This is a genomic window from Levilactobacillus tujiorum (assembly GCF_012641185.1).
Taxonomy (GTDB): Bacteria; Bacillota; Bacilli; order Lactobacillales; family Lactobacillaceae; genus Levilactobacillus; species Levilactobacillus tujiorum.
Genome location: NZ_JAAXLK010000003.1, coordinates 2075 through 117417 on the forward strand (window position 1 = coordinate 2075; position 115343 = coordinate 117417).

Consider the following 115343-nt stretch of genomic DNA (forward strand, 5'->3'; position numbering starts at 1 on the left):
CAGTTGAGTCTTCCTTTTGTAGGAAGGCTTTTTTGTTGAATAAGAAAATAGACGGTAAGATGAAGTCCAATTGACTAACATCTTACCGTCTATTTGGTTAGGCCCAACGTTGTTGTAAATAGTGTCGTAAGTGGTCATCGTGAGCGTATAGATAGAGTCCCTTGACGCCACGCTTCATTAAAACGTTGATTGAATTGAGAATCAGCTGACGTTTGACCTGCGCAATTTCTACGGGGTCGGTTAGGTCGGAGCGGCGCTTAAAGGCCTCAACATCCGTGTAACGATCAAGATGAACCGCTAACTGATGGTCTTGATCTAGACTGACGGGTGGCCCCAAGATAATGCCGACGTAGTTGAGGTCGAAGCCTTGGCAGGTGTAAATTGAGCCCACTTCATTAATCGTTTGCGGGAGCTCGGCCCACGGGGTACTCGTATAGTTGTATTGATCCCAGGGAAGGTGAAAGCGACCTTCAGTAATATAGTGTTTACCGCCATCTAACGTGGAAGGGTACCCAGAAGTGGCGACTACTCGCGAGAGGCCCACTTCACGGTTGCGTTGGACGACAGCTTGGCGCATGGCTTCAGCATCGTCGAAGACACGTAGGTCATAGTTACTGCCCACGTGTGTTGGTAACGGTGTGAGGTGCTGGTGAGTGAACGCGTTAATCCAACGCACCAAATCGTCACTAGCCTGCATCCGGAATTGGTGGGTTAACCGATACTCTGCATGCGTGTAGGGGGATACCAGCGTTTCCAAACGTTGCTCCGTCCAAAAACTCTTCATCCGCAGAACCTGCGTCTCATCGAAGACGAGAATAATGACTTTGGCCGAGCGCATCAGTGAGGTGAGCTGATTGTCACCGTAAAAGTTATTGTAGTGATCAGCCTGGGATAACAGTAAATGCGCTTCATCAATAACTAGGACATCCGGGTGAACGCGTCCCTTAGTCGTTTGATTGATGAGGGACGTGGGTCGTTGAAAGTCTTTCTTTAGTAAGTGCTGCTGATGACCGGCAATCTCGCGGTAAACTTTCAGAATCTCTGGGTGGTTGACCAGAAAGTAATTTTCGGTGTGCGCTAAAGGCGAATCGGTCGCCGTGCGGGCTTGCTTTTGCAATTGATTAAATAGATGTGCTAACACCACGCTCTTACCCGTGCCGGCGTCACCATATACGGTGAAGATGGCCGGTCCTGGCTCGTTCAAATGCGCGGTCGTAAATTCTAGAATCTGGTTGACTAAATTTCCCTGTTCCGTGGTTAACGGAAGGTCGGGAGAGATCTTTTGTGTTGCTGCGTTCGTTGATTGGCTAAACAACCCATCGCCTGCTTTCTAAAAAGTGAATACTGCCATTGTACCGCGATTGGCGACCAAATGAAAAACCCTTCATCAACTGAAGGGCTAAAGTTAAGCTTGATCATGTTCGGGCTGCTTTTTAGGTGGGGCAAGTTGATACGTTGCCGCGTGGAAATTATTTAGTGAAGTTGCATATTTGGTAAAGGGTGCAAATTTATTAGAACGACGCCAAATCATAAAGGCATCGCTACTGTCCCAGATCGTCAATAAGATGTACTCGCTGCTATTCTTAAGTTTGGATAGGACCAACATCGTTGTCATACCGTCGGGCAGCGGATTAGCCGCAATCTTGTTGACTTCGCCTTCAAAGACTTTGGCACTCTCTGCGTTCAGATCGAAATAGTTGAAACTGAAGAAGCCTTGCCAATCTGGTTGACCGTGTTCAATTTTGACTTGATAATCCAGATGGCTCGTAAAAATACTCTCCTGACCAGAAATATCTAACAATTGTAGATCTTTAGCACCGCCAGTGGCCGCTAACAGAACGAAACGACGATCAGAATTTTGCTTGACGATTTTATCTAGAAGATCGCGACTACCGAAGGTCAATGATAATTGATGGAGCATGCTCATCCCTCCTAACTTGATTTCACTTCTATTATAATAGTCTCGGTCAGAAATACGAAGCGTTTACACTCTGTGGGAGACGCGCTACACTAGTGACAGAACAAAATTGAGAGGATGATTTTGATGAAATTGACGGTTTTAGGGTGTTACGGTGGCTACCCCCACAATGGAATTGGAACGAGCAGTTATCTCATTACTAGCGGTGAGTTTCACTTGCTATTGGACTGTGGGAGTGGGGCATTATTGGCTTTGGAAAAACAATTGAGTCCCCTCCAACTGAACGCTGTGTTACTAACGCACTATCATCACGACCATACGGCAGATCTCGGGGTCTTACAGTACGAATGGCAGCTGGCCCCAGGGGCAAAAGCGGAACCAATTCTACCGATTTATGGTCATACGGCAGACCCGTTGAACTTTGGGAGTCTAACGTGGCCTAACTCTACGGTTGGTCGGGCCTACAATCCGGCCAAAACGTTAAAATTAGGGCCGCTGAGCATCGACTTTATTCCAACCCATCATCCAGTGCCGGCTTATGCGCCACGGATTACTGAAACAGCTACGGGGGCTTCTTTGGCCTTTACAGCGGATACGGCGGCTTTTAGCGGCTTAACGGACTGGGCCCGGCACGCCGACGTTTTACTGGCCGATACGAACTTTTATGCCGACCATCAGGGAACCGCTTGGCATCTGACCTCAACGCAAGCGGGTGAGCTCGCCCAGCAAGCGCAAGTTAAGCGGTTATTGTTGACGCACTTGCCGCAAACGGGGGATCTTAACCAATTGGCCACTGAAGCTCAGGCGGCAGCCGGCAGTGACATTCCGGTGGAAGTCGTCAAGCCCCAAGCTATTTATGAAATCTAATACTATTAATTCGCAAAATGTTAATTGGACATCATCTAATAATCGACTAATATGCTGATCCCGTATATGATTTTGCCAATTAATAGACTAATGGGTAGTTATTGTTTATAACTTTTATTGTTAAAAAGCCTTTTCTTTCTCGAAAAATGCTGTATAATGGGTTTATTAAATCATTTATGCAAAACGAGGGAGGAAAAGATGATGACAGTCACGCTCTACACATCACCCAGTTGTACATCTTGCCGTAAGGCTCGCATTTGGTTTGAAGAACATGGCATCGCGTATCGTGAACAGAACATCTTCTCCGAACCCTTAACGATCAATCAGATTAAGTCAATCTTACGCTTAACTGAAAATGGGACCGAAGAAATCATCTCGAAACGGTCGCGGGTTTATCAAACCTTAACGGTAGACCTAGACGAATTGCCTTTGCGAGAAATGTATGAATTGATTCGCCAGAATCCGGGGATTTTACGGCGGCCCATCATGGTCGATGATCGTCGTTTACAAGTCGGATTCAATGAGGAAGAGATTCGACGTTTCTTACCGCGCCAAGTGCGTGAACTCGAATTACAACGGGCACAGCGATTAGTCAATGGGAACGAATAAGCTTAATTAGTTGCATCTAACTGGATTTGTGAGAGAATATTACTTGCAGTCCAGTTTTTTTGTTATGATTACTTTACAAGACAAATAAAATGGCTAGAATGAGACACAAGGACAATACCCAACCCACGAGAAAGGGGTGTTATTCAATGGAAATGGAACGAATCAATGAAAATACGATTCGAGTGGTCATTGGCAACGATGATCTGAGCGAACGCGGTATTACCGTCTTAGATCTATTGGGCAACCACAAACAAATCGAAGGCTTTTTCTATAGTATTTTAGAGGAAGTCGATGTTGACCACCAATTTCAAGATAACGACGCGGTCACCTTCCAGGTGCTGCCAAATCGTAATGGTCTTGAGTTGTTTATCAGCAAGAATGCGGATGAGGACAGCGCAACAGACGTTGATATTACGGATGCTAGCGTCGACAGCAGTCACCCCGATCAAGTGTCGGATCAGATTAAGGCGCACTTGTTAGAGAAGGACGGGCAAAAGGACATCTTCTCCAGCTATAAAGCGACGACAAGTGATTCCAACGATATTGAAGATTATTTGAATGACGAAGGTCAGCCAACGACGACTCGAGTGGTTCGGTTACATTCGTTTGAAGATATGATTAGTTTAGCGCGGGTGCTTCATTTGGAGAACGCCGCTTCTAACCTATATCAATACAATGGTGTGTACTATTTGGAACTCATCTTCTTTGTCAATGAGTCATCGCGCGAATCGATTAAGGATGAGCTGTCGGTCGCCTATGAATATGGGGACAACACTAAGGTTGCGCCTGATGTTTTAGCAGAACATGGAAAATTAATTATGGAGCACAGTGCGTTGGAATTGACGCGCTACCACTTTTTGAGTGATTAGGCTTCGGTTTGTGAGACGAGTTCCCTTCGGATGAGGGGGGCCCGCCTTTTTAATATGATTAAGTTAATCAAAATAATTGGAATACTACTAGAAAATTTAACTTTACCTGCTATAATTGCTTATCGGATGAATTAGTAATTACATGAATCATAAGGATAAATAGTGGTTTACGTGATGGATTGATTAGAACAACCATTAGGAGTGAGGGTATGAGTTTAGGCCAATTAGAAAGTTACCTGTTGTGGGCGACAGCGGTAATGGCAGTGGTCGTGATCCTGACAATTTTGATCTATTATTGGTATTCGCGCAAGAATTCCAACAATTACTTGGAAAATGATGACCTAGAATTACGTTATTTTATTCAAAAACAAGTCGATTATCGGGGCCAAACGACGGGGTACGAGTGTCTCTTACGCCAGCATCATGCGGATGGCACGTGGTCGTTGCCCCAAAAGCTAGATTCGTTGCCTTTACAACGCGTTATTTTTCTGCTGACCGATACGTTCAAGTCACTACCTGAAGAGCCCATCACGCTCTCCATTAATCTCGAATTCGATCAGATCCTTAGTCCGGATTTTCATTACTTTGTCCGGTGGGCCTTGGCGAGAATTTCGCCCATGAAGTTAGCGGTGGAATATACGGCTAGCGTCAATCAGCCGCGGCATAAGCGGTGGTTATTTCGGCGGCGGATTCGTGAGGCCCGGGCTTACGGGATGCAATTCGGAATTGATAACGTGGGGGCTTCCCTGAATAACTTGAAAAGTATTGAGTGGATCCTGCCAGAGGTTGATTCACTGAAGTGCTCCATGCGAAGTTTTCGGAAGACGGACCCCGATGAGTGGCTGGATCTCAATCTGCAATTTTGGAACCGGTTGTCTCAGCGCAACCATATTGAACTCATTTTGATGGGCATTGAGGACGCCAGTGATCAACGGTTAGCCGATCAGCTAAAAATTCAGACACGGCAGGGCTACTTATTCGCCCGGCCGACTAATCCGAAGAGGGGGTATGATCATGAGTAAGCAGTCTAATAATCGACAACAGCTTTATTCGGATGATTACTTTGAAAAGGGCCACTGGGGATTGAAAATCTGGCAAACGCTGGTGGGGCTCTTCGGCTGGGTCTGTGTGATTGTCCCCATTGTAACGACAGTCCTGTCATTCTGGGCAGCCTATCATCCCCATGTGCTTCACTTGTGGTCCTACAATGAAGGGATTTTTGAGATTAAATTTATTGGGATTATTCTGCTGTTTAGTTTTGCAGTGGTCTCGCTATTTGCGGTCGGGATGACGATTATTCAGAATCGTAAACGGGACCGGGTGGTTGAACAATGGCCGACCTTTAATCCCATCAATCAACGTAAACGTGAGGATCAACTGGAGAAATTTATGGATGACCGGTTTGGCAATCGAGAATTTCGGGAGCACGTACGTCACTATCAAGTTAAGCCAGAACAAAATTTAGACACGGATCAAATTCACCAATTGTATGAGCAGCACGACTTAAATGATTTAGATGAGTAGGAGGGGAGCGTAACGTGACCAACATCTTCATTGACAGTATTTTACGGGCAACCGTTGGTAAAACGATTCTGAATATATTTTTGCTGATTCTTTGCCTGTATCCCGTAGTCGGGTCGTTCTTTTGGTTTACGGGTGCGCTGTCCTATCGGTTCTTAAAAACCAATAAGCGTGATGGCGAGGCGCCGGCCATTCCTGCGGCTGAACAGCCAATGGTGACCATTATGATCCCTGCCCATAATGAAGAAGTCATGATTGAGGAGACCATCACGTATTTATTTGAAGACCTCAACTACGATAATTTTGAAGTCCTCGTCATGAATGATGGGTCGACCGATCAAACGGGACCCATTATTGAGCGGCTGCAGCTAAAGTATCCCCGTCTCAGGACGGTTGAAATCCTGAAGAATAAAGGGAAAGCGCACGCGTTTAATATTGGGATGTATTTTGCCAAGGGCGATTATATTCTGAGTAACGATGCGGATACGATTCCTGAGCCCGATGCGTTGCTGAAGTACATGAATTTCTTTATGCGCGACCGGGATATGAATACCTCAGCCGTTACGGCCAACATGGATGTGCAGAACCGCACGTCTTTATTAGGTAAGTCACAGACGGTTGAGTTTACCAGTATCGTGGGGGTCATTAAACGCAGTCAAACGGCGGTTAACGATTCCATGTATGCTTATAGTGGCGCCAATACCATGTATAAGAAGTCATTTCTGATTGACGTGGGGGGCTTTCGTCAGAACCGGGCCACCGAAGATATCAGTATCGCTTGGGACCATCAGATGCTGGGGGCCGTCCCCCGGTTTGCGCCGAATATTATCTTCCACATGAATGTGCCGGAAACAATTCGTGATCTTTACCATCAGCGCAAACGCTGGGCGCAAGGCGGCACGGAGGTGTGGTTGACCAACATCAAGAAGTTTTTACGGCACCCAATCGAACACCGCTACCAATGGTCGATGTTTGTCGACTCAACCCTGTCGATCATTTGGTCCTTTTTCTTCACGATCACGTCGGTAGCCTTCATTGGGTTGATGGTATCTTTCTTGATTACGGGCGATTATGAACGGGTAATGCACGGCATCATGATTTCCTTTATCTTTGTGACGTTTGAAATGTTCGCTGGCTTTATGCAATTGTTGGCCGCCCTGATTCTTGACCATCACGGGGCCAAGTTGAAGTATCTCTTCTTTGCGCCGCTATACATGTTGTTCTACTGGATGGTGAATCCCATTACCGTGGTGATGACGTTTATTCCAGCGCTCAAGACCATTTTGGGGTTCGGCTCGGGAACCTGGGTTAGCCCCAAGCGGCAGTCGATGAAGAAATGATAGCTGCTGAGCTAAACCGCAACGAGTGGTTCATGAAATAAATTGGGGCTAGAGGTTGAAACTTAAAAGGGGTTCTGTAAAAGCTGTGGCATTACATTTGAATGATTGAGGAATAGATAAAAAGATAATTTCTGCCGCCTTGCCGTTCGCTAAATTTGAGCTGGAACGTTGTGGGGAGGACGGCTAGAGCCATAGAGCGGTCTCTAGCCTCGCTTTGACCCGAAGAACACGTGTCAAAGTCGCCATTTACCAAGAAAACCACTTGGTAAATCCCACGACTGAGCTCAAATTTGGCTCGCTCTCGGCTACACAGACATTGTCATCTATATTTGCTAAGTGCTGATGTACCAAGTGATTAAACCGATTTGCTAATCGAAGACTAAAATAACCGGAGGAGGGCAGAGGTGGAGCCAGCCGTGACGACGGTGTTAGCCGATTTTTCGGCTTACAGCGTGGGACGTGTTTGGAGATCGGTGAACTTCCGAGCTTCAAACCGAGCTGGAGGACCGCTTCTCAGGCCGCAAGCGATCCCCACAGCAGGCGGAATCTCTGCCAGCCGCAGGTGCCGGGTTTAGGCTATTTTTCAGACTAAAATCCTGGTCACTTTAGCGTTGGTAATGTTTTTGGTCCTTTCAACCTTTAGATTGGGTAAAAAAAAGAGGCAAAGCCAACGACGAGTCATACTAGGCCGTGTCGTTAGCTTTACCTCTTTTTTGGCGTGATAGAGACCACTTAACGCCGTTCAATTGCCAATAAAAACGGTGGGTGATGAATCTGATTGATGAAGCCGTACTGTAAGACTTGATAAGTCTTTTGCGGCAGTTGTTGGCAAAAGGCTAAGACAGCATCACGTTCGGTGAGACCACCTGGGTGACCAGAGTAAACCACGAGGATCACCCGGCCACCACGGCGTAGATGGTCGAGTAGTGCTTTGACTGCGGTCAGAGTTGTGCTGGGATGGGTGATCAGGGATTTGTCACCACCAGGCAGATAGCCAAGATTGAAGATGGCGCCGGCTACCTGAGTTTCGGCGGTTAGGAACTCGCCGACGTGTTCATGCCCCATGGCGTGGAGTGAGACCTGCGGCGCTAATCCCGTCAGGTTCAATTGCGTTTGTGTTTCTTGCAGGGCTGCTGGTTGAATATCAAAGCCGATGACCCGGCCAGAATGACCCACCAGATTAGCTAAGAATAGGGTATCGTGACCGTTGCCGACGGTGGCATCAACCACCGTGTCGCCGGGACCGACACACTCGCTAAGTAGGGTGTGACTATAAGCTAAGGCATTTGGTAAATTCATGATAAATCATCTCCGTGACGAGTTAAGTACCATTGCGTAACAGTTAATAAAACGAAGCCAATCGACCAGCCCGCCACCACGTCGCTCGGGTAGTGGACGCCGACATAAACGCGGGATAAGCCAATGATGACAATCCACACGCTCAGCACGCCAATTAAAAGCCAGCGGTAGTAGTGGTGACGCCGCAGGTACCAGCCTAGTAAGACGATTAACGTGCCCCACAACAACATGGCGGTGATTGAATGCCCACTAGGAAAACTGTAAGAGCTGGCTGCGACTAGCCGATCAACGGTGGGCCGATCACGGCGGACCACGTGTTTAATGATGCTATTGCCAATGCCAGCCCAAACCAAGACGTTCCAGCCTAGGAATAAGGCATCGCGGTAGCGCCGAGCAATGACCAGAATGGCGATAATGATGAGTGTGATCCAGGTTACGGGCTGAGGATTACCAGACTTGGTGATCGTGATAATGGCCTGGGTCAGACCGTGTGGTAAAGGGTGACGTACCAAGCTGATCATCGTTTGGTCGAACCAGGCGAGCCAAGTTTGCTGATAGACGACGCCAATGAGGTCCAATAGAAAGATGATGCCAGCGCCTAAGGTGAAGCGCCAGCGAAGATGGGAAATCGGTGGCAAGAAGAGCCGCCTCCTTTATGGATTAAGTACCAATTATTTTACGTAGATCGTATCCCAATCAGTATAGCACATTGCGTGGTAGAAACGCGGCGGTAAGACGGGTGCGTGGGGATGAATGAAGGGGGCTAGCGGCCAGTGCCAGTGACGGGTCTAAAAAGACCGGCTCCAATTCCCGGTTTTCCTTGATTTTCTAAAGGGGGTTTGCTAAGATGAAACCAATTTGATTATTCAAGACGTTGATGAGAAGTAGTAGTTCTAAGGAGTATTTAGAAAGCGGATGGTCGCTGCAAATCCGTTACTTCTGGGATGAACTTATCTCTGAGTCTTTCTGCCGCAAGGTGGGCGTTTGGCGACGTTATCAGCCGGAATGAGCCCCAGAGTGACTTTGGGGAAATGTAGGTGGTACCGCGCTTAGACGCCCTACAGTAGCCCATTTTGGACTACTGGGGGCTTTTTTTGTGGCACGACGTCGGATTGAGAAAGGGAGCGAAGTTTTTGGCTTACAAACACGAGATTATTGAGCACAAGTGGCAACATTACTGGCGGGTCAATGATACCTTCAAGACCGCTGACAACCAGAGTAAACCGAAGTATTATGTATTGGATATGTTCCCATACCCTTCTGGTCAAGGGTTGCACGTGGGACATCCTGAGGGTTATACGGCAACGGATATTATGGCCCGGTTGAAGCGGATGCAAGGCTTTAACGTTTTGCACCCAATGGGATGGGATGCGTTCGGTTTACCAGCCGAACAATATGCTTTGAAGACAGGGCATAATCCTAAGGACTTCACGGCTCACAACATTAAGAACTTTAAGCGGCAGATTCGCTCACTAGGCTTCTCCTATGACTGGAGTCGCGAGGTCAACACGACCGATGAGTCTTTCTACAAGTGGACGCAGTGGATCTTCGAACAACTCTACAAGAAGGGGTTGGCTTACGAAGACAAGATCATGGTCAACTGGGCACCAGACTTCATGGGTGGAACTGTTGTGGCTAATGAAGAAGTCGTGGATGGTAAGACGGAACGGGGCGGCTACCCCGTTTACCGGGTCCCAATGCGCCAATGGGTGCTGAAGATCACGGCTTACGCTGACCGGTTGATTGATGACTTGGACGACCTGGACTGGCCTGATAGCATCAAGGAAATGCAACGGAACTGGATTGGTCGTTCCGAAGGTGCCAGCGTCTTCTTCCCAGTTGCTGGGCAGGAAGATACCAAGGTCGAGGTCTACACGACGCGGCCGGACACGCTATTTGGGGCAACCTACATGGTGCTGGCACCAGAACATGCTCTGGTTGATCAAATTACGACGCCGGAACAAGCCGATGCCGTTAAAGCTTACAAGGAAGCCATTGAAAGCAAGTCGGATCTCGAACGGACTGATTTGAACAAGGATAAGACTGGGGTCTTCACCGGCGCATACGGCATCAACCCGTTGAGCGGTAAGAAGTTGCCAATCTGGATCGGTGATTACGTGCTGGCTTCCTACGGGACTGGGGCTATTATGGCCGTACCAGCGCATGATGACCGGGACAATGAGTTCGCTCAGAAGTTCAATCTGCCAATTACTCAGGTGATTGCTGGCGATGACGATACGGATGTTCAGAAGGCAGCATACACCGGCGATGGTGAACACATCAACTCTGACTTTATGAATGGGATGGACAAGAAGACGGCCATCAAGGCAGCTATCGACTGGCTCGAAGAACATGATGCTGGCCACAAGCAGGTTAACTTCCGGCTACGTGACTGGATTTTCTCCCGTCAACGTTACTGGGGTGAACCAATTCCAGTTATTCACTGGGAGGATGGGGAAACCACGCTGGTACCTGAAGACGAATTACCATTGAAATTGCCAGCCGCTAAGCAACTGGAACCTTCTGGTACCGGAGAAAGTCCACTGGCCAACCTGACCGACTGGGTGAACGTGGTTGACGAGAATGGTCGTAAAGGGAAGCGAGAAACCAACACCATGCCACAATGGGCGGGGAGTTCATGGTACTTCTTGCGTTACATTGATCCACACAACGATCAAGCCATTGCCGATCCTGACAAGCTGAAGTACTGGATGCCCGTCGACCTGTACATTGGTGGTGCCGAACACGCCGTCTTGCATTTGCTGTACGCACGGTTCTGGCACAAGTTCCTCTACGACCTTGGCGTTGTGCCTACCAAGGAACCTTTCCAGAAGTTGGTTAACCAAGGGATGATCTTGGGAACCAACCATGAAAAGATGTCCAAGTCTAAGGGAAACGTCATCAATCCCGATGAAATTGTCGAGAAGGATGGGGCCGATACTTTACGCCTGTACGAAATGTTTATGGGACCACTGGAAGCTTCCAAGCCGTGGAGCACGGAAGGCATCAATGGGTCTCGTCGCTGGTTAGATCGGGTATGGCGGTTGTTGATCGATGATAACAACCATCTCCGTGACCGCGTAACGATGATTAATGACGGTAAGTTGGATAAGATCTACAATCAGACGGTTAAGACGGTGAGTGAGGACATGGAAGCCATGCGCTTTAACGTCGCCATCTCACAACTGATGGTCTTCGTCAACGAAGCCTACAAGACGGATAGCTTACCATTGCGCTACATGGAAGGCTTCGTCAAGATGATTTCACCAATCGTGCCGCATATCGCCGAAGAGCTCTGGTCATTAATGGGCCATGACGAAACGATTGCTTACGAAAAGTGGCCAACGTATGACCCTAAGCAATTAGTCGAAGATGTGGTTGAGATGGTCGTTCAAGTTAACGGTAAGGTCCGTGCCCACTTGAAGGTGGCTAAGGACGCCGCTAAGGACGAAATTGAAACTGCTGCACTGGCTGACGATACGGTAAAGTTACACACGGATGGGAAGACTGTTCGTAAGGTCATTGTGGTACCGGGCAAACTGGTCAATATCGTGGCGAACTAAAATTAAATTGATTTTGTAATTTGGGGTGTCAGTGACTTTCTTAAGTGAGAGTGACTGGCACCTTTTTTTGTTGGAAATTTGGGAGGCCAGGATAACATGGCGAGTCGATCAGTGTGTTTCTGAGTGAAAAGGCGCATTACGAAATGGCTTAGTTGTGATTACTAATGACCATGAGAAAAACAGCTCCCAGTGAGGAAGCTGTTTTTAGAAAATCCATTGGTGATGGCTCTATTCGCATGTGATAACATTGGCTTACCGACGACGGTGGCGAACAAACGTGAAGAAGTGAAGGATGCTGGCCAGTAAAATGTAGAAGATGATCACAAAGCTGGCGTAGGTCAGCCAGAATTTACCAGCTGCAAAGACACCGAACCACCAAGCTTGCAGGCCCATAGTAATCAGCGCCATGACAGCGATCATGAAGAAAAGCAATATGTAACGTTTCAAGGTATTATCATCCTTTCGTGGTCGGTTGGTAATCTTCTGAGCCAGCCGATGACATTCTGCCAGTTTGGATTCCCGTGGCGCGTGGGTGCCCCAGGTTCCAGTACCAACAAATTCACCCACCTTGATCAACCCAGCGCCGGTTAAGACGCGATCGATGGTCACAAAGGTTTGATCAGTAATCCCGGTGAAGAAATTCTCCGTTGAGCTGATAAAGCAGGTCGTCATACTCAAGTAATGCTTGTTCTTATATTTGCCGGGTAGGGTATCTGCTTTTGAGGTCATCCGAACCAGTCGGAAGCGCATGCAGTCAAAGAACTGCTTCATCACGCCTGACATGCCACCCCAGTAGGTTGGGGCACAGATGATCCAGAAATCACTAGCGGCCATCTTGGCCTCGATCTCGTCGAGTGCTGGGCAAGCCTTTTCCTTGGTATCTGGATAAATATCGTAGTCTCGTAAAAAGACGGTTTCAACCTCAGCCGAGTCCGGTAGGTCGTCTAAGACAGCTTGAAGGTAGCCAGCAGTAATGCCATGACGCTCGTGACTACCCAATAATGCTAAGTAACGCAAACTAATCGCCTCACTTTAAGTTAAGTCTAATTGATGACAACTACTTTGGCAGCGCCATCAATAACTATATAACTAGTATACCGCATATTGGAGATGCTTGAAGCCATAGTTTACCTAAAGTTTAGTGTGTTAGCTGTTTGTGGTCGGCAGTAGTTCTTTAATTTTCGATAGCCGAAATGTGCTGCACCAGGCAGACTCCTGTGCTTAACCCCATTAAGCCAAAAAGCCAAGCCCGGGCTTTTTATCTTAATGACGTTAATGCTCGGTGGTAGTTCTTTAATTTTCTATAGCCGAAACGTGCTACACCAAACAGCTAGCTGCGCTTAACCCCATTATCCTAAAAATCCAAGCCCGGGATTTCCAGGATAATGACGTTAATGCTCACTAGCTAAGCGTTTGGTTCCGCACTCTTTTACACAAAAAGCCCTCGCGGACCAACCGGTCAACGAGGGGACTTAGTGCTTAACTATTGCAGTAATTCTGTTAAAATAGCGAAGAACCGGTGTTTAACGACTTCATCTTCGCCGTCCTTGGAAAACTGGTAGTTGAGTAAGTGACGGTCAAATTCGTGGAAGAAAACGTCAGCCATCGTTTGATAATCGCTATCATTGGTCTGGTCGATCCGCTTAAAACTACGCCAGGTTGCGTAAATGAGTTGAGCGTCCGGTACTTTTGCTAACTCTGGAAAATGTTGTCGGATACTTTTGGTCATCCGCACAACCTGTTTCGCTCTTTCCGGGGACATCTGCATCTCCGGCGTTGCCGTTTGCGTCATAATGGCATTCCTCCTTGAATAGTCTGTTTCCTGACTACTTCCAGCATACCACTGTTCGGCGTATCCGGTAAGCAAACCGCGGCGGCCAGCTCATTTATAAATCTTTACCGAAACCTGACCTTTACGATTCCCAAGCTATGGTATAATAATTGTTTGATTAGCTCGACATTTAGTCGAGTATGGATTACGGTGAATTTTAGAAATTGAAAGTAGGGTGTCAAATGTCGACAAGGTCTGATCATACCGGTAATCAAACCGTGAGTGCACAGGATCAAATGGTCTCAGGTTCCGCGTGGATGACGGCCGGGAGTATTTTTTCGCGGATTTTGGGTGCGATCTATATTGTTCCCTGGAGTATCTGGTTCGGGACGTTCTTCCTGCAAGCCAATGCGTTGTATGGTAAGGGCTACAACATCTACAGTTTCTTTCTGATTGCGGCAATTGCCGGGGTTCCTTCCGCGATTGCTAAGCAGGTTGCACACTACAATGCGTTAAATGAATATGGCATCAGTGTCCGGCTCTACAAACGGGGGTTAGTCATTGCGCTGCTAACGGGAATCAGCATAGCCTTGCTGCTATTCGTGGGGGCACCACTATTTACCGGTGGTGATCGACATTTAATTCCGGTGCTGCATTCGCTGGCCTGGGCGATCTTGATTATTCCAACCATGAGTCTGACGCGGGGCTATTTCCAAGGCTTTCAGCAGATGGCGCCTTCCGCAATCTCACAGTTTGTGGAGCAACTAGCGCGAGTGGCTTACATGTTGCTGACGGCCTTTGTCATCATGTACGTGATGAAGGGCGACTGGGTCAGTGCCGTGTCACAGTCAACGCTGGCGGCGGCCGTTGGGGCGCTGTGTGGACTGATTGTCTTGGGCGTGTATTACTGGCGGCGACGCGACCATTTTCGCGGGTTAGTGGCTGGTAGTAATAACGAACTCGTTGTGCCGGCTAAACAATTATATAAAGAAATTATTGCCCAAGCGGTGCCGTTCATTATTTTGGGTGCCGGGATTACGATCTTTCAATTGATTGATCAGTATACCTTTGCGCCGATCATGCATTTGGCGGGGAATTACTCCGACGCCTATTTGAATGATCTTTTCGCGCTGTTTGGTGTCAATGCGAATAAATTGATTATGATTACCATTTCGTTATCGTCAGCATTGGCGGTAACGGTCGTGCCTTTATTGTCGGAAGCCTATACGCGCGGCAATAAGCATGAAATTTCTGGCCAATTGACGAATGCGTTCCTCATGTTTGAATTCGTCATGATTCCGGCCGCTTTGGGGATGGCTGCCGTGGCGCGGCCATTGAACATTGTCTTTTATGGTCAAACGCAAGAAGCGTTGGGATCTTCAATTTTGGCGTTCTCGTCATATCTGTCAATCTTGTTGGGGCTGTATACCGTTGTCTCGGCGTTGATGCAAGGAATCTCGCAAAATCGGCGGGCCGTTCACTACTTCGCGGTGGGAACGGTCGTGAAATTCATCGTCCAATGGCCATTGGTGTACCTCTTAGGGGCGTTTGGCCCATTAGTGGCGACCGGAATTGGTCTCTTCGTGACGTGCTACCTGATTATCCACTCGCTGGATGTTCAATTTGGCATTAACTATGCCACCATTGCCAAGAAGACCAACGGCATCTTATTGGCGTCAATTGGGACGTTTGCCATCGCCCGGGTTGTGGTGATGGTCGGGAGTTTAGCGGGGAGTAATGGCCGGATCATCAGTTTTGTGGTGACGGCCATCGCAGCTGCTTTAGGCGGTTACTTCTACGTTTACATGACCCTGAAGAGTCGGTTAGCCGATGCGATTATCGGCGACCGGGTGGCTGGTATACGACGGCGGTTACACATTCACTAGGAGGCAATGGCAATGAACATTGAACGTTACTTAACGGATCATCGGCAGGGAACACCGCGGCAGATCTTGCGGTTGCTGCGACAGGGACGGGTCACCGTTAACGATGCGGCAGTCGATTCGCCCCTGACGGATGTGGTCAAAGCCGATCAGGTCCGCGTGGATGGGATGGCCGTGACGGGACGTCAGCCCCAGTATTTAATCTTCAATAAGCCAATTGGGTTTCAGCTGAGTATGGATCCTACCAGTGCGCATAGCCTGGGAAGTCTGCTGAACACCTTGGATCAGGTCCGTCCGTTAAAAGCGTTGGCCGACCTGCCTAAGGAAGCCACCGGACTGGTGCTGGCAAGTGACGACGACCATTTTCTAACAGATGTGGCGGCCCAGAAGTGGGTCAGCACGCTGCGGATGCCACTGGCTGGTGTGGTGACTGAGTTGCCGACTCTAGCCGCTGATTTGACGTTTTCGGCGGTTAAATTGGTTCCGGATACGCTCCACCAGACCACGACGGCCACGGTGCAAACGCGGGATTTGAACGCGGCGGTTCCCACGTTACTCGCGTTGAAAGCGATCAATGGTCCGGTCAGTCGGATAGCCTTGGGACCGATGGCCTTACCGGTTGATCTATCGGTAGCTTCATATCGCGGATTGTTTCCAACGGAAATTGATGACCTGAATGGTCCATTGGAGTCGTCAACTGAGAGCCAAACGGAAACGTCTTCTAAGTTAGGCTAGTTATGCTGTGGCAGGATGATAATGCCGGCGATATTCTTATTAATTTTAGTTAACTAAAAACAGGAAGCAATCTCAGCGTGAGGTTACTTCCTGTTTTCGTCTAGTTGGCGATTTAATCTGGCAGAATGGTGACGTTAACCAGTCGATTATCTTTGATCGTCATCCGAAAAGGACTGGTGCCATTAAAGCCGTTGCCGGTGACGACCAGTTGGACGGTCCAAGTCGTGGCGTCGTCTTGGGTGAAATCCTGTAATTCAAAGTGGGATTGCTTACCAATATTGTCGGTTTGATTCCAGTTCGCAATCTCAGTTGGGCCGTGATACTCGGTTCCCCAATCATTGAGAACGGCATCAGGCGTGAATTGGGCGACAAATTGCTGGGAATCACCGGCATTGGTGGCGGCAATAAAATTGGTAATTGCTGATGGTAAAGTTAAATCATCCATAAATGCATGCTCCTTTGGCAAGGGAGTCAACGGTGTGGCTCCGAAAGTATCTTTAGTATGCCGACTTAGGGCGCTTTTTACAAGCCAGAACAGGTGTTAACTAATTCAGCCGTATCTCTGTGAAATTTACATCAGACCAAAGCTTCGTGTGCCTTCATAAATTGTGGCAAGACGTCGATGATTTGGTGGGGTAACACCACGTATTGTTTCTCCGCTAACATTTCGGCAATCGCACTGTGGCTGTAAACGGCGGCGAGAACGGCATCAGTAGCATTGCTAAACTGAGCAACAAAGCCGCCGACCATCCCCGCTAAGGTGTCGCCCATCCCGCCGGTTGCTTGGGCGGGCGTCCCCAGTGGATTTTCATACACAGCAGTGGGCGTGTAGATCTGGGTGCGGTGGGATTTGACCACAACAGTTGCGTTGAGTTTAGCGACGGCGGGCTGATTGTTAGCTACCGTTTGATCGGCGATGGCGATGCCGCTGAGTCGTTGCCATTCCATCTGATGCGGCGTAAAGATCAGGTGTGCCTCGGGAAGCGTCAGGTGATGCTGGGCGATTAGGGTAATGGCCGACCCGTCAATCACCACGTGTTGTTGCGGTTGAAGGGCACTGAAGGTGGTGTTTAGAGCCATTAAGCCAGCCTCATCCGCACCCAGGCCGGGGCCGATAACGACGACATCAGCGGACTGGACGAGGCTTTTCAGCTGTTCATGATTATTCAGATCGGCAAACATGGCTTCTGGCAGGCGAGCATGCAGACTCGTCTGATTGCTGGCATCGGTAATGGTGGTTACCAGCCCGGCGCCAGCATAAACGGCAGCGGCACTGGCCATCAGAATGGCACCACCGAAATTACGATTGCCGCCGATTAGCGTCACCCGGCCGTAAGTTCCCTTGTAACTGTCGGCTGGGCGTTGCCGGATGGTTTTGGTCAGAATGGATTGCGAGAGCGTTTCCATTATGAATTCCTCCTCAAAATTGGTTTCGCTTTCAGTATAGCATTTTAGTGGTAGAAAACGGCTTACAATTCGCCAGGGTTATGCTAAAATTGACAATAAGTATACTTTGGACATTGTTGTAGTCCGAAAAAATTAAAGGAGGTCCAATCATGGCAATTGATTGGCAACAGTTATCTGAACAGTACCGCGAGGATTATGTCGCTGACTTGACGACTTTAGTTGGCATCGACAGCGCACGTGATGATTCTAAAGCAACTGCAGACTACCCACTCGGTCCCGGCCCCGCAAAGGCACTGATCGCCTTTCTGGGATTAGCAGAACGTGATGGTTTTACTGTCAAGAACCTCGATAATTTGGTCGGTTACGTTGAATATGGTGAAGGTGATGAGACGTTAGCTATTCTCGGGCACGCTGATACGATGCCTGGTGGCAAGGGCTGGCATACTGATCCATTTACACTGACCAAGAAGGACGGCAACTTGTATGGTCGGGGAACCTCTGACGATAAGGGACCAGCATTGGCCGCTTACTACGGGTTGAAGATGATGAAGGATCAAGGGATTAAACCGACGAAGAAGATTCGGTTCATTATCGGTACTGACGAAGAGAGTGACTGGACGGGGATGCACCACTACCTCGATCTGGAACCAGCGCCAACGTTAGGGTTCTCTCCCGATGCTGAATTTCCATTAATCAATGGTGAAAAGGGTAATGTCACCTTTGAAAGTCACTTTGGCGGGGCCAACGGTGGCAGTGTCACGTTACGTGAATTCGATGCGGGATTGCGAGAAAACATGGTCCCACGGGATGCCGAAGCAACGGTTGAAGGTGCTGATGCCGATCAAATGGTGGCCGATTTCAACGCCTTTACTGCCGAACAACCGGTAACGGGTACGGCCACGGCCGATGAAGCTGGCGTGCACCTCCAAGTGATTGGTAAAGCAGCTCACGGGATGGAACCTAAGAACGGGATTAATGCCGGAACGTATTTGGCGAGCTTCCTGACGGGATATGACTTTGGCGGCGACGCTGAAGACTTCTTGGCGCTCTTAGCTAACGAATTGCATGACGATTCACGGGCTCACAAGCTGGGCTTGGCCTTCACCGATAAAGTCATGGGTGATCTGACCATGAACGTTGGTGTGATGACCTTTACCGCCGATAAGGGTGGTCTGATCAACACTAACTTCCGTTACCCAACGGGCATTGGGGCCGCGGAAATCTTAGTCGGCTTGCAGAAAGCAACTGAGATGATGAACGTGAACATTGAGCAGGGCCGTGAAATGGTGCCACACTACGTTGATCCTAGCGATCCAATTGTGACCACACTGATGGACGTTTACCGGCAACAAACCGGTGATACTGACGCCCAACCAGAAGTTGTCGGTGGCGGGACTTATGGCCGCTTGATGAAGCGTGGGGTAGCTTTCGGTGCTTTATTCCCTGGTACCCAGGACACGATGCACCAAGCAGATGAATTCCAACCAGAAGATGATTTAATTAAGGCGATGTCCATTTATGGGCAGGCAACCTATGAGTTAACGAAATAGGGTGACGAGAGCACCCACAAGGGAGTGGTAAAAATGTCCGAACGCTACGAGCGGATTCTAGTTGGAGTGGATGGTTCCCGGCAAGCAAAGCGTGCAGTGGAAAAAGCCATTGCGGTTGCTGTCAGAAACGAAGCTGATTTAATTATTGCCACCATTATGACGGGTGGCGATTACGTGGGAATCGGCAATAATACTAAGGTCGGTTTCGGCTTTGTTGATCAGGAAGTCATGGATGAGGCCCGCCAACGTTCGGAACAGACCGTCGCTGCGTACCGTAAACAAGCGGAGGAGGCAGGTGTCAAACACGTTGAAACGTCCGTGTTCTATGGTCATCCAAACATTGACCTTGCCAAGACCCTACCGCAGGAATACGGGGCTGATCTGATTATGATTGGCGCCATTGGTTCCAATGTGGTTGAACGTATGTTGATGGGCTCCACGGCCAGCGCGGTGGTGGCTAATGCGGTGACGGATGTATTGATCGTCCGGACCGACATGTCGAATCATTCTAATAAGCTTAAACACGTTTAAACTGACTGGTAGCCAAGCGTCTTGGTTGGCGCCAGTGACTCGTGTTAAGGGAAAGGCTACCTGTTAGGGTAGCCTTTTTTGTGTCACATTTTCCTGCTGGAGCAGGCGGGATTTCTGGCAGTCGGCGTGTGATCGGAATTATCATTGAGAGATTTCACTTGAATAAAACCCGATAAGCAGTTAGACTATATATAGTTGATCTGTATATAGTCTAACTTTACATAAGAAAGGGCGATTCAGGAGGAAAATGACACGAAATAAGAATTTACCATTAACTGAAACGACGTATTACATCTTACTAGCCCTCACACAACCCCTCCACGGTTACGCGGCAATCCAAGAGATTGAACGGTTGAGTCAGGGCACCGTTAAAGTGGCGGCGGGCACCATGTATGGGGCAATTGAGAATTTGCTGAAACTAAAGTGGATCAAGGAGGTACCCAGCAGCGACAAACGGCGGCGGGTGTATCACATCACGGAAACGGGTCAATCAATTTTACGATTAGAGACGCAACGATTACGGGACTTGGGGAAGCTGGCTGAACAGTTCGGCTATTAGAAATGGGGAGAAGAAGATGAAAAAATTTCGCGTGTTTTTGAGCCTTGATAGCGAGGAAAATTGGATTAATACGATTCAGGAAGGTGGTTACCGCTTGGATTGGGTAAATCCATATCTGCATTGCTACACGTTTCAAGAGTTGACGGCTGACGACCAATTCAATCCCTACACACGCTTGGATTTTCGGGATAAGGGGATGAGTCGGCGTGACTATCAGGCCTATCGCCAATTCTTTAGCGATAGTGGGTGGCGGTTAATTGCTGGGAGTCGTCATGGTGGCATCCAATATCTTCAGCAGAAAACAGCAACTTCGGATCGGGATATCTTTTCGGATGAACAATCCAAGGCTAGCGTAAAGCGCCGATTCGGCCGGTTCAGTTTCGCTTATGCAACGTTTTTCCTAACTTACGTCTTTGTCTACTGGTGGCTGACTGGTAACATCAACTTTTTGGATATTAAAAGCTGGTACTTAACGCCCGGGCTGTGGCAGATGCAGGGAGAATGGTTCTGGAAAGCAGTTTTGTTTGAGACACCATTTGTGTTGATGCGGGTGGCGCCGCTGTGTATATTTCTGATTGTCGGTATATACGATTTGTGTCGGGCAATTCAAAATGGTTATCGTTAACGGAAACGCAAAAAGTGGCACGTTGAAATCTCAGCGTGCCACTTGTGTTTAAATCGTATTCAATTAAAGACGGTGAATATCAAGGACACTTCCGGTGTTGGCGTCGGCCACAAATTGGTATTGAACTAATTTGTCATCCTCATAGCGGGTGATACCACCATAATAAACGCGAGATTTAACCGCAAATTTTTGGAAAGGCACCGCATGCTTCTCAATCCAGGCGCCTTCAATGGGGGATTCTTGGCGGAACTGATGCTTGACCCGTTCTAAGATGTTGTCGGGGTTCAAACGTGAGCCGCCACCAAAGAAGCGCGTGATGAAAATGCCCATGAGACCTCCGATTACACCGGTAAGGCTCAGTTGATAAAGTTGTCCGTTTCTAGCAGTCATCCTACCGCCTCCTCAGCAGTTATTGTTATAGACGTGTAAAAGTTTTAACTGCCCTTAGTATAGCAATGTTTGGCCGGAAGTTCCCGTAAAAAGGCAGAAAAGTTGCGAAAATAATTTTGTGGCTAGTATACGCAGACTCTGACAAGATGTAAAGGTTAACTATTTGAGAAAACGATTATTTGTTAGTCTTGATAGATTGTGGCAGATACATAGGTGAAATTAATGTTGATTCTATGAACGTTTAAAGCTAAATTATGAATATAAGGTTTGTGACATATTTGATAAGATGGATAGACTAGCAATGATCGTAGCATTGTTCCGATGATTTTATAATTGTTTTTACTCGATTTATTAGTTCTTACATAGAGATGAGGAGCCGCAGATGATTAAACAATCACGTGTATTAGGTAAAATGAGGCCTGCTTTTGCCGGTCAAAAACGTTGTCAATATTTAGCATTATTAGGAGTTTCGCTGTTCTCCGTGGCATTGACTCAAGAAAAAACAGTCACCGCGCAAGCAGCGGAAACTGGTAGTCAAATTGAAACCATCGGTAAGCGGATTGCTTCGGAAGATAAGGGATCACTTGTAGAGAAACCTGTGGTGGCACCGGTCACGGCTGATGTGGTCAACACTTCTGGCTCAGAAGAACAACCGGATAAGCAGGCACCATCAGCACCGGTTGCAGGTGATCAAGAAGTTGAGACTGAAAATATGGCTACCAAGCGAGACACACAGGAGGACAGGGATGTAGCTGGATCTAACCTGGCGAATACGGCTGACGCTGGTAATAAGGCAACGGCCACCAGTGAACAGATAGCGGATAAGGATGACGATAATCCAGTACCGTTACGTGAAACGACGTCTGTGCCGAATCAACCAACGCCCTATAAAAATCAAGTTACCAATGGCACACAATCAACAGCAAATGTGACGCCAAAAAAGACGGCGAAGGGTAAGGTCTACGTTCGTTACGTGACCGACCTGGGTGGTGAATTGCTCAAGGATGTCATGACCGGGCACGTGGGGGATAAATTTACGGCTGAGAGCTTAGAATTTACGACTGGCGACGATAAAGATTTCATGTTGAAGGATCCTTCACGAATCAGGGGTATTTATGGGACGCAAGCGCAAACGGTGACCTTTACTTATCGGGTTCCACGGGTACGTGCTACGTCTATAGGCGAGATGGGCATTTTCACTATTACTTACGGGGATGGTAGCTTAAAGTCGGTTCAAATTATCGACGGAGGATTTGAAATCAACCTGATCAAGGATATTCAAGGGCAGCCGGCCATTTCGGTGCAGACGATACCAGCGGGAAAACGGGCTTATTGTTCAACTAACAACGTGATTGATCGCGGCAAGTACGTTGGACTTTTCAATACGAAGAAGTATAGTTATATCTTTGAAAAGTCCTACGGCAGTGACACTATCCAAGTGTTGAAAATAAATAGTGAGACCGGTCATTTAACCGTTCAACAGATAGCAGCACAAACTAAAGTGGACGCAGTAGCTAGAGCATTGGACATCGGTCAAGATAGTGTGTTTGAAACATTTTGGCATAAGTTAGCGACTGGTCGTCAGTCATATGAGAGAGCACCTTATCAGAGTGCTGGCAAGCTAATCGCAGCGAGAAATCTTACGGGTAACCAACTTAAGGTTGGTGGTCCTTCAGAGATGCTGGCAAGGTTGCCACAGACTTCTGAGAAATCGACTAAGATGACGGTGTTAGGATACATTGGGCTAGCGCTCTCAGGTGTGATGGTTTTCTTGGTAAAGCGGACAAGGCGACTGTAAAATGAGGAGATTAGGCTAAAACTTTGTAATCCCCCGGCCACATTGCTATAATGATGTTTGTGTATTTTTTAAACTTAAATAAAGGAGTGCTTACCTCATGGAACAATTACCCAAAATGTCAGCCGCTGATTTGAAAGACGTCGTTAAAGATGGCAAAATCATGTTATTCTTTTCCGCTACTTGGTGCCCGGATTGCGCCTTCATTAAGCCAGCAATGCCCGACATTGAAGCTGAATATCCTGATTTTAAGTTTATTGCGGTCGATCGTGACGAAAATATCGACTTGGCTGCCGAATTAAACGTTTTCGGCATTCCTAGTTTTATTGCCTACGAAAATGGCACTGAAATTGGTCGATTAGTCAATAAAGATCGTAAGACTAAGGCTGAAGTTGAAGAATTTATTAATTCATTGGCAACTAACGCCGATTAAACCCGTTGGAAAGGATCCCACATGTTAATTGCTAGTTACAATCCCCAAGAGTTAGGGGATACATTGATTGTTATCGTTGCTCAAGATACGCCTAAGCAGGCCCACACCGTTCGCGATGGCATTGCCCGGATTTACGATGCTGAAACGGAAAAGACGTTGGGCTATAATTTCTTAGCTATTTCTAAGATCTTGCCAAACATCAGTGGCAACGGCCAAGTCATGTTGACCGTTGATGATGTTGCGGCCTTAAATGCTGCTTTGGAAGACGCTGGATTCAACGGTGAATTGGTCGCTCAGACTGAGTCTAAATTTGTCGTAGGTTACGTTAAGACGGCAACGCCACATCCTGATTCTGATCATTTGTTAGTCACGGATACGGTCGTGGATAATGATCAATCCGTTCAGATCGTGAGCGGATCGCCCAACATGCAGGCGGACATCAAAGTGGTCGTCGCTAAAGTCGGTGCGATGATGCCCAGCGGCTTGATTATCTGGCCCGGCGCTTTGCGTGGCGTTGAGAGTGACGGCATGATCTGCTCCGGCCGGGAGTTAGGCTTGGCCAATGCGCCTCAAAAGCCAGGAGCCTTAATCTTGCCAGACGATTACGAAGTTGGCGAACCGTTTGATTTTGAACGTGGCCAAACGATCTTCTCAGCTTCATAAAATTGCTTAAGAAACATTACGAAAGCGGGTTAGCCCTTGTCGGCAACCCGCTTTTTTGTGTACAATAGGGGAGATTGACTTTAACCATTCTAAGCGAATTGGTTAGTCGGGTGAAACGAATGCCCATTGATCGATTAAACATCTAAAAAAGACAACTTGATCCATCGAATCATCCTGGTAGGGATCAATCCGGTATCGACAGCGGAGACGTTAAATTTAATGCATGCCGGCCGGAAGATGTTGCCAAATTCAAGTAAATCATAAAACTAGTCATTGAATGCTAGATTAAAAATAGGGAATGAGTTAACCAGTCGCTAATCTTAAGCGGCGTCTCCTCCCGTAGTGTTGAAATTCGGCAGGTGCCGTGTGCACCCGTCAAGGAGGAAGAAACATGGAGCACTATGATGGACCAGCTTTTTTCCGGAAGTTTGCGGTAAAGCCGAGCCCCGAACAATTAGAAGATACGACAGCTGAACGGGCGCAACGCTCTGTCAATCAGCGCCAGGAACGCAATGATCGTTTACGGCAACGTGAGGAACGAGAGACACAACGACAGGCGGCTACCCAGCAAGCACACCAGGCCGCGGCTACGCATGCAACGCCAGAGAGTTCTGCGGCGGCGACTGCCGAGAGTAGTGCCAGCGCGGAGAACTACCGGCCATTTCAAGTGACCCCGATCCCTAAGCAATTGCATTGGTCACATCCGACTGCAAAATCACGGCGTCGTTATCGGCGTCTCATTGCCGGCTTACAGAAAGACGAGAGTAGTTTTTTTCTGTTTGGTTCGGCTGATGAAGCGGCGGACTCTGCGGCAACGATCACCAATCATTCGGTAGACGATCAAACTCACACGGCGACTACGGCAGTGAGTGCAACATCAGCAGCCGATTCAGCGGCTGTTCACGCAGACACAGTGGCAAATCAAGCAGCTGTGAAGAGTTCTGTTGCGGCGACATCGAGTGTGGCGGACTCAGCAACCGTGACTATGCCACAATCAGCGGCGGTCAAAGCAGCGGCGCCAACGGAAGTCTTTTACCCAACGTCAGCACAGTCAACGGCCACAGAGCCAGCTGATTCAGTGGCTTCGGCTACGAGTATGAGCAGTTCAGCGGCTGATTATTTGCCAGTCGGTATGGATCGCACGACTACGGCCAGTGAAGCGAGCCGGTCGGCGGAGACAACGCCGACGAGTGCAGCTACATCTGCAGTGTCGGCACGAGAAGCAACGTCAGCGGCGGTGCAGGTCAGTTCGGCGGCCGCTGTTCGCTCGACTGGTCATCTGGTGGTCAGCTCTGCCGCTGGCGTACCAGCTAGTGTGGCGTCAGCTAAACATCATCCGGCAGTGACTGCGACCGCTGCGGCTAAGCAAGTGTCCACGTCCGTCGCTGACTTGGGCGCAACCAGTTCTGCGGCGGCCACAACGTCGAGTGCAGACTCCACGCCGGTCTCGTCAGCAGCTATCGACCAGCGGCCTACCGAAGTGAATCAGCTGTTGGAGCGGGCGCAAGCGGACGAGCCCAAAGCAGCCAAGACGCCAGCTAAGCCTAAAGCCAAACCGAGTCGGGGGCTAGGCCACTCGCTCGGAGATATCATGCAAGAAGAGGGGAATGATCAACGGAACCTCGCGTTATTTGATCGGCCCACTACTGATACGGCACAAGCCAACGATACCGATGAGACAAGCACGCGTGGCTATCATTTTCCAAGCGTTGATCTGTTACCTAAGCCCGTCGTCCCTGACGAAGAGGCGCTGGATGAATGGATTGAGCATCAAGCAGAGGTCTTGGACGCGACGCTGAGTGCCTTTCACGTCGACGCTCACGTGACGGATTGGACTGTGGGGCCAACGGTTACCCAATTTCAGATCAGCCTCGCCTTAGGTGTCAAGGTGAATAAGATCACCAACTTAAATGATGATCTGAAGCTAGCCTTGGCAGCCAAGGACATTCGAATCGAAGCACCAATTCCGGGCAAGACCACGGTCGGGATTGAAATTCCTAATGTCAAATCACGGCCGGTCATGTTGTCTGAAATTCTCAATTCGGCGGCTTTCAAGAATAGTGAATCACCGTTGACGGTCGCACTGGGGGTTGATTTGTTCGGCAAGCCACAAGTGACCGACTTGCGAAAGATGCCGCACGGATTGATTGCCGGGGCAACGGGTTCCGGGAAGAGTGTGTTCATCAATTCTCTGTTGCTGTCGATTCTGTATAAGGCGACGCCAGCACAAGTGAAACTGTTATTGATCGATCCTAAGGCAGTGGAAATGGCGCCGTATGATGCGCTGCCTCACCTATTGTCACCAGTGATTTCCGACCCCAAGGCCGCTGCGGCTGCCTTGAAGTGGGTTGTCACTGAAATGGATCAACGCTATGAAAAGCTGGCTGCGGCGGGTGTTCGGAACATTGAACAATTCAATGACCGGGCGGATGCCAACGATGAGCCTTCGCTCAAAATGCCATATATCGTTATTATTATTGACGAGTTAGCTGACCTGATGATGATGGCTGCTAGTGAGGTTCAAGACTACATCGTCCGGATTACGCAAAAAGCTCGGGCAGCCGGGATTCACCTGTTAGTTGCGACGCAGCGGCCAAGCGTGGACATTGTGACGGGGACGATTAAGAACAACATTCCAACGCGGATTGCCTTCATGGTTTCTAGTCAGATTGACTCACGGACCATCCTGGATACTGCCGGAGCTGAAAGCCTGTTAGGTCGCGGTGATATGCTGTATCTCGGTAATGGTGCGAGCCAGCCGATGCGGTTACAGGGGGCCTTTGTGGAATCTGAGGTCGACGCGATTACTGATTTTGTCCGCACGCAAGGTAAACCGCATTACGCCTTTGAACCCAAGGGATTACTCCAACGGGAAACGGCTGAAGAGAATCAGGATGAACTGTTACCCAAAGTTTTAGAATATATTGCCCAAGAAAAGACCGTATCAACGTCTAAGTTACAACGGGTCTTCTCAATCGGCTACAATCGTGCCGCTAATCTGATTGATGATTTGGAACAAAGTCATTACGTATCACCACAGCATGGATCGAAGCCGCGTGAGGTCTACCTCACGCCGGATGATCTGGGTAAGGACCTCCCCGAACCGCACGACAAGGATGCACCATTTTCATCATAAGGTGAATAGTCGTCACGACTCTTTAATTGGTCTACGCCTTTTAAGGGGTGGGGGGATATGCTAGAATGGAAAAAGAGTCACTCGCACGGTTGGTGAAGTCCCGTGGCCTGACCGCAAAGAGTAGAAAAGAGGATCATAATGGATAACGCAACGGTTTATCATTTTGTCGGAATTAAAGGATCAGGGATGAGCGCCCTTGCCCTGATTTTACATGATAAGGGCTTCAAGGTTCAGGGGTCAGATATCACTCAGTACACGTTTACCCAACGTGGCTTGGAAAAGGCGGGCATTAAGGTCATGGGCTTTGATGACGCTAATATTCATGAAGGACTCACCGTCATTGCCGGGAACTCTTTCACGGATGATCATCCAGAAATCAAGAAGGCTCGCGCCATGGGCTTGCCCGTTTACCGTTACCATGAATTCTTAGGCCACTTGATCGAAGGCTACACTAGTATTGGTGTTGCTGGTGCACACGGTAAGACCAGTACCACTGGTTTGCTGTCACATGTGCTCAGCGGGGTGGCACCGACTTCTTACCTGATTGGTGATGGTACGGGGAAGGGTACGCCGAATGCTCGTTTCTTTGTCTATGAAGCTGATGAATACCGGCGGCACTTCCTGGCAACTAAGCCAGACTACGCAATTATGACCAATATTGACTTCGATCACCCCGATTACTACACCGGGATTGATGATGTTTACAGTGCCTTTGAGACTTGGGCTAACCAAGTGAAGAAGGGGATCTTTGCCTGGGGTGACGATCCAGAATTACGGAAATTGAAGACGGATGTGCCCGTCTACTACTATGGGACGAACGATCGTGATGATTTCCAAGCTAAGAATATTAAGCGTTCAACTACTGGGTCAACCTTTGACGTTTATCATGAAGGTAAGAACTTGGGGAACTTTGAAATTCACTTGTTTGGTGAACACAACGTTCTCAACAGTTTGGCAGTCATTGCCGTTTCTTACTTTGAAAAGGTCAACATGGACGAAATTAAGCGAGAATTGGCTGATTTCAAAGGGGTTAAGCGTCGTTTCACGGAACGTAAGCTGGCCGACATGACGATCATTGATGACTACGCGCACCATCCATCCGAAATCAAGGCAACGTTGGATGCTGCTCGGCAGAAGTATCCGGACAAAGAGATCATTGCGGTCTTCCAGCCCCATACCTTCAGCCGGACGATTGCACTGATGGATGACTTTGCCAAGAGTTTAAACTTGGCTGACAAGGTCTTCTTGACCAACATCTTCAGTTCAGCACGGGAGACGGAAGGTGCCGTTTCCAGCAAGGACTTGGCTGCAAAGATTGCCAAGGGTGGCGAGATCTTGACGGTGGACAATATGTCACCACTGTTGGATTTCCACGATGCTGTGGTGGTCTTCATGGGTGCCGGCGACGTACAGAAGTACGAACGGGCTTACGAAGAACTACTGAGCCACTTATCTTTGAAGAATAACTAAATTTGATTGATTTGAGGCGCTCGCTGGCAACTGCTGGTGGGCGCTTTTTTACGTGGTAAATCGGTAAGGCTAAACTGGCCGCACTCCGGCTGCCAGGGATTCCGCCTGCTGTGGGGACGCTTCAGCCTGGAAGGACCACCAGTCTTCTCGCTCGATTTGAAGCTACGAAACCCACGTATCTTCAAAGTCGCCCGTGCTGTAAAGCTGGCTAAAAATCGCCAGCTAACACCACTTTCACGGCTGGCTCCATCCCTGACCGCCTCCGGCTTTGACTGGGATTTACCACGACAACAGTTGGGGGAACAGGTTACTTGATGATTTTAATTCAATCGATAACGACTATGACTGTTATCATCTCAGTTGCCTAAGAGTGCTGTATCAGCCGTGAGGTCGGCAGATATGGGCTCAGGCGCGTCGTTCTACTTAGTCGGTGAGTGAACTTCTCGCTGGCTTAGTAGAAAACCAAGCTTGTAGACTCGGCACCTTCGAGGCTTCAAGTTGTGTTCGCACCGTTCCAGCCCATATCTGCTGACCGGCAAGGCGAAGGAACCGCTACGTTGCCTAGTTTCAACGTCACAGTTATTGTTAGGACGGTATAGTCAGGGAACAATCTGCCGTAAAGGGTGCTGACAGCGGTTATCCGATGGACTAGAATGATAAAGGTGAATACGGTTACATAGGATGGGCAGTTTGTCGAGGACATCTGTCCTGAAAATGGCCAAAATTGGGCTAATTTTCATGTGAAAGCGGATACATTTAGAGCATCACGTCATTGGGATTTGAGACGTGGTTTGCTAATCTTATCTTGTAAGGAGTTGCTTGGGTCATGAGAAACGATATCTTTGCTTTAGTGGACCAAACACCGCAGTTGCAACAATTGTTACGAACTTGTCCGTTACATATCATCAATGAATTTGAAGTTGAACAATTTGACGTGGGCGATTTCCAGTTTTTACAAGGAAATAAATACGACAATACTTATATCGTGGCAGCCGGTAAGGTAAAAATTTATCTCATGTCGGCTGGTGGCAAGGCGGTAGCGTTAGATATTTATGAACAAGGGGCATTTGTTGGTGAGCAGGAAGCCTTGCTAGACAAGCCTTACAGCGCTTCGGTGGTTAATTTGACACCGGTAACGGTGTTGAAAATATCAAATGATTTGTTTAAAGTCTGGCTCAAAGAAGATCAACACTTTTCGCAAGAATTGATTTACAATTTATCTATGCAGATTTTTACCTTGACGAATCGAACGGAACGTTATAGTTTACATTCGGCGTTGGATCAAGCAATTTCATATCTCATTTGGGCAACACAGCGTAACCAGGTGATGACGCGGGCGAATCTCCTCGATGAGATTGATACGTCTAGTCGGAACCTCAATCGCATTCTGAAACAACTTCGGGATTTAGGTGTGATTACGATTCGTAAATCCCAGATTGTTGTGACGGACTTACCACAATTGATCACCATTCTAAGAAATGAGGGATAGAAATGACAGAACCAGAACCACATACACAATTATTGCCGACAATTAATACGGATAGTGCCATCATCATGGGTGATCCTGCGCGGGTTGACCGCAGTCGTCAGTTTTTGGAAGACGTTGAAGACTGGGCATTCAATCGAGAGTATAAGTCCATCCTAGGAACGTATCAGGGCAAACGCATTCTGATCATGTCTACCGGGATTGGTGCACCATCTACTGGCATTGCAGTCGAAGAACTCAACAATGTGGGCGTGAAAAAGGTGATTCGGGTTGGTTCGGCTGGCGCAATGCAGTCTGGCATCGACCTGGGAAAGTTAATTATCGGTGAAGGGGTTGTCAGAGATGATGGCTTGACCAGTAAGTATGTGCCGGCTATTTATCCAGCAGTGCCGGCTTTCAGGTTGTTAGCGCTAGCCCACTATTACGCCCCCGAGGCTTACTACGGGATTATTCGGTCGCATGATGGGTTTTACATGGATGATAATGCGAAGAATGAAGCCTTTTGGTCAGCTAAGGGGATCTTGGGAGCGGACATGGAGTCCGGCGCGATGATGGTTATCGGTCGTCAGCGCGGGCTGGAGACACTCTCGATCCTGAATAACGTGGTGCTCTATGAGGGAGATTTGGCTGCGGGGGTCAGCGACCTTACAAATGGTGACGATCTCATGGCGCAGGGTGAAACCGCGTCAATCAAGCTAGCACTGAACATTCTGAGCGATCAGTCTTTGTAAATCAGCAAGCACAGTGATTATTGAAAAGGGGAATTCGATATGGACAATGCAAAACAACACAATTGGTGGTATAACCAGTTATTTACGAACTGGAAAAAATTTGAGGTCATCTACGTTTCAATCTTAATTTTGCTCCAACTGGTCGTTTACATGATCGTGCCGGATAGCTTCATTGGGATGATTTCTGGTGTTGGTGGGGTTCTGTGTCTGGTATATGGGATGAAGGGCCGGAAGATTTCGTTTATCTTTGGCTTGGTTCAATGCTTAGCCATGACATATGTTGCCTGGATTAGCCACGCCTATGGGTCTTTTGCTATGGATATTATTTATGTTATTTCACAACCCATTGGCTGGTACATGTGGGGACACGACGAGGCCACTCATTCCTTTAAGAAAAATACGCGGCGGTGGATCTTCATTGGGGCGTTCGTCGCTTGGGCGATCGGCTGGATTGTGCTCGCCGCTTTAAACGGTCAACTGCCATACTTTGACTCCGTGAACTTTGTGGTCAGCATCATTGCCCAACTCCTGTACATTTTGAAGTACAAGGAAAATTGGTCACTGTGGATCGTGGTAAATATTGCCAACGTTTTGTACTGGAGTATCTTGACGGTTCAGATTCTAATTGGTGCGACAAGCATTGGGACACTAGGGGCGAACCTTTCCCAAGTGGCCTTACAAGCAGCACTCTTATTCAACTCAATTTATGCGACCAAAGTTTGGGCCAGTGGCGAGGCCGATAATGAAGGTGGCGCCGGTAAATAATTGGCCGCAATATAAATTTAACAATTAAGAACAGCAAGGGGAGTGGCGCGGACCATTCCCCTTTTTGTTCGGCTTGTCCGCGACGGATTACTTGTATTTGGTGATGGATTTGATAGAATATACTCTAATAAACCAGAAGCAATGCCGCAATCGTGCGGTGTTCGGCTGGAAAAGTTTTGATAAAAAGGAGCGTTTCAATGAACAACTATGAACAGCAACCCCGTCAAACAATTAATACCGAGGTCGGCCTTAACGGTTTTATGACTAAGATGTTCGGTTGGATGGGCTTGTCTGTGCTGGTATCTGCTGTGACGGCTTTTGTTATGGCAACCCAGTTCAGAGGTGCCTTACAGAACCTCAGCGGCGGTATGATTATCTTGCCAATTGTTGTGTGGTTCATCTTACCATTCGTGATTAGCGGACAATCTATGAAACGTCCAACTGCGGCCTTGGTTGGCCTAATGGTCTACGCGGTCGTCACTGGGGCCGTCTTCTCAATCTATACGTTGGTTTACAGCAATGCTTCAATTGCGGCAGCTTTCGTGTCTAGTGCCGCGGTCTTCCTGACCATGGCAACGATTGGGGCCACGACTAAGCGTGATCTGACCAAGATTGGTACGCAGGCTACAGCCGCATTGATTGGGTTAATCGTGGCAATGTTGATTAATATCTTCTTGCAGAGTTCGCTGATTGCCATGATCTTCTCCTTCATCGCCGTGATTATCTTTGCCGCTTTAACGGCTTGGGATACCCAACGGATGAAGAAGATGTATCTCCAATACGGTGATCAAGTTTCAGAAACGGGTCTAGCAATTAACGGTGCCTTACAACTGTACTTGGACTTCGTTAACTTGTTCTTACAACTCTTACAAATCTTTGGCCTGTTTGGTGGTCGCGATTAATCACTGAATGGTCGACAGATAAGCGAGATGCCGGGATAACTGGTATCTCGCTTTTTGCATGCTGCAATTGAACGATTTTTGATGATTAACGGGTCGGTCGGATCCACATTGATCAGGGCTTGTTTTTCTGATCGAAAGGACATTGGCAAGTGATTAGATTACTGATATAGCAGCTTAATGTGTCATACAATTGATTTGTCGAGGACTCGGTGGTCAAGTGTGATAGGAAATACGATCCGTGGGCATGACTGCCGGTGGATTTTCAAGATTAGGCGCTAACTTCTTAGTTAAAACGGTTTTTCATTTCGGATTTTAAGTTATCTTTGGTAAAATATAAGCAGATTACGCGAGTGGCAGAGGTTTGGCCCACTCGGGAGGAGCGAATTATGGCGGACAAACGATTATTATTGATCGACGGCAACAGTGTGACCTTCAAGGCTTTTTACGCATTGTATACATCCTTGGGGCGTTTCACTAATAGCGAGGGTTTACACACCAACGCCATTTATGGGTTCAACACGATGTTGGAAACGATGCTGAAAAATGTGGACCCCACGCATGCCTTAGTTGCGTTCGATGCGGGTAAAGTGACCTTTCGGACGAAAATGTATGATGACTACAAGGGTGGCCGGGCTAAAACGGCCCCAGAACTTTCTGAACAATTTCCTTACGTTAAAGAACTGCTAGCGGCACGGGGCATTCAAACGTATGAATTGCCTAACTATGAAGCCGATGACATTATCGGAACCTTGGCTAAGCAAGCGGAAGCCGACGGGTTTACGACTACCATTGTGACGGGAGACCGAGATCTCACGCAGCTGGCCAACGACCACACGACCGTTGCCATCTCTAAGAAGGGGGTCAGCGAGATTGAACGCTACACCCCAGCCTACGTGAAAGAGAAGATGGGCGTTACCCCTGAGCAGATCATTGATATCAAGGGACTTCGAGGAGATAACTCCGATAATTATCCGGGCGTAACCGGCGTCGGACCTAAGCGAGCAGTCGATTTGGTGGGAAAATACGGCTCCGTTGAAGGCATCTATGACCATATCGACGAGATCACCGCTAAAAAACTCAAAGAGCATTTGGTCGCGGACCATGATCAAGCGCTACTAGCTAAAAAATTAGCCACGATTAATCGCGATGCACCAGTTGAAAAACAGGTAGCGGACTTAGTCTACGAGGGACCAAATCGTGACGAGCTGATCGCCTTCTATCAACGCATGAATTTCCGGACGTTCCTCAGCAAAATGGATTTTGAAGGGGAAACGCCAACAGCTACCCCGGGGCTTAAAGACATTGATTACACAGTGTTGACGGCGGACAACATCGCCGCCTTGCCAGATTTTAGCGCCGATGGGTGTGAATTCTATCTGGAAATGCCGGATGAAAACTATCACACGTCATCCTTTGCCGGTTTTGCGATTGGGGATGACGACCAGTGGTGGGTGAGCCGAGACGTCAGCCTTCTCCAACAATCCCCCTTAAAAGAGATTCTAACGGCCGCTGATACACCTAAACAGGTTTTCGACGCTAAACGGACGTACGTGGGCTTAAATCGCTTAGGCATTACGCTAGCCGGTGTTGATTGTGACCTACTCCTCTGTTCATACCTGCTCAACACGTATGATAACAGTAATGATTTGGGCCGCGTGGCGATGGAACACGGTTACGAACAAGTGGCGACTGATGAAGACGTCTACGGTAAGGGAGCTAAGCGAGCTATTCCGGATGACGATGAGGTCTTCTTCAAACATTTGGCGCGTAAGACGCGAGCCATTGAACAGCTGCGGCCTAAATTGTTTGAAGGCCTCGATGCTAACGAACAGACTAAGCTTTACAGAGAAATCGAATTACCGATGAGCTTCGTACTGGCCCGTATGGAAATTGCGGGCATCACGGTTGACGCTGAAGAACTTGAAGCGATGGGCAGTAAATTCACCGAACAACTTGCTGAGATTGAACAAACAATTTACCAAGAAGCTGGCGAAGAATTTAACATTGGCTCGCCTAAGCAATTAGGACACATCCTCTTTGAAAAGATGGGCTTACCCGTTATCAAGAAGACGAAGACTGGCTACTCAACGGCAGTCGGAGTCTTAGAGAAGCTGGCAGCTGATGCCCCAATCGCAGAGAACATTCTGCGGTATCGTAAGATTGCTAAGATCCAATCAACTTACGTGGAAGGCTTACTCAAGGTGATTCATCCCGAAGACCAGAAAGTCCACACGCGGTATTTGCAGACGCTAACGCAGACGGGCCGCTTGTCTTCGGTCGATCCGAACTTGCAGAACATTCCGGTTAGAACGGAAGAGGGCCGCTCCATCCGTAAGGCCTTCATTCCGCGGCATAAGGGGTGGCAGATCTTCTCATCCGACTATTCGCAAATTGAATTGCGGGTGTTGGCCCACATGAGCCACGATGCCAATATGCAAGAAGCCTTCAAAGAGGGGCAAGATATTCACGCGGCCACGGCTCGTCGGATCTTTAAGATGGCGCCCGATGCCGAAGTGACACCGAACATTCGGCGCCAAGCCAAGGCGGTTAACTTTGGGATCGTTTATGGGATTAGTGACTTTGGCCTATCGCAAAATATTGGTATTTCTCGGAAGCAGGCCAAAAACTTTATTGACACGTACTTCGAAGAATACCCTGGCGTTAAGGCGTATACGGAACGCATGGTTCAACAGGCGCACGAGCTGGGTTACGTTGAAACCATTGCGCACCGGCGGCGGTATCTACCGGATATTAATTCCCGGAATTTCAATCAACGGTCCTTTGCCGAACGGACGGCAATGAACACGCCAATTCAGGGGAGTGCCGCCGACATTATCAAGATCGCCATGATCCGGATGGAAGACGCTATTAAGGACTTGCAAGCCACAATGTTATTGCAGGTCCATGATGAATTGATCTTTGAAGCACCAGCTGAGGAGATTGCAACGTTGGAAAAGTTGGTTCCTAGTGTGATGGATTCAGCCGTAGACCTCGAGATTCCGCTGAAGGTGGAAAGTCACTACGGGTCAACTTGGTACAGCGCTAAGTAGCACCAAAAGGAGAGAAAGCCATGCCAGAATTACCAGAAGTTGAAACGGTTCGTCGCGGGCTCACGCAGCTTGTCGCTGGGGCCACGATTGACCATGTGGACGTTTACTACCCTAAGATGGTCCGGCCAGATGCTGAAATTTTTACGGCGGATTTAATTGATCGCAAAATTGAAAAGATTGATCGGCGGGGGAAGTATCTGCTCTTTCGTTTCAGCGGGGACCTGACCTTGATTTCCCATCTGCGAATGGAGGGGAAATATGATGTGCAACCTGAGGGGAGTCCAATTCCGAAGCATACGCACGTCATCTTTCATCTGAAGGATCAGCGGGAACTACGGTATAACGATACGCGTAAATTTGGACGAATGCGGTTAGTCAAGACGGGAACCGAGACGACCGAACTGAAGTCGCTGGCGCAGATGGGGCCGGAACCAACGGAAAGTGCGTTGACGCTGGCTTACATGCAACGTGTCTTCGGAAAGTCGCATAAGATCGTCAAACCATTTTTACTGGATCAGTCCAAGATTGCGGGTCTAGGAAACATTTACGTGGATGAGGTGCTGTGGTTATCGAAGATTAATCCGCTAACGCCAGCCGATACGTTGACCAAGGCACAATTAGCCGTATTACGGCAGAATATTATCGCGGAGATCGCGCAGGCAATTCAGGGCCACGGGACGACGGTGCACACTTTCTCAACGGCCTTTGGTGAGACCGGTGATTTTCAAAATGAGCTGCATGTGTATGGCCATGAGGGCGAGCCTTGTGAACGATGTGGCACTGAAATCGTTAAGATTAAGGTCGCACAGCGGGGGACTCATTTTTGCCCCCACTGTCAGCCGTATCCCCCTGAAATTCAGGAGGGGTTAGCCGATGACTGAGGTTTGGGGACTGACTGGTGGCATTGCCACGGGTAAATCGACGGTTAGTGCGTGGCTCAAACAGGCAGGATTAAAGATCATTGACGCGGACGTTATTGCCCGTCAGGTGGTGGCCCCGGGAACCCCCGGGCTACGCAAGGTTCTGGTAGCCTTTGGGCCGAACTATCAGCTGGCTGATGGCCAGCTGAATCGACGAAAATTAGGCCAGTTGGTCTTCAGCGCGCCCGCGGCCTTACGCCGACTAGAAGCAATCACGACGCCGTTGATTCAGACGGCCATTCAGCAGCAGTTAGCAGCCTACCGGCAACAGCAGGTACCCGCGGTGGTTATTGATGCGCCGACATTTTATGAAGTGGGTTACCTGATTCGGCTGGTCGATCACGTGATGGTGGTTGCAACGTCGCCGACGATTCAGCAGCAACGGTTGATGGTGCGCGACGGCTTGTCGGCTTCCGCGGCACAGGCGAGAATGGCTCAGCAATGGCCTATCACCAAGAAGGTGGCCCTGGCAGACGTTGTGATTGATAATGCGGGAACGATTGCCGAAACCCGCCAACAAGTGGTAAAATGGCTTGACACCACTAATTTGGGCTCATCTGCAGCGATTTTAACTGAGGGACTGGATTAAGCGGTGTGTTGGCCGATGGCTAGGTGATGGTCTGACAAGCAGCAGAACACCTGCCGGTTGCTGGCAGTAGTCAGCGGCCAATCAACTACCAGTGATACGAGAGTTAACGTGTAACCAATGAAAAAATGAGGTGACCAAAATGCAGTGTCCGCACTGTCATCATAATGGATCGCGGGTCGTCGATAGTCGACCGACCGACGATGGGCGCGTCATCCGTCGGCGCCGTGAGTGCGAGAGCTGTGGCTTTCGGTTCACGACGTTTGAACGGGTTGAAGTGACACCGCTGTTGGTAATTAAAAAGAACGGCACCCGTGAGGAATTTAATCGCGAAAAAATCCTGCGGGGAATCATTCGCTCAGCCGAAAAACGGCCGGTGGGGATGGACGTCATGACAAAAATTGTCGATGACGTGGAAAATAAGATTCGCGCGCTAGGCGTAAATGAAATTTCGAGTCAGTTGATCGGTGAATATGTGATGAACCGGTTGGTTGATGTTGATGAGATTGCGTATATCCGGTTTGCCAGTGTTTATCGGCAGTTCAAGGATACCGGCGTCTTCTTCAACGAACTGAAAGATATGATGGATAAAGATAAGGCGAAGGCGAAAGACCGGAACCATCGGCAAAGTGAGGCGAAATAGGGCATGGAGGATTCCTGGCACCAATTGCAGCCAAAGACGGGCTTTTTGGTTCGGTTGGCGGATCGGTTGACTGATCAGAGTTGGCAAACCCTAACGCAACTCTATCAACCGATCATTGGACCGAGTGCCACGGGGCTATTTTCGGCCCTTTTTTGGCTACCACAGCGTGAGACGTATAAGCGTCACGCTATTTTACTAGCGGAGCTGGGGTTAGACTTAGCCCACCTGTATGCCGCCCGGCTGCGGTTAGAGGCCGTTGGCTTGTTAACGACGCGAGTGAAAACGGAAGGTGACTTGTCGAGCTTTATTTACGAGTTGCACGCGCCGTTGACGCCCCAGAACTTTTTCAAAGATGATCTGCTCAGTGTTCAGCTGTTGGGGGTCGTCGGGGAAGAACTTTATCAGGCGTTAGTGACCGCGAACACGCCACATTTGGCTGCCGGTGATCATGAGCAGAATATTACCAAGAACTTTTTGGATGTTTTTCACGTAGACGGTGATGAGCTGCGGGAGATTCCTTCGGTGATTACGGCGCAACGTGACCAGCTTGCTCAGACCAGTAGTGCGCCTAATTTGGCGGCAGATAAAATGCAATTTGATTTTAAATTGCTGGGTGAGTTGTTGGAGCGTTCTTTCGTGGATACCCGCGCGGTCAGCAAGTATCGCCAATTGCTGTTGACGGAGCACGCCACGTATGGCCTGGATGAGCCCACAATGGCACGGTATATCGGTGAAGCGACGGATCTGGCAACCAACATTTTTAATCCGGATCAGTTCAAACGGATCGTTGCCCAGGCATTTGGCAACCAACACCGAGGCACGGCGGTTGCGGCGACCACTGAGCCAGCCCCAACTGCAACCACGAAGGGCGCGTCGAGTGCTGAACAAGCGCTGATTAAAGTGGCGACCACCACCGCGCCCGTGGCGTTTCTACAGGGGATTAAGCAGAATACTGGCGGCTTTGTTACGGATGGCGAACAACGCATTGTGCGTGATCTCGTGAGCCGGCAGCTATTCCCAGAAGCAGTGTTGAACTTGATGATTTATCACGTGCTCGTGGATGAAGATAAGCCCACGCTGAATAAAAATTTGCTAGACACGATCGCCAATGACTGGAGCAAGGCTAAGGTCAACACGCCACAGCTGGCTATTCAGAAGATTCGTGATCGACAGCAAGCGGCAACTAAGCCACGGCGATCGCGCCGGCAGCAGCCCACGGTCAAGGAAACCTTACCGGATTGGGCGAAGAAGCCGAGTGGTTCGGCGCAGCCCGCTAAGGCTAAACTTTCAGCAGAACAGCAAAAGCAATTACAACAACGGATTGCGCGGTTAGAGGAACGCAGTAAGGGAAAGGAGGACTAGCGGATGGAAGATTTAAGTAAGACGATGCAGCAATTGATGAGCCAACAGCACTTGAACGATAACTATCGGCAATTGATGGCCAAGGTCTATGATGATCCGACAGTCACCAAATTTTATCAGGACCATCAATCGGAGTTAGCGGATGATGTGCTGACACGATCGGCTGCCAAATTGTATGAGTTTGTCTCGGAACGGGACAAGGCTGCCAAGGGCGGTACGACGTTTGCGACGGGTTATGAACCGCAATTAATCGTGTCGAATCACCTGATTGATGTGGCTTACGTGCCAACGGCAGATACCCTGGAAAAACAGGCTCAGCAACAATTACGTCAACGCGTGAAGTCGATCGCTATGCCTAAGAGTATTCGTGAAGCCTCACTGGCTAACTTTGATCAAGACGAGGATCGGGCTGAAGCATTGATGGCGGCGCTTGATTTCATTGACGCTTACGAGGCCAACCCTAAGCGGCGCCACCAAGCCCTATATCTTGCGGGTAGCTTTGGGGTCGGGAAAACCTATTTGTTGGCGGCCGTAGCCAATCAATTGGCTACAGATGGCTTCTCCACCACGTTGGTTCACTTCCCAAGCTTCGCGGTCGAGATGAAGAATGCCATCGCCCAAAACGGGGTTGCGGAAAAACTGGATGCGCTTAAGAAATCGCCAGTGCTCATGATCGATGATATTGGCGCAGATGCTATGTCTGCGTGGGTGCGCGACGATGTGTTGGGGGTCATTCTGGAATACCGCATGCAAGAAGAACTGCCAACATTCTTTAGCTCGAACTTTTCTATGGCCCAGCTGGAGAAAGAACATCTACGAATTTCGACGCGTGGGGATGATGAACCTCTGAAGGCACAACGTCTCATGCAACGGATTCGGTTCTTAGCCAGAGAAATCACGATGGTGGGCGCAAATCGCCGACCACAGTAATGGCGAGCCTTGAATTCAGATTGAAACGTGGATGGTCATAAGATTATTTTTAGTCGCCACTGCTTGACAATATTTGGTCGCAAGTGTTTAATAGTCAATGAAACCACATGAGCTATGACGAAAGACATGATGCTCGCGGCGACGTTCACAGGAAGAGTCAGCCTAGCTTGGAAGCTGACTTAGCGCCCGCGAGAATTACCACTTTCCTAGCTGTCGAAAGGACAATTTTCGGCCGGTTCGTTCCGTTATCGACGATTAGAGTTCACGGGAGTAGTCTCGTGAAAAATATCGGGTGGAACCACGTTAATGACGTCCCCAGTGCCTTCTTTGGCACTGGGGATTTTTTCGTTGTTTGACCCCAAATCAATAAGGGAGATTGAAAATTATGGCAGGTATTTCACTTAAATTTCCAGATGGCAATGTTAAAGAGTTTGCTGCTGGTACGACGCCAGAAGACGTTGCCAAGTCGATTTCGATTAGTTTAGGTAAGAAGGCCGTTGCTGCTAAGCTCGACGGTGAATTGATTGACAACTTAACGCCAATCGCACACGATGGTAGCATTGAAATCGTGACTAAGAGCGACGAAGCTGGTTTGACGGTTCTGCGGAACACGACGGCCGCTTTGGTACGGATTGCCTTGAAGAAGGAATTCCCAGCAATTCGTTTGGGCGAAGTTAGTGCCGATGAGGATGGCTTCTACGTGGATACTGACAAGGATGACCAACAAGTTAGTGTGGACGAATTAGATGCTATTGCCGTAATCGTTGAAAAATTGATTGCTGATAAGGCTGACATTGAACGGCTGACTGTCAGCAAGGACGACGCTTTGGCTAAGGCTAAGGACGATCCTTACACGACGGCTTTGATCAAGGCGGTTGCTGGCGATCAAGTCAACTTCTTGAAGATTGCTGATCACGAAATCTTGAGTGACGGTGCACAATTAGCCAATACTGGTGACGTGAAGAAGTTCAAGTTACTCTCCGTAGCCGGCGCTTACTGGGAAGGTAAGTCTTCAAACCCAATGCTCCAACGGATTTACGGGACGGCCTTCTACAAGCAAGCTGACTTGGATGCTGACTTAGCTAAGCGTCAAGAAGCACGTGAACGTGACCACCGGGTTATTGGGAACCAACTAGACTTGTTCTTCGTTGATCCTAAGGTCGGTGCCGGGTTACCATACTGGATGCCAAATGGGGCTACGATTCGTCGGACGATCGAACGTTACATTATCGACAAAGAAGTCGCTAACGGTTACCAACACGTTTACACGCCAGTGCTGGCTAACTTGGATCTGTACAAGCAATCTGGTCACTGGGCTCACTACCGTGAAGACATGTTCCCACCAATGGACATGGGTGATGGCGAACAACTTGAATTGCGGCCAATGAACTGCCCAAGCCACATTCAAATTTACAACCACCACATTCGTTCTTACCGCGAACTGCCACTGCGGATCGCTGAATTAGGAATGATGCACCGTTACGAAAAGTCCGGTGCCCTGAGTGGTTTGCAACGGGTTCGTGAAATGACCTTGAACGATGGTCACACGTTCGTGGCGCCAGAACAAATTCAAGACGAATTTAAGAGCATTTTGGACTTGATGGTTAAGGTTTACAAAGACTTTGATATCAAGGATTACACGTTCCGTCTGAGCTACCGTGATCCTAAGAACACGGAAAAGTACTTTGACGACGATGAAATGTGGAACAACGCGCAAAAGATGTTGAAGGGTGCCATGGATGACCTGGGCTTGTCTTACGTCGAAGCTGAAGGGGAAGCTGCTTTCTACGGTCCTAAGCTGGATGTGCAAACTAAGACGGCTCTTGGAAATGAAGAAACACTTTCTACCATTCAATTGGACTTCATGTTGCCAGAACGCTTCGACTTACACTATGTCGGTGCCGATGGTGAAGAACACCGTCCAGTGATGATTCACCGTGGCTTGGTTTCAACGATGGAACGGTTCACTGCTTACCTGACTGAAATCTACAAGGGGGCTTTCCCAACTTGGTTGGCACCTAAGCAAGTGACGATCATCCCAGTTTCCGAAGAGAAGCATGGTGCCTACGCTGACAAGTTAGCTGCTGAATTAAAGGCTGCTGACGTTCGGGTTAACGTCGACAAGCGTGGTGAAAAGATGGGTTACCTGATTCGGGATGCCCAAACGCACAAGATTCCATACACGTTGGTTGTCGGTGAAGACGAAATGGCTAATGGGACTGTCTCTGTCCGGAAGTACGGAGAAGACGATAGTCAATCCATGAGTAGTGATGCCTTCGTCAAGGAAATCTTGGCTGATATCGCTTCTTACAGTCGTGAAGACTAACCTAAAAATTCTGGCTTTAAACCAGTGAATAGAAGGACGGGACTGCCATAAGGGTGGTCCCGTTTTTGTTTTGAGAGAGTTTAACTATGTCGGGTAGAGGCGTTAGCTAGCAGATTGGTTGGCTACTCAAACGCTTGTATACTGATTTGTGTTAAATATTGTTGTTTGGAAGATGCACCGGCTCAAAATGTGCTAGAGTAGTGACTCCCAAGGTGAACAGCGATTTATTTACAAACAGCCGTTGACACAAAACGTATCAGCTGGTATGATGGTTAAGTTGAGAAATTAAGCAGAGGCTTCCGCTTCTCGCCTTGTGGCTAACGCTGCTAGGCTGGATATGCACGTTAATCCGATTTAAGTATTGGATTTCTTGCGGGAGCCGTTTGATTTTCATCAAAGGTTCTCGCATTTTTTGTGAGTGAGATTCTGCAGTTCTCGGAGATTATTTTGGAGGTGGATTACCATAGCAAACGACACGATTGTCAACGAGGGAATTCGAGCACGTGAAGTACGGCTTATCGCTGGTGACGGCGAGCAATTGGGTATCAAGACCAAGCGCGAAGCTTTACAGATCGCCGAAGACGCAAACCTCGATTTAGTTCTGGTTGCACCGAAAGCTAAGCCACCAGTAGCCCGCATCATGGACTACGGGAAATACCGGTTCGAGTTGCAAAAGAAGCAACGCGAAGCGCGTAAGAAGCAAAAAGTGGTCAGTGTCAAGGAAGTTCGCTTGAGTCCTACCATTGATACCAATGACTTTAACACCAAGTTGAAGAACGCTAAGAAGTTCTTGGCTAAGGGTGAAAAGGTTCGGGTTTCAATCCGGTTTAAGGGTCGGGCAATTACCCATAAAGACATTGGTCGCGAAGTGCTTAATCGCATGGCAGCTGAAACGGCAGATGTCGCAACAGTTGTTCAACGGCCAAAGATGGACGGTCGGAGCATGTTCTTAATGCTTTCGCCCATCGCAGAGAAATAGTGTGAATTGATTGGGTAGCATTAGCTGCCGATTTAAGGAGGAAATTTCGTATTATGCCAAAGATGAAGACTAACCGCGCCGCAGCTAAGCGTTTCAAAGTGACTGCCAAGGGCGGTATCAAGAGTGCCAATGCTTACACGTCTCACCGTTTCCACGGTAAGACCAAGAAGCAACGCCGGAACCTTCGTGGTACCCGGATGATGAACGAAACGACTATTAAGACTTACCGTTCATTATTACAAAAGTAAGCGAGTCGTAGATTTTTCGGGTCGACGAAATGTCGACATAATGTTTGAATTGATTTAGGAGGAAAAGATTATGCCACGAGTTAAAGGCGGTACTGTTACACGCGCACGTCGTAAGAAAGTTTTGAAATTAGCTAAGGGTTACCGTGGTTCAAAGCACCGTTTATTTAAGGTTGCTAAGGACCAAGTCATGAAGGGTCGTCAATACGCCTTCCGTGACCGTAAAGCTACGAAGCGTAACTTCCGTAAGCTTTGGATTGCCCGGATCAACGCCGCAGCCCGGATGAACGGTCTGAGCTACAGCAAGTTAATGCACGGTTTGAAGTTAGCCAACATCGATGTTAACCGTAAAATGTTAGCTGATTTGGCAGTTAACGATGCTGCTGCATTCACTGCTTTAGCAGAACAAGCTAAGGCTGCATTGGCTGCTTAATTCAGTTAATGAGAAAGGGACTTCGCTGATAAGCGGGGTTCTTTTTTATTAGAGTGAGAGCCAAGGCGCTTAGATTTTGAGCATTAGGGAGCTAAGGGGCTTCTGTTCGGCTTAGCCGGACAGGAGTCACTTAGCTTGCTAAGCGCAGAAATCTGCCTTGGGGAACACGTTTCCGAGGCCGCTGGTTACCGAGTGAGAACTTCGAGAGATTGATTGAGACAAGATAATATTAACGTTCCGAGCCGGTGCTTAATGGGGTTAAGCGCAGGGACCTGCCTGACGACGCACGTTTCCGAGGCCGCTGGTTACCGAGTGAAAACTTCGAGAGATTGGCTGAGACAATATAACATTAACGTTCAGAGCCAGTCTTCATACAAGTATTATAGGCTTTGGATCTCATTAAGATTCTGAGGCTGAGCATACGAAATACATGCTCAATCAAGTAAACCGCTACCAACCGTACCGGGGATAGTCATCGCGTTTTGGGCCGACAATCGTTTCACATTCTCAGTCGTTTCGAGTGGTAAAGTCGGCGAAAATTGCGTATAATGAAATGCTAGACAGCCGGTAACGGCAAACGGACGAAGGGGGGCAGTCACCCGCATGGTTTCCGCATTCAAACCAACGTGGATGGTTACAAATATATATGATTTGACACCGGATCAGTTGAGAGCACATGGCATTAAGGCTGTGATGACTGATTTGGATAACACCTTAATTGCTTGGAATAACCCCGATGGCACGCCTGAATTACGGCATTGGCTAACCATGTTAGAAATGGCCGGCATTCAGGTCATTGTGGTGTCCAACAATAGCCGCGCGCGGGTTGACCGAGCCGTTGCACCTTTTAATTTACCTTATGTTCACCGGGCGCTTAAGCCTCTGACTTGGGGGATTCGGCGGGCACTACGCCGCTGGCACTTGCGCCGTGAAGAAGCGATTATGGTGGGCGATCAGCTCTTAACCGATGTGCTTTCGGCGCACCGAAGCGGCGTTCGCAGTGTCCTCGTGAAGCCGATTTTGAAGTCGGACGCTTGGATCACTAAGGGTAATCGCTTATTGGAAAAGGTTGTGATGTGGCGCTTGCGGCATGCATATCCAGAATTAACTTGGCAGGAGGATCTTAATGAACGAAAAACACACTGAACCCGTTTTAGTTGACGGTGAAGCTTTGCACTGTATCGGGTGTGGGGCAGAGATTCAAACGACAGACAAGACGGCACCGGGGTACACCCCGCAGTCAGCCTTAGACAAGGGATTAGAAAAGGAAGAGGTCTATTGTCAACGGTGTTTCCGCTTACGGCATTATAATGAGATTGTGCCAGTGGGCTTGACTGATGATGACTTTTTGAATTTGTTGACGCAAATTCAAGATGCCAACGCACTGATTGTTTACGTTGTCGACATCTTTGATTTTAACGGAAGTGTGATTCCTGGTTTACATCGGTTTGTCGGGGATAATCCGATCTTACTGGTGGGAAACAAGGAAGACCTGTTGCCTAGTTCTCTGAAGCGCAGCAAGTTGAAGGATTGGATTCGTCAACGGGCCAATGAACAAGGGTTGCGGCCAATTGACGTGACCTTACTGAGTGCTAAGACGAACCAATCCGTTGATCAATTGTTGACGATGATTGATAAGTATCGTGGTGACCGAGACGTTTACGTCGTCGGGGTTACGAACGTTGGTAAATCGACGTTGATTAATCAGATCATTCGGCAAAACACTGGGGTGAAGGATTTAATTACGACTTCACGATTCCCAGGAACTACGCTTGATAAGATTGAGTTGCCGTTGGATGATGATCACGTCTTGGTCGATACACCCGGGATTATTCAAAATCAACAGATGGCGCACTTCTTGGATGGTAAGGACCTTAAGATTGTGGCACCGCAGAAGCAGATTAAACCGAAGACGTATCAACTGAATGATCAACAGACGTTGTTCTTTGGTGGGGTCGCCCGGTTTGATTACACCAAGGGACCTAAGAGTGGGTTCATTGCTTACTTTGAAAACAACTTATATATTCATCGGACGAAACTGGAAAATGCCGACGACTTCTATGACCGGCAACTAGGTCAGTTGCTGACACCACCGCAACCAGAGAACAAGGATGATTTTCCACCGTTGGTCGCCCATGAATTTAAAACAACAGTTAAGAGTGATCTAGTCTTTGAAGGATTAGGATGGATTACGGTTCCAGCCGGTGTCAACGTTACGGGCTGGGCACCAGCAGGCGTCGGCGTATTGGTCCGACGCGCAATGATTTAATAGATGGAGGAAAACAACGTGTTACGAGGGAAACAAAAAAGATATTTACGTGCTCACGCACACGCCATGCATCCCATTTTTTCTGTGGGGAAGAACGGTTTGACACAGGTTTGGTTGGATCAATTGACTGGGGCGCTTGAAAAGCGTGAACTGATTAAGATCAATCTCCAACAGAGCGCCGAAGCGACGGTTGATGAGACGAAAGAATTCATCGAACAAGGAACGGATATTCAAGTCGTTCAAACTATTGGTCGCGTGTTGGTTCTTTACCGACCTGCAACGGATGAAGAAAACCAGAAGATTTCATCAGTCGTTGAAAATATGTAGGGGGTCTGGCAGTCGTGGTAAAAATTGCTGAACAAACGAGTACACAGGTAGCGACTCAAATGCAGGCGACCGCTAAGAAACGTCGCATTGGCATTCTTGGTGGGACATTTAATCCGCCGCATTTGGGACACTTAGTGATTGCCGATCAGGTTGCCACCCAGCTGGGACTTGATCAGGTTCTATTTATGCCCGATGCCGAGCCGCCGCATGTTGATCGCAAATTGGCCATTCCGGCAGCTGATCGGGTGGCCATGGTAGAAGCGGCAATTAAAGACAATCCGCTGTTTAAGCTGGAACTCACGGAGGTGCAGCGGGGGGGTAAGAGTTATTCTTACGACACTATGTTGCAATTAACCCGGGAGCATCCGGAGAACCAGTATTACTTCATCATTGGCGGTGACATGGTGGCTTATTTGCCAAAGTGGTACCGCATTGATGAATTGGTTAAGCTGGTTCAATTTGTGGGGGTTTGTCGCCAGGGCTTCACTCGTGAATCACCGTACCCCGTGTTATGGGTGGACGTTCCCAATATTGGGATCAGTTCAACGATGATTCGCGACCAGATTCGTCGAGGCCAATCGGTCCGCTATTTGGTGCCAACCATGGTGGATCTCTATATAAAGGAGCATCTGTTATACCGTGACTGAGTTAACGTATCACGCACAAATATTTCCTGGTACCCGCCAGGAGTTAATTGATCGTATCTCACAGCAATTACGGCCCAAGCGATTTCAACATGTGTTGCGAGTCGAGCAGACGGCGTTAGAGCTGGCAGAACCTAATCACGTCGATCTGGAACGGGCCAGCATTGCCGGACTGGTTCATGATTATGCTAAGCAGCGGCCGGATGCTGATTTTATTGCGGCGATCAAGGATTATCAGCTCAATCCAGAGCTACTACACTACGGGAATGCCATTTGGCATGGCGTGGTTGGTGCAGAGTTGATTAAACGAGAATTACACATTTACGATGAAGATATTTTGAATGCTGTTCGGCACCACACGACCGGGGCGGTCTACATGACGCCACTGGAACAGGTCGTCTATATGGCAGACTATATTGAACCCGCGCGAGATTTTCCGGGCGTTGATGAGGCGCGAGCCATCACCGCGAAAAATCTGGGGGCTGGCGTTGCCTTTCAAGCGCAACATACGTTACAGTACTTAATCGCTAACGGGCTACCCGTATACCCTAAGTCCTTAGAGACGTATAACGCTTGGGTACCGCGCTATCAGCATCATCAGTAATGAGACGAGAGAGTATCGAAATTTGAGAGGAGTACTTGCATGGATAGCAAACAAGTCTTAGAAATTGCAGTAAAGGCCGCTGAGAGTAAGCGCGCAGAAGATATGACCGCACTAGATATGCGGAAGGTCAGCCTCATGGCGGATTACTTCCTGATTGTCGACGCTAACTCTAGTCGGCAGATTCAAGCGATTGTCGACGAGGTTGAAGATCAAGTTAGTGCCAAGGGCGTTGCCATCAAGGACGTCGAAGGTAAGAATAGTGCCAACTGGATCTTGATTGATCTGGGAGATGTCGTTGTGCACGTCTTCCAAAAGGAACAACGGAGCCATTACAACTTGGAAAAGCTGTGGTCCGATGCCCCTGAAGTTGACTTGACGCAATGGGTAGAGGCGGAAGCATGATTTATCAGTCTTTTGCTGAGCTTTACGACGAATTGTTTGATCCAGCCATGTATGATCAATGGCTGGATTTTGTCGCTCAACGTGTCACGCCGACAGATGGCGAATTGCTCGATCTGGCCTGTGGTAGCGGACGTCTAGGCGTTTTACTGGCGCAGCAAGGGTATCAAGTCAGCGGTCTCGATCTTTCTGAGGAAATGTTGGCGTTGGCGGCTAAGCATGCGGAAGAGGCCCACGTGACCATGCCCTTAATGGCGGGAGATATGTTAGACCTCACCATGATTGGGGACTACCAAACGATTACATGTTTTGCAGATTCCTTCTGTTATCTTCCGGACTTGGCAGCTGTGACCGCAGCATTCCGTCAGGTTCACGATCATTTGACGGTTGGCGGTAAGTTCTTATTTGATGTCATTACGCCGCACCAAACGGATGATGTTTATCCTGGGTACATGTATAATTATGTCGATGACACGCGGGCCTTCATCTGGACCAGCTATGGCATTGAAGATGAGCCGCACGCGGCGGAACACGACCTCACTTTCTTCACTCAAAATGAAGAGACGGGTGACTATCACAAGGTAACCGAGCTCCATCATGAACGCACGTATGTGTTGACAGATTATCAGTCCGCGCTTAAATCCGCTGGGTTAACGTTACGACGGGTAAGTGCTGACTTTGGCGAATCTGAAGTGACCGCGGATACCACGCGTTGGTTCTTCGAGGTCACACGGGAGGCTTAGGCATGGCATTGCAAGCGGTGGGGATCATTGCGGAATACAATCCGTTTCACCATGGACACGCTTATCAGGTGGCTCAGGCTAAACAGCAGACGGGTGCCGATGTAGTAGTGGCTGCAATGAGCGGTAATTGGGTGCAGCGGGGTGAACCGGCACTGATGGATAAATGGCAGCGGGCACAAGCTGCGATCGCAGGCGGCGTCGATCTCGTTGTCGAATTACCCACGGCGATTGCCGTTCAACCGGCGCATTTATTTGCTGCGGGCGGGGTCGCCTTACTGGCGGCTTTAGACTGTCGGTGGTTAGCGTTTGGTAGTGAGCATCCCGATATGGACTATGAGCGGTTGATGGCCAACTTGCCTAGCGATCCGACCACGTTCAAACGGTTTGATCAAACCTATGCGTCGCTGTTTCAGGGTTACCTGCGTGAACAAACGGGGATTACCCTGAACGCCGCCAATGATATTCTGGGCTTCTTTTATGCCTTGGCTAATCGGCGGCAGGGGAATCCGTTGTCGTTATTGGCCTTGGCACGTAAGGGGAGTCAGCATAACGACCCAACCATCGCTACGGCTAGTCAGTTTGCCAGTGCGACCGCGATTCGAACGGCAGCTTTAGCTGGTGATTGGTCAGCGGTTGAACCGGTGGTACCGGCGACGACGCTAACTGCCTTGCAGCAGGCTCAACTGACCAGTTGGGCTGATTTCTGGCCGTTGCTTCGTTATCAACTGGTCAGTGGTGATGTGGCTGATCTGCGGCAGATGTATCAGATCACTGAGGGCGTAGAGTATCGGTTGAAGCGGGCAGCGTTAACCAGCGCCACCTTCGCTGAGTTTATGCACGCCGTCAAGACGAAGCGATACACGTATACGCGCTTGCAACGGCAGTCGGTTTATTTGCTCGGACAGATGAAGCCAGCCGAGATGCAGGCGGAACCGCAATACCTGCGGGTGCTGGGGTATTCAGCCACGGGTCAGCGCTACTTGCATCAGATTAAAAAGCAGGTGACCTTACCACTCGTTAGTCGCGCAGACCGGGATTGGCAAAAGGGTCCGGGAGCCCTTGACGATCGGTTGGGAGCCCTACGGACGTTAGTCACGGGGATTCCCCAGGATTATGGTCGAATTCCCGTAAAAATAACGCTTTCAGAGTGACTATCAAGGAAATTACCTTGACATCACATTTTTTGACAGGTATAATTTATCACGTTGCATTGGAGGGATTGCGATGAAATGGTCGTTGACCGAACTGCGAAAGAACCACCGAAATGATCCGTTGATGTTCGATGAAACCTTAGATTTAAAGGCAGATTTGATTGAACGTTATGGAAACGAGGTCTTAGACATTAGCCCCGTCCACGCGAAGGGAATTGCTTCCGTCGTTGGAAATGGGGATGTCGTTGTGGTCGCACAGGTAACGGCGGACTTAACGGTCCCGTCTAGCCGGTCACTTGCACCGGTTGATTTACCCGTCGACTTCAAGATGACGGAGTTTTACGTTTCTGACCCCACAGCAACCCAACGGTTTGAGAAGACCGATGTGGTGATGGTGGTCACCGATGACCAGATTAATTTGGATAAGGCCGTCGGGGATAACATTATTTTACAGATTCCGATGCACATTCTTTCTGACGCCGAACAACAAGGCGAAGCAATGCCAGCCGGTCAAGACTGGGAAGTTGTTTCCGAAGAGAACCTTGAAGCGGTGGAGAAAGAGAATCAACCAGTTGATCCACGTCTTGCAAAGTTAAAGGATTTCTTCCCTGATCAGGATGATCAATAATCGCCTTTGTAAGCCTTAAAAATTTTTTCACTAGTGGATATAATTTTATTTGAAGGAGGTGTTTTCTTTGGCTGTACCAGCACGGAAAACGTCTAAGACGAAAAAAGCTATGCGTCGTGGTCACATCAAGTTAACCACGCCTAATTTGACTGCTTGCCCTAACTGTGGTGAATTACGTAAGTCACACATGGTTTGCCCAAGTTGCGGTTTCTACGATGGCCGTCAGGTCGTTGCGGTTAAGAACGCAAACAACTAATTTAATTTAGTTCGAAAAACTCCCATGAAGTCCGCGGCTTCTGGGAGTTTTTTTGCGTCTTTTCCCGTAAAAAAGGTATAATGACGTCATTAATGAAATTGAGGAGTGAAATTTTGGCAATTAAACTAATCGCGACCGATTTAAACGGCACGCTGCTTCATGATGACCAGACTTTCAATCAATCTCTGTTCAAGCAGACCTTGCAAGATCTTAAGGCAAGGGGCATTAATCTAGTGCTATCCTCGGGTAATCAGTTTGCGCATTTGGAGACATTGTTTCATGAGGTGATGGCGGATAATCTCGCAATTGTCGCCGAGAATGGGGCGTCAATCTACCTTCAAGGTCAGCAAGTCTTTGATGGGAGCTTAAGCCCAGAACAAGTTCAGCACTTTGTGACGGTTGACCGGCGTCAGGATTTTCTTAAGTCGACCTACGTGATTTTGGTGGGTCAACGGGGCTCGTATACTGAGGCCGGCGCCCCCCAAGTCTTAATTGATGCGGCAGAAAAATTCTATGACAATTTGCAACAGGTCACGGACCTAAGTGCCGTTGATGATCGCATCAAGAAGATCAGTATTTCCGCTGCACCGGGTCAAGCAGCTAAGTTGGTCGCTGATTTGAATGAGTATTTTGCGGGTCACTTGCAGGCTCATGACAGTGGCTATGGGGTCGTCGATGTTGTGGCGGCTAACGTTGGCAAATTGCCAGCGGTCCAGTGGCTCGCGGAACGCTGGCACGTCGCAGCCGATGAAATCATGGCGTTTGGTGACGGAGCAAATGATGTACCCTTGCTACAATTTGCCAAGCACAGTTGGGCGATGCTAAATGCTCCAGATGAAGTTCAGCGCAGCGCTATGCGGGTAACGAGCGTGGATAACCAGCATGATGGAGTTTTAACGACGATTCAAGCGGCTTTAATGGTGATTTGACGCGAACGTAGGAGGTAAGATGGATAACTTTTTCTTTGATTTCGACAACACGCTCGCTGATTCCAGCAATGTTGCGGTTATCGCCACGCAGCGGGCCTATCAGGCTCGGAATTTAGCGATTCCCACTCGAGCGGCCATTGTTGATTATATGGGGGTACCCATTGAGGTGTCTTTTGCTAAAATGGCGCAGGAAACTTTGTCGGCAGCTGAGTTGGACGCATTATTCACAGAATTTCGACAACAGTATCAGCAGGCCGAGCGGACGGGCATGACCATTTTTCCAGGGATGGCAGCGACCATTGATACGTTGAAGACACAAGGCAAGCAACTCTTTGTGGTGTCGAGTAAGCATTCGGTACCACTGCAACGTAATTTGGAACAGATCGGTCTCGGCCAGTCGTTTACCGCAATCTGTGGGTCCGACATGGTGGCCCACTACAAGCCAGCACCGGATGGTATTCTGAATTTGCTGACGCGCTTTGATCTTGATCCTCAGCGTAGCGTGATGATTGGAGACGCCAAGTACGATATTCAAATGGGGCGTCGGGCTGGTGTGGCGACGGCAGGGGCTATGTGGGGCGCTGCTGATCCGGTAGCCGTGAAGGAAGAGCAACCAACCTATGTATTGGCAACCCCAGCAACACTGTTAAATTTATAAGAAGTTAACGCCGGGTCACGAGACCGCGGCGTTTTTTTGTACAGCGAGGGCGATCGCTAATAAGTGGAAAATTTTTCCAAAAAACCAGCGAACTCTCATAATTAAGGTCAGGGCTGGTTACGGGGGAGCCAATCAACGTCAAAAATTAAAATATAATGATGTTTATAATACGCCCTGTCAAATTTAACCGGATTTGGCCATTTTCGTGCGTCGGCAGGACGATTCTGCTATCTTTTCATGGCTAAGACGGCTAAACTAGTTATCAATGAACCAAAATAAAGGAGATTTGCCAGTATGTGGAAACGACGACTGCTACTGATGGGACTGGTAGCAGCGATTATGCTGTTAGTACACTTGGGACTGCCACACTTAGGATTCTCACAGGCACGGGTGAGTCGCGTGGTTCGTCAACTGGAAACGACGCTGCCAGGGGGACAAGACCATGCAGGAACGCCGGTGGAACGGATCGTCGCGGAGCACCCGTTACGGGCGGTCTATTACTACCATTTTGCGGCTAGCGTGCCGGTTAATGTTCGGCCAGTCTTTGAAGAAGCCGTGGCGATTTACAATCGGACGGGCGTTGTGAAGCTCGTCGCGGGTCAGCCCGGCCAGCACCAGAATGGGATTACCTTCTTTACTTATCATCGAGCGGAATCCGGGCAGCAGCCTGACTTTCTCGAATTGGGTGAAGGAGGACCGGAAATTCGCCGTTATGTGGGGCTGGGGGCCTATACCATCAATCGTGCCAAGGCCGGACTGAACTTAGCTCATCCGCAGGCGGGCATTCGTTCCTCAGTGGCGCTGCATGAACTGGGCCATGCGGTGGGGTTGGACCACAGCAAGAGTCGGCAGTCGACCATGTATCCACTAGATCAAGGCCACTTACGACTCTCCTCGGCCGATCTTAAAACACTCAGGGTGTTGTATAAACAGAATAGTTAAGTAGCAAGCACGGCTAGTCCTTTGGCCGTGTTTTTGTTCGTGGTCAAGAGATAGTTCCATTTCGCCTTACTGGTCATCTTGGGCAACATGGTGGTCCCTTCGCCTTACCGGTCGGCAGATATGGACTGAAACGCTGAGGTGTAGGACGATTCGTGCGGGAAAATGGTTAGTGAAGTTAGAGAAGTACTTCCTTTTTACTGTTTATTGGATTAACATATAGTTTATCCTATCAATTTTCAGTTAAAATTATATACATCGCCCAAGATGCACTGATGGTAAGCCGTAAGGTTCTACAGATACCGGCGCATGATTGGACAGAATGTCGTCTAATAAGGAAGGGGTTTACCAATGACGTGGTCACAGTGGCAGGTACCACCATTTGTATCGAGTATTTTCTTTATCCTAGGGGTATTTACCTTGTACTGGGTGACGTTTAATTGGTTAGACTCTTGGTGTCATCGGCACCACGTGGGTATTGCGGATGATGTGATCAATGGCTGGTACGGTGTGATTTATATGTTGGTCTTTGTTTTCAGCATGCAAACGCCAATTTTGGGTCAAGCTAGTGCGTGGGAGTTCATGAACTTTCAGTTGTTGGCGGTTATCTTTTGTGCGTACTTTTTGAATATTCACATTTCTTATTACCTATTTCCACCAATCATTCTGGCCTATATGATCTTTAACCAGTCACTCGGGTATTGGCAGTCCTGGGGGCATGCGATCACACTAGTTGCCTTCTTCATAGCCATGAATTGGATTAGACGGTGGCATCATAATCAGCGGTATGCTTGGCTGGCTTATATGGGAGTGGCGATTCCGTTCGGGGGCCTGCTATGGTTATGGATGAAATTCAAGTTCGACTTTAGCTGGCAGACGTTTCAAGAGGAGTGGCTGTACCTGGTGATCTTTGAAATGTTGCTCTACGTCTACGTGGATATGATTACCCATGACGGTGAACAGAAGATTCGGTTGGCCCGGCTGGCAAGTCACGATACGTTGACGGCGACCGGTAACTTTTCGGCCTACACGTCAGATGCCGAATTTTATTTTAAAGAAAGCCTGCAGTCCGGTCGGTCGTTAGCGATGGTGATGTTCGATATTGATCACTTCAAACAAGTGAATGATACGTATGGCCACTCGGCAGGAGATGCAGTGCTCCAGCAAGTGGCAGCCACGGTCCAACGAGTGCTGAAGCGAACGGATCCGAAGATTAAATTCTACCGGACCGGGGGCGAGGAATTTAATCTCTTGTTTCCGGGGTACGATGCCCAGCAAGCTAAGGCGGTGGCAACGACGATCTTTGATGCCATCAATCAGCTGAAGGTGCATACCGAAGAACAGGTCATCCAGGTGACACTTTCCATGGGGGTTTCTACGGTCGTTGCGACAGATGAATCGCCGATGGATTTTTACAATCGTGTCGATCAGAATCTGTATTATTCCAAGCAACACGGGCGTCATCAGATTACAGTAGCTTGACTAGAAAATGACAGGAGTTGGGACAGTTTCAGCTCCTTTTTTGATGCCAAATTACAGAAAAATGGTGAGGTTCAGTTACGCTCAAATTATAAATTTTAGATGATGGGTGCAAGAAACGAGGGATTTTTGAAAAGTGGAGCATAACAGTAGGGTAATTGACCTTCCTTTGGTAGACTGGTTAGTAGAAAGTAATCAGTGTCTGATCCCAGACAATTGGTAAAATTTTTTTAATAAAAAACGGTTTAAATGTCGTCTGAGCAGGCAAATCTTTCCAAAAATGAAAAAGTGGCTGTCGACTGGGAAAATTTAGGTAATTGTCTCGTTCACAAAATATAGTTGAGTAATAATCGCGTGGTGGCGGGCATCCGGCGAACAATTTGATGCGCATCTGAGTGGTTGATCGGACTGATTGCGGCGTGTTTTTGGCGCCTATGAACGATATTTTTTAGAATTGGACCGTATCAATTTACAAAAAGGTTGACTTTTCTATAAAATTTAGTATGATGAAGAAGTACAAAATTAACCTCTAATGATTTACGTTAATTGTTTAGAAGGATGTTATTCAACGAAGGAGTGTAAAATTCATGGCAGTAGATTACGATTCCAAGTCATACTTGGAAAAGGTTGACGCCTGGTGGCGTGCTACAACGTATCTTTCCGGTGGTATGATTTTCCTGAAGGACAACCCATTGTTCTCAGTTACTAACACACCAATCAAAAAAGAAGACGTTAAGGTTAAGCCTATCGGGCACTGGGGTACTATCTCAGGACAAACGTTCCTGTATGCCCACGCCAACCGTCTGATCAACAAGTACGGCTTGAACATGTTCTATATCGGTGGTCCCGGTCATGGTGGCCAAGTTATGGTTACAAACGCCTACTTAGACGGTACCTACACTGAAGATTACCCTGAAATTACTCAGGACCTCGAAGGTATGGCACGTCTGTACAAGCGGTTCTCATTCCCAGGTGGAATTGGTTCCCACATGACTGCACAAACGCCTGGTTCACTCCACGAAGGTGGGGAACTTGGTTACTCTCTCTCCCATGCAACTGGTGCCGTTCTAGACAACCCAGACCAAATTGCATTTACTGTAGTTGGTGATGGTGAAGTTGAAACTGGTCCTGCTATGACTGCATGGAACTCCATCAAGTTCTTGAACCCTAAGAACGATGGTGCCGTATTACCTATCCTTGACGTAAACGGCTTTAAGATTTCCAACCCAACGATCTTCTCACGGATGAGCGACGACAAGATCGCTAAGTTCTTCGAAGGTTTGGGCTGGTCACCTCGCTTCCTCGAAAACGATGATATCCATGATTACATGACTTACCACGAAAAAGCTGCTAAGTTATTTGATCAAGCAATCGCTGATATCAAACAAATTCAAAAAGACGCACGTGAAAACGGCAAGTACGAAGATGGTGAAATTGCACCTTGGCCTGTTGTTATCGCACGTTTGCCAAAGGGTTGGGGCGGTCCTCAAAAGAACCCAGCTGGCGAACCAATCGAAAACTCCTTCCGTGCTCACCAAGTTCCACTTGGTTTAAGCCAAAACAACTTCGACGAATTACCAGAATTCGAAGAATGGATGAACTCATACAAGCCTGCTGAATTATTTAACGCAGACGGTTCATTGAAGGATGAAGTAGCTGACTTTGCACCTAAGGGTGACAAGCGGATGGCTGCTAACCCAATCGCTAACGGTGGTCGTGCACGCGGCGAAAAGCCAGCAATGCTTGACTTACCTAACTGGAAAGACTTCGCTAACGACATTAACGAAAATAACCGTGGAACCCAATTACCAGATGGTAACCGGAACATGGATATGAACGTTCTGTCAACCTTCTTCGCTGGCGTTGCTACGAAGAACCCATCATCATTCCGGATCTTCGGACCTGATGAAACGATGTCTAACCGTCTTTGGGAAATGTTCAAGATTACGAACCGTCAATGGATGAGTAAGGTCAAGGAACCAAATGACCAATACGAAGCTCCAGAAGGCCGTATCTTGGATGCTCAATTATCAGAACACCAAGCTGAAGGTTGGCTTGAAGGTTACACCTTAACTGGTCGTACCGGTGTGTTCACGTCTTACGAATCATTCTTGCGGGTTGTTGACTCAATGACGACGCAACACTTCAAGTGGATCCGTCAGGCTGCTGCAGAACCATGGCGTAATGATTACCCATCATTGAACCTGGTATCTACTTCAACTGTATTCCAACAAGACCATAACGGTTACACCCACCAAGATCCTGGTATGTTAACCCACTTGTCTGAAAAGAAGTCTGACTTTATCCGTCAGTACCTTCCAGCCGATGGGAACACGCTTTTGGCCGTATTCAACCGTGCCTTCAACGATCGTCAAAAGGTTAACCACATTGTTGCTTCTAAGCAACCTCGTCAACAATGGTTCTCCATTGATGAAGCTGAAGAATTGGCTACTAAGGGTCTTAAGACTATCGATTGGGCTTCCACTGTTGCTGAAGGTGAAGATGCTGATATCGTCTTTGCTTCTGCCGGTGTTGAACCAACCATCGAAACTCTGGCTGCTCTTAGCTTGATCAACGATGCCTTCCCAGCCGTTAAGATGCGTTACGTAAACGTTGTTGAATTGGAACGTCTTCAAAAGAAGAACGGCCCTCTGAACGACGAACGTGCCTTGAGCGATGCTGAATTCAGCTCACTCTTCGGCGAATCCGGGACACCAGTTGTCTTTGGTTTCCACGGTTACGAAGACTTGATCGAATCATTCTTCTACGAACGTCAACACTTAGGCTTGCACGTTCATGGTTACCGTGAAGACGGTGATATCACGACTGCTTACGACATGCGTGTATACTCCGAATTAGACCGGTTCCACCAAGCCAAGGATGCTGCTAATACCTTAGTTGCTAAGGGTGTTATTGACGAAGCTGCCGCAAAGGCCTTCGACAAGAAGATGGATGACATCTTAGCTAAGCACTTCAAGGTTACTCGTGACGAAGGTCATGATATCGAAGAATTTACTAAGTGGCAATGGGCCCCATTGAAGAAGTAATTTCTTCAAGCTAAATTTTTCAAAAGAGGATCACTCCCAAGTGGGGTGACCCTCTTTTTTTTAGCTCAAAATGCTGGCGACAAGTTTCTTTCTCAACAACAAGGGTTATAGAACCCATACTGAATATTGACAGTTCCAAATGACTGGTCATACCGGTCCTAATGTAGTGATGATTGACACGGTCGTTATCAGTTAAACCGAAAACTCTAAACTCTAGGTATTCATACTTCCAAACTATTGTCTTGGTAAAATACAAGCAAAGCCGGAGTGCAGCCAATTTGACTTAATTTTGTGACGCAACTGCCTTCCATTATGGAATAGGGCGGTTTATTCATTCAAATTCATAATAAAACCCCTACGCTTTCACGGCAGCGCAGGGGTTTTGGAAGTATTGAAGTTTTTTGAAATTACTTGGTGAAGTCGACAACCATCCGGCCAACGATCTTGTTAGCTTTCATTTCGTCGATGATATCGTTAACTTCGTCCAGACGACGAGTTTGAACGATAGGGTGAACCTTGCCTTCAGCACCGAATTGGAAGGTTTCAGCTAAGTCTTGACGGGTACCAACTAAGGAACCACGAACTGAGATACCATCCAGAACAGTCTTAGCAATGTTTAATTCCATGTCACCTTGAGGTAAAGCAACGGCAACTAACTTGCCATCTGGCTTCAGGGCGTTAACGGATTGCGTGAAGGCGTCCTTGGTAACGGCAGTAACTTGAGCGTTGTCAACACCGCCAACCTTTTCTTGGATTTGTTCAGCAACATCACCATCATGACGGTTGATTAAGATTTCAGCGCCGTCCTTCTTGGCAGCAGCTAATTTGTCAGGGTTACCATCAACGGCGATAACGTGGGCACCGAAGACGTTGTGGGCGTATTGGATGGCCAAGTTACCTAAACCACCGGCACCAACAACTTCAACCCATTGACCGGGCTTAGTTTCACCAGTCTTAAGTGCCTTGTACATGGTAACACCGGCACAGGTGAGGGAAGTTGCTTCAACTGGGTCCAAGCCTTCTGGAACCTTAACGGCGTAGTTAGCATCAACGATACATTCTTCAGCCATGGCACCATCAACAGTGAAGCCAGAGTTCTTAACGTTACGGCAAAGCGTTTCACGGCCGGTCAAGCAGTATTCACAGTGGCCACAGCCCTTGAAGAACCAAGCGATAGAAACCCGGTCACCGATCTTTAAGTTGTCAACGTCGTCAGCAACTTGGATAACCTTACCAACACCTTCGTGTCCGATAATCCGGCCAGGTTGCTTACCAAAGTCACCAGCGGCAACGTGTAAGTCGGTGTGGCAAAGACCACAGTATTCCATCTTAACTAAAGCTTCACCATGGGTGATAGGACGTAAAGTAACATCTTTAATGTCAACGTATCCGTCAACTGAATCGCGAATAACAGCAGCTTTCATTTCAAAAAACCCCTTTTCTTTTTTCTACAATGCCTAGTATACTAAAAAATTCATCAATTTCAAGTGAAAATGTGAACAAAAACGAAAAAAGTAAAATGTGATATGTTGTGCAAAGCCGATAATGATTGCTTTCATGGGTGGTCAAGCAAAATATATAATGTGAAAGAAAAACTTTGAAGGGCTTTCAAAGGCAAGACGACTGTTTGTATGCAACCGGTTGTCTGACAAACTCAACCTGAAAATTAGCGGGTGAACGGGTACTAAATGAGATAAATGTGAAGCGACTGGTGGTTTTCGCATACAATTATGAGAAACTATGATAAAATTAAATGTTGAAATGAATAACGGACGCCCGCTACCGGTATGGTTTTTGGTTGGTAGTGGACGCATTTAATTAGTCAGAGGAGTTAAAGCGCAATGAGTCGTATTTTAATTATTGAAGATGAAAAAAATCTTGCCCGCTTTGTCGAGCTTGAATTGAAGCACGAGGGTTATGAGACTAACGTGCAGTTCAACGGTCGTACAGGGCTGGAAGCAGCGCTGTCCCAAGACTTCGACGTTATTTTGCTGGATCTTATGTTGCCAGAACTTAACGGGATTGAAGTGGCCCGTCGCGTTCGCGAAGTCAAGAGTACGCCAATTATTATGATGACGGCGCGCGACTCCGTGATTGATCGGGTATCTGGGTTAGACCATGGGGCGGACGACTACATCGTTAAGCCATTTGCTATCGAAGAACTGTTGGCACGGGTGCGGGCCTTACTACGGCGGATTCATCTGGAAGGCGAACAGAAGAACACCAAGCAGACGACCGTTAAATTCAAGGACCTGACCATCGAGAAGGAAAACCGGATTGTGCGGCGCGGTGATGAAGTCATTAACCTGACTAAGCGGGAATATGAATTACTGTTGGCCTTGATGGAAAATATCAACGTTGTGTTAGCACGGGATGTCCTGTTGACCAAAGTTTGGGGCTACGAGTCTGAAGTTGAAACCAACGTGGTTGATGTCTATGTACGGTACTTACGGAATAAAATTGATGTGGCCGGCCAGAAGAGTTACATTCAGACGGTTCGAGGCACGGGGTACGTGATGCGTTCGTGAAATCAGTAAATATTGACGATCGCGAGGCTACCGAAGAGGAAACTCAACAGAAGCATGGTTTTCGTTTCTCCCTTAAATGGGAGTGGACGCTTTCCACAGCTTTAGGTGTCCTGATTATCTTTGCCGCCATCGTGATTTTAATTTTTAGTAGTTTTATGACTGTGCTGATGAGACAGGAGAAGACCCACGTTGCGGACTCACTGAACGTGGTGGTTGAACGGTTGAGTAATCAAAGTGCCGCGTTGACGGATAGCCAGGTCGATCAGTTGTTACGTCCGCGAAACGTGTTGGCGGATGAAACCAGCGGCGAGCCACAGGGCGCACCCTACAATAATGCGGTGGTGACGACTTTAGCCCGGGACAGTCAGACGGTAACGGTCTATAACAAGACGGGAAGAGCCCTCTTTTCAACGGGGGACACAACGGCCCGATTTAAGGCCGTTAATAAGCAGCATATTGCGGTAACGACGCTAAACCATCGTAAGCACTTAGTGGGCCGCATGCCCATCCATAGTAAGGAAAACGATCAATTGCTAGGCTACGTTCAGGTAACCGATAATCTCAAGGACTATCGAGCAACGCAGGTCAAGCTGTTCCAAGTGGCAATTGTCCTGGGGTTGATCGCAGGGCTAGCGGTGGCGATTTTGAGCTATATCTTGGCGTCCTTCCTTTTGCGGCCAGTTGAGGCGATTCGCGAGACCATTCACGCTGTGAGGGACGATCCGCAAACCGACAAACGGGTGCCGGAAATTCGGCATACGGATGAATTGAGCGATTTAGGAAACCTCTTCAATGGCATGTTGGACACAACGCAGGGGTATATGGATCAGCAGCAACAGTTCGTTGAGGACGTCTCACATGAGTTACGAACGCCGGTAGCCATTATTCAAGGCCATATGGAGATGCTGGATCGCTGGGGTAAGGATGATCCTGAGGTGCTGGATGAATCAATTAAGGCTTCGCTGCAAGAAACGAAGCGGATGAAGAGTTTGGTTCAAGAGATGCTGGACTTGCAGCGCGCTGAGCAGATTGAGGTTAATTACACCAACGAAGTGACTAACGTCAGTGAAGTGGTTCAGCAGGTCTACGATAACTTTAAGATGATCCATCCTGACTTTACTTTCATTTTGGACGACGATGTTCATCAGCCAGTTCAGGCGCAGATCTATCGGAATCATTTGGAACAGATTTTGATTATTTTGCTGGATAACGCGGTGAAATACACGCAGACGCGTAAGGAGATTCACTTGACCTTCGAGAGTGACTCTAGAAACGTCGAGGTGGCCGTTCAAGACTTCGGTGAAGGGATTTCCCAGGAGAACCGTAATCGGGTCTTTAACCGCTTCTATCGGGTGGATAAGGCGCGTTCCCGGACTAAGGGTGGTAATGGTCTGGGATTGGCCATCGCCAAACGGCTCATTGAAGCCTATCGCGGCAAGATTACCATTGAAAGTGCCGTGGGTTACGGCTCAGTCTTCCGAATTTCGTTGCCAATTTTGTCAGACGAAGCAGCGCGTGTCTTAAATGAGAAGAAAGAGCGTGCACAGGCCGAGGCAAATGGTACTGGGATTCCCGGCATTAAATCAGCGTTATTGGAAGATGCCGACCAAGATCAGCAGTCGGACGAGTCTTCAAAGTCATCGGATCAATAAGATTAAGCGTTACATGAGAATAGACAGTTAGGCGTTTGGGATGGGTATCCCGAACGCCTTTTTTGAGTCCGCGGGTCTGAACATAATGATTTTTATTTTTAGGTTGACAGGTTTTGTTTCGTCAGGTAAGATATGATAATCAGTTAGTTACTTAAGTAATTAACCAAATGGGGAGGCTATTAAAATGAAATTTCTAATCAAGCTGGCGGTATTTTGTGGTGTTGTGCTGGTCTTAGTCGGTTTGGGGGCAGCGCTGACGCCAAATTTGACCAAGAATCGCGGTTCAGAACTGGCGATGGCGATTGATAATGTGAATCCAGCGGTGAAGACGGAGACCGTTTACGCGGATACCACGGTCAAGCCTGTTCGGCACTACATTGGTGGTGGCGGTGAGCACGAATACGTTTACGAGATGCAGACGTATAATCAAAAGGGAGAAGCGCGCAAGCTACATTTTGAATCGCAATGGGTGTTGAAGCCCCATCGCTACTTGAAGATCACCACGAAGGGACAAAACGTTGAAACGTGGGAAGCCATCGATCGGGGCAATGTGCCGAGTGGTGTGCGGCAGAACTTAATGATGTCATAATTTAAAAGCGACCGGCTACTGAATGAAGTGGCTGGTCGCTTTTTATGAATTAAGTGATATTGTGAGTGATACCCTCCCTGGAAATGGTTAGTTGTGGGCTACAATCATTCCGTCTGACATAGGCAATAAGCGTGAGAGTAGTCAATATAAGATGGTGAGCTTTTTCAGGAGAGCCGGCTAAAACGAGTGGACTGAACAGGTAAGTGATATCTGGCTAGTCCCAGGTGGGAATTAACCGACGATTTCGCAGGGGCTTAACTTCCAATTCAAAAATGAAGATTAAAAAGCGGCCGAGACAGTTGTCCCGACCGCTTCATTGACTAGGTTAATGCAAGTGCTTAATGATGTCGTTGTTGCTTACCAGCGTTACGATTACGATTCTTTTGCTGCGTCTTGGCCGTGGCTTCTGCTTTAACGGCAGGCGTCACAGGCTTAGGTGCTGGTTCAACCACTGGTGCTGGCCGATCCTTCATCTTTTCCTTGATTTCGCGCCGAATCTTAGGCCGGTAGAAGTTGATGATTAACGTCTGAACACAGGCGAACAGCCCACCGACGAAGAAGTAGAGACCTAATCCTGCAGGTGAACTCAACGTGAAGAAGAGAATCATGACAGGAGAGAGCAATAACGTAATGCGCATTTGCTTCTTCTGATCTTCGGGCATGCCCAGCATGGAAAGGTAGGCCTGCAACAGGTAAGACAAGAAGGAGAGGATGGCGAGAATCCAGCTAGACTTCCCTAAGGGGATCGTCATAAATACTGCGCTGGAAAGTTCTGGTGAGTAACGAATTGCGGCGTACAACGCTGCGAAGATCGGCATCTGAATCAGCAATGGTAGGCAGCCAATTCCACCCGTCATACTAATTCCATTTTCCTTGTATAATGCCATCATAGCTTGACCAGCCGCCGATTGTTCTTCCGGCGTTTTGGCCTCTTTCTGCCGCTTTTGTAGGGCAGCCATTTGTGGCCGAACCATCGAAATCTTTTCTTGCTGGATGGTAGCGCCGCGCATCTGCTTAATCATGATTGGGAGAAGAACCATCCGGACGATCACGGTTAACACAATAATTGCCCAACCATAGCTATTGCCAAAGATCTGGGCCAGCCAGTTCATCACGTGCTGTCCGGGAACGGCCAGGTAGTCGTAAACAAAGCCATACGGTTTACCGTTCTTAGTCTGCACACAACCACTCAAGACGAGGGCCATGGCTGCTAAGGCACCTGTAACCGTGACTTTCTTGGAGATTTTCATATTATTTTTGAACCCCTTTGTATTAAAAACGTAGAGCGCGGACGCCCCCAAAACGACGAAAATGCCGCTAACATCAAACATATTACTTGATTTGTAGGCGATTTTCAAATGATTATCTAGTGATTATTCGAAAATCGAAAAAACGTTGGGTCCGAGCTGGTGAAATTTTGAGTTGACTGACCCGTGCCCAAGGGTTAACACCACGGTTGATTTGATCGGCGAAGTCGGCCAATTGCGCTGGCTCACCGCTCGCCACGATGGCAACTTGGCCCGTTGGTAAATTTTGTACGGTGCCGGTGACCGCCAGCTGTTCGGCCAGTTTGGCGACGGACCAGCGGAAGCCAACGCCCTGTACCCGTCCGCTAATTAAAAAATTTTGTGTAACCACGAAACGTCCCCCTTACGCTGGAAAATTTAGATTAATCATAACGCGAAGTGTCGCGGTTGCCTAGTGGTATGGTAGAATTAACGATGCACATGGATGGCAGTTTTTAGGGCTTCTCTGGCGAGTAACGCTGGATGACCCCTAATGGCTGAAAATTAAATCTACTATATATAATGTTATCTTTAAAACCAGTTAGGTTAGCGGAGGGTATTGAATTGAAGGAAAAGATTACGTCGAGTCAGAACAAGCGGGTCAAACAGTGGCGGGCGTTAACGTCTAAGAAGGGACGTAAGGCAACCCAGTCTTATTTACTTGAAGGATGGCACTTGGTGCAAGAGGCGATCAAGGCTGAGCTACAGTTGACAGCCATTATGGGAACCGCCGAGCAGTTGGCGGCACATGCGGCTGAACTTCCCGCTAACGTGGATGTCTTTGAGCTGACGGACAGCATTGCGAAGACCTTAGGGGATACGAGTACGCCGCAAGGAATCTTTGCGACGGCACCGATGCCCGATGATACGGCGGTTGATCCCGCGACCGCTACGGGAGCTTGGTTATTTTTAGATCAAGTTCAAGATCCTGGTAACATTGGCACGATGGTCCGGACGGCTGATGCGGCCGGCCTTACCGGGGTTGTTTTGGGACAAGGCAGTGCGAGCCGGTTTTTGCCCAAGGTGCTCCGTTCGATGCAGGGAAGTCAGTTTCATCTTCAACTTGTGGAAGGTGATCTGCATGAATGGATTACAACCTTTACTCAACGTGATCTGCCGGTCTACGGGACCAACTTGGATCCCCAAGCACAGGATTATCGCGATATCGCACCGGTAACGGTGGGGGCGATTGTCATGGGTAACGAAGGAAATGGGATGGCACCTGATTTGCAGCGGCTGACGACACAAAATCTTTACATTCCAATTAAGGGACAGGCAGAATCCCTTAATGTCGCTGTTGCGGCGGGGATTGTGATGTTCCGTTTGGTAGGATGAACGTTAAGAAACGGTAAATCAAACCGACTTTCAGAACATTTTCATTGCTTTTTGTTAAAAAGGAAGTATGATATAGGGTAATTGAGAAAGACTAAAATCATAATTCTAAATGAAAAGGAAGCATTCTATGACCAAACTTACTTGGCGTGATGACCCCGAGTACCTCGCTTTAGTTTCTGATTTGTTGGAAAAGGAGCCAGTTCAACGCCTGGCGAATTATACCCAGCATCACCATTCAACACGATTAGAACACTCGATTTCGGTGTCCTACAACAGTTATTTAATTGCAAAGAAGCTAGACTTGAATACCCGGGCCACTGCACGGGGTGGGTTGTTACATGATTTGTTCTATTATGATTGGCGCACGACGAAGTTCAACTTGGGCTCACATGCCTTTATCCATCCACGGGTTGCTTTGCGGAATGCGGAAAAGCTGACCGACTTGAGTCCCATGGAAAAGGATATTATTTTGAAGCATATGTGGGGAGCAACGCTGGCTATGCCTAAATATCGGGAAAGTGCGATTGTTTCCTTGGTTGATGATTACGAAGCGGTTCACGAATTCTTTGGACCAACGCGTAAGCATGTCCAAGCCTTAGTTGAAAAACTTACGCCTAACGCCTAGTTTCAATCGAAACACGGATGGGAGGCTAGGATTACTATGCAAATGACGTCATCGAAGTCTACGGCAGACGGTACGGTTGATTTTTCACTTTGTCCACGGTTTGAGCAAACCTTCTCATTTTTAGGGAAGAAATGGAACGGGTTGATTATTGACGTACTTCTTCAAGAGGGACCCCAACGGTTTAGAGACCTGGCGCGGAAGATTCCCCGTTGTAGCGACCGTGTTTTAGTTGAACGTTTGAAGGAGTTAGAACTTAATGGGGTCATTGTTCGACGGACCTTTCCAGATAATTCATTGATCGAATATGAATTGACGACGAAGGGTGAAGAGTTCAAGGACATTATGGCCGCGGTACATGCGTGGTCAGATAAGTGGTATTGTCCCACTGAGGCAGATCAGAAGTAGTTGACAGGTGACAGAAAGTCAGCTAGTCTATTACTTGTAATAGTTAAAGACGATGATAGAAAAGCAGTAGCCGGTGCAATTTGTCAGGGAGAGTTTGCCAAGACTGGAAGCAGACTTCAAATTACTGGGTGAATTCAGTTCTGGAGTTGTAATCGGGAGTCGTGGATACACGATGAATGATTTTCCGGCGAGTGACCGTTATCACTTCTGAGTGTGGTCGATTTCTAACGTGAAATTGACTGAATCAGGGTGGTACCGCGAAGCTTCGTCCCTAGTTATGGGGCGGGGCCTTTTTTTGTGGCATTTTTCCAATGGCTGGGTCCATTGGTGAAGAGGCCGTAATCATTGATAGTAAAGCAAAGTAGAGAAAATGGAGGATGACGTATGTCGTTAAAGGATAAACTCAGCGAACTGCGGCAACGTGGTTTAGCAGATATTAAAAAATCTTCAGACTTAAAAGACGTTAATCAAGTGCGCGTCCAGTTATTAGGGAAAAAGGGCCCAATTACCGAAGTTTTACGGGGAATGCGGGACTTAGATGCTGAAGAACGGCCTAAGGTTGGTGCATTTGCCAACGAAATTCGCGATGATTTGACGAATGCCTTGGCTGAACGGAAGGCGGAATTAGAAGAAGCCGTCTTAAACGCCCAATTGGCTAAGGAAACCATCGATGTGACCTTGCCGGGAACGCCGGTGGCTAAGGGTGAACCACACGTCATCCAACAGATTGTTGATCAAATTGAAGACCTCTTCTTGGGCATGGGTTACCAAGTGTTGAGTGGCCCTGAAGTAGAAGAAGATAAGTACAACTTTGAAATGATGAACTTACCTAAGAATCACCCCGCACGGGACATGCAAGATACCTTCTACATCACGAAGGAGATTTTGATGCGGACGCAGACCTCACCGATGCAGGCCCGGACGTTGGAAAAGCATGACTTTAGCCAAGGACCTTTGAAGATGATCTCTCCCGGAGTCGTTTATCGGCGCGATACCGATGACCCCACGCACTCCCACCAATTCCACCAAGTTGAAGGATTGGTGATCGACAAACACGTGACGATGGCGGATCTAAAGGGGACGCTACAAGTGCTGGCCCACGAATTATTTGGAGATAAATTCGATGTTCGGTTGCGGCCAAGCTACTTCCCATTCACGGAACCTTCTGTTGAAGCTGACATTACCTGCTTCAACTGTGGCGGTAAGGGTTGCAAGGTCTGCAAGAACACTGGCTGGATTGAAGTTCTGGGTGCCGGGATGGTTCACCCGAACGTCTTGAAGATGGCCGGTGTCGATCCTGATGTATACGGTGGATTTGCCTTTGGGGTTGGTCCTGATCGCTTCGCCATGTTGAAATACGGTGTTGATGATATCCGGAATTTCTACTTGAATGACGTCCGGTTCCTCACCCAATTTACAAAGAAAGGATAATCGCCAACCATGAAGATTTCATACAATTGGATTAAAGAATATTTAGATTTAAACGTTAAACCCGCTGATTTGGCGGAAAAGATCGAACGGACTTCCGTGGAAGTCGACGACGTCACTACGCCTAGCGATGGTCTCAAGAAGATCGTGGTTGGTCACGTGCTTTCTCTGGAGGCCCACCCAGATTCAGATCACTTGCACATTTGCCAAGTGGATGTTGGGGAAGACGAACCCTTACAAATTGTGTGTGGTGCCCCTAATGTAGCCGCTGGTCAAAACGTCATTGTGGCCTTACCGGGCTCACGGATTGCTGACAACGTGAAGATCAAGAAGTCTAAGATGCGTGGTGTTCCTTCTGCCGGAATGATCTGTGCGTTACAAGAAATTGGGTTCAGTGAAGACGTTGTGCCTAAGGACTACGTCGACGGCATTTATGTGCTGCCCGCCGACGCAACGCCAGGGGATGACGTTTACGATTACTTGGGCATGAATGATAGCTTGATTGATTTAGACGTGACGCCTAACCGGGGAGACATGTTGAGCCTCTTTGGGACGTTGCATGATCTGGCTGCGATCTATGACCAGCCCGTTACGTTGGATAAACCAGAAGTTAAGGAAGCCGGCGCTGACATTGCTGATCAATTGGCCGTTCACGTCGATGATCAATTGTCACCACAATACCGGATGCGGTTAGTTAAGAACGTTAAGCTGGCACCCAGTCCAATGTGGTTACAAATTCGTCTGTGGAACGCCGGGTTGCGGCCAATTAACAACGTGGTGGATATTACCAATTACATCATGTTGAAGTATGGTCAACCACTGCATGCGTTTGATTACGATAAATTTGCTGGCAATGACGTCTACGTGCGGACAGCTAAGACCGGAGAAAAGCTAACGACCTTGGATGAAAATGATCATGATCTGGACGAAAGTGACATTGTGATTGCTGATGAAAAGGCCCCAATCGCCCTTGCTGGTGTGATGGGTGGCTTAAGCACGTCAATTCAGGATGGCACGACGACGGTGGCGATTGAAGCCGCCGTCTTCGAACACGATCATATTCGGAAGACCGCCCAACGCCACAACCTGCATACGGATGCTTCCCAACGTTTCGAACGGGGAATTAATCAAACTGGCGTCCAAGAAGCCTTAGATGCGGCCGCTCAGATGATGAATGAACTGGCTGACGGTGAAGTTCAGAAAGGTTCAGTCGTGGGTAGCAGCAATATTCCTGAACCAGCGGTCATTGAACTCACGTTAACTCACGTCAATACCGTTCTGGGAACGGACTTATCCATGGATCAAGTGACCCATATTCTGGAAAGCCTTGGGTTTAAGGTTGCCGTTCATGACGATACGTTGACGGTTACGGTAGCGGTTCGGCGCAATGATATTCATATTCCAGCTGATTTACTGGAAGAGATTGCCCGGATCTACGGCTACGATCAGCTTCCCGCAACGTTACCAACTGGTCGAATGACCATGGGGACGTTAACCGATAAGCAACGGTTGATGCGGGCCACGCGGCATTCACTGGAAGGGCTGGGGTTAAACCAGGCCATTTCATACGCGCTGACGACTGAGGAAAAGGCCCAAATGTTCATGATGCAGGCTAGTGAAACCACTCATTTGGCTTGGCCAATGACGGTTGACCATGCTGTGTTGCGGATGAACTTGGTATCTGGTCTGTTGGATGATATTGCCTACAATTCCGCTCGTAAGGTGAAGGATGTAGCCCTCTATGAACAAGGTCGGGTCTTCTACCGCGAGGACGGCGTTGATCGGCCTAGTGAAGAAGAACATATCGCTGGCGCAATCACCGGAACGTTGATGCCAGAATCTTGGAATCAACCAGCTAAGGCTGTCGACTTCTATCAAATGAAGGGCATCGTGGCTGCTTACTTGAAGGATATGGCGGTTAACGGGGATATCACCTACGTGCCAAACACCGATATGCCGGAGATGCATCCTGGCCGTACGGCAGATATTTTGATTCATGGTCACCGGATTGGTTTCTTAGGTCAAATTCATCCGTTGGTTGCTAAGAAGTTTAAGATTGCCGCAACCTACGTCTTTGAATTGAACTTGCAAGCCATCATTGATATGCCTAAGCAGGAAAATCAGTATGACGTTATCTCACGTTACCCAGCGATTACGCGGGACATCGCCATGCTCGTGGACAATGACATTACGAACGAGCAAGTCGTCGCTTTGATCGAACGTCGTGGCGGGGCCTTCCTGCAATCAGTCAAATTATTCGACGTTTACGATGGTGTCAAGGTTCCTAAGGGGAAGAAGTCCCTGGCCTACACGCTGACGTATCAGGATAAGCACGAAACGTTAGTCGACGATGCTGTTACACAGGCATTTGAGAAGGTATCTAAGCGTCTAGAGGACGACTTGGGTGCACAGATTCGTTAATAATTAAGTTAAGGACGCGTTTGTCTTCGCAGTAGGAGGCCAAACGCGTTTTTACTGAATGTTCGCGGAATGATCAGTTTATTTATTACATTTTTATCAAAGTAGCGCTTTCAGGTTTCCGCTCTCTAGGAATTTCTGTATAATAGAGAAGACTATGGCATAGAACGGAGGAAATAAGTTGGATAATGGCAATACGCCCACACCGTCAAGGCAGGATTCGGGCAGAAAGCGGTCGTTTGGCCGACGCATCATGATTGGTGTGGCGAGTCTGTTGGTTTTACTGGCAGTGATTATCGGTATTTTTGGCTATCACTACTTCCAGACAGCACTCAAGCCAATGAATACGAAGGATCATAATGTGGTGCAAGTCCATGTCCCACTAGGGGCAACGTCGAACAAGATTGGACAGATCTTGCAAGACCAAAAAGTTGTTAAGAGTGGAATGGTCTTTAACTACTACGTAAAATCAAATAAGTTCACAAACTTTCAGGCGGGGTATTACCAGTTGAAACCGTCCATGACGCTCAACCAGATTGCCAAGCAGCTCCAAAAGGGGGGGTCAGCTGAGCCGATCCAGAGCACTTCGGGCAAGCTGTTAGTCCGTGAGGGGGAGACGGTGGATCAATTAGCCGCCGAGATCCCCATTCAGACGGATTTCACCAAGGCGGAGTTTCTGAAGCTAATGAAAGATCCAGCCTTCTTTAATCAGTTAGAGCAGAAATATCCACAGCTCTTGAGTTCGGCCAAGAAGGCGAAAAATGTGCGTTACCGGCTAGAGGGATACCTTGCTCCGGCAACGTATCAAGCTGGGAAAAAGATGACGCTTAAAGATATCATCACCCAGATGGTGGCCAAGTCTGATCAAAACTTGCAGGGCCACTATGCGACGATTAAGAAGCAGAAGCGTACGGTGCAAGAAGTGATGACCTTGGCGTCATTGGTTGAACGCGAAGGGGTTTCACAAGATGATCGCGATAAGATTGCCGGCGTTTTCTTAAACCGAATTAAAGCGGGGATGGCCTTACAGTCTGACATTTCCGTGCAATATGCGTTGAAGACCACCAAGAAGACGCTGACTTATAAGGATTTAAAGGTTAAGTCACCGTACAACTTGTACGTGCACACCGGTTATGGTCCCGGACCATTTGATAATCCAAGTGCATCTTCAATCAAGGCCGTATTGCATCCTAAGGATCAGAAGAAGGGGTACTACTACTTCATCGCGAATACGAAGACGGGGAAGGTCTACTTCTCTCAGACTTATGCAGAGCACCAAGAAAAGACGAGTTCATTAGCAAGTGACAATAAGTAAAGGATGGCGACAATGTTGGCAGACAAAAAGCGACCGATTATTATTGGAGTTACCGGGGGTTCTGGTAGCGGGAAAACCACGGTTAGCCGGGCAATTTTTAATCAATTGATTGGCCATTCAATCATGATTTTACAACAAGATTCATACTACAACGATCAGTCGGACATGACGATGGAGGAACGGGCAGCCGTAAACTACGACCATCCACTGGCCTTCGACACAGACTTATTGATTTCACAGCTCAAGCAGTTATTAGATCGTAAACCGATTGAAAAGCCGGTTTATGACTACACGCTTTCTACGCGGAGTAGTGAGACGATTCATCAGGAACCACGCGATGTCATTATCCTGGAAGGAATCTTGATCCTCGATGACGAGCGGCTGCGGGACCTGATGGATATCAAGGTTTTCGTCGATACGGATGATGATATTCGGATCATTCGGCGAATCGAACGTGATATGAACGAACGGGGTCGCTCTTTAGAGTCCATCATTCAACAATATCTCGCGACGGTTAAGCCAACGTATCATCAATTCGTAGAACCAACGAAGCGTTATGCCGATCTGATTGTTCCCGAGGGTGGCGAAAATCAAGTCGCAATTGACCTGTTGGTAACCAAGATTCGGGCAATTCTCGAAGCTAGTGGCAATGAACAAGTTTTTGACAATCCAGATACAACCATATAGAATAGGACGGGTTAGCTGATCTTTCGGCTAACCTTTTCTACAATTTAAAATTTAGGTTAGCGCTCGGCGCGTTGACATTAAAAAATACTTACTTAAAAGGGGTGGCCAGTGTGGCACAAGATAAAATGTATCCAATGACTGAAGAAGGTAAAGAGAAACTCGAAAACGAACTAGAAAACTTAAAAATGGTTCAACGGCCTAAGGTAATCGATCGGATTAAGATTGCCCGTTCTTATGGTGATTTATCCGAAAACTCGGAATACGAATCAGCCAAGGACGAACAAAGTATGTTGGAAACGCGGATTAGCACCGTTGAACGGATGTTACAGTATGCCCAAATTATTGACAACGACGGTACGGATAAGGATGAGATCACGGTGGGTAAGAAGGTCACCTTCAAGGAATTACCTGACGAGGAACCTGAAGAATACACCATCGTTGGAGCCGCTGAAGCTGATCCAATGTCCGGGAAGATCTCCAATGACTCAGCCATCGCTAAGGGGCTTTTAGGTCACCGTAAGGGTGAAGAAGTTACTTTTGAAACGCCGGGTGGCGACATGTCCGTTAAGGTCTTAGACGTCGAATAAGCACTTTCTGAAGATCAATCCTCCGGGGTTGGTCTTTTTTTATCGGAAGTTTTGGCAAGCAAAATGGTGGTAGATCGTCGGTTGGTTGTGTACAATTAGTAGTATGAAAACTAAGTCATGACTTGCCAAACACGGGTCTTGCATGTTATAAAGAAAGGGAAACGTGAAAACGGATTCATAGTCTACCTAAGAGGAGTCTTGGATAATGAAAATAACGGTGACTGATGCAGCAAGTAAATGGTTTCGCGACGAAATGGGAATGACGGGCCGCGGCATTCGCTTTTTCGGTAAAGTTTACGGTAAAACGCCGGTTCATGAAGGATTCTCACTAGGGATGACGCCAGATGATCATCCCCGTGATCCAATTGTTGCGGAGACTAAAGATGATGTGACGTACTATATTACGGAGGGGGATCAGTGGTTCTTCGTGGGTTATGATCTCACGGTAGACTATGATCCTAAGACGGACGGACCAACTTATCTTTACCAGGAGAACGGCGAGCTGGACGCACAGGCGCAATAGCTTCTAATTCGCACTGGTCGACGGATACATTGTTCTTAGGCCTTCGCCTTGCCGTTCGCCAAATTTGAGCTGGAACGCTGTGGGTAGGACGGCTAGAGCCATAGAGCGGTCTCTAGCCTCGCTTTGACCCGAAGAACACGTGTCAAAGTCGCCATTTACCAAGAAAATCACTTGGCAAATCCCACGGCTGAGCTCAAATTCAGCTCACTCTCGGCTACACAGATATTGTCATCTATATTTGCTAAGTACTGATGTACCAAGCGATTAAAGCAATTTGCTAATCAAATGCTAGCTTAACCGGAGGAGGGCAGAGGTGGAGCCAGCTGTGTCGACGGTGTTAGCCGATTTTCGGCTTACAGCGTGGGACGTGTTTGGAGATCGGTGAACTTCCGAGCTTCAAACCGAGCCGGAGGACCGCTTCTCAGGCCGCAGGCGGTCCCCACAGCAGGCGGAATCTCTGCCAGCCGCAGGTGATGGGTTTAGGCCACTTTTTAGACTAAAATCCCTGGCATTTCCGCGTTGGTAATGATTTTAGTCCTTTCAACCTTTAGTTAGTTAGCAAAAAACCAGTGACACCATGTAATCAATACGTGGTGTCACTGGTTTTTAAGTGAAGGTGCGATTTAGTGGCGACGATGGCTCAGCCACCAGCCGCCGGTCAATGCGATCAGAGTTAACCCGCTGATGAGCAGGCCAAGATTCAACAGTGGTGGCCAGTAGGACAGGGTTACGGTGTTCCGTCCCTTAGGCAGCTTAAGCGCCGTGAACATGTTGATGGTCTTGTACGTCTTGGCGGTCTTACCGTTAACAGTGGCGTGCCAACCTGATGAGTAAGGGATAGAGGTGTTAAGAACCTCACCAGCCTTAGTCGTGGTAATCTGTCCGCTAAAGTAGCGACTTGTATGTTTGGACAATTGCCAAGGGTGCTGCTGCAACTGGGCGATTGCCGTCTTAAACGTTCCCGTGTTCAGGCGATAGAGTGTAAAGTTCTCTAACCAGAGGGACCCCTTCTTCAGGTTAATCGTCAGTTTAATCGTCTGGCCCTTGGCGTGGTCAGCCGCACTTACCAGAATGGTATTGCGGTAGGTCTTGTACTGGTTGAGCGCCTTACCGTTGAGCACAAACGTGGCGTTGTCGGGATTGACCGTGGAACCAAACGTCAGGTAGTACGGATCATTGGTTGTGGGTTTGATGGTCAAGGTGATACTGCCGGGCTTCAACAGGTTCTTCTTTTGAAGAATGGCGCCCGTAATTTTAGTTTGTTGATTGATATTGTTAAAGGTAACTTGATCGAAGTTCTCTGCCGTGTAGAGCCGTTTATCCGCTGAATTACCAGTCAATGCGGCTAACCAATTCGCCTGGTATTGGGCGGGATCGGCAGTTTTATTCTTGAGTGACAGAATTTGTGAGTCTGCCGCATAACCCACTGGCAGGGCGTAGGGGTTCTTGTAAGTGGTCGCCCAGTGGTCGGTGCCGACTGGGTCGTAATCAGCCAGGTCGGCCTTATTAGCTGTCGCTGGGAGCATGCTGGCACCACTTAGTGCGCCCGAGAGCGGTTTATCTTGGAAGTAATACTTCATGTTCAACAGGGCATCGGTCACAAGTGTACCGTTACTGTAAGCGACAAAGCCGTCCCCGTCAGGATTTCCCGTGTTGCCGTAGAAGGTCGGCACAGCTTTAGGCAGGACTGAGGAGAAGACCCCACCACCGTTGAATCCGGTCTGAAAGGCGTCCCCCTTGGTGCGCATAAAGGTCTTGCCGATCCGGTAAAAGCCGTGATCCTTCTTCTGAACGGGATTTACCAAGCGTTGAAGCTCATTCGTATAATTTCCATATTCCCCCTGCGACACGTAACTGATGTTGTTCAGTGATGTAAAGGCATTGGCGGAGATTTCGGTAACGCCAATGACGAAGAACAGGAGAGGATAAATCCAGTGATGTTTGATAGGCAAGGTGGTCAACACGAGCGCCATGACCACGAAGAACATCCCCAGTAGAACCTGATTCATTTGAAGAAATTTAAATTGTTTGAGGTTTAAGGCCACGTAGGCTGCCCCAGCCACCACGATTACCGTGACCATGGCAATGGCGAGCCAACCGGGTTCGAAATCATCAGTTAGTGCCTGGGCGGCCAGCCAAATTAGCCAAAAGCTCACGATAAACGAGAAACGGTAGGGGTACCACACCGGAAATTGCCCAGCGTGCCATAGGAGATCCAGGGGTTGCAGGCACAGAGAAAGTGCCAATACAACGGTAATGATACCGGCGGTGAGGCGTGTTCGCAGGACGATGGCACGATTACTGAAGTAAAAGAGGGCGCCTAGTAACGCAATGGCGCCAATAAAGAGATTGGCCGTCCCATCAGGCATCTGATCGAAGTTAAATGCTCCCAGGAAGAATTTAGCCAGCATTTTCGGTGGGAAGAATTCAAACTTCCATTTGAAAGACGTCACCGTGTATTGGGCCTTACTCTGCGCAAGCGACCACCAGGTGGGCAGCAAGACCACTGCGGCGAGTAGTCCGGCAGTGATGGAGGTCCAAGCAAAGTTACCGGCTTGTTTTAACAAGTTGCCCCAAGTCGTGTAACGATCCACAGCTAGGAAAATAAACGTCAGGATCATGAAGAGGCAGATCATGTATGCCATGTAATAGTTAATGATGAGCGAGAGGGTCAGCCAGACGACGTAGGTGCGCAATTTACCAGTCGTCATGAGGAGATAGGCCCCATAGAAGACTAGCGGTAAGAGGTAGGCGGCATCCAGCCACATAATGTTTAATTGGTTGGCAATGGACCAGCCCATCAGTGCGTAGGCCGTCGCCAACGTGATGGCCTTAAGCCCGGATTGCTGGGTCGTCTTCAGTAGTAGCCAAGCAAAGGCTAGACCGGCTAGACCGTATTTAATGACCGTCAGGAAGAATACCCCAGTGGTCAAGGAGGCGCCGGGACACAGCAACAGAATCCAGTTTAACGGGCTCAACAGGTAATAAGCCCAAGTCCCCAGCATTTCGCCCCCCAAGCCGTTAGCAAATGAGTAAAAGATACTGCTAGGATCATGTAACAGGGCCCGTCGCATATACGCGAAGAAGTCGATGTATTGTTGCCCAAGATCGACCGTCAGCAGGCTGCTTGAACCAAATGGGACCATTTGACGGTAAATAAAATAAGCCGTCATTAAAATAAAAGGCGTCAGAAAAGCCCCGAGTAAGGTAAATTGGCGTGGCGAGAGGTGCCAACGCCGGTTATGAAATTGCAAATAAGCCACCTCAATCTTTAGAAATTGTAAAAGTTACTTTGGAGCCTGTACATTTTGCTTTCTGCTCTCTAGAATAGCATAGAAACATTAAATTTCGGTAGTGGGATAGTTGTCTCAAGCGAAGTTTGGTAAAATAGTAGCTGTACAATAAGGAGCAGAGCTGTTGTGAAGAATTTTTATAATCGAGTTAGCAACCGGAATCGACGGTCTGGCGGCCCCCAGAAGTCCCAGATCCCGTTTCGGTTAAACTTCCTATTCATTATCGTTGCCCTGTTATTTGCAGCGCTGATTGGTCAGTTGGCGTACTTGCAGGTGATGTATGGGTCAAAGTTCAAGGCGGAGGTCAATTCGACCGATACCACCATTGAGACGACCAATGTTCAACGGGGGATGGTTTACGATTCCACCGGGAAAGTCTTAGTGGGTAACAAGGCCCATCAGGCGATTTCATACACTAAAGGGGTCAACGTATTGTCGACCAGCATGTATGACATTGCCAATAAGCTTGGCCAATACTTGACGGTGTCAACCAGTAGCTTGACGCCGCGGCAATCGATTGATTATTACTTGACCGATCAGAAGCGGTTAAAGGCAGTCGAAAGTAAACTTTCTGGGACCAAGGGGTTGACGGAGACTCAGCTCTACGATAAAGCGTTGAGTCACTTGGAGAATGATTCATCTTTCAAGCTGACCCCAAAGCAACAGAATGCCGCAGCTATCTTTGCTAAGATGAGTGGGGCTTACGCTTTGTCGACGACCTACATCAAGGATTCGGATGTGTCGAGTACTGAAATTGCTCAGATCGGTGAACATTTATCCGAAATGCCTGGCGTACAAGTCGGGACGAGCTGGTCACGGGATTATCCAAATGGTAAGTCGATGAACTCGATTATCGGGACGGTGTCGTCTGAGAAGACGGGGCTGCCTAGCGATCGGGTCAATGAACTGCTGGCCCAAGGCTATTCGCGTAACGATAGTGTGGGTCAATCCTACCTGGAGCAGGAGTATGAATCAGTCCTGCGGGGGACCAAGGCAGAAAAGCAGGTCGAAGTGGCTGGTAACAATACCGTGACGAAGGAAGTTAAGAAGTATGGTGGTCAAAAGGGAGACAATCTCCAATTGACGATCAACTCTAAATTCCAGAGTAAGCTACAGTCACTGGTTAAGTCCGCCGAGTCCGGCGCCGGTGGGAGTTCAACGGGGACTTATGCCGTTGTGATGAACCCTAACACTGGTGGCGTCATTGGGATGGCGGGTGTCGACCGCGATCCTTCGACGGGTAAGGTTACCGACAACGCGTTGGGCACCATTAATAGCGATATTGTTATGGGGTCTGTCGTCAAAGGAGCGATGGTTTCTGGTGCCCTGATGGACGGCGTGATCACGCCAACCAATAGTACGTTAACCGATATGCCGATCACTGTTGGTGGGGTCAAGAAGTCATCGTGGTTTAACCACGGTGGTGGCTCTAACATTGCGGTTAATGCAGCTGGTGCCCTCGAAGTGTCTTCTAACTCTTACATGATGCAGTTGGCCATGAAGGAAGCGGGATTCCACTATTCCTCTGGTGCGGCTTTAACGATGAGTACGAAGGCGTTTGATATCGAACGGGGATACTTCAAGCAGTTCGGTTTAGGTGTTAAGACCGGAATTGACTTACCGGGTGAAAGCTCTGGTTTGGAAGGGTCGAGTTCATTTGCCCACATTGGGAACGCCTTGGACTTGTCCTTTGGGAACTATGATGCGTATACCGTGATGCAAGTTGCCCAGTACATGTCAACGATCGCTAACGGTGGGACACGGATTGCACCGCACGTGGTTCAATCCATTCGTGGGACGACTTCAGATGGAAAGCTGGGGGCCATTAAGTCCACAGTGGAACCTAAGGTGTTGAACACGATTAATATGACCACCGCGCAGAAGAACTTGGTTAAGGAAGGCCTCTATGACGTGGTTCATGGGAGCAACACCTACAAGACTGGTGGCATGATGTCGTCGATCTCACCTAAGATTTCTGCGAAGACTGGGACGGCGCAGACGTATTACAAGGGAAACGAAACCGTTACTCTGAGTCTTGCTTCCTACGCACCATCTACGAAGCCACAAGTTGTCGTAGCTTTGGCGATGCCTAACTTGGGGGTCAACGCTGAAAGTAACAACATGGCGCTGGCTAAGCAGATTTATTCAGCTTATTGGAAGATGGTTCAATCAACGTCAACGATTGATCAATAGGATTTAAAATGGTGTGGGCTAACCGCTTGGGTGGGCTTACACCATTTTGCGTTAACCGCAGGTGGTCTCGTAATCATCATTTTACGGGTTAAATCAGCTGTTAAGTATTTTTCCTTAACATATTTGGAATTATGACTGGTAATTGCGCCGGATTAATGGTAATATATTACGAGTTAAGGCTCATGCCTGTAATTCTGAACAAGTTGGGAGGTCACCCAAAATGCGTGTACACATCACTTTAGAATGTACTGAATGTCACGAACGCAACTACTTATCCAGCAAGAACCGGCGTAACAACCCGGACCGGGTTGAATTTAAGAAGTACTGCCCGCGTGAACGGAAAGTAACTTTGCATCGCGAAACTAAGTAAGGGTACGGGCGAGAGTCCGACCCTTTTTTTATATCATCAAAGAATCAAGGGGGTAAATGATGCCAAGTAAAGCAGAGATCCGACAACAAACCATGCAACAACTAACGGCGATGTCCGTGCCTGATCGGCGGCGGGCGTCCGATGAGCTCTATCAACAGCTCTGGGCGCTGCCGGCGTACCAACAGGCCAAGACCATTGCGACGACCATCAGTGGCGGCTTTGAGCTGGCAACGCGGCCCATTATTGAGCGGGCGCAGGCAGACGGTAAGGTCGTGGCGGTACCACAGACGTTACCACACCGGCAAATGGCGTTTCACGTGATGGACGAAACAACCACGCTGGCGCGGACTAAGTTTGGGCTGATGGAGCCCCAAGATAATCAAATCGTTGATCCAGCAGCTTTTGATTTGTTGGTGGTTCCTGGATTGGTCTTTGCGTCAACCGGCGAACGCTTGGGCTTCGGTGGAGGGTATTACGACCGCTACTTACCGAAGACAACCGGGGTGAAGGTCGCCTTAGCCTTGCCTGCACAGCAAACGGCGCAACCAACTTGGCCCGTAGATCCTTTTGATATATTATTGGACGCGGTACTAGCCGCTAATTTAGAATAGAGAGGAAGCGGCGGCTTGGCGCAATTTAAATATCGACTTAATCGACTCAATCAGTATCCGTTTATGACAATTGGCTTGATCGCGATCATGGTACTGATTTACGGTGCAATGACGCTCGTGGGCGGAAGTACCAACGTCAATGTGCTCATCACTTTTGGTGCCAAACTCAATGCCCTGATCCAACAGGGGGAATGGTGGCGGCTCGTGACCCCTATGTTCCTACACATTGGGTTTACGCATATTTTGATGAACATGATCACCCTGTATTTCGTGGGGATGCAAATTGAAGCAGCGTTTGGACACACCCGCTTTCTGGTCCTGTTTCTGGTCGCTGGCGTGGGCGGTAACGTGGCTAGCTTTTGTTTCTCGAATAGTTTATCAGCGGGGGCCAGCACGGCGATCTTTGGCCTGTTTGGGGCCTTCATGATGCTCGGTGAATCTTTCTGGCAAAATCCGGTTATTCGCCAGCTGACCCAAACTTTTCTTGCCTTCGTGGTGATGAATATTCTGTTTGATTTATTCGCTCCAGGAATTGATCTTGCGGGCCATCTTGGTGGACTGGCTGCCGGCTTTTTGGTAGCGTATTCATTAGGTGTACCACGAATTGGTAAGGTTAGCACGATCAAGCGATTTGTAGCAACGATAGTCCTTATTGGTGGATTGGTCTGGTTATATCTGCACGGAATGGCGCAGTAGAATCGAAAATGTCTCGTGCAATTTCACGGAGGTTGTGGCACAATGAAAACGTTATATGATGTTCAGCAGCTACTTAAAAAATTTGGTATTTATGTATACGTGGGCAAACGTCTTTGGGACATCGAAGTCATGGCATTGGAATTGGATCACTTGCATCAAGCGCGGGTGGTTGATGATAAGACCTTTGTGGCGGCTAAGGTGGTTCTCACACATGAACACCGCATCGAAGTACAAGAGGCAAAAGATCAACACCAATCCATTGGAGGGATTTAGAGTATGGCACGGAATTTAATTGGAATTGACTTAGGTGGAACGACAACCAAGATGGCATTTCTGTCCACTTCCGGTGAAATCCTTGCGAAGTGGAGTATTCCCACGGATATTTCGGATGAAGGAAGCCACATTGTTCCAAACATTATCGAGTCAATTACCCAACACATTAGTAACTCAGTTTTTAGTAAAGCTGACTTTATTGGAATCGGGATGGGGACACCCGGTTCAGTAGATATTGAAAATGGAACGGTCATTGGCGCCTTCAACCTAAATTGGAAGAAGCGGCAACAAGTGCGTGACCAGATTCAAGCCGGTCTAGGGCTACAGTTCGTATTGGATAACGATGCAAACGTGGCCTCACTGGGTGAATACTGGAAGGGTGCTGGTGAGAAGGACGCCGATGTCGTCTTTGTTACCTTAGGCACTGGCGTCGGTGGTGGGGTCATCGCTGGCGGTCACCTACTCCACGGAATCAATGGTGGTGCCGGTGAATTGGGTCACGTGACGGTTCAACCAAACGGGTATCTATGTACCTGTGGTAAACGCGGTTGCTTGGAACAATATGCGTCTGCGACCGGGGTTGTCCACGTGGCTGCCGACATGGCGAAGGACTTTATGGGGACTTCGCGGTTGAAGGAAATGGAAGATAATCAAGAAAGTGTGACGTCAAAGATGGTCTTCTACTTAGCCGATAATGGCGACATTTTGGCCAACCAAGTTGTTGATCGCGTGACCTTCTACTTAGGGTTAGCCTTAGCTAACGTAGCCAACATTTTGAACCCAGCTAACATTATTATTGGTGGTGGGGTTTCTAACGCCGGCAATACGCTATTACAGCCAACGACGCGTTACTTCCAAGAAAATGCCTTTCCAGCAGTGCGTGACTCAACCAAACTGCGGTTAGCACAACTTGGTAACGATGCCGGGGTTATCGGGGCGGCTTCATTGGCTCTGCGGTTTCAAAAAACAAATTAGACATTTAGAGGATTAGGAAGGAAGATTTCGTTTTGGTTATTGGTGCAATCTCAGGATGGACGGTCTACACGATTGTCCTCATTATTCTTATCGCCGTGTGGGGCGGCTGGCAGTTGACAACGATTATCCGGCGTAACCGGGTAGCTAAGTTGATCGACGCCGAAACATTTGAAGCTGGTATTCGGACGGCTCAAGTCGTTGACTTACGGGAAAAGAAGGACTTTGACGCGGGACACATTTTGGGGGCGCGTAACTTTCCTTATTCGACGTTTAAGGCTTACCACTCTCAGTTACGAAAAGATCTACCGGTTTACTTATACGACCAAGGTAAAACGCTGAGTACCCGGGCAGCCATTATGTTAGGTAAAGATGGGTTTGACCAGATCTTTATCCTGAAGAATGGGTATGTTCGTTGGGAAGGTAAGACGAAGAAAACGAAGTACTAAAACACAGAAAGGTGCATCAAAGGGTGATATCGCCCCTTGGTGCACCTTTTGCTATGTCTACTAAAGGTTGAAATTTAAAAAGGTTCTGTAAAGGCCGCGGCATTACGCTTGAATGATTGAAAAATGCCGCCTTGCCGTTCGCCAAATTTGAGCTGGAGCGCTGTGGATAGGACGGCTAGAGCCATAGGGCGGTCTCTAGCCTCGCTTTGACCCGAAGAACACGTGTCAAAGTCGCCATTTACCAAGAGAATCACTTGGTAAATCCCACGGCTGAGCTCAAATTTGGCTCACTATCGGCTGTATAGATGTCGTCGATTACTACGGGATAACTGCTGGTATTTCGGCAGTTTGAGATAGCTCGATGTTCAACGACTATCGTAACCGGAGGAGGGCAGAGGTGGAGCCAGCTGTGTCGACGGTGTTAGCCGATTTTCGGCTTACAGCGTGGGACGTGTTTGGAGATCGGTGAACTTCCGAGCTTCAAACCGAGCCGGAGGACCGCTTCTCAGGCCGCCGGCGGTCCCCACAGCAGGCGGAATCTCTGCCAGCCGCAGGTGACTGGTTTAGTCTACTTTTCACTCGATCATCATTGTCACTTCAGCGTTGACAATGATTTTAGTCCTTTCAACCTTTAGATCTGTAAATAAAAAAGGAACCCAGTGTGGCACCGGGTTCCCAGCAGTCTAGCCGTGATGAGCAGAGTGGCTCTTCCGGTTAGCGCGTTTGCGGTTTTCTTCAAAACGGGCTTCTTGATCTTCGATGGGTTGAACGACCTTCTTTTTAAAAGAGAAGACGGCACCGGCAACGGCACTGGCTGTGGCAACGACGCCAAAGAGGAAACCTTTAGTGAAGTGTTTCATAATATCGACCCCTATCATTTTAATAAATTAATTATCCGCTTCCATTATGCTGGTTTTACGCGTAAATAGCCAGTGATTAGCAAAACGAAGTCGAAAAAAACGGCGAATTTATGGTACGCTAGGATTCAGAAGAAGACGAAGGGAGTGGCGATTGTGTTTAATCGGCAACGCACACAGGTTATCGCGCATCGGGGAAGCAAGGGGACTCGTCCAGAGAATACATTGCTAGCCTTTCAGGCAGCGTTGGATGCCGGTGCAGACGGCATCGAAACGGACGTTCAGTTGTCACGGGATCATAAGATGGTGATTATGCATGATGAACAGGTGGATCGGACGACGAACGGGACGGGCAACATCCGCGATTTGACGTTGGCCCAGATTAAAGCGTTGGATGCTGGTAGTCACTTCGGCCCAGCATACGCTAAGACGCCAGTTCCGACCTTGGATGAGGTCATCCAGTTATTGGTGCAGAATAAGTTTACGGGGATTTTTAACTTGGAGTTAAAGACCAATAAGTTTCCGTATCCGGGAATTGAACAGCAGTTGGCGACCTACTTTGCCCAGCATCCCGTCCCGTTTCGACTAGTCTTTTCCAGCTTCCGCGCCCAATCGTTAATGACGTTACGTAGTCTCTACCCACAAGCGGAGTATGCCAAGCTTTTTCAAACGGCTAGTCGCCAAGCGAAGAAGATGCAGCGGCTACATCAGGTGGCGGATTTACACCCAGATATCCGGTGGGTCAAGGCTCATCGCTTCTGGTTACCGCACATGCAATTGCGCCCCTGGACGGTGAATTCAACGGCAGATATGACCTATTGCTTTAAGCACCACTTTGCGGGAATGATTACTGATTATCCGGCTCAGGCGATTCGCTTACGTCGGCAAATACAAGGAGAATCTGATTCATGGAAAAAGTCTTAGCAATTGTAGGGCCAACGGCAGTGGGGAAAACGGCGTTGGCTATTGAGCTGGCGCAGAAATTTGATGGTGAAATTATCTCTGGGGATTCGATGCAGGTCTACCGTCATTTAGATGTTGGTACGGCTAAGGCGACGCCGGCCGAGCGGGCACAAGCCGTTCACCACTTGATTGATGTGCAGGACGTGACCCAGCAGTATACCGTGGCCCAGTTTGTTGCGGCGGCTCAAGAACTGATTACGGCCATCACGGCGCGGGGACATTTGCCCATCATTGCTGGGGGAACCGGGTTTTATTTACAGGCTTTATTCGACGGCCTAAAACTGGGGGCGGACGCGCCGGGTGATCCAACCGTTCGTGAACGCTTCCGTAAGCTTGCGGCGGAACGAGGGCCAGAGTATTTGTGGCAAGAGTTAAATCGGCAGGACCCGCAAGCTGCGGCTAAAATTCCGGTCACCAACATCCGACGGACAGTGCGAGCACTAGAAGTGATTACGGTTACCGGTAAGCCATTCTCTCATCAGGGGGATGACGGACCCCAATATGATGAGTTGTACCTCGCGCTGAATACGGATCGGCGCCGTCTTTACCAGCGGATTAACCAGCGGGTTGACGTGATGATGCAGACGGGACTATTGGATGAGGTGCGCTGGTTAGCGGCACAAGGGGGAACTAAGCTGCCAGCGGCAACGGGAATTGGGTACCGTGAGCTCTTGCCGGTGCTAGACAAGCCGGCCGAGTTGCCAGCGGCCGTTGATTTGGTGAAACAGGATTCGCGGCATTATGCCAAACGGCAATTGACGTGGTTTCGCAACCAGACCACCGCGACTTGGTATGATTTGGTCCAGCACCCGGAACAGCGCGAAGATATTGATAAGCAAGTAACGGAATGGTTGAGTCGCTGATTTGGTATAGAAAATTAACTAAGATTTTTTTAAAAGCTGGCTATCATGTCACAAAACATGACATAAGTGCTTGACTCCCTGTCTGGGGGTGGTATGATAGCCTCATAGTTAAAGGGGGCCAATCACATGAAGGAGAAAGAGTTACGCCGATCAATGGCCGTACTGCCAATGGGAACCGTGATGAAGTTGACGAGCTTAACGGCGCGGCAGATTCGTTACTACGAGGCTCAGGGCCTCATTTCTCCTGAACGGAGTGATGGCAACCGGCGGCTGTATTCGTTGAACGATATTGACCGGTTGCTGGAAATCCGTGATTACTTGGCGGATGGCGTGAATGTGGCGGGAATCAAGGCCATTTACGATCAGCAACGCGTCGCAGCGCAAGCTAAACGTGAAGCCCAACGACAACCGCTGACCGATGAAGATGTTCGCCGTATCTTACAGGATGAGTTTATCCGGCAAGGCGGCCTAGGACATCCAGAACCGGGGCTGCAACAGCGGCCTCTTTAACCGGTGATTTTGTGCGATACAAAAATTGACAGGGAGCGATTTTAATGGCAAAACGGGATTATTCCAAAGATGACATTCGCCAGATGGCCAAGGATGAAAATGTTAAGTTCTTACGGCTAATGTTTACCGACTTATTCGGTACGATCAAGAACGTCGAGGTGCCTATCAGCCAATTAGGCAAGTTGTTGGATAATAAGTTGATGTTTGATGGGTCATCTATCGACGGCTTCGTTCGTATCGAAGAAAGTGACATGTACCTGTACCCAGACCTTTCGACCTGGATGATTTTCCCTTGGAGTACGGAACGTGGGAAGATTGCTCGTGTGATCTGTGAAGTTTACACCACTGATGGCAAGCCCTTTGAGGGTGATCCCCGTAACAACTTGATTCGGGTCTTAAACGATATGCGTAAAGCCGGCTTTACCGACTTTAACATTGGACCGGAACCAGAATTCTTCCTGTTCAAGATGGATGAAAATGGCAAGCCAACGACGGAACTCAACGATAAGGGGAGCTACTTCGATATGGCCCCAATGGACTTGGGTGAAAATTGCCGGCGAGAAATTGTTTTAACCTTGGAAGAAATGGGCTTTGATGTCGAAGCTGCCCACCATGAAGTGGCACCTGGTCAACATGAAATTGATTTCAAGTATGCCGATGCCTTAACTGCAGCTGATAATATTCAGACCTTTAAGTTGGTTGTGAAGACCATTGCCCGGAAGTACGGCTTATATGCGACGTTTATGCCAAAGCCGTTGACGGGAATCAACGGCTCCGGGATGCACTTGAACATGTCTCTCTTCCACGATAAGGGCAATGCCTTTTACGATGAAAAGGGGAATATGCAGTTGTCTGAGGACGCATTCCACTTCTTGGGCGGCCTGTTGAAGCATGCCCGCAGCTTTACCGCCGTCTGCAACCCGATCGTCAACAGTTACAAGCGGCTGGTTCCTGGCTATGAAGCACCAGTTTATGTGGCTTGGTCCGGTTCAAACCGGTCACCATTGATTCGAGTTCCTAATTCTCGTGGATTGTCCACTCGGTTGGAACTGCGGAGTGTTGACCCAGCAGCTAACCCATATTTGGCAATTGCTGTGGTCTTGGAAGCGGGATTAGATGGTTTGCGCAACCAATTGGCACCACGCGAAGCGATCGACCGGAACATCTACCGGATGGATGCCGAAGAACGCCAAGAAAATCACATTACCAACTTGCCAGACACCTTGCACAACGCGTTGAAGGATTTGGCGGCCGATGATGTGATGCGTAATGCCATGGGTCATCACTTGTTCCAGAGCTTCATGGAAGCTAAGAATCTGGAATACAACTCTTACCGGACCCAAGTATCGCAATGGGAACGGGAACAGTACTTGGAATTGTACTAAAAGTGAAATTAACAGTGGGATTGGGCTAGTTCAGAAGCGAAGGGATAGCCTATCCTGAGGGAAATAAATATTAATTGAGAAGGCTGTGGTCGTAGCGTTATTGTGGCGAGCACAGTTTTTTTGCGCTTTTCTTAAGGGTAACTGCAGCTGGCCTCACCTCTGACCTCCTCCAAATAAACTAGTTTTTAAATGACAAGCTGTTTTTAAGTATCGAGGCATAAAGCCATGCATTGTGTCGCATAAATATACTTATAATATGCACGGTGAGCTGGTAAAGTCAGCAACCGGATTTTAAAAATTTCATTGTTTTCCCGTGAATTTAAGCGAAACTGCTTTATTCTGCGGTGTTTTTTGGTAACATGAATGTATAACCAAATTGTTTTCAGCACAGGCTGGGGAACATGAGAATGAGGGATAATCCATGGAAAATCAAGAACAGCAAGCCAATGCAGCCGATGCCTTGACGCAGGCAATCGCGAATAAACTCGATTACTTAAGTACAATGCAAGCAGCGGTTCAGCATGGTGATGACCGAAAAATCTACGAACTTCTTGATCAAGTTCGCTACTACCAAGAAGTAAAGAAGACTCGTACTAACCGGTCTGTGAACCACTTAGCCGAGTTGGTCGACAACATTCATCCCCAAATTAGCCATTATTTGAGCGATAACTTAATCGATTACTTAGGGCACATTTACCCCTTCTTTTACTACGAAGAATATACCACGGGGATGTTCCATATTTACTTTGGTAACTGGTGGGATCGCCGGTTATTTGGGGACCTCGATGTGATTAATGTCCGTTTTGAATTTGACCAGACGGAGTATCAGAAGTTGCGTGATTCTTTTGCGTTGGAAGGCCAGAATCAACGGTTGAATACGTCCAAGATTGAAGCGATTTCCGCGGAAAGTGAAAAGCTACAAGAGCTAGTGGACGCACAACCTAAGCGAGACAACCAAAAGACGCAGCTACGGGAACAACTCAAGGAAAATAGCGGCAAGAGCAGTATGCCTTGGGAATCCGGCAAAGTTAAGGGTGAACGTCAGGAGATCATTGATCAACTGACACAGTTGGCCGATGAAGATGAAAAGGCCCTGAACGCCCACAAACTAATTAAAGAAAACGATGATAAGATTTTAGTATTGTCTAAGGAAGATACAATTCTTAATTACGAAAAGCAAAGCATTCGTGACGCTTTCGACGATTTTGAACACTTCGAAGCGCACAATGCCAGCTTGTATGCCGACTACTTGAACAGCCTATTAGGCAAAAGCGAGGGTGAGGTGACAGTCGATGATTAACGAAAACGATCCGTCCACGTTAACCACCAGTGGCCGCCTATTAAATTATAACGAGGCCATTAAAGACGGTTTGCAAACGGGGATAACCTTTACTAAGCTAATGGATCAGTTGATTCGGACGACCGATCCAGATGAATTGGTCGATGCCGCAACGCAGCTGGCTGATTTTAAGCTGGATTCGGATTACGTGACGTTCCCTCACCAATACAGCAACGCAGACTATTATTTACTCTTTATGTCACGAATGCTGGAATTGCACGATCAGGGGAGTCAAGTGATCGTGCAGTCACGGGATCATCATGAAGAGTTAATCCAGCAATTGACGAGTCTGGGCGACCGGGGCTCCTTCAACTTTCGGGTTGAAAACTCTGAAAATGGTGGTGTGTTCTACCGCGAGCGCACGACGGGCCAGTCTCTGTTCTACTTGAACTTGGAGCGGAAGATGTTCCGCTTTAACAGTCACGCGTTGACGCAGTTGTTCATTATTGACTTGCACGATACGGTGCCGGCTGAAACGGTCAAGACGTCGGTTCAGGTGTTAATTGATTTCGCACGTTACTTGAAACAAGACTACGGCTATTCCGTTGACTTTAATATTTTAGATGCCGCCAACCGGCAGAACTATGCCGTACGAGCAGCAGATTTGCCTGCGGGCATTGTGGACCGTCTGTTCGTGGTAGCAGCTAAAAATGAGTACATGCTGACGAACGGTGTCAATGGTAATGGCGCTGAGATTGCGTTGGACGATGGCGTAATCGTGGATATTTTCAACAACCAGTTAGAGGGTCAGCCAGAGTGGGTTTTGACGGTTCACGATGACGAACAGAAGATCTCCTGGTTCGATGTTCTCTTGAAATATCCGTTCATGCGAGACTGGTACTTAGAAAACCTTACGGATCTGGAAATTAAGTCAGATCCACTGATCTTTGAATAGGAGGCAGATGTGGTGTTAGAGTTAGCAAAACTAGTGCAACAGTCAATCGCGTTAGATGAGCAGATCACTCGCGAACGCGATATCGAGTTGCCACGGAAAGTTCAGATTGAAAACGCCTACGTGGCGCTGGATGTTGAACTGGCAGAAACGGCAAACACCTCCGAGTGGTTCAAAGTGTGGAAGACTCACCGCGGCAAGGCAGACGAAGGCCGGACACCACGGGCCACCTTGCTGACAGAGTATACGGATGCCATGGACTTCTTCTTCCTGGTGGCGGCCAAGAAGACTTGGACACACCTCATTATGATCACGGAAGAGGACTTAGCGGGGTTAGAAAAGAGTCGCCCGGCTAAGGATTTAGATCAACAATACTTAATCTTAAAACGCATGCTGTTTAACAGCCACTTTGATCATCGGCAAGAGGACTTTCGTCACGCCTGGCGCTTGTTCTTGAAGTGGGGGTTCGTCGACTTCGGGTTTAGCCAAGATGAGATTCAGGCGGCCTATGAAGCTAAGCGACAAGTTAATTTGGACCGACAAGCCAATGGTTATTAACAGATAGTTGAATGGGGGGATCGTCTTTTACGTCGATCCCTTTTGCTTACTTAAACCGCGATAAAGAACCCATTCCTGAAGATTCGTGGAAGATAGCTGGTGTTTTAGCTGAGAGACTGTTAAAATGCAAGGACTATTGAGAGTTACCAACTCATCTGTCTGGGACTATTCGCCAGGCAGCAATCATGATCATCGCCATAAAACGTATCAGACGTTAATCGTCGCTGGCTTGAGCTGAAGGGACGATTTTACTGGTGACTCAAAGGGAGGGGACGACCATTAATCATATTGATCCACGGGTCATTCGTACGAACGAACGGCTCCGCCAGGCGCTTAGCATTTTGCTGGAAGATCATCAATTAAAAGAAGTTTCTGTGCAGACCTTGACTAAGACCGCACAAATTACGCGGGGAACGTTTTATTTACATTATAAAGACAAAGCTGATTTTCTCTTACAGACTGAGCAACAAGTGATTGCGGAATGGTTTGACCAAGCGGAAATGGTGACCGCCATTGCGGATACTAATTCTGCGGAGGGCATCACGCGTGTCGTGGGCTTTGACCTGAACGCCGGGCTACAATTTGCTGATCAACACCATCAGATTCTGACGACGTTGTTTGATGCGCAGTTTTCATGTTTTCGCAAGCAATTGCTGGAAACCCTCAGTCAGAAGTTGTATCGCTTCGGGATGAGTTTCGAGGGTGATCAAGAGAATTTTCATCTCACGGAAAATGAAATTCCGGCGAGTTATTTGGCCTCCGCATTTATGGGAATGGTGATGCAGTGGTTAGCCGATGATCGGCGCTTTAGCTATGAACACGTAGGTCGTAGCTTTGCTAAGCTACTGCCAAGCACCGAGGTAACTCGGCTCAGTCAGTGGTTCCTCACGTCCAGTCTTGAATGAGCGTGACGTGAAAATGAAAATAAAGCTTGACGGAAATTGACCCATCAAGTATAATTTTCATGTTGTATTTGTGGACTTCCACAGCTGCAACCGCTCGGAACGAGTTTCTAAGTTTTCCGCTTACGGAGCACTCGTTTTCGGCGAGTCTAAGTCTCAAAATACAAGGAGGTGCACATACATGTACGCAATTATCGTAACTGGCGGCAAGCAGTACAAGGTCGAAGCAGGCCAAGCTGTTTACGTCGAAAAGCTGAACGTTGAAGCTGGTGAAAAGGTTACTTTTGACCAAGTTGTCTTTGTCGGTGGCGACACGCCTAAGATCGGGACACCAACTGTTGCTGGTGCAACCGTTACTGGAACTGTTGAAAAGCAGGGTCTGGAAAAGAAGGTTGTTACTTTCAAGTACAAGGCCAAGAAGGGCCAACACACGAAGAAGGGTCACCGTCAACCATACACTAAGGTTGTCGTTGATGCTATCAACGCCTAAAGCCTAAAGATTAAGAGAGGCGATCTCGATGATTCATGCGACGTTCCATCATGGAGCTAACCGAATCGATTCATTCCGAATCACTGGCCACGCTGACTCAGGTGAGTATGGTCAAGACATTGTTTGTGCTGCAGTCTCGGTGCTTGCGATCACGACCGTTAATAGTCTTCAACGAATCGCTGAGATTCCAATTGACGTTGACAACCGTGATCAGGAAGGTGGTTATCTGGAAGTCCACCTTCCACCAAAGCTGGAAGCAACGGCTGAACTAAAGGGACAGACACTCCTCCAGAGTTTCGCGGATGGATTAAGAGATGTCGCCACAAATTACGCGGATTTTGTCAAATTCGCAGAAACCAAAGATTAATTTGCGGAGGTGAAACTTATGCTGATGAACATGAACTTACAATTCTTCTCTCACCATAAAGGTGGTGGGTCTACTGCTAACGGTCGTGACTCTGCTGGTCGTCGTCTTGGGACGAAGGCTGCTGACGGTTCTACTGTTACCGGTGGTTCTATCCTTTACCGTCAACGTGGGACGCACATCTACCCTGGCTTAAACGTAGGCCGTGGTGGTGACGATACGTTGTTTGCCAAGGTTGCTGGCGTCGTTAAATTCGAACGTCTTGGCCGTGACAAGCGTCAAGTATCCGTATACCCAGTTGCAGAAGAAGCAGCTAAATAACACGAGGTTTTCCTCGTAACGACTGAAGAGCTTGAGGCGAGACCAATTCGCTTTGAGCTCTTCTTTCTTCTCTCAAAAATTTTAGTAAGTGTCAACTTCATCTCTAAACAGGATAAGGAGGCTGGGTTTATGACGACTAGAATTGACCGTTTACGGGCACAATTTGATCGGTTGAGCATTGACAGTTTCTTGGTGGCAGATGCCAGCAGTCAACAATACTTAGCGGGCGCGAGCGTTGAAGGTGGCGACGGGTATTTACTCGTGACAGCCAGCGACGCGATCTTTATTACGGATGCGCGGTATTTGACGGAATTGAAGCAAACAATTCCGGACATGCCGTTAGCCATTACGCGTAATTATTTACAAGCGGCTAATGACCATTTACAGGCCGTTGGTGCAACGGTGTTGGGAATTGAAGATAGTATGCCTTTAAGTGATTACCAGTGGTTAGACGAGCATCTATGGACCGATATCGTGCCACTTAACGGTGTCGTGGGTAACTTGCGCCAAATCAAAGAACCAACGGAAATCGCTGCGATTCGACGAGCAACTGCTCTGACGAGTCAAGGGATGACGGCGTTGTTTGACCACTTGCAAATTGGCATGACGGAACGTCAAGCTGCCCAATGGCTGGAGCACTGGATGGCAGACCACGGTGCAACGGGAACTAGCTTCGCGACAATTGTGGCGAGTGGTAAGCGTTCCGCTTGGCCGCATGGGTCGGCCAGTGATAAGCTATTGGCGGATCACGACATGGTCACCATTGACTGTGGCTTTTACGTGGATGGGTATACGTCTGATGTGACCCGGACCGTCGCTTTAGGTGACCCCGGTGAGCGTTTGAAAGCAGCCTATCAGGCAGTCCAAACAGCACAGGCCAAGATTATTGCGGCCGTTAAGCCCGGCGTGACTGGCGGCGAGCTTGACCAAATTGGTCGTGATTATCTCGCGGAGCAGGGTTTGGGTGACGCGTTCATTCACGGAACGGGCCACGGCATTGGCCTAGACATTCACGAGGGTCCCAACATTGGTCATGGCTGGCCGGATGTGATGGCGGCCAATGAAGTGATCACGGTCGAACCCGGGGTTTACTTCGCGGGTCTGGGCGGTTTACGGATTGAAGACGATCTGTTGATCACTGCCACCGGCCACGAGGTGCTGACGACGGCACCACGGAATTTAATTATTCTGTAAGTCGCACGCCTATCTTGCTTTTTAGGGGTAAGAATTGATATTATAAAGAGGACATATTTTAGGAGGCTGAACACATTATGGCAATTTCTACTGCTGATTTTAAAAATGGTTTAACTATTGAAGTCGATCACGCTATCTGGCGGATTATTGAATTCCAACACGTTAAGCCAGGTAAGGGTGGCGCATTCGTGCGCTCAAAGCTGAAGAACTTACGGACTGGTGCTGTGCAGGAAAAGACTTTCCGTGCCGGTGCTAAGATGGAACGGGCAGACATCCAAACGCGTTCAATGCAATACTTGTACGAAGATGGTGATAACCGGGTCTTCATGGATACGGACAACTTCGAACAAATTGAAGTTCCTGATGAACAAATCAAGGATCAATTAGCTTACTTGCAAGAAAACATGAACGTTGACTTGATTCAATTTGGCAACGAAGTGTTGGGGATTGAAGTGCCTAACACGGTTGTTTTGGAAGTGACGGCTACTGAACCCGGTATCAAGGGGAACACGGCTTCTGGTGGTTCCAAGCCAGCTACCATGAACACTGGTTTAGTCGTTCAAGTACCTTTCTTCGTTAACGAAGGTGACAAGCTCTCTATCAACACGACTGACGGTACTTACATTTCTCGTGCCTAAGTTTTAAACGTTTAAACAGTAAGGGAGGGTCAACGAATGGCAGAAGATACTAATATCATTTTAGAATCAAAGGAACCCGCGCTGGGCAAGATCGAAGTCGCACCACAAGTCCTCGAAATTATCGTCGGCATTGCGGCTAGTCAGACGGAAGGTGTTGCGCGGATGCGTGGCTCACTGGCAAACAGCGTCACGGAGCTTTTGGGTCGCAAGGAACAACACGGCAAGGGTGTTAAGCTCGTGTTCGATGGCGATGAATTAGCAGTTGATGTTTACGTTTACTTGAATTATGGGGTAGCGGTTCCTAAGGTTGCCTTAGCCATTCAGGATAGCGTGAAACAACAATTGTTGTTCATGACCGACCTCGATTTACGTGAAGTCAACGTTCACGTGGAAGGCGTCATTCCCGAAAAGACGGCGCAACAGGTTGATCCAGATCACCTGTTTAACCAGACCGATGAAGGAGACAGTGACCAATAGTGACACTTACACGACATCAGATTCGGGAACGCGCATTTCAAATGCTGTTTGCATTGAATGCCAATCCTGAAGCCGATCAAGATGCGTTATATCAACGTGTCCTGACCGATGACCCGAACCAAACCGTTCCCGTGCCTGCTTATCTGACGACCTTAGTCCAAGGCGTCTTGACTAACCAAGCCGAATTGGATGCTCAGATCGACCAGTACTTGAGTACCGGCTGGCAATTGAAGCGTATCGCTAAAACCGATTTGGTGATTATGCGCATCGCTTTCTTTGAAATCGAGCACGTGGAAGAAGTGCCTAACCGGGTAGCTGTCAACGAAGCCTTGGAATTGGCCAAGAACTTCAGTGACGACCGTTCTCGGCGGTTTATTAACGGTGTGCTGGCCCATACTTTGGACGGCGACTCCGCAGATTCACAAGCTTAATTTTTAGAGACCGACTTCCTTGGGGAGGCCGGTCTTTTGTTTACAACTAGCCGAATTGAAGAAGCAAAAATTTAGTGGCTAAACTTAAGTGATCTGGATAATCAACTGAAAGATAGATTAAATCAGTCACCTGCGGCTGTCAGAGGTTCCGCCTGCTGTGGGGAACGCCTGCGGCCTGAGAAGCGGTCCTCCGGCTCGGTTGGAAGCCCGGAAGTCCACCGGTCTCCCAACGCGTCCCACGCTGTAAGCCGAAAATCGGCTAACACCGTCGACACAGCTGGCTCCACCTCTGACCTCCTCCGGTTAAGCTAGTCGTTGAATGACCAGTTAGCTTAGCCATCTGGGACAACAGGGTTCATTTAACACGACAGTAATTGATTACTTCAAATGTAGCCGTGAGTGAGTCAAATTTGAGCTCAGCCGTGGGATTTTCCAAGTGGTTTTCTTGGGAAATGGCGTCTTTGAGACGTGATTTCCGGCTCAAAGCGAGGTTCGAGACCGTTCTGTGGCTCAAGCCGTCCTGCCCGCAGCGCTCCAGCTCAAAGCTTGACGAACGGTAAGGCGGCAGTTTTATCCATGCTGTCTCAAACGTCCAGCGTCAAGTGCTGGATAGGGGAATTTGGCCGGTACCTTCATACAGTTTATAACGAACCCGATAATCATTTTGGTTGTGAGAACGGATACCTTGCCCGTTTTCAGAAGAGGTATGCTAGAATGGAAAGTAACTTGGATTTTAAGGGGAGGACAAGTCTCAATGGCAATTATCATTGACGGTAAACAAATCGCAAAAGACCTCAACACGCAGACACAGCAACGGGTCGCCACGTTGGCCCAGCAAGGGATCGTTCCCGGCCTCGCGGTGATCATTGTAGGTGATGACCCGGCCAGTGCTATTTATGTCCGTAATAAGCATCGCAAGGCGGTCAAGTTAGGCATTAAGTCCGTGGTTCGTGAGTTGCCAGCGACAATCAGTCAGGCAGAACTCCTTGAAATCGTGCAGACGTATAATCATGATGACAGTATTCACGGGATTCTCGTACAGTCACCACTACCAGTAGGTTTAGATGAACAAGCGATAGTCGCAGCGATTGATCCTGCCAAAGACGTCGACGGGTTCCATCCACTAAATGTGGGGCGTCTCTTGGCTAATCTACCGGGCCATTATCCTGTGTCATGTACCCCACGCGGGATCATGACGATGCTGGGCACGCTGAATGAACATTTACGTGGAAAGCAGGCCGTGGTTGTAGGCCGAAGTATGATTGTGGGTCGGCCAATGGCAGCCATGCTGCTGAACGCCGACATGACGGTTACCATCGCCCACGTACACACGAAACATCTGAGTGATCTGACCCGGACCGCTGACGTGCTGGTCGTGGCAACGGGTGTGACGCATCTGATTAAAGGAAACGATATTAAGCGCGGTGCCATCGTGATTGATGTGGGGATGGACCGCGATGAGAATGGCAAATTAACTGGCGACGTTGACTTTGACGCTGCCGTGGATCGGGCAGGTGCGATTACGCCGGTTCCTGGTGGCGTTGGGCCCATGACGATTGCCACGTTAATGCAACAGACAGTAGATCTATGTGAGTGGAGTGAGCAACTTGGCAGCAACTGATTACTTAACCGTTACGGCGCTGACCCAGTATTTAAAACGCAAATTTGACGTGGACCCGTACTTGGGTAAGGTGTATTTAACGGGTGAAATTTCCAACTTTCGCCTCCGGCCACACGCCCACCAGTACTTCAGTCTGAAGGATGATCACGCAAAGATTAGTGCGATCATGTTTCGCTCGGCCTTCGAGAAGCTGAAGTTCACCCCAGAGACCGGGATGAAGGTGTTGGTCACCGGGCGGATCTCACTGTATGAGCCGACCGGGCAGTACCAGATTTACGTTGAACGGATGGAGCCGGATGGCATTGGTCAGCTGTATCAGGCTTATGAACAATTAAAGAAGAAGCTGGCTGAGGAAGGCTTGTTTTCGGCACCTAAACGACCATTGCCACGCTTTCCTAAGCGCATCGCCGTGATTACAAGTCCTAGTGGTGCCGTGATTCGCGATATCATCACGACCACGCGGCGGCGTTACCCAATTGCACAGATTGTGTTATACCCGGCAGTCGTGCAGGGGGATGGCGCTGCGCCGGATTTGGTGCGGCAACTGGAACGAGTAAATCAGGCCGGCACCTATGACACCTTGATCATTGGTCGTGGTGGGGGTTCGATTGAAGACCTCTGGCCCTTCAATGAAGAAAGTGTCGCCCGGGCAATTGCGGCGAGTCGCATCCCAGTCATTTCTTCCGTCGGGCATGAAACGGATACGACGATTGCGGATCTCGTTGCGGATGTTCGGGCTGCGACGCCAACGGCAGCGGCTGAACTGGCCGTGCCGGTCTTGACCGATGAAGTCTTAAAACTGCAGCAACAGCGGACTCGACTATTTAATGCGATGACGAACCGCATTAATTTCCAGCAGGAACGATTAAATAAGTTGATGGCGGCCTATGTCTTTCGCCAACCCCAGCGCTTGTACGAGACTTACGTGCAGCGACTGGATCGCGCGCAACAGGGGCTATTGCGCAACATGCAGCAGCGGTTGCGGCAAAGCCAGCAACGGTATCAGTTGGCACAGCAGGGGCTACGAAACCAGAATCCCTTGGCCCGAGTTCAGCGGGATCAACTAACCGTTACGCAACTGAGTGAGCGGTTGAAGACAGAAGCTAAACGTTATTTGGCAGATCGACAGGAACGGGTCGGCAAGCTCATCAGCGGGTTGGATTATCTAAGTCCCTTGAAAATTATGGGACGCGGTTATAGCTATGTCACCCAGGATGAACACGTTATTCGGCAAACGGCCGACTTGAAGACGGGTGCCGCAACCATCCATTTGAGCGATGGTACGGCCCACGCAGAGATTACTAACATTCAACCAGCAACGGAGGATCAGCATGAGTGAAGAACAAAAACCAACCTTTGAAGAAAATTTAACGACTTTAGAGAATATCGTTGCCCAATTAGAGCAAGGCGATATTCCGTTGGAACAAGCACTCGCCCAATTTCAGAAGGGCGTTGCATTGAGTAAAGAGTTACAAGGAACATTACAGGGTGCTGAAAAGACTTTAGCCACGATGATGGATGATCATGATCAGAAACAAGCCTTCGAGACGCCACAAGGAGGCACGGGTGATGCCGATTGAAACGCGGCTTACACAGTTTGAAACAACTTGGGTACCACGACTAAACCGGCCGTTACAAGCCGCAATTGTCCAGGATACCGGGGATCAACGTTTGGCCGACGCGATGACTTATTCGGTTATGGCTGGTGGCAAGCGGTTGCGGCCATTATTGACCGTAGCGACCTTGCAAGCGTTAGGCGTGACTTTTGACGAGGAGCGCTATTGGCGCCCCGTCATGGCGTTAGAACTCCTCCACACCTATTCCCTTATTCACGATGATTTGCCGGCTATGGACAACGATGAGTTGCGGCGCGGTGAACCGACCAATCATGTTAAATTTGGTGCGGGCATGGCGACGCTAGCGGGCGATGGCTTACTGACATTAGCTTTTCAGTGGTTGACGGCGACTAATTTATCTGCGACGACCCAAGTGCAATTGGTCCAAGCGTTAGCTCAGGCAGCTGGTCCCAGCGGCATGGTTGCCGGGCAAGCTAAGGATATCCAGTCAGAGCACGTTGACCTTCCTCTGGATCGGTTACGGGTGCTCCATCGAGAGAAGACGGGGGCGTTACTGCACTATGCGGTTCAGGCCGGGCTAATTATGGGGGCGGCACCACAAGCGCAATGGCAACCGTATCTCCGGTTTGCCGACGCCTTCGGACTGGCCTTTCAGATCTACGATGATATCTTAGACGTTGTTGGTACAGCCGCTGAACTGGGTAAGGCAACCCAAAAGGATGCGGGTGAAGCTAAAAATACGTATCCTGGTAAATTAGGTTTGCAGGGCGCCAATCAAGCACTGATTGCGACGATCCAGACGGGGAAGCAAGCGTTGGCTGAACTACCAGCCAGTGATGGTCGTGACTTATTGGCGGCGTTCTTTAGCTATTTTGATACGAAACGGGTGAAACCATGAAACGAAAACGCGTTGCAGATTTATTAGTTGAACAGGGACTATTCACCTCGTTAGATGAGGCCAAACGCGCTGTGATGGCGGGTGAAATTTTAGGGACTAATGAAGAGCGGCTCGATAAACCGGGGTCGTTGATCCCAATTGACACGGAACTTCATTTGAAAGGTCACCCGTTACCGTACGTTTCTCGTGGTGGCTTCAAGCTGGAAAAAGCGCTCAAAGTTTTTCAGATTGATGTGACCGATCGCATCGTCTTAGATATTGGCTCATCGACCGGTGGCTTCACGGATGTGATGCTTCAAAACGGAGCCAAACTCAGCTATGCGCTAGATGTTGGGAGTAATCAGCTGGTGTGGAAATTACGGCAGGACCCGCGGGTCGTCGTGATGGAACATACGAACTTTCGGTACAGTAAGTTAGCTGATTTTACCAACGGTCAACCAACCTTTAGTTCTATCGACGTGTCGTTTATTTCATTGAAGATGATTCTGCCACCGCTAAAGAATATTTTGGCGGTCGGTGGCGACGTGGTTGCATTGATTAAGCCCCAATTTGAAGCCGACAGGGAAGATGTTGGTGCCCATGGCATCGTCCGTGAGCGGTCTGTCCATACGGCCGTCGTTCAGAGCATCATTGACTTTGCTGTGGCAACGGGTTTTAGCGTTTTAGGGTTAGACTTCTCCCCAATTAAGGGTGGCGAAGGTAATATTGAATTCCTGGTCCATTTACGTTCGGTTGATAAAAATGCAGTTTGTGCAAGTTCAGTTTCCGTCGATCAAACGATAGATGCGGCTTATGAAGGCCTAAATCACTAGATTATGAGAAAATTATGAGAATTTGCTTTCCAAATACTTAGGTCTGGTATATGATAAGATTATGCATTTTTATCAGAGAAAGAGGGGGCCAAGTATGAAGAAGCAAGAACGTCAGCAGTTGCTTAAACGTTTGTTAACGTCGCGGGAGATTGAACGTCAGGAGGATTTTGTCCATTTACTAGAAGCAGATGGGATTCACGTCACTCAGGCGACCATTTCGCGTGATATTAAAGAAATGCAACTGGTGAAATTGCCGGCCGATTCGGGCGGGTATCGTTACAGCTTGCCAGTTCAAAAGAAGATTGACACCCAAAAGAAGTTGCAACGAACCTTACAGAATGCCTACGTTTCCTTTGCGATTCAAGGGGAATTTACTATTTTGAAGGTCTTACCCGGAAATGGCCCAGTGATCGCATCACTGCTGGATCAGATGCGTTATGAATTTGTGTTTGGCACGGTGGGTGACGATAGTTCCGTGTTAACGGTCTGTGTTTCCCACAAAGGCGCGTTGCAATTGGAAGAGGCAATTAACCGGATGATTGCCGATTAGATAATGACCACGACTGACTGACCAGCACGGTGCTGACGAAGCGGCTGTGGTCGTTTTAGTCTAGGCTGGACAAGCGGGAGGGTTTCTCGTTAAACTAAGGACAGGATAATGGATGAATCTAAGTATTCATGCGTAACGTATAAAAATAACGATAACGAATAAAACGATGCGACGTTTGGGGAGGCCAGAACGTGTTACAGGAGCTGTCGATTAAAAATTTTGCCATTATTGATCAGTTAGATGTGGCGTTTAAGAATGGCATGACGGTGTTGACCGGGGAAACTGGTGCCGGTAAATCGATCATTATTGATGCTGTGGGATTACTGGCGGGCGGTCGTGGCTCAGCCAGCTTTGTTCGCACTGGGACTGATAAGGCGATTATTCAGGGAAGCTTTGTCTTTCCGGCTGGAGGCACCACTTACCGGGTGTTGGATGACCTCGGCATTGATCACGACGATGGGAGTGTTATTCTTCAGCGGGAAATTCACGCCAATGGCCGCAACACCTGCCGGGTCAACGGCATGTTGGTTAATACGAATACGCTTAAACGAATTGGCGAGACTGCCGTGGATATCCACGGTCAAAATGAGCACCAAGAGCTGATGCAACCGGAAAAACACCTCGGGATGCTTGATGAATTTGCTGGGACCAAGGTAGCCAAGTTGCGTGAGAAATATACGAAGAAGTATGCGGCATATACGCAACTTAAAGCTACTCTAGAGAGCAGACGCGCTAATGAAAAGGAATGGGCCCAGCATTTGGATATGCTGAAGTTCCAGGTGAACGAGATTGATACGGCCCAGCTTAAGGCCGGTGAAGAACGAGAATTAGTGGCCGAGCGGGATCGACTAGATAACTTTCAGAAGATCAATGATGCTTTGCAACAGACGCAGGTGATTCTGACCGGTGAAGAGACTAGCGCGGGTGCCAATGATCAGATTGGCAGTGCCATGCAGGCGATGCAGGCGATTGCTGATTTCGACCCAGCATTTAAGCAGATTGCCGCTAGTCTGGAGACGGCCTACTATGCTCTGAGCGATGCCGTCGGGGATGTTTCCTCGCAGCTCGATCTGTTGGAGTGGGATGAGGGCCGACTAGACGAAATCGAACGTCGTTTGGACGTCATCAACCAACTCAAACGCAAATACGGCGATTCCGAAGAACAAGTGCTCAGCTACTATGACAAGATTGCGGCGGAATTGAAACAAATGCAGGCAACGGATGAGACGGCCGATGATTTGGAGGAACGCGTCGCAGGACAAGAATCTGAGCTATTACAGTTGGCGGAAAAGTTAAGTAAGGCGCGGCAGGAAGCGGCTAAACATCTGGAGAAAGCCATTCATGGTGAGTTAGCGGATCTGTACATGGATAAGACTGTCTTTGCGGTACACTTTACGCGAGCTAAAGCACAGTCGTTGATGAGTACGGGCCTAGATCACGTGGAATTTTACTTGCGGACTAATCCCGGTGAAGCCATGCGGCCCCTGGCGAAGATTGCCTCCGGCGGGGAACTATCGCGAATCATGTTGGCTTTAAAGACGATCTTCTCTGAGTCGCAAGGCATTACGTCGATTATTTTCGATGAGGTTGATACCGGGGTCAGCGGGCGCGTTGCCCAGGCCATTGCCGAAAAGATCAGCGGTATTGCTCAGGCTTCACAGGTGCTGTGCATTACGCATTTGCCGCAGGTGGCCGCGATGGCCGATCACCACTACTTTATTGCTAAACAAGTAGTGGCGGACCGGACGGAGACCTCGTTAACCCGGTTGGACGAAAGCAGCCGAGTGGATGAATTAGCACGCATGTCAGCGGGAACCCAGGTGACGAAGTTAGCCCTAGAACACGCGCATGAATTGCTAAAATTAGCTGATGAAGTTAAGTCAGCCCACAGTTAAATCACAATTGAATAAATGTATAATTAAGGCGTTATCAAGTGATTGATAACGTCTTTTAATATTAGGGATAACTTAGTTTAATACCATTATAAATTTGCCCTTAAATTAAACTAAAACTTGATATATAATTGGCCTGACAAACAAAAATGGTGTAGAGGTGTACGTCATGTGGAAAAAGTTTTGGTTATTGGGGTTTAGCCTACTGATAGGAATCCTGGTTTTGTTAGGTGGCAGTCAGCTGAAGGCCAGTGCGGCTGATTTAACGGGTGATGTGACGGGGAGTGTGACGACACCCAGCACCATTATGGAAGATGGGGTTGCTGAGCCAATCCCAAATGATTCGGAACTGCTGAGTAGTCAAGGCTATGTGTTGACTTATAACTGGGGAATTAAGGACCAACAACCTGTGAAAAGTGGGGACACGGTTGCCGTGCAGCTTCCCGCCACAGCAAGCTATGATAACTTTCTGACTAGTCCCATTGACGTTGAGCTTTCCGGTAGTGATAAATCAGTGGGGACCATGTCTCTTAACCCGAAGAATGACAAGCAAATGATTATTACCTTCAACGATAATTTGGCAAATACTAACACTGGTCGTAAAGGCGTTATTAATATTCATGTTCACGGAACTAAGGCGGATAGCTCTGGAACCGGTGGCGGTTCAAACTCTACACTAATTAGCAAGAATGGTTGGCCGATGAAGTATAATCTGGATGCCAATAATAATCCAGAATACATTATTTGGCAGATTGTGGTCGATCCTGATAATAAAAATTTAGGGGATGTGACACTAACAGATCAAATTGGACCACATATGACCTTTTACAACAATCCTGACGATTCAACCGATCCGCTAAACTTAACCGCAAAAGAAAATGACGTTGACCGAGCATTTACACTTAATGCTAATGGGTCTACAGTGACGATTAATCTCAAAAATGTTACCCGCAAGATTGATATTATTTATAACACCAGAATTGATCCACAATATTTTAATGATTATAAATGGGGTAACTTTAGTAATCAGGTGAGTTTGAGCAGTACGTCTGGCGGGGGAGATTCAACGTCGACTTCTGGTACAGCAGATGGTATTCCGGGTAGTGGAAGTGTCGTAAAAAATTATAGTTGGGGTGCCTCTGCCGTGATTAATGGTTGGTATTTAGGCTCTTTTGAACTTACCAAGACGGCATTGGGAGATTCAACAAAATATTTAAGTGGCGCTACTTACGATTTACAAAGACAGGCCGCAGACGGTTCCTGGAAGAACTACCAAACGGGATTGGTTACGAATGCCAAGGGTGTTCTGAAGGATCCTAGTCTTGAGACAGGGACGTACCGGTTAATTGAAACGGCGGCTCCGGATGGTTACTTGATGGACAATAAAGGGGCGACGGCTGGTACTGCGGTGACGCCTACGGAGTTTACAGTTTCGGATACTGATGGGACAACGGTTCATATGCTAAAGCAGAGTGATAGTCCCAATGGTGCTACGCTGATCAAGAAGAATCCTACCGGTAGTTTTGTTAAGGGAGCGACGTACCGTTTGGTTAGGGGAACAGCAGACACGCCAGATGATACGTCGGTCGTCAAAAGTGGTTTAGTTACGAATGCTCAAGGACAGGTGACGGTTAGTCAGTTGTCGCCGGGAACCTATTATTTTGAAGAAACTGATTCGCCAAGTGGCTACCAAAAAAATACGGAACCAGTGAAAGTGACGATTAAAAATACGGATACGACAATTCAAACAGTCAATCAAATTGATGTGCCGTTGAAAGATAGTGGGTCATCGTCCAATAACTCAGGAAGCACGAATACATCTACCAGCTCGGATAACGGTTCGAATGAAACTAGCGATTCTAGTGACTCCGACAGTACTCAAACTGGCAGTACCCCCACGATTGCACCTAAAAATAACTCGAATAGTACCTCGTCCACCAAAGCTAAGCACACTATTGTAGCCGCTGTGGGGTCGAACAGTTCTAGTTCGACAGCAGCACACAATGGTGATGGTACCGCCAAGACAGCCGATAATGTCTCAGCTCGGACAGCTAAGCGTCAGGCCAGTGGCAATCGCTACCTGCCACGAACTAGTGGTCAACGGAGCTTATTAGCCATGCTAATTGGTATTCTGATCTTGGGATTCAGTGTAGCTGGTTGGCGTTGGCATCAAATCCACACTACCCATTAATAAAAAAATAGCATCGCTCGGATTGATCATCTGAGTGGTGCCATTTTTGTTCGGTATATCGGTAGTGTGACTACGGATAAGTCTAGTATTAGTGTATTTTTAGTAGCCTAATGGGCGCGTTGAATTGAACGTAAGAGTCTGCGACTGACGATGGTGGTTAACGCGTGGCTTTGCTTTAAAATGAGGTGACCAGCGGCGTCTTCTTTCAGGGTGCCCACGACCGTTGCGGGAGCAGCAGTCGGTGCACTCTTGAATTGCAGACGAACTAGGTAATGCCGGTCAAGCGCCTGTTGAATGAAGTAAGTTAATTGAAAGTCGGGCATTTGCGGATAAACAACTTGGCCGTCAATGACTGGCAAGTCACTAAAGAGTTCTTTGTACGCCGTTGCTACCCGATCAGACAGGGCAGTTGTGCCATTCGTAATTAAGTTTTGCATGCTGATCACCTCGAACATTTGTTTGTATTTATATTATACGAACGCGTGTTTGATTTTGCAAGCCTTTTTTCTGATCGAGCTAAATTAATTTGAGGATTGTATACCCAGAACGAATGAGCCAAGAACTAGTTCAGATGGAAGACGATCATGGGACCGACTAATTCAGGAGGGCGATTCAGTGAATTTGCTGGAATTTTTCGCTCTTTTCGATGTTAAAGGGAAGTATTTCTTCTTAAATAGTGGTAATATAGTAACCTATATAGCTGAAGTCAAAGATGCTTGACTTTAAACGACACGGTGCCCGCGGGTAACGGTGTCATAATTAAATTTTTATTGAAGGGATTTTTAAACGATGGCTAAACGTGGAATGCTCATTGTGCTTTCAGGTCCATCCGGTGTTGGTAAGGGAACAGTGCGCAAAGCGTTGTTTGATACCGGAGAAACCGACTTTTCCTATTCCATTTCGATGACAACGCGGAAACCGCGTGAAGGTGAAGTGAACGGGGTCGATTATTACTTTGTCTCCAAGGAAGAATTTGAGGAGAATATTCGGACGGGCCAGATGCTCGAATACGCCAAGTATGTTGACAACTACTATGGCACCCCGTTAAAATATGTTAATGAGACCTTAGATCAAGGCAAAGATGTCTTCTTGGAAATTGAAGTTAATGGTGCAATGCAGGTGCGGGCTAATTGTCCGGACGCTGTGTTCGTCTTCTTGACGCCGCCAGACTTGATGGAATTGAAGCACCGTTTGATTGGTCGCGGCACTGACGCCATGGATGTCATTAACAAGCGAATCAAGAAGGCTGTTGGTGAAATTCAGATGATGCGCAACTACGATTACGCAGTGGTCAACGATGAAGTTTCTAAGGCGGTTGATCGCATTCAAATGATTATTCGCAGTGAACGGTTACGGGTAACTCGGGTGATGCCGGATTACGAACAAATGATTGGAGACGAATAAATAATGCTACTTTATCCCTCAGTTGATGATTTATTAGCACAAGTGGATTCACGGTATTCTTTGATTATGTTAGCTAGCAAGCGGGCCCATGAATTGGACGCCGGTGCTAAGCCACTTTTGACGGATTACAAGTCCCCTAAGACGATTGGCCGGGCGCTTGAAGAAATTGCAGCCGGTGCTTTAATGATCGATCCGGACGAAAAAGATTTGAACGCCTAACACGGGCATTTCAGAAAAAGACCAGGTTGCCGTTGGGTAATCTGGCTTTTTTTATCAGTAACGGGACATCAAGTTGAGTTGACATGACCCCGGGATGGAGGAAAGCTATGTTTGAAGGAAAACATGTGACGTTGACGGTGAGCGGGAGTGTTGCGGCGTATAAAGCGGCGACGTTAGCCCGTGAGCTACAGCGTGCAGGCGCCGCGGTGCGGGTGATTTTAACGCGTGCAGCTACTAAATTTGTGACGCCCGCAACCTTTGCGGCATTGACGAAGCAACCGGTACTAACGGATGAGACGTGGTGGCGCAATGATGGTCAAATTGCCCACGTCGAATTGGCAGACTGGACGGATTTAGCCCTGGCTGCCCCTGCGTCCGCTAACCTAATGGCCCAGTTGGCCCAGGGACAAGCGGACGACGTGGCCAGTGCCACTTGGTTAGCCACGGCTGCGCCCAAAGTGGTGGTGCCAGCGATGAATAGTCATATGTGGCAGGCCGCAGCGACCCAACACAATCGGCAACAGTTATTAGCTGATGGTGTCGTGGTGCTTCAGCCGGCTACGGGGGCCCTTGCCGAAGGCTACTCGGGAACTGGTCGTTTCCCTGAACCCGCGGAAATCATGACGCAACTTCAACAATTGAGCATGTTTGCCCCGCAAATTCTGCAAGGTAAACACGTCATTGTGACCGCTGGAGGCACCCGCGAACGACTCGATCCCGTTCGCTTTTTGACGAATGATTCCTCTGGTAAAATGGGGTACGCCGTCGCAGCCGCAGCTCAGGCGGCCGGAGCCGATGTCACCTTGATTACGGCACCGACGCGGTTGACGCCGCCAGCAGGGGTAACCGTGGTTCCAATCCAAAGTACGACGGACTTAGCGGATGCCGTGTTAGCACGCTTCCCACAGGCGGACGCGTTGGTGATGGCAGCGGCCGTGGCGGACTTTCAACCGCTCACGGTGGCTGATCAGAAGATCAAGAAGACGGCGGATAACGATGAACTTATTCTGAAGCTGAAGAAGACCCCGGATATTTTAGCTGAGGTGGCTAAAATCAAAAAGTCAGAGCAGGTCACCGTTGGTTTTGCGGCTGAGACACAGAATCTACTCGCTAATGCCCGACAGAAATTGCAACGTAAGTCGTTGGATTTGTTGGCGGCCAACGATGTTTCTCAGGCGGGGATTGGGTTTGACAGCGATGACAATCAAGTGACGTTCATTCAGGCCGATGGGACGAGTGACCAGACGCCTAAGACTAGCAAACGAGTCATTGCCACGGCTTTGATTAAACGATTAGCAACTATTCTAGAAACAAAGTGAGGTGACTATCATGGCCCAAATTGGCCAAATCTTAGTTGATGTCCCGACAATGCAGACCAACGATCCTTATTCTTATGCCATTCCTGCTGAGTTAGAACATCAAGTACAAGTGGGGATGCGGGTCGTGGTTCCCTTTGGTCGCGGCCACCGGTTGGTCTCCGGTGTTGTGGTAGGGCTAAGCGACGTAACGAATTTTGACGGTCAGCTCAAACCAATTGAAACGGTGCTGGATCTCGCGCCCGTATTAAACTCGGAATTGCGGCAGTTAGCCGATTGGCTGGCGACGACCACTTATGCGTTTCGGATTACGTGTATTCAAACGATGCTGCCCAATCTATTGAAGACGCAACCCAAGCGTCAGGTTCAACCAACGGAAACGTTAACGCCTGCTGAAATGGCGACTTATTTTCCGGAAGGCGCGCCCCGAGATTTTGACACCTCTAAGCTGGATGCCACGACGTTAGCAGGCTTGTTGAAGCTGCAACGAGCGGGCAAGGTTGAAGTGGTGTATGACGTTAAAAATAAGGCGGCAGCCAAGACGACAACGGGCATTACACCGGCGCTTACGCCGGCTAAGCTACGCGAGATTGCCGCAACGGTTAGCAAGCGGGCGCCCAAGCAAGCGCTCCTCTTGACCTACTTGGCGCAAATGACGGGGGACAGCGCCCAAGCACAGACGGTCGTGGCGAAACGAGCGGGGGTGACGCCCGCTGTCATCGCAACGGCTGCCGATAAGGGCTGGCTGAAGAAGTCAACGTTAGAAGTTTATCGTGATCCCTTCCACCAGCCCGTCAAGCCCAGTCAGCCGCTAGAATTAAACGCGGAACAGCAGACGGCAGTGACGGCCATTACCCAGGCAATTGACGCACAACACGCGCAAAATTTCTTAGTGGAAGGTGTGACAGGAAGTGGCAAGACGGAAGTCTACCTGCAAAGCATCGCCCAGGCGCTTCAGCAGGGGCGTACAGCCCTCATGCTGGTTCCGGAAATTGCGCTGACACCACAGATGGTCAACCGCGTTAAGGCACGGTTCGGTCAGCGAGTGGCGGTGCTACACAGTGGCCTCTCCAAGGGGGAACAGTATGATGAGTGGCGCCGCATTGATCGTGGGGAAGCCACGGTGGTGGTTGGAGCACGTTCGGCGGTTTTCGCTCCCGTTGAAAATTTAGGCATCATTATCATGGACGAGGAACATGAGAGTAGTTACAAGCAGGATGAGAATCCTCGCTACCATGCCCGCGATGTCGCCCTGTGGCGCGGAAAATATCATCACTGCCCCGTAGTTTTGGGGAGTGCCACCCCATCTTTAGAGACTCGTGCGCGGGCGGCTAAGGGCTTATACACGCGGTTAGTTTTGTCTAAGCGCGCTAAGGCCCAGCCGATGCCCACGGTTCACGTGGTGGACATGCGAGAACAGTTGAAGCAACAGGGTGACAGTGATTTTTCAGAGCCCTTGATGACCGCCATCAAGGAGCGGTTGGACCGCCATGAACAGGTGGTATTGATGTTGAACCGTCGCGGATACTCTTCCTTTGTGATGTGCCGGGATTGTGGCTTCGTGCTGAAATGTCCTAATTGTGATATTTCGCTGACGCTCCACATGGATAGCCATAGTATGAAGTGCCATTATTGTGGTCACGAAGAACCCATTCCTCACGTTTGCCCTAACTGTCATAGTCGAAAAATTCGCTACTACGGCACGGGAACCCAGAAGGTCCAGCAGGCACTGGAAAAATTGCTGCCAACTGCTAAAATTTTGCGGATGGATGTGGATTCAACCCGGCGTAAGGGCGCCCATGAGCGAATTTTGCGGCAGTTCGGACAACACCGGGCAGATATCTTGCTAGGGACACAGATGATTGCCAAAGGCTTGGATTTTCCGAACGTCACGTTGGTCGGCGTGTTGAATGCCGATACCGCGCTGGGATTACCGGACTTTCGCGCGAGTGAGCGGACCTTCCAGCTACTGACGCAGGTCAGTGGGCGTGCGGGTCGGGCGACGAAACCGGGAGAAGTCTTTATTCAAACGTTCAATCCGGATCACTACGCGATTCAATTGGCGCAGCATCAAGATTATGAGCGGTTCTTTGTCACGGAAATGCATATTCGGCATCAGGGCAACTACCCACCGTATTATTTTGCCGTTCAGTTAACGGCTAGTCACGAAGAAGAGGCGGTTGCCGCTAAAGCCATGTATCAGATTGTGGCGGCCTTAAAGCAGGGATTAAGCCCGGCGGCAATTATTCTGGGTCCTACGCCTAAAGCTATCGCGCGAGTGAAGCGCAAGTATTACTACCAAGTGGTGGTGAAGTACAAGCAAGAGCCACAGCTCCGACCGGTCTTGGAGCAGATTCGCCAGGCTGCCCAGATTCCGGCCCGCCACGGCCTCTCGGTGACGATTGATTCCGAGCCGATGAACTTTATGTAACTCGACTAAGGGTTGAAACTTAAAAGTTCTGTAAGGGCCGTGGTAGCACGCTTGAATGATTGAGAAATAAACAACATAGATGATTCCTGTCGCCTTACCGTTCGCCAAATTTGAGCTGGAACGCTGTGGGCAGGACGGCTAGAGCCATGAAGCGGTCTCTAGCCTCGTTTTGAGCCGAAAGAACACGTCACAAAGTCGCCATTTACCAAGAGAACCACTTGGTAAATCCCACGGCTGAGCTCAAATTTGGCTCACTTACGGCTATGTGGTTGTTATCAGCTACTATTGCCTAAATGCTGACGTGCTGAGTGTTTAGCCCACTTTTCAGACGACAGTCCTTGTCGATCAAGCGTTGGCAAAGTTTATAGTCCTTTCAACCTTTAGGAAATCAATAAAAAAATCGCCTAAATGTCCAAAGGTGATAGGGATTGGGCGCCCAATCTGCTATGATTGGGATAGTATGAATGAGTACGAGTAGCGGCTTAGTCTGGCAGATGAACTTTTGCACAGTGTTCAAGCATAGTTGACTAAAACGACTGGTAATGCCTGCAGTTATGTAACGGTCAATTTATCAATAAGAGAAATTAAAAACAAGAAAGTATGGTGTACGATGACTTCAGTAATTTTTATGGGCACGCCTAAATTTTCGGCGCCCATTTTGAGTAGTTTAATTGAGCGGGGGTACGACGTTTTAGCTGTCGTGACGCAACCCGATCGACGGGTGGGACGTAAGCACGTGTTGACGGCATCCCCCGTAAAAGAGGTTGCGGTGGCTCACAACATCGAGGTGCTACAGCCGCAGAAGATTTCAGGCAGCGAAGAAATGGCACGGGCCATCGAGCTGGCACCGGATCTGATTGTAACGGCTGCCTTCGGCCAATTTCTGCCGACCAAATTATTGAAGGCCGCTAAGGTGGCTGCGGTCAACGTTCACGCGTCACTATTGCCTAAGTACCGCGGCGGGGCACCCGTTCACTATGCCATTATGAATGGCGATAAGGAAACCGGCGTCTCCATTATGTTCATGGAAAAGAAGATGGATGCCGGGGCCGTGTTGGCACAACGGGCAATTCCTATCACGGACCAAGACGATGTGGGCACGATGTTTGATAAATTAAGCATCGTGGGCCGTGATTTACTGCTGGAAACTTTGCCGAAGTTGTTGGCGGGTGAGATTACGCCAGTCCCGCAAGACGAGTCACAGGTGACCTTTTCACCGACGATCAAGTCCGAGGAAGAACGGATCGACTTGAACCTGAGTGCCCATTTAATTGACTGCAAGGTTCGGGCGTTACGGCCTGCGCCGATTGCTCATATTTACTTGAACGGGGTGCGGACCAAGCTCTGGGACGTTACCGTCTTGGACGCAACCACTGACTTACAACCGGGCGCTTTGGTCAGCCATGATAAGCACCACTTGGCGATTGCGACCGGAGAACATGGGGTGTTGAGCCTTAATGAAATTCAACCGGCCGGGAAACCCAAGTTGACGATTACAGACTTCTTGAACGGCACGAGTGACGCACTGACAATTGGTGAACAGGTGGCTAAATAATGACAAAAAATACAACACCTCGGGCTTTAGCCGTTGAAGCATTGACGCGCGTAGCTAATGGGGCATATTCAAATTTACAATTGGAACAGACCTTGGAGAGCCACAATTTAAGTGATGTGGATCGGCGGTTCGTTACCAACTTGGTGTACGGCACGATTCAACATCAATTGACCTTGGAATACTATCTGGCTGAGTTTGTAAAGTCTAACCAGAAGGTGTTGCCATGGGTTAAGATGACGCTATTAGTGGCGTTATACCAAGAACTTTACTTAGACCGCGTGCCAAAGCGGGCCATCTTCAATGAAGCGATTCAACTGGCTAAGGATCGGGGCCACGAGGGGATTCGGCGTTTCGTGACTGGGGTACTCCACGCGATGGATCGACAAGGCTTGCCAGACATTAGTCAGATCAAGGACCCCGTCCAACGGTTGAGTCTCCAATACTCCGTACCAGAATGGTTGGTTAAGGCGATTCAAAAGCAAGTTGGGGCAGAACGTGCGGTCAGCATTCTAGAGACCATTAACCAACCCGCAGCACAGTCCGTGCGGGTGAATACGGCAGTGGCGACGGTTGAATCGGTCCAACAATCCCTTGAGGATCAAGGCTATACGGTGACCCCTAGTGTGGTTGCGGGGAATGCCTTTCGTTTGGACGACAAGGCAGCCAACCAAAGCAATGTCTTTGAAACGGGTGAGCTGACCATTCAAGATGAGAGTGCAATGTTGCCGGTGGAAGCTTTGCAGGTTCGACCAGGTGATCAAGTCTTAGATGCTTGTGCGGCGCCTGGGGGTAAGACCACTCAGATTGCAGCCTTACTGGATGCCCATTCGGGTGGCAAAGTGACGGCACTAGACTTGCATCCAAAGAAAGTTAATCTGATCGAAAAAAATGTGGAACGGTTGCAAGTGGCCGATCGCGTCGACGCTGAGGCCTTAGACGCCCGCAAGATTAACGATCGTTTCCCTAAGAAGCAGTTCGATCGTATCTTAGTGGATGCACCTTGTTCTGGCTTAGGCTTAATCCGGCGTAAACCGGAGATTCGCTATGAAAAGACGCCACAGGATATTCAACAGTTACAACGGGTACAGTTGGACATCTTGGATGCAGTGAGTGAAAAATTAAAGCCAAATGGTATTTTGGTCTACAGTACCTGCACGATTCTGGACACCGAGAACGCCGATGTCGCAGCTAAATTCTTGGCTGACCATCCGGACTTTGAATCAATGCGGGTAGAGACGCAGTTAAACGTTAAGGATGATCGCACCACGGATACGTTAGCAATCTATCCGGATGATTTTGATTCAGATGGTTTCTTCGTGAGTGCCTTTCGTAAGAAAAAATAGGGGTGACGGGCAATGAAAGTGGCATACCGAACGTCAATTGGCAAGCAACGCCAAGATAATGAAGATTACGTGGATGTTTTCACGAATTTAGCGGGCCAACACCTGGCCATTATCGCGGATGGAATTGGTGGCCATCAGGGGGGCGACGTGGCGAGTGCCATGGCGGTTTCTCACTTGGGCCATGAGTTCGAGCAGACCAGTTTGACGACTCCGGCGGCTGCGCGCACCTGGATTACGGGTGAGATCACGGCGGAGAATCAATCCATCATTGATAAGTCCAATCAGTTCGCTGACCTTAACGGGATGGGTACCACGCTGGTAGCGGCGCTGTACTTTACCGATGAAGTGGTGATTGCCAGCATCGGCGATTCGCGGGCGTATCTGTTACGAGACGGCCATTTTCGGCAGTTAACGGAAGACCATTCCTTGGTGAACGAACTTGTCAAACGTGGCGAGATCAGTAAACAAGCGGCCCGTCATCATCCACAAAAGAATGTGATCATTCGTTCTTTAGGAATTTCGTCCGACGCTCATTTTGATTTGAACACGTACCCATTAGTGATTGGGGACCAGTTATTGTTGTGTACGGATGGTCTCACCAATATGGTGACGGATGAGGATATTCAACGGGTGCTGCTCAGCAAGCGAACGGTTAATGAAAAATGTGACCGGCTGGTTGAAATGGCCAATGCTGCCGGTGGACTAGACAACATTACGGTTTTAATCATCGCCAACCTTGACGGGGAGGTGAGCTGATGCGCGCGGGTTATACGCTAAACGGCCGTTACCGCATTGTTCGCGCTCTGGGCGAGGGCGGAATGGCTAACGTTTATTTAGCACACGATTTGATTTTAGATCGGGACGTCTCGGTCAAACTCCTCCGATTGGATTTGCGAGATGATCCGGGCACCGTCCGTCGGTTCCAGCGAGAGGCATTGGCGGCTACGGAATTGGTGGACGACAATATCGTCCAGGTCTATGATGTCGGTGAAGAGAATGGCATGCAGTACTTGGTGATGGAGTACGTCGAAGGTACCGATTTGAAGGCGTACATTAAGCGGCATTTTCCAATCGCGTACCAAGAAGTTATTCAAATCATGGAACAGATCTTAAACGCGGTGAAGACGGCGCACGAGCATAACATTATTCATCGGGATCTGAAGCCCCAGAATATCTTAATTGATGAGCATCAGGTCGCTAAGATTACCGATTTCGGGATTGCCGTGGCTTTGTCGGAACATAGTCTGACGCAGACGAATACGGTGTTAGGTTCGGTTCACTATCTGTCGCCTGAACAAGCGCGTGGCGGTATGGCAACGAAGCAGTCGGATATTTATTCGCTGGGGATTATTCTCTATGAGATGCTGACCGGGACGGTTCCCTTTGAGGGGGAAACAGCCGTTTCGATTGCGTTGAAACACTTCCAGTCGGAAATTCCTTCCGTGCGGGATATTGATCCACGGATTCCGCAAGCCTTGGAAAATGTGGTGTTAAAGGCAACTGCCAAACGCCCCGCCGATCGGTATACCGATGTGGCGAGCATGGCAGATGATTTGCGCACGTCGCTTTCGCCTAAGCGGGCGGGGGAAGTGCGCTTCACGCCGGCACAAGACGATGATGGTGAGACGAAGGTTCTACCGGTCAGTGCGTTGAATACCACGCCGGTGCCGCATGCGATTGCGAAGCCGGTTGGTGAACAGGATCAGGCTACTCAGGATGAGTCACAGTCAGCGGATCAGCCAGATACGGGTAAGAAGAAACGTAAGAAGTATCGCCACCCACGTCGCCGCAAGTTCCTCATCGCAGGGGGGATTATCCTCTTAATCTTCCTCGGCATCATCATTGGCGTGGCCCTCTTTCGGCCGCAGATGACTAATGTTCCCGATGTGATTGGGGATAAAGAGTCGGTGGCGCGCAGTGCACTGGTCACGGCCAAGTTGAAGGTAGGAACCGTCCACAAGACCGCGAGTGACAAAGTTAAAATTCACCGGGTTGTGCGGACGGAACCGCGTTCGGGAACGCAGCTGAAGCAAAAGAGTGTCGTTGATTTGTGGATTAGCACGGGACCTAAGCGGTACAAACTGGCCAATTATCAAGGCGATGCTTACGCTAGCACGGCGGCCAAACTCGAGGCGTTAGGCTTCACCGTTCACCGTGAGTCCGTTCATTCGACGAGTGTGCCGGCTGGACGGATCATGCAGCAGAGTCTAGCGGCGGGACGTAACGTGGTCCCTAGCAAGACGGATCTGACGTTTACGGTGTCGACGGGGTCAGAAACGGTGACGTTGGCTGATCTGACCAATAAGACGAAGAGCCAGGCGCAGAGCTATGCGACGAATCATAATCTGAATTTGGCCTTCCAATATGCCTATTCGAATGACGTTGCCAAGGGTCGCGTGATCCGGCAATCGCCAGGTGAGGGCGCAGTTGTTCACGAAGGAGACGAGATCACCTTAACCATGTCGCGCGGTGATCGTAGTGAAAGCAGCTCGAGTGTGGATGAATTCAGTGTGGACGTCAAGATTCCGTTCGATAGCGGCTCTACCGACGATCAGAGCACGGATGATGACAGCTCTAGCAGCAGTTCCTCCAGTAGCGACAGTAATTTAGTTCAGATCTACTTGAAGGACCAAGATCACTCGTTAAGCTCGATTTACAAACAGATGACGATTACGGACGATACAACGGTTACGTTGCCGTTTACGGTCACATCGGGTAAATCTGGGGCTTATAAAGTGGTTCGTGATGGT

Annotated in this window: 112 protein-coding genes and 2 other annotated features (1 of these 114 cut by a window edge); of the genes, 97 read left to right on the forward strand and 15 right to left on the reverse strand. The window is 48.6% G+C overall.

All coding sequences use genetic code 11. From position 1 onward, the window contains the following. Positions 1 to 97 precede the first annotated feature (97 nt). Entirely contained in the window at positions 98 to 1315 is a 1218-nt protein-coding gene (locus HF569_RS01830; RefSeq protein WP_168901109.1) for a DUF2075 domain-containing protein, read from the reverse strand. A gap of 90 nt (positions 1316 to 1405) precedes the next feature. Beyond that, positions 1406 to 1921: a monooxygenase gene (locus HF569_RS01835; RefSeq protein WP_168850627.1), complete on the reverse strand. Its 516-nt coding sequence runs from the start codon at positions 1919 to 1921 to the stop codon at positions 1406 to 1408. Between the two features lie 123 nt (positions 1922 to 2044). Here HF569_RS01835 and HF569_RS01840 point away from each other — a divergent pair, with 123 nt between their 5' ends. From HF569_RS01840 to HF569_RS01865, 6 genes are all read left to right on the forward strand, one after another. Beyond that, on the forward strand, positions 2045 to 2785 hold the full coding sequence (locus HF569_RS01840; protein WP_168901110.1) for an MBL fold metallo-hydrolase: 741 nt from the start codon (positions 2045 to 2047) through the stop codon (positions 2783 to 2785). Positions 2786 to 2986: 201 nt separating this feature from the next. Then, complete coding sequence (gene spxA / locus HF569_RS01845) at positions 2987 to 3394, forward strand: transcriptional regulator SpxA (RefSeq protein WP_168850629.1); 408 nt, start codon at positions 2987 to 2989, stop codon at positions 3392 to 3394. 146 nt (positions 3395 to 3540) lie between these two features. After that, complete coding sequence (locus HF569_RS01850; RefSeq protein ID WP_168850625.1) at positions 3541 to 4263, forward strand: adaptor protein MecA; 723 nt, start codon at positions 3541 to 3543, stop codon at positions 4261 to 4263. Positions 4264 to 4472: 209 nt separating this feature from the next. Then, positions 4473 to 5285, forward strand: coding sequence for an EAL domain-containing protein (locus tag HF569_RS01855; RefSeq protein WP_168901111.1), 813 nt, complete (start codon positions 4473 to 4475; stop codon positions 5283 to 5285). Continuing rightward, positions 5278 to 5787: a hypothetical protein gene (locus HF569_RS01860; protein WP_168901112.1), complete on the forward strand. Its 510-nt coding sequence runs from the start codon at positions 5278 to 5280 to the stop codon at positions 5785 to 5787. The genes HF569_RS01855 and HF569_RS01860 overlap by 8 nt, the downstream gene beginning before the upstream one ends. Positions 5788 to 5801: 14 nt before the next feature. Further along, positions 5802 to 7124: a glycosyltransferase family 2 protein gene (locus HF569_RS01865; protein ID WP_168901113.1), complete on the forward strand. Its 1323-nt coding sequence runs from the start codon at positions 5802 to 5804 to the stop codon at positions 7122 to 7124. Positions 7125 to 7856: 732 nt separating this feature from the next. Here HF569_RS01865 and HF569_RS01870 read toward each other — a convergent pair. Together HF569_RS01870 and HF569_RS01875 are read right to left on the reverse strand one after the other, a co-directional pair. Beyond that, positions 7857 to 8423, reverse strand: coding sequence for a class I SAM-dependent methyltransferase (locus HF569_RS01870; RefSeq protein WP_168901114.1), 567 nt, complete (start codon positions 8421 to 8423; stop codon positions 7857 to 7859). Next, entirely contained in the window at positions 8420 to 9061 is a 642-nt protein-coding gene (locus tag HF569_RS01875; RefSeq protein ID WP_168901115.1) for a phosphatase PAP2 family protein, read from the reverse strand. Before HF569_RS01875 ends, HF569_RS01870 begins: the two co-directional genes overlap by 4 nt. 227 nt (positions 9062 to 9288) lie before the next feature. Then, positions 9289 to 9487 (forward strand) — a binding site (T-box leader). 69 nt (positions 9488 to 9556) lie between these two features. On the opposite strand from HF569_RS01875, the gene leuS reads away from it, so the two are divergent. Continuing rightward, positions 9557 to 11986, forward strand: a complete 2430-nt coding sequence (leuS, locus tag HF569_RS01880) for a leucine--tRNA ligase (protein WP_168901116.1) — start codon at positions 9557 to 9559, stop codon at positions 11984 to 11986. Positions 11987 to 12238: 252 nt separating this feature from the next. On the opposite strand, the gene HF569_RS01885 is transcribed toward leuS, so the two are convergent. Further along, positions 12239 to 13003 carry a flavodoxin family protein gene (locus HF569_RS01885; RefSeq protein WP_168901117.1) on the reverse strand — a complete coding sequence of 255 codons (765 nt, stop codon included), beginning with the start codon at positions 13001 to 13003 and terminating at the stop codon, positions 12239 to 12241. 466 nt (positions 13004 to 13469) lie between these two features. After that, complete coding sequence (locus HF569_RS01890; protein WP_168901118.1) at positions 13470 to 13778, reverse strand: hypothetical protein; 309 nt, start codon at positions 13776 to 13778, stop codon at positions 13470 to 13472. A 221-nt stretch (positions 13779 to 13999) separates the two neighbouring features. Here HF569_RS01890 and HF569_RS01895 point away from each other — a divergent pair, with 221 nt between their 5' ends. Then, positions 14000 to 15643 (forward strand): putative polysaccharide biosynthesis protein, encoded by a 1644-nt coding sequence (locus tag HF569_RS01895; RefSeq protein ID WP_168901119.1) that lies wholly within the window; start codon positions 14000 to 14002, stop codon positions 15641 to 15643. A 12-nt stretch (positions 15644 to 15655) separates the two neighbouring features. Then, positions 15656 to 16375 carry a 16S rRNA pseudouridylate synthase gene (locus tag HF569_RS01900; RefSeq protein WP_168901120.1) on the forward strand — a complete coding sequence of 240 codons (720 nt, stop codon included), beginning with the start codon at positions 15656 to 15658 and terminating at the stop codon, positions 16373 to 16375. A gap of 112 nt (positions 16376 to 16487) precedes the next feature. Here HF569_RS01900 and HF569_RS01905 read toward each other — a convergent pair whose 3' ends face one another. Beyond that, positions 16488 to 16820 (reverse strand): nuclear transport factor 2 family protein, encoded by a 333-nt coding sequence (locus HF569_RS01905; protein WP_168901121.1) that lies wholly within the window; start codon positions 16818 to 16820, stop codon positions 16488 to 16490. 131 nt (positions 16821 to 16951) lie between these two features. After that, complete coding sequence (locus HF569_RS01910) at positions 16952 to 17782, reverse strand: NAD(P)H-hydrate dehydratase (protein ID WP_168901122.1); 831 nt, start codon at positions 17780 to 17782, stop codon at positions 16952 to 16954. A 149-nt stretch (positions 17783 to 17931) separates the two neighbouring features. Between HF569_RS01910 and pepV the strand changes: the two genes are divergently transcribed. The 4 genes from pepV to HF569_RS01930 all read left to right on the forward strand — a co-directional run bounded on the left by pepV (position 17932) and on the right by HF569_RS01930 (position 21047). Next, a complete protein-coding gene (gene pepV, locus HF569_RS01915) occupies positions 17932 to 19332 on the forward strand; it encodes a dipeptidase PepV (RefSeq protein WP_168901123.1) in 1401 nt (466 codons plus the stop codon). A 33-nt stretch (positions 19333 to 19365) separates the two neighbouring features. After that, complete coding sequence (locus HF569_RS01920; RefSeq protein ID WP_168849494.1) at positions 19366 to 19863, forward strand: universal stress protein; 498 nt, start codon at positions 19366 to 19368, stop codon at positions 19861 to 19863. Between the two features lie 247 nt (positions 19864 to 20110). After that, positions 20111 to 20422, forward strand: coding sequence for a PadR family transcriptional regulator (locus HF569_RS01925; RefSeq protein WP_168901124.1), 312 nt, complete (start codon positions 20111 to 20113; stop codon positions 20420 to 20422). Between the two features lie 16 nt (positions 20423 to 20438). After that, complete coding sequence (locus HF569_RS01930; protein WP_168901125.1) at positions 20439 to 21047, forward strand: DUF2812 domain-containing protein; 609 nt, start codon at positions 20439 to 20441, stop codon at positions 21045 to 21047. A 63-nt stretch (positions 21048 to 21110) separates the two neighbouring features. On the opposite strand, the gene HF569_RS01935 is transcribed toward HF569_RS01930, so the two are convergent. Then, positions 21111 to 21437: a PepSY domain-containing protein gene (locus HF569_RS01935; protein ID WP_168849491.1), complete on the reverse strand. Its 327-nt coding sequence runs from the start codon at positions 21435 to 21437 to the stop codon at positions 21111 to 21113. A gap of 382 nt (positions 21438 to 21819) precedes the next feature. On the opposite strand from HF569_RS01935, the gene HF569_RS01940 reads away from it, so the two are divergent. From HF569_RS01940 to HF569_RS02105, 34 genes are all read left to right on the forward strand, one after another. Beyond that, complete coding sequence (locus tag HF569_RS01940; protein WP_168901126.1) at positions 21820 to 23235, forward strand: MucBP domain-containing protein; 1416 nt, start codon at positions 21820 to 21822, stop codon at positions 23233 to 23235. A 97-nt stretch (positions 23236 to 23332) separates the two neighbouring features. Next, a complete protein-coding gene (locus HF569_RS01945; protein ID WP_168901127.1) occupies positions 23333 to 23665 on the forward strand; it encodes a thioredoxin family protein in 333 nt (110 codons plus the stop codon). A 21-nt stretch (positions 23666 to 23686) separates the two neighbouring features. Next, a complete protein-coding gene (ytpR, locus tag HF569_RS01950) occupies positions 23687 to 24328 on the forward strand; it encodes a YtpR family tRNA-binding protein (RefSeq protein WP_168849489.1) in 642 nt (213 codons plus the stop codon). A gap of 391 nt (positions 24329 to 24719) precedes the next feature. Then, entirely contained in the window at positions 24720 to 27464 is a 2745-nt protein-coding gene (locus tag HF569_RS01955; RefSeq protein WP_168901128.1) for a DNA translocase FtsK, read from the forward strand. 138 nt (positions 27465 to 27602) lie between these two features. Then, on the forward strand, positions 27603 to 28934 hold the full coding sequence (gene murC, locus HF569_RS01960) for a UDP-N-acetylmuramate--L-alanine ligase (protein WP_168849487.1): 1332 nt from the start codon (positions 27603 to 27605) through the stop codon (positions 28932 to 28934). An 826-nt stretch (positions 28935 to 29760) separates the two neighbouring features. Beyond that, positions 29761 to 30423, forward strand: coding sequence for a Crp/Fnr family transcriptional regulator (locus HF569_RS01965; protein ID WP_168901129.1), 663 nt, complete (start codon positions 29761 to 29763; stop codon positions 30421 to 30423). A gap of 2 nt (positions 30424 to 30425) precedes the next feature. Beyond that, on the forward strand, positions 30426 to 31151 hold the full coding sequence (locus tag HF569_RS01970) for a nucleoside phosphorylase (RefSeq protein WP_168901130.1): 726 nt from the start codon (positions 30426 to 30428) through the stop codon (positions 31149 to 31151). A gap of 39 nt (positions 31152 to 31190) precedes the next feature. Continuing rightward, positions 31191 to 31916: a nicotinamide riboside transporter PnuC gene (pnuC, locus tag HF569_RS01975; RefSeq protein ID WP_168901131.1), complete on the forward strand. Its 726-nt coding sequence runs from the start codon at positions 31191 to 31193 to the stop codon at positions 31914 to 31916. 197 nt (positions 31917 to 32113) lie between these two features. Further along, the gene (locus HF569_RS01980; protein ID WP_168901132.1) at positions 32114 to 32818 is read left to right on the forward strand and encodes a Bax inhibitor-1/YccA family protein; all 705 of its coding nucleotides are present in this window, start codon (positions 32114 to 32116) and stop codon (positions 32816 to 32818) included. Positions 32819 to 33204: 386 nt separating this feature from the next. Beyond that, positions 33205 to 35868, forward strand: coding sequence for a DNA polymerase I (polA, locus tag HF569_RS01985; RefSeq protein ID WP_168901133.1), 2664 nt, complete (start codon positions 33205 to 33207; stop codon positions 35866 to 35868). Between the two features lie 20 nt (positions 35869 to 35888). Then, on the forward strand, positions 35889 to 36749 hold the full coding sequence (gene mutM / locus HF569_RS01990) for a bifunctional DNA-formamidopyrimidine glycosylase/DNA-(apurinic or apyrimidinic site) lyase (RefSeq protein ID WP_168901134.1): 861 nt from the start codon (positions 35889 to 35891) through the stop codon (positions 36747 to 36749). Further along, complete coding sequence (gene coaE, locus HF569_RS01995) at positions 36742 to 37377, forward strand: dephospho-CoA kinase (protein ID WP_168901135.1); 636 nt, start codon at positions 36742 to 36744, stop codon at positions 37375 to 37377. Before mutM ends, coaE begins: the two co-directional genes overlap by 8 nt. A gap of 139 nt (positions 37378 to 37516) precedes the next feature. After that, positions 37517 to 38017: a transcriptional regulator NrdR gene (gene nrdR, locus HF569_RS02000; protein WP_168849479.1), complete on the forward strand. Its 501-nt coding sequence runs from the start codon at positions 37517 to 37519 to the stop codon at positions 38015 to 38017. A 3-nt stretch (positions 38018 to 38020) separates the two neighbouring features. Continuing rightward, positions 38021 to 39379 carry a replication initiation and membrane attachment family protein gene (locus HF569_RS02005; protein WP_168901136.1) on the forward strand — a complete coding sequence of 453 codons (1359 nt, stop codon included), beginning with the start codon at positions 38021 to 38023 and terminating at the stop codon, positions 39377 to 39379. A gap of 3 nt (positions 39380 to 39382) precedes the next feature. Continuing rightward, on the forward strand, positions 39383 to 40309 hold the full coding sequence (gene dnaI, locus HF569_RS02010) for a primosomal protein DnaI (protein WP_168901137.1): 927 nt from the start codon (positions 39383 to 39385) through the stop codon (positions 40307 to 40309). A 385-nt stretch (positions 40310 to 40694) separates the two neighbouring features. After that, on the forward strand, positions 40695 to 42635 hold the full coding sequence (gene thrS, locus HF569_RS02015; RefSeq protein WP_168901138.1) for a threonine--tRNA ligase: 1941 nt from the start codon (positions 40695 to 40697) through the stop codon (positions 42633 to 42635). A gap of 478 nt (positions 42636 to 43113) precedes the next feature. Beyond that, a complete protein-coding gene (gene infC, locus HF569_RS02020; RefSeq protein ID WP_057735460.1) occupies positions 43114 to 43614 on the forward strand; it encodes a translation initiation factor IF-3 in 501 nt (166 codons plus the stop codon). A 53-nt stretch (positions 43615 to 43667) separates the two neighbouring features. Next, positions 43668 to 43862: a 50S ribosomal protein L35 gene (gene rpmI / locus HF569_RS02025; RefSeq protein WP_045806761.1), complete on the forward strand. Its 195-nt coding sequence runs from the start codon at positions 43668 to 43670 to the stop codon at positions 43860 to 43862. 70 nt (positions 43863 to 43932) lie between these two features. Then, positions 43933 to 44292 carry a 50S ribosomal protein L20 gene (gene rplT / locus HF569_RS02030; protein WP_057735409.1) on the forward strand — a complete coding sequence of 120 codons (360 nt, stop codon included), beginning with the start codon at positions 43933 to 43935 and terminating at the stop codon, positions 44290 to 44292. Between the two features lie 603 nt (positions 44293 to 44895). Beyond that, positions 44896 to 45438, forward strand: coding sequence for a YqeG family HAD IIIA-type phosphatase (locus tag HF569_RS02035; protein WP_057735408.1), 543 nt, complete (start codon positions 44896 to 44898; stop codon positions 45436 to 45438). Beyond that, positions 45419 to 46561 carry a ribosome biogenesis GTPase YqeH gene (gene yqeH, locus HF569_RS02040; RefSeq protein ID WP_168849475.1) on the forward strand — a complete coding sequence of 381 codons (1143 nt, stop codon included), beginning with the start codon at positions 45419 to 45421 and terminating at the stop codon, positions 46559 to 46561. Before HF569_RS02035 ends, yqeH begins: the two co-directional genes overlap by 20 nt. A 3-nt stretch (positions 46562 to 46564) precedes the next feature. Further along, positions 46565 to 46888 (forward strand): ribosome assembly RNA-binding protein YhbY, encoded by a 324-nt coding sequence (gene yhbY, locus HF569_RS02045; protein ID WP_168901139.1) that lies wholly within the window; start codon positions 46565 to 46567, stop codon positions 46886 to 46888. A 14-nt stretch (positions 46889 to 46902) separates the two neighbouring features. Next, the gene (locus HF569_RS02050) at positions 46903 to 47535 is read left to right on the forward strand and encodes a nicotinate-nucleotide adenylyltransferase (protein ID WP_168901140.1); all 633 of its coding nucleotides are present in this window, start codon (positions 46903 to 46905) and stop codon (positions 47533 to 47535) included. Next, entirely contained in the window at positions 47528 to 48136 is a 609-nt protein-coding gene (gene yqeK / locus HF569_RS02055) for a bis(5'-nucleosyl)-tetraphosphatase (symmetrical) YqeK (protein WP_168901141.1), read from the forward strand. Before HF569_RS02050 ends, yqeK begins: the two co-directional genes overlap by 8 nt. 39 nt (positions 48137 to 48175) lie before the next feature. Next, complete coding sequence (gene rsfS, locus HF569_RS02060; protein WP_168849471.1) at positions 48176 to 48538, forward strand: ribosome silencing factor; 363 nt, start codon at positions 48176 to 48178, stop codon at positions 48536 to 48538. After that, a complete protein-coding gene (locus HF569_RS02065) occupies positions 48535 to 49278 on the forward strand; it encodes a class I SAM-dependent DNA methyltransferase (protein WP_168901142.1) in 744 nt (247 codons plus the stop codon). Before rsfS ends, HF569_RS02065 begins: the two co-directional genes overlap by 4 nt. 2 nt (positions 49279 to 49280) lie before the next feature. After that, positions 49281 to 50429, forward strand: a complete 1149-nt coding sequence (locus tag HF569_RS02070) for a nucleotidyltransferase (protein ID WP_168901143.1) — start codon at positions 49281 to 49283, stop codon at positions 50427 to 50429. A gap of 73 nt (positions 50430 to 50502) precedes the next feature. Continuing rightward, the gene (locus tag HF569_RS02075) at positions 50503 to 51057 is read left to right on the forward strand and encodes a DUF177 domain-containing protein (protein WP_168901144.1); all 555 of its coding nucleotides are present in this window, start codon (positions 50503 to 50505) and stop codon (positions 51055 to 51057) included. Positions 51058 to 51124: 67 nt separating this feature from the next. Further along, a complete protein-coding gene (rpmF, locus tag HF569_RS02080; protein WP_057735399.1) occupies positions 51125 to 51313 on the forward strand; it encodes a 50S ribosomal protein L32 in 189 nt (62 codons plus the stop codon). Positions 51314 to 51426: 113 nt separating this feature from the next. Further along, positions 51427 to 52242, forward strand: a complete 816-nt coding sequence (locus tag HF569_RS02085; RefSeq protein WP_168901145.1) for a Cof-type HAD-IIB family hydrolase — start codon at positions 51427 to 51429, stop codon at positions 52240 to 52242. Positions 52243 to 52261: 19 nt separating this feature from the next. After that, positions 52262 to 52900, forward strand: a complete 639-nt coding sequence (locus HF569_RS02090; RefSeq protein WP_168901146.1) for an HAD family hydrolase — start codon at positions 52262 to 52264, stop codon at positions 52898 to 52900. Positions 52901 to 53194: 294 nt separating this feature from the next. Next, the gene (locus HF569_RS02095; protein ID WP_168901147.1) at positions 53195 to 53842 is read left to right on the forward strand and encodes a matrixin family metalloprotease; all 648 of its coding nucleotides are present in this window, start codon (positions 53195 to 53197) and stop codon (positions 53840 to 53842) included. A 348-nt stretch (positions 53843 to 54190) separates the two neighbouring features. Next, positions 54191 to 55321, forward strand: coding sequence for a GGDEF domain-containing protein (locus HF569_RS02100; RefSeq protein WP_168901148.1), 1131 nt, complete (start codon positions 54191 to 54193; stop codon positions 55319 to 55321). Positions 55322 to 55905: 584 nt separating this feature from the next. Further along, positions 55906 to 58365 carry a phosphoketolase family protein gene (locus HF569_RS02105; protein WP_168849463.1) on the forward strand — a complete coding sequence of 820 codons (2460 nt, stop codon included), beginning with the start codon at positions 55906 to 55908 and terminating at the stop codon, positions 58363 to 58365. Between the two features lie 407 nt (positions 58366 to 58772). On the opposite strand, the gene adhP is transcribed toward HF569_RS02105, so the two are convergent. Next, a complete protein-coding gene (gene adhP / locus HF569_RS02110) occupies positions 58773 to 59789 on the reverse strand; it encodes an alcohol dehydrogenase AdhP (RefSeq protein WP_168901149.1) in 1017 nt (338 codons plus the stop codon). A gap of 417 nt (positions 59790 to 60206) precedes the next feature. Between adhP and HF569_RS02115 the strand changes: the two genes are divergently transcribed. The 3 genes from HF569_RS02115 to HF569_RS02125 all read left to right on the forward strand — a co-directional run bounded on the left by HF569_RS02115 (position 60207) and on the right by HF569_RS02125 (position 63134). Continuing rightward, a complete protein-coding gene (locus tag HF569_RS02115; protein WP_020090053.1) occupies positions 60207 to 60893 on the forward strand; it encodes a response regulator transcription factor in 687 nt (228 codons plus the stop codon). Continuing rightward, positions 60890 to 62545, forward strand: coding sequence for a HAMP domain-containing sensor histidine kinase (locus HF569_RS02120; RefSeq protein ID WP_168901150.1), 1656 nt, complete (start codon positions 60890 to 60892; stop codon positions 62543 to 62545). Before HF569_RS02115 ends, HF569_RS02120 begins: the two co-directional genes overlap by 4 nt. A gap of 184 nt (positions 62546 to 62729) precedes the next feature. After that, positions 62730 to 63134, forward strand: a complete 405-nt coding sequence (locus HF569_RS02125) for a YxeA family protein (RefSeq protein WP_168901151.1) — start codon at positions 62730 to 62732, stop codon at positions 63132 to 63134. A gap of 338 nt (positions 63135 to 63472) precedes the next feature. Here the strand turns inward: HF569_RS02125 and yidC are convergent, their stop codons facing one another. Beyond that, positions 63473 to 64384, reverse strand: coding sequence for a membrane protein insertase YidC (gene yidC / locus HF569_RS02130; RefSeq protein WP_168849459.1), 912 nt, complete (start codon positions 64382 to 64384; stop codon positions 63473 to 63475). Between the two features lie 112 nt (positions 64385 to 64496). Continuing rightward, positions 64497 to 64772, reverse strand: coding sequence for an acylphosphatase (locus tag HF569_RS02135; protein ID WP_168849458.1), 276 nt, complete (start codon positions 64770 to 64772; stop codon positions 64497 to 64499). 212 nt (positions 64773 to 64984) lie between these two features. Here HF569_RS02135 and HF569_RS02140 point away from each other — a divergent pair, with 212 nt between their 5' ends. The 9 genes from HF569_RS02140 to HF569_RS02180 all read left to right on the forward strand — a co-directional run bounded on the left by HF569_RS02140 (position 64985) and on the right by HF569_RS02180 (position 73743). Beyond that, entirely contained in the window at positions 64985 to 65755 is a 771-nt protein-coding gene (locus HF569_RS02140) for a TrmH family RNA methyltransferase (protein ID WP_232842537.1), read from the forward strand. Positions 65756 to 65882: 127 nt separating this feature from the next. Then, positions 65883 to 66380, forward strand: a complete 498-nt coding sequence (locus tag HF569_RS02145; protein WP_168849456.1) for an HD domain-containing protein — start codon at positions 65883 to 65885, stop codon at positions 66378 to 66380. A gap of 42 nt (positions 66381 to 66422) precedes the next feature. Continuing rightward, positions 66423 to 66785, forward strand: coding sequence for a winged helix-turn-helix transcriptional regulator (locus HF569_RS02150; protein ID WP_408610784.1), 363 nt, complete (start codon positions 66423 to 66425; stop codon positions 66783 to 66785). Positions 66786 to 67169: 384 nt separating this feature from the next. Then, on the forward strand, positions 67170 to 68216 hold the full coding sequence (gene pheS / locus HF569_RS02155; protein WP_168901153.1) for a phenylalanine--tRNA ligase subunit alpha: 1047 nt from the start codon (positions 67170 to 67172) through the stop codon (positions 68214 to 68216). 9 nt (positions 68217 to 68225) lie between these two features. Next, on the forward strand, positions 68226 to 70634 hold the full coding sequence (pheT, locus tag HF569_RS02160; protein WP_168901154.1) for a phenylalanine--tRNA ligase subunit beta: 2409 nt from the start codon (positions 68226 to 68228) through the stop codon (positions 70632 to 70634). Positions 70635 to 70812: 178 nt separating this feature from the next. Next, positions 70813 to 71946 (forward strand): endolytic transglycosylase MltG, encoded by a 1134-nt coding sequence (gene mltG, locus HF569_RS02165; RefSeq protein WP_211089006.1) that lies wholly within the window; start codon positions 70813 to 70815, stop codon positions 71944 to 71946. 12 nt (positions 71947 to 71958) lie between these two features. Further along, positions 71959 to 72633 carry a uridine kinase gene (udk, locus tag HF569_RS02170; RefSeq protein ID WP_168849452.1) on the forward strand — a complete coding sequence of 225 codons (675 nt, stop codon included), beginning with the start codon at positions 71959 to 71961 and terminating at the stop codon, positions 72631 to 72633. A gap of 110 nt (positions 72634 to 72743) precedes the next feature. Then, on the forward strand, positions 72744 to 73220 hold the full coding sequence (greA, locus tag HF569_RS02175) for a transcription elongation factor GreA (RefSeq protein ID WP_168849451.1): 477 nt from the start codon (positions 72744 to 72746) through the stop codon (positions 73218 to 73220). A gap of 205 nt (positions 73221 to 73425) precedes the next feature. Next, complete coding sequence (locus HF569_RS02180) at positions 73426 to 73743, forward strand: HesB/YadR/YfhF family protein (protein WP_168849450.1); 318 nt, start codon at positions 73426 to 73428, stop codon at positions 73741 to 73743. A gap of 623 nt (positions 73744 to 74366) precedes the next feature. Here HF569_RS02180 and HF569_RS02185 read toward each other — a convergent pair. Next, complete coding sequence (locus tag HF569_RS02185) at positions 74367 to 76997, reverse strand: YfhO family protein (RefSeq protein WP_168901155.1); 2631 nt, start codon at positions 76995 to 76997, stop codon at positions 74367 to 74369. A 165-nt stretch (positions 76998 to 77162) separates the two neighbouring features. Between HF569_RS02185 and HF569_RS02190 the strand changes: the two genes are divergently transcribed. The 7 genes from HF569_RS02190 (at position 77163) to HF569_RS02220 (ending at position 82600) form a co-directional block, all read left to right on the forward strand. Beyond that, a complete protein-coding gene (locus tag HF569_RS02190; RefSeq protein WP_168901156.1) occupies positions 77163 to 79229 on the forward strand; it encodes a peptidoglycan D,D-transpeptidase FtsI family protein in 2067 nt (688 codons plus the stop codon). 220 nt (positions 79230 to 79449) lie between these two features. After that, positions 79450 to 79599, forward strand: coding sequence for a 50S ribosomal protein L33 (gene rpmG, locus HF569_RS02195; protein WP_081721478.1), 150 nt, complete (start codon positions 79450 to 79452; stop codon positions 79597 to 79599). Positions 79600 to 79658: 59 nt separating this feature from the next. Continuing rightward, the gene (locus HF569_RS02200) at positions 79659 to 80210 is read left to right on the forward strand and encodes a 5-formyltetrahydrofolate cyclo-ligase (protein ID WP_168901157.1); all 552 of its coding nucleotides are present in this window, start codon (positions 79659 to 79661) and stop codon (positions 80208 to 80210) included. Between the two features lie 15 nt (positions 80211 to 80225). Further along, positions 80226 to 80906, forward strand: coding sequence for a rhomboid family intramembrane serine protease (locus HF569_RS02205; RefSeq protein WP_168901158.1), 681 nt, complete (start codon positions 80226 to 80228; stop codon positions 80904 to 80906). Positions 80907 to 80948: 42 nt separating this feature from the next. Then, entirely contained in the window at positions 80949 to 81179 is a 231-nt protein-coding gene (locus tag HF569_RS02210; RefSeq protein WP_168849445.1) for a YqgQ family protein, read from the forward strand. A gap of 3 nt (positions 81180 to 81182) precedes the next feature. Beyond that, positions 81183 to 82154 carry an ROK family glucokinase gene (locus HF569_RS02215; protein WP_168849444.1) on the forward strand — a complete coding sequence of 324 codons (972 nt, stop codon included), beginning with the start codon at positions 81183 to 81185 and terminating at the stop codon, positions 82152 to 82154. Between the two features lie 32 nt (positions 82155 to 82186). Further along, the gene (locus HF569_RS02220) at positions 82187 to 82600 is read left to right on the forward strand and encodes a rhodanese-like domain-containing protein (protein WP_168849443.1); all 414 of its coding nucleotides are present in this window, start codon (positions 82187 to 82189) and stop codon (positions 82598 to 82600) included. 683 nt (positions 82601 to 83283) lie between these two features. Here HF569_RS02220 and HF569_RS02225 read toward each other — a convergent pair. Beyond that, on the reverse strand, positions 83284 to 83460 hold the full coding sequence (locus HF569_RS02225) for a DUF3042 family protein (RefSeq protein ID WP_168850517.1): 177 nt from the start codon (positions 83458 to 83460) through the stop codon (positions 83284 to 83286). 153 nt (positions 83461 to 83613) lie between these two features. Here HF569_RS02225 and HF569_RS02230 point away from each other — a divergent pair, with 153 nt between their 5' ends. The 23 genes from HF569_RS02230 (at position 83614) to HF569_RS02340 (ending at position 104325) form a co-directional block, all read left to right on the forward strand. Next, complete coding sequence (locus HF569_RS02230) at positions 83614 to 84381, forward strand: glycerophosphodiester phosphodiesterase (protein ID WP_168901159.1); 768 nt, start codon at positions 83614 to 83616, stop codon at positions 84379 to 84381. After that, the gene (gene miaA / locus HF569_RS02235) at positions 84366 to 85283 is read left to right on the forward strand and encodes a tRNA (adenosine(37)-N6)-dimethylallyltransferase MiaA (protein ID WP_168901160.1); all 918 of its coding nucleotides are present in this window, start codon (positions 84366 to 84368) and stop codon (positions 85281 to 85283) included. Before HF569_RS02230 ends, miaA begins: the two co-directional genes overlap by 16 nt. Before the next feature lie 126 nt (positions 85284 to 85409). Next, on the forward strand, positions 85410 to 85793 hold the full coding sequence (locus HF569_RS02240) for a MerR family transcriptional regulator (protein WP_168850520.1): 384 nt from the start codon (positions 85410 to 85412) through the stop codon (positions 85791 to 85793). 44 nt (positions 85794 to 85837) lie between these two features. After that, positions 85838 to 87178, forward strand: coding sequence for a type I glutamate--ammonia ligase (gene glnA / locus HF569_RS02245; protein ID WP_168901161.1), 1341 nt, complete (start codon positions 85838 to 85840; stop codon positions 87176 to 87178). Between the two features lie 421 nt (positions 87179 to 87599). Continuing rightward, positions 87600 to 88478, forward strand: coding sequence for an exonuclease SbcC (locus tag HF569_RS02250; RefSeq protein WP_168850522.1), 879 nt, complete (start codon positions 87600 to 87602; stop codon positions 88476 to 88478). Continuing rightward, on the forward strand, positions 88471 to 89412 hold the full coding sequence (locus HF569_RS02255; RefSeq protein ID WP_168901162.1) for a hypothetical protein: 942 nt from the start codon (positions 88471 to 88473) through the stop codon (positions 89410 to 89412). Before HF569_RS02250 ends, HF569_RS02255 begins: the two co-directional genes overlap by 8 nt. 12 nt (positions 89413 to 89424) lie before the next feature. Beyond that, positions 89425 to 89967: a dUTP diphosphatase gene (locus HF569_RS02260; RefSeq protein WP_168901163.1), complete on the forward strand. Its 543-nt coding sequence runs from the start codon at positions 89425 to 89427 to the stop codon at positions 89965 to 89967. A 254-nt stretch (positions 89968 to 90221) separates the two neighbouring features. Next, positions 90222 to 90872: a TetR/AcrR family transcriptional regulator gene (locus HF569_RS02265; protein ID WP_168850525.1), complete on the forward strand. Its 651-nt coding sequence runs from the start codon at positions 90222 to 90224 to the stop codon at positions 90870 to 90872. 78 nt (positions 90873 to 90950) lie between these two features. After that, positions 90951 to 91030, forward strand: a sequence feature (ribosomal protein L21 leader region). A 20-nt stretch (positions 91031 to 91050) separates the two neighbouring features. Further along, positions 91051 to 91359 carry a 50S ribosomal protein L21 gene (gene rplU / locus HF569_RS02270; RefSeq protein WP_011667708.1) on the forward strand — a complete coding sequence of 103 codons (309 nt, stop codon included), beginning with the start codon at positions 91051 to 91053 and terminating at the stop codon, positions 91357 to 91359. Between the two features lie 28 nt (positions 91360 to 91387). Beyond that, positions 91388 to 91726: a ribosomal-processing cysteine protease Prp gene (locus HF569_RS02275; RefSeq protein ID WP_168850526.1), complete on the forward strand. Its 339-nt coding sequence runs from the start codon at positions 91388 to 91390 to the stop codon at positions 91724 to 91726. A gap of 24 nt (positions 91727 to 91750) precedes the next feature. Further along, on the forward strand, positions 91751 to 92044 hold the full coding sequence (gene rpmA / locus HF569_RS02280) for a 50S ribosomal protein L27 (protein ID WP_269801535.1): 294 nt from the start codon (positions 91751 to 91753) through the stop codon (positions 92042 to 92044). A gap of 129 nt (positions 92045 to 92173) precedes the next feature. Further along, the gene (locus tag HF569_RS02285; protein ID WP_168901164.1) at positions 92174 to 93238 is read left to right on the forward strand and encodes a M24 family metallopeptidase; all 1065 of its coding nucleotides are present in this window, start codon (positions 92174 to 92176) and stop codon (positions 93236 to 93238) included. 77 nt (positions 93239 to 93315) lie between these two features. Continuing rightward, positions 93316 to 93876, forward strand: a complete 561-nt coding sequence (efp, locus tag HF569_RS02290; protein WP_168850528.1) for an elongation factor P — start codon at positions 93316 to 93318, stop codon at positions 93874 to 93876. A gap of 36 nt (positions 93877 to 93912) precedes the next feature. Next, on the forward strand, positions 93913 to 94353 hold the full coding sequence (locus HF569_RS02295; protein WP_168901165.1) for an Asp23/Gls24 family envelope stress response protein: 441 nt from the start codon (positions 93913 to 93915) through the stop codon (positions 94351 to 94353). Beyond that, positions 94353 to 94784: a transcription antitermination factor NusB gene (gene nusB, locus HF569_RS02300; RefSeq protein ID WP_168850530.1), complete on the forward strand. Its 432-nt coding sequence runs from the start codon at positions 94353 to 94355 to the stop codon at positions 94782 to 94784. Before HF569_RS02295 ends, nusB begins: the two co-directional genes overlap by 1 nt. A gap of 754 nt (positions 94785 to 95538) precedes the next feature. Continuing rightward, positions 95539 to 96405: a bifunctional 5,10-methylenetetrahydrofolate dehydrogenase/5,10-methenyltetrahydrofolate cyclohydrolase gene (locus HF569_RS02305; protein WP_168849719.1), complete on the forward strand. Its 867-nt coding sequence runs from the start codon at positions 95539 to 95541 to the stop codon at positions 96403 to 96405. Next, positions 96392 to 97744 (forward strand): exodeoxyribonuclease VII large subunit, encoded by a 1353-nt coding sequence (gene xseA / locus HF569_RS02310; protein ID WP_168901166.1) that lies wholly within the window; start codon positions 96392 to 96394, stop codon positions 97742 to 97744. The genes HF569_RS02305 and xseA overlap by 14 nt, the downstream gene beginning before the upstream one ends. Further along, entirely contained in the window at positions 97737 to 97985 is a 249-nt protein-coding gene (locus HF569_RS02315; RefSeq protein ID WP_168901167.1) for an exodeoxyribonuclease VII small subunit, read from the forward strand. The genes xseA and HF569_RS02315 overlap by 8 nt, the downstream gene beginning before the upstream one ends. Continuing rightward, entirely contained in the window at positions 97975 to 98880 is a 906-nt protein-coding gene (locus HF569_RS02320) for a polyprenyl synthetase family protein (RefSeq protein ID WP_168901168.1), read from the forward strand. Before HF569_RS02315 ends, HF569_RS02320 begins: the two co-directional genes overlap by 11 nt. Then, positions 98877 to 99692, forward strand: coding sequence for a TlyA family RNA methyltransferase (locus HF569_RS02325; RefSeq protein WP_168901169.1), 816 nt, complete (start codon positions 98877 to 98879; stop codon positions 99690 to 99692). Before HF569_RS02320 ends, HF569_RS02325 begins: the two co-directional genes overlap by 4 nt. A 94-nt stretch (positions 99693 to 99786) precedes the next feature. Then, positions 99787 to 100242 carry an arginine repressor gene (locus tag HF569_RS02330; RefSeq protein ID WP_168849724.1) on the forward strand — a complete coding sequence of 152 codons (456 nt, stop codon included), beginning with the start codon at positions 99787 to 99789 and terminating at the stop codon, positions 100240 to 100242. Between the two features lie 191 nt (positions 100243 to 100433). Next, positions 100434 to 102137: a DNA repair protein RecN gene (gene recN / locus HF569_RS02335; RefSeq protein WP_168901170.1), complete on the forward strand. Its 1704-nt coding sequence runs from the start codon at positions 100434 to 100436 to the stop codon at positions 102135 to 102137. Positions 102138 to 102303: 166 nt separating this feature from the next. Continuing rightward, positions 102304 to 104325 (forward strand): SpaA isopeptide-forming pilin-related protein, encoded by a 2022-nt coding sequence (locus tag HF569_RS02340; RefSeq protein WP_168901171.1) that lies wholly within the window; start codon positions 102304 to 102306, stop codon positions 104323 to 104325. Between the two features lie 107 nt (positions 104326 to 104432). On the opposite strand, the gene HF569_RS02345 is transcribed toward HF569_RS02340, so the two are convergent. Beyond that, positions 104433 to 104762: a hypothetical protein gene (locus HF569_RS02345; protein WP_168849727.1), complete on the reverse strand. Its 330-nt coding sequence runs from the start codon at positions 104760 to 104762 to the stop codon at positions 104433 to 104435. Between the two features lie 352 nt (positions 104763 to 105114). On the opposite strand from HF569_RS02345, the gene gmk reads away from it, so the two are divergent. The 8 genes from gmk to pknB all read left to right on the forward strand — a co-directional run. After that, entirely contained in the window at positions 105115 to 105729 is a 615-nt protein-coding gene (gene gmk, locus HF569_RS02350; RefSeq protein ID WP_168849728.1) for a guanylate kinase, read from the forward strand. Between the two features lie 3 nt (positions 105730 to 105732). Next, positions 105733 to 105948 carry a DNA-directed RNA polymerase subunit omega gene (gene rpoZ / locus HF569_RS02355; protein WP_020089007.1) on the forward strand — a complete coding sequence of 72 codons (216 nt, stop codon included), beginning with the start codon at positions 105733 to 105735 and terminating at the stop codon, positions 105946 to 105948. Between the two features lie 107 nt (positions 105949 to 106055). Beyond that, positions 106056 to 107267, forward strand: a complete 1212-nt coding sequence (gene coaBC, locus HF569_RS02360; protein WP_168901172.1) for a bifunctional phosphopantothenoylcysteine decarboxylase/phosphopantothenate--cysteine ligase CoaBC — start codon at positions 106056 to 106058, stop codon at positions 107265 to 107267. A gap of 10 nt (positions 107268 to 107277) precedes the next feature. Continuing rightward, entirely contained in the window at positions 107278 to 109695 is a 2418-nt protein-coding gene (gene priA / locus HF569_RS02365) for a primosomal protein N' (RefSeq protein WP_168901173.1), read from the forward strand. Positions 109696 to 110305: 610 nt separating this feature from the next. Further along, a complete protein-coding gene (gene fmt / locus HF569_RS02370) occupies positions 110306 to 111250 on the forward strand; it encodes a methionyl-tRNA formyltransferase (protein ID WP_168901174.1) in 945 nt (314 codons plus the stop codon). Next, positions 111250 to 112593 carry a 16S rRNA (cytosine(967)-C(5))-methyltransferase RsmB gene (gene rsmB / locus HF569_RS02375; RefSeq protein ID WP_168901175.1) on the forward strand — a complete coding sequence of 448 codons (1344 nt, stop codon included), beginning with the start codon at positions 111250 to 111252 and terminating at the stop codon, positions 112591 to 112593. Before fmt ends, rsmB begins: the two co-directional genes overlap by 1 nt. Before the next feature lie 12 nt (positions 112594 to 112605). After that, positions 112606 to 113349, forward strand: a complete 744-nt coding sequence (locus HF569_RS02380; RefSeq protein WP_168849733.1) for a Stp1/IreP family PP2C-type Ser/Thr phosphatase — start codon at positions 112606 to 112608, stop codon at positions 113347 to 113349. Then, positions 113349 to 115343, forward strand: the 5' portion of a protein-coding gene (pknB, locus tag HF569_RS02385) for a Stk1 family PASTA domain-containing Ser/Thr kinase (RefSeq protein ID WP_168901176.1). The gene runs 39 nt beyond the window's last position; only the first 1995 of its 2034 coding nucleotides appear in the window; the start codon lies at positions 113349 to 113351; its stop codon lies off the right edge, out of view. Before HF569_RS02380 ends, pknB begins: the two co-directional genes overlap by 1 nt.

Bases quoted from the DNA above. Each gene is read 5' to 3' on its own strand.
- HF569_RS01835 (WP_168850627.1), bottom strand. From the start codon at position 1,921: ATGCTCCATCAATTATCATTGACCTTCGGTAGTCGCGATCTTCTAGAT.
- HF569_RS01840 (WP_168901110.1), top strand. From the start codon at position 2,045: ATGAAATTGACGGTTTTAGGGTGTTACGGTGGCTACCCCCACAATGGA.
- spxA (WP_168850629.1), top strand. From the start codon at position 2,987: ATGACAGTCACGCTCTACACATCACCCAGTTGTACATCTTGCCGTAAG.
- HF569_RS01850 (WP_168850625.1), top strand. From the start codon at position 3,541: ATGGAAATGGAACGAATCAATGAAAATACGATTCGAGTGGTCATTGGC.
- HF569_RS01855 (WP_168901111.1), top strand. From the start codon at position 4,473: ATGAGTTTAGGCCAATTAGAAAGTTACCTGTTGTGGGCGACAGCGGTA.
- HF569_RS01860 (WP_168901112.1), top strand. From the start codon at position 5,278: ATGAGTAAGCAGTCTAATAATCGACAACAGCTTTATTCGGATGATTAC.
- HF569_RS01870 (WP_168901114.1), bottom strand. From the start codon at position 8,423: ATGAATTTACCAAATGCCTTAGCTTATAGTCACACCCTACTTAGCGAG.
- HF569_RS01890 (WP_168901118.1), bottom strand. From the start codon at position 13,778: ATGACGCAAACGGCAACGCCGGAGATGCAGATGTCCCCGGAAAGAGCG.
- HF569_RS01895 (WP_168901119.1), top strand. From the start codon at position 14,000: ATGTCGACAAGGTCTGATCATACCGGTAATCAAACCGTGAGTGCACAG.
- HF569_RS01900 (WP_168901120.1), top strand. From the start codon at position 15,656: ATGAACATTGAACGTTACTTAACGGATCATCGGCAGGGAACACCGCGG.
- HF569_RS01905 (WP_168901121.1), bottom strand. From the start codon at position 16,820: ATGGATGATTTAACTTTACCATCAGCAATTACCAATTTTATTGCCGCC.
- HF569_RS01910 (WP_168901122.1), bottom strand. From the start codon at position 17,782: ATGGAAACGCTCTCGCAATCCATTCTGACCAAAACCATCCGGCAACGC.
- pepV (WP_168901123.1), top strand. From the start codon at position 17,932: ATGGCAATTGATTGGCAACAGTTATCTGAACAGTACCGCGAGGATTAT.
- HF569_RS01920 (WP_168849494.1), top strand. From the start codon at position 19,366: ATGTCCGAACGCTACGAGCGGATTCTAGTTGGAGTGGATGGTTCCCGG.
- HF569_RS01925 (WP_168901124.1), top strand. From the start codon at position 20,111: ATGACACGAAATAAGAATTTACCATTAACTGAAACGACGTATTACATC.
- HF569_RS01930 (WP_168901125.1), top strand. From the start codon at position 20,439: ATGAAAAAATTTCGCGTGTTTTTGAGCCTTGATAGCGAGGAAAATTGG.
- HF569_RS01935 (WP_168849491.1), bottom strand. From the start codon at position 21,437: ATGACTGCTAGAAACGGACAACTTTATCAACTGAGCCTTACCGGTGTA.
- HF569_RS01940 (WP_168901126.1), top strand. From the start codon at position 21,820: ATGATTAAACAATCACGTGTATTAGGTAAAATGAGGCCTGCTTTTGCC.
- HF569_RS01945 (WP_168901127.1), top strand. From the start codon at position 23,333: ATGGAACAATTACCCAAAATGTCAGCCGCTGATTTGAAAGACGTCGTT.
- ytpR (WP_168849489.1), top strand. From the start codon at position 23,687: ATGTTAATTGCTAGTTACAATCCCCAAGAGTTAGGGGATACATTGATT.
- HF569_RS01955 (WP_168901128.1), top strand. From the start codon at position 24,720: ATGGAGCACTATGATGGACCAGCTTTTTTCCGGAAGTTTGCGGTAAAG.
- murC (WP_168849487.1), top strand. From the start codon at position 27,603: ATGGATAACGCAACGGTTTATCATTTTGTCGGAATTAAAGGATCAGGG.
- HF569_RS01965 (WP_168901129.1), top strand. From the start codon at position 29,761: ATGAGAAACGATATCTTTGCTTTAGTGGACCAAACACCGCAGTTGCAA.
- HF569_RS01970 (WP_168901130.1), top strand. From the start codon at position 30,426: ATGACAGAACCAGAACCACATACACAATTATTGCCGACAATTAATACG.
- pnuC (WP_168901131.1), top strand. From the start codon at position 31,191: ATGGACAATGCAAAACAACACAATTGGTGGTATAACCAGTTATTTACG.
- HF569_RS01980 (WP_168901132.1), top strand. From the start codon at position 32,114: ATGAACAACTATGAACAGCAACCCCGTCAAACAATTAATACCGAGGTC.
- polA (WP_168901133.1), top strand. From the start codon at position 33,205: ATGGCGGACAAACGATTATTATTGATCGACGGCAACAGTGTGACCTTC.
- mutM (WP_168901134.1), top strand. From the start codon at position 35,889: ATGCCAGAATTACCAGAAGTTGAAACGGTTCGTCGCGGGCTCACGCAG.
- coaE (WP_168901135.1), top strand. From the start codon at position 36,742: ATGACTGAGGTTTGGGGACTGACTGGTGGCATTGCCACGGGTAAATCG.
- nrdR (WP_168849479.1), top strand. From the start codon at position 37,517: ATGCAGTGTCCGCACTGTCATCATAATGGATCGCGGGTCGTCGATAGT.
- HF569_RS02005 (WP_168901136.1), top strand. From the start codon at position 38,021: ATGGAGGATTCCTGGCACCAATTGCAGCCAAAGACGGGCTTTTTGGTT.
- dnaI (WP_168901137.1), top strand. From the start codon at position 39,383: ATGGAAGATTTAAGTAAGACGATGCAGCAATTGATGAGCCAACAGCAC.
- thrS (WP_168901138.1), top strand. From the start codon at position 40,695: ATGGCAGGTATTTCACTTAAATTTCCAGATGGCAATGTTAAAGAGTTT.
- rpmI (WP_045806761.1), top strand. From the start codon at position 43,668: ATGCCAAAGATGAAGACTAACCGCGCCGCAGCTAAGCGTTTCAAAGTG.
- rplT (WP_057735409.1), top strand. From the start codon at position 43,933: ATGCCACGAGTTAAAGGCGGTACTGTTACACGCGCACGTCGTAAGAAA.
- HF569_RS02035 (WP_057735408.1), top strand. From the start codon at position 44,896: ATGGTTTCCGCATTCAAACCAACGTGGATGGTTACAAATATATATGAT.
- yqeH (WP_168849475.1), top strand. From the start codon at position 45,419: ATGAACGAAAAACACACTGAACCCGTTTTAGTTGACGGTGAAGCTTTG.
- yhbY (WP_168901139.1), top strand. From the start codon at position 46,565: ATGGAGGAAAACAACGTGTTACGAGGGAAACAAAAAAGATATTTACGT.
- rsfS (WP_168849471.1), top strand. From the start codon at position 48,176: ATGGATAGCAAACAAGTCTTAGAAATTGCAGTAAAGGCCGCTGAGAGT.
- HF569_RS02065 (WP_168901142.1), top strand. From the start codon at position 48,535: ATGATTTATCAGTCTTTTGCTGAGCTTTACGACGAATTGTTTGATCCA.
- HF569_RS02070 (WP_168901143.1), top strand. From the start codon at position 49,281: ATGGCATTGCAAGCGGTGGGGATCATTGCGGAATACAATCCGTTTCAC.
- HF569_RS02075 (WP_168901144.1), top strand. From the start codon at position 50,503: ATGAAATGGTCGTTGACCGAACTGCGAAAGAACCACCGAAATGATCCG.
- HF569_RS02090 (WP_168901146.1), top strand. From the start codon at position 52,262: ATGGATAACTTTTTCTTTGATTTCGACAACACGCTCGCTGATTCCAGC.
- HF569_RS02095 (WP_168901147.1), top strand. From the start codon at position 53,195: ATGTGGAAACGACGACTGCTACTGATGGGACTGGTAGCAGCGATTATG.
- HF569_RS02100 (WP_168901148.1), top strand. From the start codon at position 54,191: ATGACGTGGTCACAGTGGCAGGTACCACCATTTGTATCGAGTATTTTC.
- HF569_RS02105 (WP_168849463.1), top strand. From the start codon at position 55,906: ATGGCAGTAGATTACGATTCCAAGTCATACTTGGAAAAGGTTGACGCC.
- adhP (WP_168901149.1), bottom strand. From the start codon at position 59,789: ATGAAAGCTGCTGTTATTCGCGATTCAGTTGACGGATACGTTGACATT.
- HF569_RS02115 (WP_020090053.1), top strand. From the start codon at position 60,207: ATGAGTCGTATTTTAATTATTGAAGATGAAAAAAATCTTGCCCGCTTT.
- HF569_RS02125 (WP_168901151.1), top strand. From the start codon at position 62,730: ATGAAATTTCTAATCAAGCTGGCGGTATTTTGTGGTGTTGTGCTGGTC.
- yidC (WP_168849459.1), bottom strand. From the start codon at position 64,384: ATGAAAATCTCCAAGAAAGTCACGGTTACAGGTGCCTTAGCAGCCATG.
- HF569_RS02145 (WP_168849456.1), top strand. From the start codon at position 65,883: ATGACCAAACTTACTTGGCGTGATGACCCCGAGTACCTCGCTTTAGTT.
- HF569_RS02150 (WP_408610784.1), top strand. From the start codon at position 66,423: ATGACGTCATCGAAGTCTACGGCAGACGGTACGGTTGATTTTTCACTT.
- pheS (WP_168901153.1), top strand. From the start codon at position 67,170: ATGTCGTTAAAGGATAAACTCAGCGAACTGCGGCAACGTGGTTTAGCA.
- pheT (WP_168901154.1), top strand. From the start codon at position 68,226: ATGAAGATTTCATACAATTGGATTAAAGAATATTTAGATTTAAACGTT.
- udk (WP_168849452.1), top strand. From the start codon at position 71,959: ATGTTGGCAGACAAAAAGCGACCGATTATTATTGGAGTTACCGGGGGT.
- HF569_RS02180 (WP_168849450.1), top strand. From the start codon at position 73,426: ATGAAAATAACGGTGACTGATGCAGCAAGTAAATGGTTTCGCGACGAA.
- rpmG (WP_081721478.1), top strand. From the start codon at position 79,450: ATGCGTGTACACATCACTTTAGAATGTACTGAATGTCACGAACGCAAC.
- HF569_RS02200 (WP_168901157.1), top strand. From the start codon at position 79,659: ATGCCAAGTAAAGCAGAGATCCGACAACAAACCATGCAACAACTAACG.
- HF569_RS02210 (WP_168849445.1), top strand. From the start codon at position 80,949: ATGAAAACGTTATATGATGTTCAGCAGCTACTTAAAAAATTTGGTATT.
- HF569_RS02215 (WP_168849444.1), top strand. From the start codon at position 81,183: ATGGCACGGAATTTAATTGGAATTGACTTAGGTGGAACGACAACCAAG.
- HF569_RS02225 (WP_168850517.1), bottom strand. From the start codon at position 83,460: ATGAAACACTTCACTAAAGGTTTCCTCTTTGGCGTCGTTGCCACAGCC.
- miaA (WP_168901160.1), top strand. From the start codon at position 84,366: ATGGAAAAAGTCTTAGCAATTGTAGGGCCAACGGCAGTGGGGAAAACG.
- HF569_RS02240 (WP_168850520.1), top strand. From the start codon at position 85,410: ATGAAGGAGAAAGAGTTACGCCGATCAATGGCCGTACTGCCAATGGGA.
- glnA (WP_168901161.1), top strand. From the start codon at position 85,838: ATGGCAAAACGGGATTATTCCAAAGATGACATTCGCCAGATGGCCAAG.
- HF569_RS02250 (WP_168850522.1), top strand. From the start codon at position 87,600: ATGGAAAATCAAGAACAGCAAGCCAATGCAGCCGATGCCTTGACGCAG.
- HF569_RS02255 (WP_168901162.1), top strand. From the start codon at position 88,471: ATGATTAACGAAAACGATCCGTCCACGTTAACCACCAGTGGCCGCCTA.
- rplU (WP_011667708.1), top strand. From the start codon at position 91,051: ATGTACGCAATTATCGTAACTGGCGGCAAGCAGTACAAGGTCGAAGCA.
- HF569_RS02275 (WP_168850526.1), top strand. From the start codon at position 91,388: ATGATTCATGCGACGTTCCATCATGGAGCTAACCGAATCGATTCATTC.
- rpmA (WP_269801535.1), top strand. From the start codon at position 91,751: ATGAACATGAACTTACAATTCTTCTCTCACCATAAAGGTGGTGGGTCT.
- HF569_RS02285 (WP_168901164.1), top strand. From the start codon at position 92,174: ATGACGACTAGAATTGACCGTTTACGGGCACAATTTGATCGGTTGAGC.
- efp (WP_168850528.1), top strand. From the start codon at position 93,316: ATGGCAATTTCTACTGCTGATTTTAAAAATGGTTTAACTATTGAAGTC.
- HF569_RS02295 (WP_168901165.1), top strand. From the start codon at position 93,913: ATGGCAGAAGATACTAATATCATTTTAGAATCAAAGGAACCCGCGCTG.
- HF569_RS02305 (WP_168849719.1), top strand. From the start codon at position 95,539: ATGGCAATTATCATTGACGGTAAACAAATCGCAAAAGACCTCAACACG.
- HF569_RS02315 (WP_168901167.1), top strand. From the start codon at position 97,737: ATGAGTGAAGAACAAAAACCAACCTTTGAAGAAAATTTAACGACTTTA.
- HF569_RS02320 (WP_168901168.1), top strand. From the start codon at position 97,975: ATGCCGATTGAAACGCGGCTTACACAGTTTGAAACAACTTGGGTACCA.
- HF569_RS02325 (WP_168901169.1), top strand. From the start codon at position 98,877: ATGAAACGAAAACGCGTTGCAGATTTATTAGTTGAACAGGGACTATTC.
- HF569_RS02330 (WP_168849724.1), top strand. From the start codon at position 99,787: ATGAAGAAGCAAGAACGTCAGCAGTTGCTTAAACGTTTGTTAACGTCG.
- HF569_RS02340 (WP_168901171.1), top strand. From the start codon at position 102,304: ATGTGGAAAAAGTTTTGGTTATTGGGGTTTAGCCTACTGATAGGAATC.
- HF569_RS02345 (WP_168849727.1), bottom strand. From the start codon at position 104,762: ATGCAAAACTTAATTACGAATGGCACAACTGCCCTGTCTGATCGGGTA.
- gmk (WP_168849728.1), top strand. From the start codon at position 105,115: ATGGCTAAACGTGGAATGCTCATTGTGCTTTCAGGTCCATCCGGTGTT.
- rpoZ (WP_020089007.1), top strand. From the start codon at position 105,733: ATGCTACTTTATCCCTCAGTTGATGATTTATTAGCACAAGTGGATTCA.
- coaBC (WP_168901172.1), top strand. From the start codon at position 106,056: ATGTTTGAAGGAAAACATGTGACGTTGACGGTGAGCGGGAGTGTTGCG.
- priA (WP_168901173.1), top strand. From the start codon at position 107,278: ATGGCCCAAATTGGCCAAATCTTAGTTGATGTCCCGACAATGCAGACC.
- fmt (WP_168901174.1), top strand. From the start codon at position 110,306: ATGACTTCAGTAATTTTTATGGGCACGCCTAAATTTTCGGCGCCCATT.
- rsmB (WP_168901175.1), top strand. From the start codon at position 111,250: ATGACAAAAAATACAACACCTCGGGCTTTAGCCGTTGAAGCATTGACG.
- HF569_RS02380 (WP_168849733.1), top strand. From the start codon at position 112,606: ATGAAAGTGGCATACCGAACGTCAATTGGCAAGCAACGCCAAGATAAT.